Origin of the sequence: Pseudomonas purpurea, assembly GCF_039908635.1 — a bacterium.
In the GTDB taxonomy this organism is placed as follows: Bacteria; Pseudomonadota; Gammaproteobacteria; order Pseudomonadales; family Pseudomonadaceae; genus Aquipseudomonas; species Aquipseudomonas purpurea.
The window spans coordinates 5577535-5691308 of the sequence record NZ_CP150918.1 but is presented as its reverse complement, the minus strand read 5'-3'; the positions used below and the strand labels follow the sequence as shown (position 1 = coordinate 5691308).

The 113774-nt window shown below is 60.9% G+C and carries 101 protein-coding genes, 1 other RNA gene and 6 pseudogenes (1 of these 108 running past the window's edge); 56 read left to right on the top strand and 52 right to left on the bottom strand.

All coding sequences use genetic code 11. The annotated features are described in order from the left end of the window. Nucleotides 1-1445 carry the 5' portion of a phospholipase D family protein gene (locus AABM54_RS25740; protein WP_347902699.1) on the bottom strand. Its footprint begins 124 nt before the window's first position, so the window shows 1445 of its 1569 coding nt (coding positions 1-1445); it begins with the start codon at nucleotides 1443-1445; the stop codon falls past the left edge of the window. Nucleotides 1446-1505: 60 nt separating this feature from the next. Then, nucleotides 1506-2941, bottom strand: a pseudogene (locus AABM54_RS25735) (PLP-dependent aminotransferase family protein). 177 nt (nucleotides 2942-3118) lie between these two features. Between AABM54_RS25735 and AABM54_RS25730 the strand changes: the two are divergent. After that, a complete protein-coding gene (locus tag AABM54_RS25730; RefSeq protein WP_347902698.1) occupies nucleotides 3119-3364 on the top strand; it encodes a DUF1127 domain-containing protein in 246 nt (81 codons plus the stop codon). A 158-nt stretch (nucleotides 3365-3522) separates the two neighbouring features. Here AABM54_RS25730 and AABM54_RS25725 read toward each other — a convergent pair. Beyond that, a pseudogene (locus tag AABM54_RS25725) lies at nucleotides 3523-4837 on the bottom strand (NAD(P)/FAD-dependent oxidoreductase). Between the two features lie 148 nt (nucleotides 4838-4985). On the opposite strand from AABM54_RS25725, the gene AABM54_RS25720 reads away from it, so the two are divergent. Continuing rightward, the gene (locus AABM54_RS25720; protein ID WP_347902697.1) at nucleotides 4986-5339 is read left to right on the top strand and encodes a YkgJ family cysteine cluster protein; all 354 of its coding nucleotides are present in this window, start codon (nucleotides 4986-4988) and stop codon (nucleotides 5337-5339) included. Nucleotides 5340-5507: 168 nt separating this feature from the next. Here AABM54_RS25720 and AABM54_RS25715 read toward each other — a convergent pair whose 3' ends face one another. After that, complete coding sequence (locus tag AABM54_RS25715) at nucleotides 5508-5996, bottom strand: Lrp/AsnC ligand binding domain-containing protein (protein WP_003177284.1); 489 nt, start codon at nucleotides 5994-5996, stop codon at nucleotides 5508-5510. A 156-nt stretch (nucleotides 5997-6152) separates the two neighbouring features. Between AABM54_RS25715 and dadA the strand changes: the two genes are divergently transcribed. The 6 genes and pseudogenes from dadA to AABM54_RS25685 all read left to right on the top strand — a co-directional run bounded on the left by dadA (nucleotide 6153) and on the right by AABM54_RS25685 (nucleotide 12277). Further along, nucleotides 6153-7457 (top strand): D-amino acid dehydrogenase, encoded by a 1305-nt coding sequence (gene dadA / locus AABM54_RS25710; protein ID WP_347902696.1) that lies wholly within the window; start codon nucleotides 6153-6155, stop codon nucleotides 7455-7457. Next, nucleotides 7429-7782 (top strand): RidA family protein, encoded by a 354-nt coding sequence (locus AABM54_RS25705; protein WP_347902695.1) that lies wholly within the window; start codon nucleotides 7429-7431, stop codon nucleotides 7780-7782. The genes dadA and AABM54_RS25705 overlap by 29 nt, the downstream gene beginning before the upstream one ends. A 91-nt stretch (nucleotides 7783-7873) precedes the next feature. Then, nucleotides 7874-8947 carry an alanine racemase gene (gene alr, locus AABM54_RS25700; RefSeq protein ID WP_347902694.1) on the top strand — a complete coding sequence of 358 codons (1074 nt, stop codon included), beginning with the start codon at nucleotides 7874-7876 and terminating at the stop codon, nucleotides 8945-8947. 128 nt (nucleotides 8948-9075) lie between these two features. Beyond that, nucleotides 9076-9624, top strand: coding sequence for a cupin domain-containing protein (locus tag AABM54_RS25695; RefSeq protein WP_347902693.1), 549 nt, complete (start codon nucleotides 9076-9078; stop codon nucleotides 9622-9624). 183 nt (nucleotides 9625-9807) lie between these two features. Beyond that, on the top strand, nucleotides 9808-10221 hold the full coding sequence (locus tag AABM54_RS25690; protein ID WP_347902692.1) for a c-type cytochrome: 414 nt from the start codon (nucleotides 9808-9810) through the stop codon (nucleotides 10219-10221). 132 nt (nucleotides 10222-10353) lie between these two features. Further along, a pseudogene (locus AABM54_RS25685) lies at nucleotides 10354-12277 on the top strand (acetyl-CoA hydrolase/transferase C-terminal domain-containing protein). A 163-nt stretch (nucleotides 12278-12440) separates the two neighbouring features. Here the strand turns inward: AABM54_RS25685 and AABM54_RS25680 are convergent. After that, nucleotides 12441-13013 (bottom strand): xanthine phosphoribosyltransferase, encoded by a 573-nt coding sequence (locus AABM54_RS25680; protein WP_347902691.1) that lies wholly within the window; start codon nucleotides 13011-13013, stop codon nucleotides 12441-12443. 197 nt (nucleotides 13014-13210) lie between these two features. After that, on the bottom strand, nucleotides 13211-15220 hold the full coding sequence (rep, locus tag AABM54_RS25675) for a DNA helicase Rep (protein WP_347902690.1): 2010 nt from the start codon (nucleotides 15218-15220) through the stop codon (nucleotides 13211-13213). A gap of 264 nt (nucleotides 15221-15484) precedes the next feature. Between rep and AABM54_RS25670 the strand changes: the two genes are divergently transcribed. Beyond that, nucleotides 15485-17158 (top strand): bifunctional diguanylate cyclase/phosphodiesterase, encoded by a 1674-nt coding sequence (locus AABM54_RS25670; RefSeq protein WP_347902689.1) that lies wholly within the window; start codon nucleotides 15485-15487, stop codon nucleotides 17156-17158. Between the two features lie 145 nt (nucleotides 17159-17303). On the opposite strand, the gene AABM54_RS25665 is transcribed toward AABM54_RS25670, so the two are convergent. Then, complete coding sequence (locus tag AABM54_RS25665; protein WP_347902688.1) at nucleotides 17304-18701, bottom strand: NorM family multidrug efflux MATE transporter; 1398 nt, start codon at nucleotides 18699-18701, stop codon at nucleotides 17304-17306. Nucleotides 18702-18859: 158 nt separating this feature from the next. On the opposite strand from AABM54_RS25665, the gene AABM54_RS25660 reads away from it, so the two are divergent. Both AABM54_RS25660 and AABM54_RS25655 read left to right on the top strand, forming a co-directional pair. Beyond that, entirely contained in the window at nucleotides 18860-19780 is a 921-nt protein-coding gene (locus tag AABM54_RS25660; RefSeq protein ID WP_347902687.1) for a LysR substrate-binding domain-containing protein, read from the top strand. A gap of 187 nt (nucleotides 19781-19967) precedes the next feature. Further along, nucleotides 19968-21944 (top strand): methyl-accepting chemotaxis protein, encoded by a 1977-nt coding sequence (locus AABM54_RS25655; RefSeq protein WP_347902686.1) that lies wholly within the window; start codon nucleotides 19968-19970, stop codon nucleotides 21942-21944. Between the two features lie 47 nt (nucleotides 21945-21991). On the opposite strand, the gene AABM54_RS25650 is transcribed toward AABM54_RS25655, so the two are convergent. Beyond that, the gene (locus AABM54_RS25650) at nucleotides 21992-22915 is read right to left on the bottom strand and encodes an ABC transporter six-transmembrane domain-containing protein (protein WP_347902685.1); all 924 of its coding nucleotides are present in this window, start codon (nucleotides 22913-22915) and stop codon (nucleotides 21992-21994) included. Between the two features lie 114 nt (nucleotides 22916-23029). Between AABM54_RS25650 and AABM54_RS25645 the strand changes: the two genes are divergently transcribed. After that, nucleotides 23030-23668 (top strand): TetR family transcriptional regulator, encoded by a 639-nt coding sequence (locus tag AABM54_RS25645; RefSeq protein WP_347902684.1) that lies wholly within the window; start codon nucleotides 23030-23032, stop codon nucleotides 23666-23668. Here AABM54_RS25645 and AABM54_RS25640 read toward each other — a convergent pair. Together AABM54_RS25640 and AABM54_RS25635 are read right to left on the bottom strand one after the other, a co-directional pair. Continuing rightward, nucleotides 23616-25109, bottom strand: a complete 1494-nt coding sequence (locus AABM54_RS25640) for a YifB family Mg chelatase-like AAA ATPase (protein ID WP_347902683.1) — start codon at nucleotides 25107-25109, stop codon at nucleotides 23616-23618. The two genes, AABM54_RS25645 and AABM54_RS25640, sit on opposite strands and share 53 nt — an antisense overlap. Before the next feature lie 239 nt (nucleotides 25110-25348). Next, on the bottom strand, nucleotides 25349-25612 hold the full coding sequence (locus AABM54_RS25635) for an accessory factor UbiK family protein (protein WP_347902682.1): 264 nt from the start codon (nucleotides 25610-25612) through the stop codon (nucleotides 25349-25351). A 399-nt stretch (nucleotides 25613-26011) separates the two neighbouring features. Here AABM54_RS25635 and glnK point away from each other — a divergent pair, with 399 nt between their 5' ends. The 4 genes from glnK to sutA all read left to right on the top strand — a co-directional run bounded on the left by glnK (nucleotide 26012) and on the right by sutA (nucleotide 28786). After that, on the top strand, nucleotides 26012-26350 hold the full coding sequence (glnK, locus tag AABM54_RS25630; protein WP_002555808.1) for a P-II family nitrogen regulator: 339 nt from the start codon (nucleotides 26012-26014) through the stop codon (nucleotides 26348-26350). A 33-nt stretch (nucleotides 26351-26383) separates the two neighbouring features. Then, nucleotides 26384-27721, top strand: coding sequence for an ammonium transporter (locus AABM54_RS25625; RefSeq protein WP_347902681.1), 1338 nt, complete (start codon nucleotides 26384-26386; stop codon nucleotides 27719-27721). 213 nt (nucleotides 27722-27934) lie between these two features. Further along, nucleotides 27935-28360: a secondary thiamine-phosphate synthase enzyme YjbQ gene (locus tag AABM54_RS25620; protein ID WP_347902680.1), complete on the top strand. Its 426-nt coding sequence runs from the start codon at nucleotides 27935-27937 to the stop codon at nucleotides 28358-28360. Nucleotides 28361-28462: 102 nt separating this feature from the next. Next, nucleotides 28463-28786 (top strand): transcriptional regulator SutA, encoded by a 324-nt coding sequence (sutA, locus tag AABM54_RS25615; RefSeq protein WP_347902679.1) that lies wholly within the window; start codon nucleotides 28463-28465, stop codon nucleotides 28784-28786. A 205-nt stretch (nucleotides 28787-28991) separates the two neighbouring features. Here sutA and AABM54_RS25610 read toward each other — a convergent pair whose 3' ends face one another. The 6 genes and pseudogenes from AABM54_RS25610 to AABM54_RS25585 form a co-directional block, all read right to left on the bottom strand. Further along, nucleotides 28992-29693: an HAD-IA family hydrolase gene (locus tag AABM54_RS25610; RefSeq protein WP_347902678.1), complete on the bottom strand. Its 702-nt coding sequence runs from the start codon at nucleotides 29691-29693 to the stop codon at nucleotides 28992-28994. Beyond that, nucleotides 29690-30589 (bottom strand): tyrosine recombinase XerC, encoded by a 900-nt coding sequence (xerC, locus tag AABM54_RS25605; protein ID WP_347902677.1) that lies wholly within the window; start codon nucleotides 30587-30589, stop codon nucleotides 29690-29692. Before xerC ends, AABM54_RS25610 begins: the two co-directional genes overlap by 4 nt. A gap of 2 nt (nucleotides 30590-30591) precedes the next feature. Beyond that, on the bottom strand, nucleotides 30592-31317 hold the full coding sequence (locus tag AABM54_RS25600) for a DUF484 family protein (protein ID WP_347902676.1): 726 nt from the start codon (nucleotides 31315-31317) through the stop codon (nucleotides 30592-30594). 13 nt (nucleotides 31318-31330) lie between these two features. Beyond that, entirely contained in the window at nucleotides 31331-32161 is an 831-nt protein-coding gene (gene dapF / locus AABM54_RS25595; RefSeq protein ID WP_347902675.1) for a diaminopimelate epimerase, read from the bottom strand. 4 nt (nucleotides 32162-32165) lie between these two features. Next, nucleotides 32166-33414 (bottom strand): annotated as a pseudogene (lysA, locus tag AABM54_RS25590) (diaminopimelate decarboxylase). Between the two features lie 9 nt (nucleotides 33415-33423). Then, a complete protein-coding gene (locus tag AABM54_RS25585; protein WP_347902674.1) occupies nucleotides 33424-33570 on the bottom strand; it encodes a lipoprotein in 147 nt (48 codons plus the stop codon). A gap of 239 nt (nucleotides 33571-33809) precedes the next feature. Between AABM54_RS25585 and cyaY the strand changes: the two genes are divergently transcribed. From cyaY to rnk, 3 genes are all read left to right on the top strand, one after another. Beyond that, nucleotides 33810-34142, top strand: coding sequence for an iron donor protein CyaY (gene cyaY, locus AABM54_RS25580; RefSeq protein WP_347902673.1), 333 nt, complete (start codon nucleotides 33810-33812; stop codon nucleotides 34140-34142). Between the two features lie 4 nt (nucleotides 34143-34146). After that, nucleotides 34147-34365, top strand: a complete 219-nt coding sequence (locus tag AABM54_RS25575) for a DUF1289 domain-containing protein (RefSeq protein WP_347902672.1) — start codon at nucleotides 34147-34149, stop codon at nucleotides 34363-34365. A 194-nt stretch (nucleotides 34366-34559) separates the two neighbouring features. Beyond that, nucleotides 34560-34976, top strand: a complete 417-nt coding sequence (gene rnk, locus AABM54_RS25570; protein ID WP_347902671.1) for a nucleoside diphosphate kinase regulator — start codon at nucleotides 34560-34562, stop codon at nucleotides 34974-34976. A gap of 4 nt (nucleotides 34977-34980) precedes the next feature. Here the strand turns inward: rnk and AABM54_RS25565 are convergent, their stop codons facing one another. From AABM54_RS25565 to AABM54_RS25555, 3 genes are all read right to left on the bottom strand, one after another. Next, nucleotides 34981-37827, bottom strand: a complete 2847-nt coding sequence (locus AABM54_RS25565) for a class I adenylate cyclase (protein ID WP_347902670.1) — start codon at nucleotides 37825-37827, stop codon at nucleotides 34981-34983. A gap of 170 nt (nucleotides 37828-37997) precedes the next feature. Continuing rightward, on the bottom strand, nucleotides 37998-38243 hold the full coding sequence (locus AABM54_RS25560; protein WP_347902669.1) for a TIGR02647 family protein: 246 nt from the start codon (nucleotides 38241-38243) through the stop codon (nucleotides 37998-38000). 288 nt (nucleotides 38244-38531) lie between these two features. Next, nucleotides 38532-38828: a hypothetical protein gene (locus tag AABM54_RS25555; RefSeq protein ID WP_347902668.1), complete on the bottom strand. Its 297-nt coding sequence runs from the start codon at nucleotides 38826-38828 to the stop codon at nucleotides 38532-38534. A 123-nt stretch (nucleotides 38829-38951) separates the two neighbouring features. Between AABM54_RS25555 and AABM54_RS25550 the strand changes: the two genes are divergently transcribed. Continuing rightward, a complete protein-coding gene (locus tag AABM54_RS25550) occupies nucleotides 38952-39611 on the top strand; it encodes a glutathione S-transferase (protein WP_347902667.1) in 660 nt (219 codons plus the stop codon). An 89-nt stretch (nucleotides 39612-39700) separates the two neighbouring features. Here AABM54_RS25550 and argH read toward each other — a convergent pair whose 3' ends face one another. Beyond that, entirely contained in the window at nucleotides 39701-41095 is a 1395-nt protein-coding gene (argH, locus tag AABM54_RS25545; RefSeq protein WP_347902666.1) for an argininosuccinate lyase, read from the bottom strand. Between the two features lie 540 nt (nucleotides 41096-41635). On the opposite strand from argH, the gene AABM54_RS25540 reads away from it, so the two are divergent. The 7 genes from AABM54_RS25540 (at nucleotide 41636) to rsd (ending at nucleotide 48038) form a co-directional block, all read left to right on the top strand. Next, nucleotides 41636-42382: a LytTR family DNA-binding domain-containing protein gene (locus tag AABM54_RS25540; RefSeq protein ID WP_347902665.1), complete on the top strand. Its 747-nt coding sequence runs from the start codon at nucleotides 41636-41638 to the stop codon at nucleotides 42380-42382. A 137-nt stretch (nucleotides 42383-42519) separates the two neighbouring features. Continuing rightward, nucleotides 42520-43461, top strand: a complete 942-nt coding sequence (gene hemC, locus AABM54_RS25535; RefSeq protein ID WP_347902664.1) for a hydroxymethylbilane synthase — start codon at nucleotides 42520-42522, stop codon at nucleotides 43459-43461. Further along, nucleotides 43458-44222 (top strand): uroporphyrinogen-III synthase, encoded by a 765-nt coding sequence (locus AABM54_RS25530; RefSeq protein ID WP_347902663.1) that lies wholly within the window; start codon nucleotides 43458-43460, stop codon nucleotides 44220-44222. The genes hemC and AABM54_RS25530 overlap by 4 nt, the downstream gene beginning before the upstream one ends. 16 nt (nucleotides 44223-44238) lie before the next feature. Further along, nucleotides 44239-45378 (top strand): uroporphyrinogen-III C-methyltransferase, encoded by a 1140-nt coding sequence (locus tag AABM54_RS25525; RefSeq protein ID WP_347902662.1) that lies wholly within the window; start codon nucleotides 44239-44241, stop codon nucleotides 45376-45378. Further along, entirely contained in the window at nucleotides 45375-46613 is a 1239-nt protein-coding gene (locus tag AABM54_RS25520; protein ID WP_347902661.1) for a heme biosynthesis protein HemY, read from the top strand. Before AABM54_RS25525 ends, AABM54_RS25520 begins: the two co-directional genes overlap by 4 nt. Nucleotides 46614-46848: 235 nt before the next feature. Next, nucleotides 46849-47400 carry a disulfide bond formation protein B gene (locus AABM54_RS25515; protein WP_347902660.1) on the top strand — a complete coding sequence of 184 codons (552 nt, stop codon included), beginning with the start codon at nucleotides 46849-46851 and terminating at the stop codon, nucleotides 47398-47400. A 179-nt stretch (nucleotides 47401-47579) separates the two neighbouring features. Then, on the top strand, nucleotides 47580-48038 hold the full coding sequence (rsd, locus tag AABM54_RS25510; RefSeq protein ID WP_347902659.1) for a sigma D regulator: 459 nt from the start codon (nucleotides 47580-47582) through the stop codon (nucleotides 48036-48038). Between the two features lie 67 nt (nucleotides 48039-48105). On the opposite strand, the gene AABM54_RS25505 is transcribed toward rsd, so the two are convergent. After that, the gene (locus AABM54_RS25505; RefSeq protein ID WP_347902658.1) at nucleotides 48106-48771 is read right to left on the bottom strand and encodes an FKBP-type peptidyl-prolyl cis-trans isomerase; all 666 of its coding nucleotides are present in this window, start codon (nucleotides 48769-48771) and stop codon (nucleotides 48106-48108) included. Nucleotides 48772-48963: 192 nt separating this feature from the next. Between AABM54_RS25505 and AABM54_RS25500 the strand changes: the two genes are divergently transcribed. Continuing rightward, nucleotides 48964-49917, top strand: coding sequence for an AlgP family protein (locus AABM54_RS25500; protein ID WP_347902657.1), 954 nt, complete (start codon nucleotides 48964-48966; stop codon nucleotides 49915-49917). Here AABM54_RS25500 and AABM54_RS25495 read toward each other — a convergent pair. Continuing rightward, nucleotides 49914-50378: a TIGR02444 family protein gene (locus tag AABM54_RS25495; protein ID WP_347902656.1), complete on the bottom strand. Its 465-nt coding sequence runs from the start codon at nucleotides 50376-50378 to the stop codon at nucleotides 49914-49916. The genes AABM54_RS25500 and AABM54_RS25495 overlap by 4 nt on opposite strands. 50 nt (nucleotides 50379-50428) lie before the next feature. Between AABM54_RS25495 and AABM54_RS25490 the strand changes: the two genes are divergently transcribed. From AABM54_RS25490 to AABM54_RS25480, 3 genes are all read left to right on the top strand, one after another. Further along, entirely contained in the window at nucleotides 50429-52339 is a 1911-nt protein-coding gene (locus tag AABM54_RS25490; protein WP_347902655.1) for an ATP-binding cassette domain-containing protein, read from the top strand. Next, a complete protein-coding gene (locus AABM54_RS25485; RefSeq protein ID WP_347902654.1) occupies nucleotides 52339-52920 on the top strand; it encodes a mechanosensitive ion channel family protein in 582 nt (193 codons plus the stop codon). Before AABM54_RS25490 ends, AABM54_RS25485 begins: the two co-directional genes overlap by 1 nt. Nucleotides 52921-53156: 236 nt before the next feature. Continuing rightward, the gene (locus AABM54_RS25480; protein WP_347902653.1) at nucleotides 53157-53789 is read left to right on the top strand and encodes a LysE family transporter; all 633 of its coding nucleotides are present in this window, start codon (nucleotides 53157-53159) and stop codon (nucleotides 53787-53789) included. 222 nt (nucleotides 53790-54011) lie between these two features. Here AABM54_RS25480 and AABM54_RS25475 read toward each other — a convergent pair whose 3' ends face one another. From AABM54_RS25475 to AABM54_RS25455, 5 genes are all read right to left on the bottom strand, one after another. Next, nucleotides 54012-54752, bottom strand: a complete 741-nt coding sequence (locus tag AABM54_RS25475) for a penicillin-binding protein activator LpoB (protein WP_347902652.1) — start codon at nucleotides 54750-54752, stop codon at nucleotides 54012-54014. Between the two features lie 3 nt (nucleotides 54753-54755). Beyond that, nucleotides 54756-55346: a penicillin-binding protein activator LpoB gene (lpoB, locus tag AABM54_RS25470; RefSeq protein ID WP_347902651.1), complete on the bottom strand. Its 591-nt coding sequence runs from the start codon at nucleotides 55344-55346 to the stop codon at nucleotides 54756-54758. 39 nt (nucleotides 55347-55385) lie between these two features. Continuing rightward, nucleotides 55386-55757, bottom strand: coding sequence for a YcfL family protein (locus tag AABM54_RS25465; RefSeq protein WP_347902650.1), 372 nt, complete (start codon nucleotides 55755-55757; stop codon nucleotides 55386-55388). Between the two features lie 15 nt (nucleotides 55758-55772). Further along, nucleotides 55773-57170 (bottom strand): hypothetical protein, encoded by a 1398-nt coding sequence (locus AABM54_RS25460; protein ID WP_347902649.1) that lies wholly within the window; start codon nucleotides 57168-57170, stop codon nucleotides 55773-55775. A 207-nt stretch (nucleotides 57171-57377) separates the two neighbouring features. Continuing rightward, complete coding sequence (locus tag AABM54_RS25455) at nucleotides 57378-58784, bottom strand: hypothetical protein (RefSeq protein ID WP_347902648.1); 1407 nt, start codon at nucleotides 58782-58784, stop codon at nucleotides 57378-57380. Nucleotides 58785-58938: 154 nt separating this feature from the next. Between AABM54_RS25455 and AABM54_RS25450 the strand changes: the two genes are divergently transcribed. Together AABM54_RS25450 and AABM54_RS25445 are read left to right on the top strand one after the other, a co-directional pair. Continuing rightward, nucleotides 58939-60837 (top strand): cytochrome c/FTR1 family iron permease, encoded by a 1899-nt coding sequence (locus tag AABM54_RS25450; RefSeq protein ID WP_347902647.1) that lies wholly within the window; start codon nucleotides 58939-58941, stop codon nucleotides 60835-60837. A gap of 92 nt (nucleotides 60838-60929) precedes the next feature. Further along, complete coding sequence (locus AABM54_RS25445) at nucleotides 60930-61385, top strand: YaiI/YqxD family protein (RefSeq protein WP_347902646.1); 456 nt, start codon at nucleotides 60930-60932, stop codon at nucleotides 61383-61385. A 151-nt stretch (nucleotides 61386-61536) separates the two neighbouring features. Here AABM54_RS25445 and elbB read toward each other — a convergent pair whose 3' ends face one another. After that, complete coding sequence (elbB, locus tag AABM54_RS25440; RefSeq protein WP_347902645.1) at nucleotides 61537-62205, bottom strand: isoprenoid biosynthesis glyoxalase ElbB; 669 nt, start codon at nucleotides 62203-62205, stop codon at nucleotides 61537-61539. Nucleotides 62206-62320: 115 nt separating this feature from the next. Between elbB and AABM54_RS25435 the strand changes: the two genes are divergently transcribed. After that, nucleotides 62321-63556: a sterol desaturase family protein gene (locus AABM54_RS25435; protein ID WP_347902644.1), complete on the top strand. Its 1236-nt coding sequence runs from the start codon at nucleotides 62321-62323 to the stop codon at nucleotides 63554-63556. Here the strand turns inward: AABM54_RS25435 and AABM54_RS25430 are convergent. Further along, on the bottom strand, nucleotides 63537-64169 hold the full coding sequence (locus AABM54_RS25430) for a DedA family protein (RefSeq protein WP_347902643.1): 633 nt from the start codon (nucleotides 64167-64169) through the stop codon (nucleotides 63537-63539). The genes AABM54_RS25435 and AABM54_RS25430 overlap by 20 nt on opposite strands. Nucleotides 64170-64533: 364 nt before the next feature. Here AABM54_RS25430 and hemB point away from each other — a divergent pair, with 364 nt between their 5' ends. After that, the gene (gene hemB / locus AABM54_RS25425; protein WP_347902642.1) at nucleotides 64534-65547 is read left to right on the top strand and encodes a porphobilinogen synthase; all 1014 of its coding nucleotides are present in this window, start codon (nucleotides 64534-64536) and stop codon (nucleotides 65545-65547) included. Nucleotides 65548-65565: 18 nt separating this feature from the next. Then, the gene (gene ppk1 / locus AABM54_RS25420) at nucleotides 65566-67788 is read left to right on the top strand and encodes a polyphosphate kinase 1 (protein WP_347902641.1); all 2223 of its coding nucleotides are present in this window, start codon (nucleotides 65566-65568) and stop codon (nucleotides 67786-67788) included. A 126-nt stretch (nucleotides 67789-67914) separates the two neighbouring features. On the opposite strand, the gene ppx is transcribed toward ppk1, so the two are convergent. Further along, nucleotides 67915-69417 (bottom strand): exopolyphosphatase, encoded by a 1503-nt coding sequence (gene ppx / locus AABM54_RS25415; RefSeq protein ID WP_347902640.1) that lies wholly within the window; start codon nucleotides 69415-69417, stop codon nucleotides 67915-67917. A 279-nt stretch (nucleotides 69418-69696) separates the two neighbouring features. Between ppx and trxA the strand changes: the two genes are divergently transcribed. The 5 genes from trxA to AABM54_RS25390 all read left to right on the top strand — a co-directional run bounded on the left by trxA (nucleotide 69697) and on the right by AABM54_RS25390 (nucleotide 74955). Continuing rightward, nucleotides 69697-70026, top strand: a complete 330-nt coding sequence (gene trxA, locus AABM54_RS25410; RefSeq protein ID WP_347902639.1) for a thioredoxin TrxA — start codon at nucleotides 69697-69699, stop codon at nucleotides 70024-70026. 246 nt (nucleotides 70027-70272) lie between these two features. Next, nucleotides 70273-71532 (top strand): transcription termination factor Rho, encoded by a 1260-nt coding sequence (gene rho / locus AABM54_RS25405; protein WP_019694195.1) that lies wholly within the window; start codon nucleotides 70273-70275, stop codon nucleotides 71530-71532. A 141-nt stretch (nucleotides 71533-71673) separates the two neighbouring features. After that, nucleotides 71674-73140 carry a 4-hydroxy-3-polyprenylbenzoate decarboxylase gene (gene ubiD / locus AABM54_RS25400; protein ID WP_095081871.1) on the top strand — a complete coding sequence of 489 codons (1467 nt, stop codon included), beginning with the start codon at nucleotides 71674-71676 and terminating at the stop codon, nucleotides 73138-73140. Beyond that, on the top strand, nucleotides 73140-74114 hold the full coding sequence (locus tag AABM54_RS25395; protein ID WP_347902638.1) for a CDP-6-deoxy-delta-3,4-glucoseen reductase: 975 nt from the start codon (nucleotides 73140-73142) through the stop codon (nucleotides 74112-74114). The genes ubiD and AABM54_RS25395 overlap by 1 nt, the downstream gene beginning before the upstream one ends. A gap of 193 nt (nucleotides 74115-74307) precedes the next feature. After that, nucleotides 74308-74955 carry a gamma-glutamylcyclotransferase gene (locus AABM54_RS25390; protein ID WP_347902637.1) on the top strand — a complete coding sequence of 216 codons (648 nt, stop codon included), beginning with the start codon at nucleotides 74308-74310 and terminating at the stop codon, nucleotides 74953-74955. On the opposite strand, the pseudogene glpT reads toward AABM54_RS25390, so the two are convergent. Beyond that, a pseudogene (glpT, locus tag AABM54_RS25385) lies at nucleotides 74952-76303 on the bottom strand (glycerol-3-phosphate transporter). The gene AABM54_RS25390 and the pseudogene glpT overlap by 4 nt on opposite strands. 328 nt (nucleotides 76304-76631) lie before the next feature. On the opposite strand from glpT, the gene AABM54_RS25380 reads away from it, so the two are divergent. Next, the gene (locus tag AABM54_RS25380; protein WP_347902636.1) at nucleotides 76632-77237 is read left to right on the top strand and encodes an energy transducer TonB; all 606 of its coding nucleotides are present in this window, start codon (nucleotides 76632-76634) and stop codon (nucleotides 77235-77237) included. 49 nt (nucleotides 77238-77286) lie between these two features. Here AABM54_RS25380 and AABM54_RS25375 read toward each other — a convergent pair whose 3' ends face one another. The 4 genes from AABM54_RS25375 to AABM54_RS25360 all read right to left on the bottom strand — a co-directional run bounded on the left by AABM54_RS25375 (nucleotide 77287) and on the right by AABM54_RS25360 (nucleotide 81505). Then, nucleotides 77287-77562 carry a bacteriocin immunity protein gene (locus AABM54_RS25375; protein ID WP_347902635.1) on the bottom strand — a complete coding sequence of 92 codons (276 nt, stop codon included), beginning with the start codon at nucleotides 77560-77562 and terminating at the stop codon, nucleotides 77287-77289. Continuing rightward, complete coding sequence (locus AABM54_RS25370; RefSeq protein ID WP_347902634.1) at nucleotides 77559-78434, bottom strand: S-type pyocin domain-containing protein; 876 nt, start codon at nucleotides 78432-78434, stop codon at nucleotides 77559-77561. The genes AABM54_RS25375 and AABM54_RS25370 overlap by 4 nt, the downstream gene beginning before the upstream one ends. After that, entirely contained in the window at nucleotides 78397-80223 is a 1827-nt protein-coding gene (locus tag AABM54_RS25365; RefSeq protein WP_347902633.1) for a hypothetical protein, read from the bottom strand. Before AABM54_RS25365 ends, AABM54_RS25370 begins: the two co-directional genes overlap by 38 nt. Before the next feature lie 304 nt (nucleotides 80224-80527). Beyond that, a complete protein-coding gene (locus AABM54_RS25360; protein WP_347902632.1) occupies nucleotides 80528-81505 on the bottom strand; it encodes an NADPH:quinone oxidoreductase family protein in 978 nt (325 codons plus the stop codon). 158 nt (nucleotides 81506-81663) lie between these two features. On the opposite strand from AABM54_RS25360, the gene AABM54_RS25355 reads away from it, so the two are divergent. Further along, entirely contained in the window at nucleotides 81664-82071 is a 408-nt protein-coding gene (locus tag AABM54_RS25355) for a flagellar basal body-associated protein FliL (protein WP_347902631.1), read from the top strand. A gap of 56 nt (nucleotides 82072-82127) precedes the next feature. Here AABM54_RS25355 and AABM54_RS25350 read toward each other — a convergent pair whose 3' ends face one another. From AABM54_RS25350 to AABM54_RS25335, 4 genes are all read right to left on the bottom strand, one after another. Continuing rightward, nucleotides 82128-83246 carry an ABC transporter permease gene (locus AABM54_RS25350; RefSeq protein ID WP_347902630.1) on the bottom strand — a complete coding sequence of 373 codons (1119 nt, stop codon included), beginning with the start codon at nucleotides 83244-83246 and terminating at the stop codon, nucleotides 82128-82130. Continuing rightward, nucleotides 83246-85960, bottom strand: coding sequence for a ribosome-associated ATPase/putative transporter RbbA (gene rbbA / locus AABM54_RS25345; protein ID WP_347902629.1), 2715 nt, complete (start codon nucleotides 85958-85960; stop codon nucleotides 83246-83248). The genes AABM54_RS25350 and rbbA overlap by 1 nt, the downstream gene beginning before the upstream one ends. Next, entirely contained in the window at nucleotides 85957-86922 is a 966-nt protein-coding gene (locus tag AABM54_RS25340) for a biotin/lipoyl-binding protein (RefSeq protein ID WP_347902628.1), read from the bottom strand. The genes rbbA and AABM54_RS25340 overlap by 4 nt, the downstream gene beginning before the upstream one ends. A 142-nt stretch (nucleotides 86923-87064) precedes the next feature. Continuing rightward, a complete protein-coding gene (locus tag AABM54_RS25335) occupies nucleotides 87065-87514 on the bottom strand; it encodes an EVE domain-containing protein (protein WP_347902627.1) in 450 nt (149 codons plus the stop codon). Nucleotides 87515-87869: 355 nt separating this feature from the next. Between AABM54_RS25335 and AABM54_RS25330 the strand changes: the two genes are divergently transcribed. Further along, nucleotides 87870-88016, top strand: a complete 147-nt coding sequence (locus AABM54_RS25330) for a hypothetical protein (protein WP_347902626.1) — start codon at nucleotides 87870-87872, stop codon at nucleotides 88014-88016. A gap of 36 nt (nucleotides 88017-88052) precedes the next feature. Here AABM54_RS25330 and AABM54_RS25325 read toward each other — a convergent pair whose 3' ends face one another. The 4 genes from AABM54_RS25325 to AABM54_RS25310 form a co-directional block, all read right to left on the bottom strand. Next, nucleotides 88053-88658, bottom strand: coding sequence for a 5-formyltetrahydrofolate cyclo-ligase (locus tag AABM54_RS25325; RefSeq protein WP_347906297.1), 606 nt, complete (start codon nucleotides 88656-88658; stop codon nucleotides 88053-88055). An 87-nt stretch (nucleotides 88659-88745) separates the two neighbouring features. Beyond that, nucleotides 88746-88924, bottom strand: a non-coding RNA gene (ssrS, locus tag AABM54_RS25320) — 6S RNA. A 30-nt stretch (nucleotides 88925-88954) separates the two neighbouring features. After that, nucleotides 88955-89272, bottom strand: coding sequence for a cell division protein ZapA (locus tag AABM54_RS25315; protein WP_347902625.1), 318 nt, complete (start codon nucleotides 89270-89272; stop codon nucleotides 88955-88957). Further along, nucleotides 89269-89478 (bottom strand): TIGR02449 family protein, encoded by a 210-nt coding sequence (locus tag AABM54_RS25310; protein ID WP_347902624.1) that lies wholly within the window; start codon nucleotides 89476-89478, stop codon nucleotides 89269-89271. Before AABM54_RS25310 ends, AABM54_RS25315 begins: the two co-directional genes overlap by 4 nt. 266 nt (nucleotides 89479-89744) lie before the next feature. Here AABM54_RS25310 and AABM54_RS25305 point away from each other — a divergent pair, with 266 nt between their 5' ends. The 8 genes from AABM54_RS25305 to gcvH all read left to right on the top strand — a co-directional run bounded on the left by AABM54_RS25305 (nucleotide 89745) and on the right by gcvH (nucleotide 98776). Continuing rightward, complete coding sequence (locus AABM54_RS25305) at nucleotides 89745-90302, top strand: YecA family protein (protein WP_347902623.1); 558 nt, start codon at nucleotides 89745-89747, stop codon at nucleotides 90300-90302. Between the two features lie 26 nt (nucleotides 90303-90328). Further along, on the top strand, nucleotides 90329-91663 hold the full coding sequence (pepP, locus tag AABM54_RS25300; protein ID WP_347902622.1) for a Xaa-Pro aminopeptidase: 1335 nt from the start codon (nucleotides 90329-90331) through the stop codon (nucleotides 91661-91663). Continuing rightward, nucleotides 91660-92847, top strand: coding sequence for a 2-octaprenyl-6-methoxyphenyl hydroxylase (gene ubiH, locus AABM54_RS25295; protein ID WP_347902621.1), 1188 nt, complete (start codon nucleotides 91660-91662; stop codon nucleotides 92845-92847). Before pepP ends, ubiH begins: the two co-directional genes overlap by 4 nt. Nucleotides 92848-92962: 115 nt before the next feature. After that, on the top strand, nucleotides 92963-94180 hold the full coding sequence (locus AABM54_RS25290; protein ID WP_347906296.1) for a 2-octaprenyl-3-methyl-6-methoxy-1,4-benzoquinol hydroxylase: 1218 nt from the start codon (nucleotides 92963-92965) through the stop codon (nucleotides 94178-94180). 221 nt (nucleotides 94181-94401) lie between these two features. Next, a complete protein-coding gene (locus tag AABM54_RS25285) occupies nucleotides 94402-95403 on the top strand; it encodes an extracellular solute-binding protein (protein ID WP_347902620.1) in 1002 nt (333 codons plus the stop codon). 82 nt (nucleotides 95404-95485) lie between these two features. Further along, entirely contained in the window at nucleotides 95486-97102 is a 1617-nt protein-coding gene (locus tag AABM54_RS25280; protein WP_347902619.1) for an iron ABC transporter permease, read from the top strand. 155 nt (nucleotides 97103-97257) lie between these two features. Then, entirely contained in the window at nucleotides 97258-98340 is a 1083-nt protein-coding gene (gcvT, locus tag AABM54_RS25275; protein WP_347902618.1) for a glycine cleavage system aminomethyltransferase GcvT, read from the top strand. Between the two features lie 52 nt (nucleotides 98341-98392). After that, nucleotides 98393-98776 carry a glycine cleavage system protein GcvH gene (gcvH, locus tag AABM54_RS25270; protein ID WP_347902617.1) on the top strand — a complete coding sequence of 128 codons (384 nt, stop codon included), beginning with the start codon at nucleotides 98393-98395 and terminating at the stop codon, nucleotides 98774-98776. 176 nt (nucleotides 98777-98952) lie between these two features. Here the strand turns inward: gcvH and AABM54_RS25265 are convergent, their stop codons facing one another. From AABM54_RS25265 to AABM54_RS25255, 3 genes and pseudogenes are all read right to left on the bottom strand, one after another. After that, nucleotides 98953-99648 carry a hypothetical protein gene (locus tag AABM54_RS25265; protein ID WP_347902616.1) on the bottom strand — a complete coding sequence of 232 codons (696 nt, stop codon included), beginning with the start codon at nucleotides 99646-99648 and terminating at the stop codon, nucleotides 98953-98955. A gap of 184 nt (nucleotides 99649-99832) precedes the next feature. Next, entirely contained in the window at nucleotides 99833-100519 is a 687-nt protein-coding gene (locus AABM54_RS25260) for a hypothetical protein (protein ID WP_347902615.1), read from the bottom strand. A 384-nt stretch (nucleotides 100520-100903) separates the two neighbouring features. Further along, a pseudogene (locus AABM54_RS25255) lies at nucleotides 100904-102047 on the bottom strand (DegT/DnrJ/EryC1/StrS family aminotransferase). A gap of 151 nt (nucleotides 102048-102198) precedes the next feature. Between AABM54_RS25255 and gcvP the strand changes: the two are divergent. Further along, nucleotides 102199-105072: an aminomethyl-transferring glycine dehydrogenase gene (gene gcvP, locus AABM54_RS25250; protein WP_347902614.1), complete on the top strand. Its 2874-nt coding sequence runs from the start codon at nucleotides 102199-102201 to the stop codon at nucleotides 105070-105072. Nucleotides 105073-105160: 88 nt separating this feature from the next. Here gcvP and AABM54_RS25245 read toward each other — a convergent pair whose 3' ends face one another. The 3 genes from AABM54_RS25245 to AABM54_RS25235 form a co-directional block, all read right to left on the bottom strand. Then, on the bottom strand, nucleotides 105161-105478 hold the full coding sequence (locus tag AABM54_RS25245) for a DUF2388 domain-containing protein (RefSeq protein WP_347902613.1): 318 nt from the start codon (nucleotides 105476-105478) through the stop codon (nucleotides 105161-105163). 69 nt (nucleotides 105479-105547) lie between these two features. Further along, on the bottom strand, nucleotides 105548-105997 hold the full coding sequence (locus AABM54_RS25240; protein ID WP_347902612.1) for an NfeD family protein: 450 nt from the start codon (nucleotides 105995-105997) through the stop codon (nucleotides 105548-105550). A gap of 9 nt (nucleotides 105998-106006) precedes the next feature. Continuing rightward, nucleotides 106007-106927, bottom strand: coding sequence for an SPFH domain-containing protein (locus AABM54_RS25235; protein WP_347902611.1), 921 nt, complete (start codon nucleotides 106925-106927; stop codon nucleotides 106007-106009). Between the two features lie 135 nt (nucleotides 106928-107062). Here AABM54_RS25235 and AABM54_RS25230 point away from each other — a divergent pair, with 135 nt between their 5' ends. Continuing rightward, a complete protein-coding gene (locus AABM54_RS25230) occupies nucleotides 107063-108058 on the top strand; it encodes a hypothetical protein (RefSeq protein WP_347902610.1) in 996 nt (331 codons plus the stop codon). 5 nt (nucleotides 108059-108063) lie between these two features. On the opposite strand, the gene AABM54_RS25225 is transcribed toward AABM54_RS25230, so the two are convergent. After that, on the bottom strand, nucleotides 108064-109848 hold the full coding sequence (locus AABM54_RS25225) for an ATPase, T2SS/T4P/T4SS family (RefSeq protein WP_347902609.1): 1785 nt from the start codon (nucleotides 109846-109848) through the stop codon (nucleotides 108064-108066). 140 nt (nucleotides 109849-109988) lie between these two features. Then, entirely contained in the window at nucleotides 109989-110327 is a 339-nt protein-coding gene (locus AABM54_RS25220; RefSeq protein ID WP_347902608.1) for a hypothetical protein, read from the bottom strand. A 125-nt stretch (nucleotides 110328-110452) separates the two neighbouring features. Between AABM54_RS25220 and AABM54_RS25215 the strand changes: the two genes are divergently transcribed. Continuing rightward, on the top strand, nucleotides 110453-110923 hold the full coding sequence (locus tag AABM54_RS25215) for an Lrp/AsnC family transcriptional regulator (RefSeq protein ID WP_054594557.1): 471 nt from the start codon (nucleotides 110453-110455) through the stop codon (nucleotides 110921-110923). A gap of 156 nt (nucleotides 110924-111079) precedes the next feature. Here the strand turns inward: AABM54_RS25215 and AABM54_RS25210 are convergent, their stop codons facing one another. Further along, a complete protein-coding gene (locus AABM54_RS25210; protein ID WP_347902607.1) occupies nucleotides 111080-112447 on the bottom strand; it encodes a CYTH domain-containing protein in 1368 nt (455 codons plus the stop codon). Nucleotides 112448-112604: 157 nt separating this feature from the next. Between AABM54_RS25210 and argE the strand changes: the two genes are divergently transcribed. After that, nucleotides 112605-113774: an acetylornithine deacetylase gene (gene argE / locus AABM54_RS25205; protein ID WP_347902606.1), complete on the top strand. Its 1170-nt coding sequence runs from the start codon at nucleotides 112605-112607 to the stop codon at nucleotides 113772-113774.

Below are 113774 nucleotides of genomic sequence, written 5' to 3'. Positions count from 1 at the left end.
CCGTTTTCCAGCGTTACCTCATAGCTCAGCGGCGCTGCCATGCCTTGCAGCGCCAGCTCGCGTACCCGCTCGGCGAGTTCCGGGCTGTCCACCAGCACCCCGACTTCGGTGTTCCACAGCACTGAGCGCGGGTCGAAATTGAACGAGCCGATGAAGGCCTTTTGACGGTCGAAAATCATCGCTTTGCTGTGCAGGCTGGAGTCGGAACCACGGGACGCCGCACTGTGGAACAGGTTCGGGCCGCTGCCGCCATGTTCGCCAGGTTGCCGGCGCAGTTCGAACAACCGCACGCCGTGCTCCAGCAACGCTTTGCGATACGGCGCGTAACCGCCGTGCACGGCCGGCACGTCGGTGGCTTCCAGCGAGTTGGTCAACAAGCTCACCGACACCCCGGCATCCGCGCGGCCCGTCAGGTAGACCAACCCCGGCTGGCCGGGGACGAAATAGGCGGAAATCATGATCAACTCCTTGCTGACGCCTTGCAGCTCGGGCGCCAGTTGGGTGGTCAGCAGCAGTTGCGGGTCCGGTTCGTTCCTGGCCAGCACTTTGCTCGGCGCATCCCACAAGGCCTGGTTCCAGGCCCAGATCAGTTCGCGGCGCCAGACGTCCATCCGTGGATGAGTCCGGTAGACCTTCAGTTGCCGATACAGCGCGTGGTTCTGCTGGCGGGTTTCATCCAGCGATTCCTTGAGCCGCAACCGGGTGTCTACCAGGTCCTGGGCGGTCGGCCGGAAGGACATGAACTCATCGATGGGTTTGCTCAGGGCGCTGTTCCAGTACTGGTCGAAGCTGTGCCCCAACTGCTCGGCCACCGGACCGATGCCGAGCATGTCGATGTCGGTGAAGTTCAGGTTGGGCTCGGCATCGAAATACTCGTCCCCCAGGTTACGCCCGCCGACGATGGCGGCGCTGTTGTCCGCCAGCCACAGCTTGTTGTGCATGCGCCGATGTTGCAGCGACAGGTTGAACAGCCTGCCCATTGTCCGCGTCACGCCTGTGCTGCGGCCCAGGTGCAGGGGGTTGAACAGGCGGATGTGGATGTTCGGGTGAGCGGCGAGGGTGGCGATGATCTGGTCCAGGCCATCGCTGGTGGTGTCGTCGAGCAGGATGCGCACGCGAACGCCACGGTCGGCGGCCTTGAGGAGTTCCTCCACCAGCATGCGTGTGCTGATGCCGTCGTGGACGATGTAGTACTGCAAGTCGAGGCTGCTTTGCGCGTTGCGGATCAGCTCGGCACGGGCCATGAAGGCCTCGCTGCTGTTGGGCAACAGGCGAAAGCCCGAGCGGCCCTGATAGGGCGCGGCCTGGGCCTGGATCGAGCGCCCGAACGCCGAGTCAGAGACCGGTAGGGCCTGGCTCGGCTTGTGTGGCACATCGAGAGAAGCGCAGCCGCCGAGCAGGGTGGTGAGCAGCAACAGCGTGCTCAGGTCTTTTCTGGCTCTCACGTAGGAAGCTTCCGATTGTCGGCAGATGTCGGCATGTGGACGCAGGGTTCCGGTGAGAGGTCAGTCCGCCGTGTCGCGGGTTTCGGCCAGCAGTTTAATCGCCGCCGCGCCCACCTTGCGGACTGCGTCTTCGATTTGCGGCGTTGGTTTGGCAGCGTAGTTCATGCGCAGGCAATTGCGGTACTTGCCCGAGGCCGAAAAGATACTGCCCACCGCAATCTGTACGCCTTGGTTGTGTAGCGCACGGTTGAGCTTGAGGGTGTCGAAACCGTCCGGCAACTCGACCCACAACATGAAGCTGCCCTGAGGACGACTGGCGCGAGTGCCCGCGGGGAAATAACGGCTGACCCAGTCGATCATCAAGTCACGATTGCGTTGGTATTGGGTGCGCATCCGCCGCAAATGAGGCTCGAAATGCCCGCCTTTGAGAAATTCGGCGATGGCGATTTGCGGCTGCGGCGCGGTGGAGCCGGTGCTGATGTATTTCATGTGCAGCACCCGTTCCAGATACCGGCCCGGCGCGACCCAGCCAATGCGCAAACCGGGGGCCAGGGTCTTGGAAAACGAACTGCAGAGCAACACGCGACCGTCCTCGTCGAAAGACTTGATCGTGCGCGGACGCGGGTAGCTGTACGCCAGTTCGCCATACACATCGTCTTCGATGATCGCTACGTCAAACCGCTGTGCCAGGCTCAAGAGCGCACGTTTTCGCGACTCCGGCATGATGTAGCCCAGCGGGTTATTGCAGTTGGGGGTCAACTGTATGGCCTTGATCGGCCACTGTTCCAGGGCCAGTTCAAGGGCATCGAGGCTGATTCCGGTGAGCGGGTCGGTGGGGATTTCCAGGGCTTTCATGCCCAGGCCCTTGAGGGTCTGCATGGCGCCGTGAAAGCTGGGCGAGTCGACGGCAACGATGTCGCCCTGCTCGCACGTGGCGCGGATGCTGGTGGACAGCGCTTCATGGCAACCGGTGGTGATGATCAGATCGTTGACGCCCAGTTGGCAGCCGGAGTCCAGCAGCAGGCGCACCAGTTGTTCACGCAGTTCGAGGGTGCCGTAGATGTTGTCGTAATACAGGCCGGGCATGTCCAGGCGTCGACTGATCCGTGCCAGGCCGCGCAGCAGCGGTTTCATGGTTGGCGTGGTGATGTCCGGCATGCCGCGGCCCAGTTGCACCACGTCCTTGCGTGGTACGGCGCGGATCAGCTCCAGCACTTGGTCCCACTGGGAAATGTCCACCGGGCGCTGGGCCGGCCGGCCAATGACCGGCAGGTCCGGCAGCTCGCGCCCGACCGGTACGAAGTAACCGGATTTCGGTTTCGGCGTCGCCAGCCCGCCGTCCTCCAGCACCCGATAGGCCCCTGCTGCACCGTGCTCAGGCTGACCCCGTGTTCAACGCTCAGCGCCCGCACCGACGGCAGTCGGTCGCCGGGGCGGTAGAAGCCCTGTTCGATGCGTGTGCCGAGCAATTCGGCGAGGTTCACGTAGAGCGTCATGGTACTGCCTCGGCAAGTGGAATCAGGAAACCAGTACAGATGAAGTCAAAACCGATGATTCAGAACAGCAGGCGAGAATCTGTATGGAAATAATGCAGTCTCTTTGAATCTGTAATGCTTTTTGACGTCCGCGCATCATGGAAGCTCTGGTTATCCAAGTAAACAGGAGCGACAAAAATGAACGGCTTGAGCGATGTGCGGCTGACGCTACACAGTCAGGAACTGGTGGCAGGACAGGGCAAGGGCTCCAGCGCGACCTGCGCTCGCAACGCCCCGCCCGGTCTGAGCCGCTGGGCCCTGTTGTGGCATCGCCTGCATACCCGCAAGGCCTTGCTGGAGTTGACGCCCGAGCAGTTGGACGACATTGGCTTGAGCCGTGAGCAGGCGCGGGAGGAGGGCCTGAAGCCGTTTTGGCGAATCTGAGTGTTGTGGTGTTCTTTAGAGCCATTCGCGAGCAAGCCCGCTCTCACATTAGATCTTCAGCGAACACAGATTTTGTGTTCGACAACGATCAAATGTGGGAGCGGGCCGGGCGGCGTTCCGATGCTCGCGCAAGCGTCGGCACCGACGCCACAAATCTCTCAGACCCACTCTTTCATCCGGTGCCACAACATCCCCAGCGCCAGTAACGGTGAGCGCAAATGCTTGCCGCCCGGGAAGGTGATGTGCGGCACCTGGGCGAACAGGTCGAAGCCACGGCTCTGCTGGCCGCAGATCGCTTCGGCCAGCAACTTGCCGGCGAGGTGGGTGGCGTTTACCCCGTGTCCCGAGTAGGCCCTGGGCGTAATACACGTTCGGATGCTGCTGGAGCCGGCCGATCTGCGGCAGGCGATTGGCGCCAATACCGATCATCCCGCCCCATTGATAGTCGATCTTCACCCCGGCCAACTGCGGGAAGACGTCGAGCATTTTCGGCCGCATGTAGGCGGCGATGTCCTGCGGGTCGCGGCCGGAGTAATGGCAGGCACCGCCGAACAGCAAGCGCCGGTCAGCCGAGAGCCGGTAATAATCCAGTGCCACGCGCTGATCGCACACCGCCATGTTCTGCGGCAGCAATGCGTGCGCCTGGGCTTCGCTCAAGGGTTCGGTGGCAATGATGTAGCTGCCGGCGGGCAGCACTTTGCCGCTGAGTTGCGGATTGAGGTCGTTGAGGTAGGCGTTGCAGCCCAGCACCAGGGTCTTGGCGCGGACCGAGCCCTGGGCGGTGTGGACCTTGACCTCGCTGCCGTAGTCGATGCGTGTCACGGCGGATTGCTCGAACAGTTGCACGCCCAGTTGTTGCGCGGCGACAGCTTCGCCCAGGGCCAGGTTCAACGGGTGCAGATGGCCCGAGCCCATGTCGATCAAGCCGCCGACGTAACGCTTGGAACCCACCACGCTGTGCATTTCATTGGCCTGTAGCAGGCGCAGTTCGTGGCGATAGCCGAGGCTGCGCAACTCATCGGCGTCTTCGGCAAAACCTTCGAGGTCGCGGGGTTTGTTGGCGAGGTCGCAGTAGCCCCAGGTCAGGTCGCAGGCGATCTGAAAGCGCTCGACGCGCTGTCGGACAAGTTCCACCGCTTCCAGGCCCATGAGTTTCATCTCACGAACGCCGTCGGCACCGATCACGTTGGCGAACTGGTCGAGGCCATGGCCCACGCCGCGAATCAGTTGTCCGCCGTTGCGGCCGCTGGCGCCCCAGCCGATCTTGTGGGCTTCCAGCAGCACTACGCTGAGGCCGCGGTCGGCCAGTTCGATTGCCGTGTTCAACCCGGAGAACCCGCCGCCGACCACGCACACGTCAGCCACCCGCTCGCCTGTGAGCACCGGATGGTCGGGCTGCGGCAGGCTGCTGGCGGCGTAGTAGGAAGCGGTGTGCTGGTGGCTCGGGACAGGTTGCTGAGCACGGGCATTCATGTGCGTAATCCTGATTATTGTGTGTGAAAAATTTGACGGAGCATAAGCCGGACCTTCCGCCAGGGGCAACACTGGTCGGCCAGCGCTGTCTGCCTTGCGGCTTTTAAGGCAAAATCCCACCCCGTTCACTTCATCGGTAATCGCTTCAATGAGCTGCAACCGCCAGAAAATTCGTACGCTGCGGCAGCAGATTCCCTCGTTCGAGTGCGTGCCCGGCTGCCATGACTGCTGTGGGCCGGTGACGACGTCTCCTGAAGAAATGTCCCGCCTGCCGCGCAAGACCAAGGCCGAGCAGGATGCGGCGATGGATGAACTGAACTGCGTTCACCTGGGCCCAAACGGCTGCACGGTGTACGACGAGCGTCCGCTGATCTGCCGATTGTTCGGCACCACGCCAACCCTGCCATGCCCCAATGGCCGCCGCCCGGTGGAGATGATTCATCCACGGGCCGAAAAACAGATTCATGAGTACATGGCCAGCACCCGGCAGGTGCTGGTTTAAACGGCCGCGTTCATTTCAGATCGACCGAGTCGCTTCAATCGCGAGCAAGCTCGCTCCCACACTGGATCTCTGTTGTGCACAAATTGGCATCCACTGAAGATCTCCTGTGGGAGCGAGCTTGCTCGCGATGGCGCCCGCTCATGCAATGATTCCCTTGAGGTAGAACTCTCAATCCGGAATCGGCAGGCTCAGGCTCTCTTTCACTTCTTCCATCACGATGTAGCTCTTGGATTCGCGCACGTGCGGCAGTTTGAGCAGGATGTCACCCAGCAGTTTGCGGTACGAGGCCATCTCGGAAATCCGCGCTTTCACCAGGTAATCGAAGTCCCCTGACACCAGGTGGCATTCCAGCACGTGAGGCAGTTTCAGCACAGCCCGTCGGAACTCTTCGAAGGTGTCGCCGGACTTGTAGTCGAGGCTGATTTCCACGAACACCAGCAGGCTCCCCTTGAGGTGCTGCGGGTTGAGCCGGGCGTTGTAGCCCATGATGATCCCCTCGCGCTCAAGGCGCCGGACCCGCTCGGTGCAGGGCGTGGTCGACAACCCGACCTTTTCCCCAAGCTCCGTGAACGAGATCCGACCGTCTGCCTGAAGGATGCGCAGAATGTTGCGGTCGATCTTGTCCAGCTCTCGTTTGGTTTGAGTGTTCGTCCGCATAGGGGATGCTCCTCCGTGAAAAGGGTTTTTGCCGAGAATTGTCGCCAAATATAGGTGCTTATATAGTGAAAAGCACTGGCCAATGTTTTTTACACTGCGCGCATCTGTGCTATGAACAATAAACGTCTGCGGTAAGCCGCGATGAGGGAAATGAAAATGCGCGTTCTGGTCTTGGGTAGCGGCGTTATCGGTACCGCCAGTGCCTACTATCTGGCTCGGGCCGGCTTTGAAGTGACCGTCGTCGACCGTCAGCCAGCCGCGGCCATGGAAACCAGTTTCGCCAACGCAGGCCAGGTGTCGCCGGGCTATGCCTCGCCTTGGGCTGCGCCGGGTGTGCCGCTCAAGGCCATCAAGTGGCTGTTGCAGCGCCACGCACCGCTGGCAATCAAGGCCACTGCCGATATTGGTCAGTACCTGTGGATGGCGCAGATGCTGCGCAACTGCACCGCCAGCCGTTACGCGGTGAACAAGGAGCGCATGGTCCGTCTGTCCGAGTACAGCCGTGACTGCCTCGACGAACTGCGCGCCGAAACCGGCATTGCCTACGAAGGCCGCAGCCTGGGGACTACCCAACTGTTCCGCACCCAGGCGCAACTCGATGGCGCGGCCAAAGACATCGCCGTCCTCAAGGAGTCCGGCGTACCGTTCGAACTGCTCGACCGCGCCGGCATTGCCCGCGTCGAACCGGCACTGGCCAGTGTCACCGACATCCTCGCCGGTGCCCTGCGCCTGCCGAACGACCAGACGGGCGACTGCCAGATTTTCACCACGCGCCTGGCCGAAATGGCCACGAAACTGGGCGTGGAATTCCGCTTCGGCCAGGACATCCAGCGCCTCGACTTCGCCGGTGACCGTATCAACGGTGTGTGGATCGACGGCAAGCTGGAAACCGCCGACCGCTACGTCCTGGCACTCGGCAGCTACTCGCCGCAACTGCTCAAGCCGCTGGGCATCAAGGCACCGGTGTATCCGCTCAAGGGTTATTCCCTGACCGTGCCGATCACCAACCCGGCGATGGCCCCGACTTCGACCATTCTCGACGAGACCTACAAGGTCGCGATTACCCGTTTCGACAACCGTATTCGTGTTGGCGGCATGGCTGAAATAGCCGGTTTTGACCTGTCGCTGAACCCGCGTCGACGCGAAACCCTGGAGATGATCGTCAACGACCTTTATCCTCAGGGCGGCGACCTGGCCCAGGCGAGTTTCTGGACCGGCCTGCGTCCGACCACGCCGGACGGTACGCCGATTGTCGGCGCGACCCCGTTCAGCAACCTGTTCCTGAACACCGGTCATGGCACGCTTGGCTGGACCATGGCGTGTGGTTCCGGTCGCTTGCTGGCCGATCTGATGGCGAAGAAAACGCCGCTGATCAGTGCCGAAGGCCTCGATATTTCCCGTTACGGCAACACCCATCAGGAGTCCGCAAAACATGTCAATCCAGCGCCAGCTCACCAATGAGCGCATGAGCCAGATCGTAGTCCACAACGGTACCGTGTACCTGGCAGGACAGGTCGGTGACGATATGAACGCCGGGATTGAACAGCAGACCCGTGAAACCCTCGCCAACATCGAGCGTTTGCTGGATCTGGCCGGTACCGACAAGAGCAAGCTGCTATCGGTCACGATCTACCTCAAGGACATCGACGCGTATTTCGAAGGCATGAACAGTGTCTGGGACCAGTGGCTGCCGAAAGGCGTGGCCCCGGCCCGTGCAACGCTCGAGTCGAAACTGTGCGAACCGGAAATCCTGGTCGAGCTGTCTGTTGTGGCCGCTCTGCCTTAACAACGATCCCTCTCCCGGCGCTGCTGGCGGTTCACGCCGCTGGTCCGCGCCGGTTTTTCTTCCCTCCATGACCGCCTAGAAGTCTGCCGCCATGCGTCCTGCCCGTGCCCTGATCGATCTTCAAGCCCTGCGTCACAACTACCAACTGGCCCGTGAAGTGTCGGGGGCCAAGGCCCTCGCCGTTATCAAGGCCGATGCCTATGGCCATGGCGCGGTGCGCTGCGCTCAGGCCTTGGAAGCCGAGGCGGACGGTTTCGCCGTAGCGTGCATCGAAGAAGCGCTAGAACTGCGCGCCGCGGGCATTCGTGCGCCGGTGCTGCTGCTCGAAGGTTTTTTCGAGGCCGACGAACTGTCGCTGATCGTTGAGCAGGATCTATGGTGCGTGGTGCATTCGCTGTGGCAGCTCGAAGCCATCGAACAGGCCGCGCTGAGCAAACCGATCACGGTCTGGCTGAAGCTCGACTCGGGCATGCACCGTGTTGGCCTGCATCCGGCGGACTATCAGGCGGCGTATCAGCGCCTGCTGGCCAGTGGCAAGGTCTCGAAGATCGTGCTGATGAGCCACTTCGCCCGCGCCGATGAACTGCACAGCAGCAGCGCTGCCGAGCAGGTCGCGGTGTTCGAAGCGGCGCGCCAGGGTTTGTCGGCCCAGGTCAGCCTGCGCAACTCGCCCGCCGTGCTCGGCTGGCCTCAAGTGCCCAGCGACTGGGTGCGCCCAGGCATCATGCTCTACGGCGCCACGCCGTTTGAAGAGAGCAACGCCGTGGCGGCGCGCTTGCAGCCGGTCATGACCCTGGAATCGAAAGTCATCTGCGTACGTGAACTGCCGGCCGGCGAGCCGGTGGGGTATGGCGCCAAATTCATCACCCAGAAGCCGATGCGCATCGGTGTGGTGGCCATGGGGTATGCCGACGGTTATCCGCGTCAGGCGCCGACCGGCACGCCGGTGCTGGTGGCCGGGCAGCGCAGCCAGTTGCTCGGGCGGGTGTCGATGGACATGCTTTGCATCGACCTGACCGATGTACCGCAGGCCGGCCTCGGTTCGACGGTCGAGTTGTGGGGCAAAAACATCCTGGCCAGCGACGTCGCCGCCGCCGCGGGCACTATCCCTTATCAGATTTTCTGCAACTTGCGCCGGGTGCCACTGCTCTATTCCGGGGCCTGAGGCTAAGCGGTCGTTGCTGGAAGTTGCCTTCCTGAACAGGATTCAGGACCAAGTGTTGTAAATACTGAACGCTGTCGCCATGATACCGCTCATTATCCCTACAACCTGAATCCTGGGAGGCTAATGCATTGGACGTCGGTGAACGACTGCAATCCATCCGTAAACTGAAAGGTCTTTCCCAGCGTGAACTCGCCAAACGCGCGGGCGTCACCAACAGCACCATTTCGATGATCGAGAAAAACAGCGTCAGCCCTTCGATCAGTTCGTTGAGGAAGGTGCTTGGCGGCATTCCCATGTCCATGGTCGAGTTCTTTTCCGAAGAAATCCTCCAGGAAAAACCGACTCAGATCGTCTACAAAGCCAATGAGCTGATCGACATTTCCGATGGCGCAGTGACCATGAAACTGGTCGGCAAGGCCCATCCGAGCCGGGCGATTGCGTTTCTCAACGAGATCTACCCGCCTGGCGCCGACACCGGTGACGAAATGCTCACCCATGAAGGCGAGGAGACCGGCATTCTGGTGGAAGGTCGGCTGGAACTGGTCGTCGGGTTGGAGACATTCGTGCTCGAAGCCGGTGACAGCTACTATTTCGAAAGCACCAAGCCGCACCGTTTCCGAAATCCGTTCGATGTGCCGGCGCGACTAATCAGCGCAGCCACGCCCGCGAACTTCTAAGAAAAGAGGCCTCCTGCAAGATTTGCAGCGATGCCCGCAGTATTATTTCGCCATACAACAAGACCCCTTCGACTTTAGGGTTGTTTCAGTGTGGCGGGCTAACCGTTATACTTGCGCCCGCCTGCGAAACCGTGGCCGTGGGCGTGACTAGCCACCATTGAGGGTGTACGCGTGAACCTAATTATGAAAATGCTGGCCGCACCAGCAACCGTATTGGCCCTTTGGGCAGTCAGCGCTCAAGCTGCGACCAATGACGATATCGCTAAACGCCTTGAACCAGTCGGCCAGGTTTGTGTGCAAGGTCAAGAGTGCAAAGGGATGGAAGTCGCTGCTTCGGCAGGCGGCGGTGGGGCGAAAACCCCTGACGAAGTGATTGCAAAACATTGCAACGCTTGTCATGGCACTGGCCTGCTGGGCGCACCGAAAATTGGTGATGCAGGCGCCTGGAAAGAGCGTGCCGACCACCAGGGCGGCTTGTCCGGTCTGTTAGCCAAAGCCATTACCGGCCTGAATGCAATGCCGCCGAAAGGCACTTGCGCCGATTGCTCGGATGACGAGCTCAAAGGCGCAATCCAGAAGATGTCCGGCCTGAAATAAGCCTCATCTTCATCGAAAAAGCCGCTTGCGAGCGGCTTTTTCGTGCCTGCGATTTGAGCGAAAGGCTGTTCATCGCCGTCAAGACGCGGCAAAGTCGATCAAACCCCACTCATGGAAAGCCTGGAGGGTCTGATGGTGCAGTCGGTTTCAATCGAGCAAGCGGTCGACGACGTGCTCGCACGTTTGCCTGCGCATATTCATCTGGGTATGCCGCTGGGGCCTGGGCAAGCCCAACCGTTTCGTCAACGCACTGTATCAACGCATCGTGCAACTGCCCGAGCGGCGGCTGACGGTGTACACGGCGTTGAGTCTTGGGCGCCCGGCGTTGGGCGACGGTTTGCAGCGGCGCTTTCTCGAGCCCTTCGTCGAGCGGGTGTTCGGTGATTACCCCGAGCTGGATTTTCTCGCCGCCCTGCACCGTGACCGCCTGCCGCCGAACATCCATATCGAGCAGTTTTTCATGCAGCCCGGCAGCCTGCTGCACAGCACCCAGGCCCAGCAGGACTACGTTAGCAGTAACTACAGCCACGCCGCGCGGGACATCAACGCCGCCGGCTTGAACCTGGTGGCGCAACTGGTGGCCCATGATCCGCAACAGCCGGAGCGCCTGAGCCTGAGTTGCAACCCGGACATCACCCTCGACCTGTTGCCGATGATCGCCAAGCGCCGGGCCGCCGGGGAAACGATCCTGATGCTCGGGCAGGTCCACAGCGAGTTGCCTTACATGCCGGGCAGCTCTGAAGTCGAACGCGACGCCTTCGACCTGCTGATCGACGAGCAGGAGCACAGCACGCTGTTTTCCACGCCGAACATGCCGGTGGGGTGTCAGGACCATTTTATTGGCCTGCACGCCAGCACACTGGTGCGCGACGGCGGCACCCTGCAAATCGGCATTGGTTCCATGGGCGATGCTCTGACCGCTGCGTTACTGGCACGCCAGGCCGACAACGACGGCTATCGTTCGCTGCTGACGGATATGGACGTGCAGTACTGGGCGCCATTGATCAGCCGTGAAGGTGGCGTGGAGCCGTTTGCCAAAGGGCTTTATGGTTGCAGCGAGATGTTCGTCAACGGCCTGCTGGCGCTGGCCGATGCGGGGATCGTGCGGCGCAAGGTCTACCCGACTGTCGCCCTGCAACAGCAGGCCAATGCAGGCACCCTCGATCCAGCGTCCCAGGCGGGTGGTATCTCGGTGCATGGCGGGTTTTTCCTCGGACCGCGCAGCTTCTACCAACGACTGCGCGAGTTGCCGAAAAGCAAACTGGCCGAGTTCGACATGACCGCCATCAGCTACATCAACGAGCTCTACGGTCAGGAAACACTCAAGCGTTTGCAGCGCCTGGACGCACGGTTCATCAACAGCGCGTTCACCATGACCTTGCTCGGTGCCGGGGTGGCGGATCAACTGGAGGACGGGCGCGTGCTCAGCGGTGTGGGCGGGCAGTACAACTTTGTCGCACAGGGCCATGCGCTGGAAGGTGGGCGGTCGATCCTGATCCTGCGCAGTTGGCGTGAGTCGGGCGGTGACGTGAGTTCGAACATTGTCTGGGAGTACGGGCACTGCACCATTCCCCGGCACTTGCGGGACATTGTGATCACCGAATACGGAATTGCCGACTTGCGCGGCAAGTCCGATGCGAAGGTGATCGAGGCGCTGCTGAACATCAGCGATTCACGCTTCCAGAGCGGTTTGATCGAACAGGCGCAGAAGGCCGGCAAGCTGGCCAAGGATTTCGTCCTTGATCCGCGCTTTGCCGACAACACTCCGCAACGCTTGCAGGCCATTGCGGCACGCCATCCGCAGTTGTTCCCGGAGTATCCGTTGGGCAGCGATTTTAGCAGCGAAGAGCGGGATTTGTTGCGGGCGCTGAACTGGCTCAAGAGCAAGTTCAAACTCACGGAGATTCTGGAATTGGGCAAGGCTGCCCTGGATGCGCCGGAGCCATCCGACTACCCGGCTCACCTTGCGCGCATGCAACTGACCCACCCGGAAGGGCTGAAGGAGGACCTGTATCAGCGATTGCTGCTGGCAGGCCTGAAGGCCACTGCGCAATAAGTGCTGGCCGAGATCAACTGTGGGAGCGAGCTTGCTCGCGATGGCGGTGTAACAGCTGACATCGATGCTGAATGTTATGGCCTCATCGCGAGCAAGCTCGCTCCCACAGGTACAGCGGTGTATGTGTTGGAGCGGGCTTGCAACTTGAAGCGGGCAGTTGCTCTTATTCGATGAAGGTCACAACGCCGCCGGCCAGGGATTTGACCCGTGCCAGGGACTCGACGCGGTAGCCTTGCGAATCCAGCTCCGCACGGCCGCCCTGGAATGACTTCTCGATGACGATGCCCAGGCCCGCCACGGTGGCGCCCGCCTGCTTGATGATCGAAATCAGCGCCTGCGACGCCTTACCGTTGGCCAGGAAGTCGTCGATGATCAGCACGCGGTCGCTGCTGGTCAGGTGACGCGGGGAAATGGCCACGGTGCTTTCGGTCTGCTTGGTGAACGAGTACACGGTCGCCGACAGCAGGTTTTCGGTCAGGGTCAGTGACTGATGCTTGCGGGCGAAAATCACCGGCACGCCCAGGTTCAGACCGGTCATGATCGCGGGTGCAATGCCCGATGCTTCGATGGTGACGATCTTGGTAATGCCCGAATCCTTGAACAGCGCGGCGAATTCGTCGCCGATCAGCTTCATCAGGGCCGGATCGATCTGATGGTTCAGAAAGGCGTCGACCTTCAGGACCTGATCGGAAAGCACGATGCCTTCTTCGCGAATTTTCTTGTGCAGTGCGTCCATGAAGCTTTCCTCTACTGGCGCCCAGGCACTGTGAAAACTACTATGCTCGGTAATCCTGCGTTAAAAACAGGCTCGGAATGCTCATTTACAGTCAGTAAACTCCGCTTCCTCGTCTGTTTTTGCCTTGTCTTACCTTCGCTCGCTACGTTTTCACAGCGCCTGGCGTACGTCGATATTTAGTTAAAAAGTATTCAATTCTAGCGCTTTAACATCGCGCGGATATCTGCCAATGCGGTATTGCCGCGAACGGCTTTGACTTCGGTTGGTGTGTCGTCGTTGCCTTCCCACGCCAGGTCGTCCGGCGGCAGCTCATCGAGGAAGCGGCTCGGCGCGCAGTCGATGATCTCACCGTACTGTTTGCGCTTGGCCGCGAAGGTGAAGGCCAGGGTCTGACGGGCGCGGGTGATTCCCACGTAGGCCAGGCGGCGTTCTTCTTCGATGGTGTCGGCTTCGATACTGGAGCGGTGCGGGAGGATTTCCTCTTCCATGCCCATGATGAACACGTAGGGGAATTCCAGGCCCTTGGAAGCATGCAAGGTCATCATCTGTACACCTTCGGCGCCGTCTTCCTCTTCCTGCTGACGTTCGAGCATGTCACGCAGAACCAGCTTGCCGATGGCGTCTTCGACGGTCATGTCGCCGTCTTCGTCTTTTTCCAGGGTGTTCTTCAGCGCCTCGATCAGGAACCAGACGTTCCCCATGCGGTAATCGGCGGCCTTGTCGCTGGAACTGTTGGTGCGCAGCCAGTTCTCGTAGTCGATGTCCATGACCATGCTGCGCAGCGCCGAGATCGGGTCTTCGCCGGCGCACTGCTCGCGCACCTTGTCCATGAAGCGCTTGAAGCGCGACAGGCGATCGGTGAAGCGCGTATCCAGATGCTCGCCCAGGCCGATTTCATCGGTGGCGGCGTACATCGAGATTTTGCGTTCGGTGGCGTAGTTGCCGAGTTTTTCCAGGGTCGTCGAACCGATTTCCCGACGTGGGACGTTGATCACGCGCAGGAAGGCGTTGTCGTCATCCGGGTTCACGATCAGGCGGAAATAGGCCATCAGGTCTTTCACTTCCTGACGTCCGAAAAAGCTGTTGCCGCCCGACAGGCGATAAGGAATCTGGTGATGCTGCAGCTTCAGCTCGATCAGCTTGGCCTGGTAGTTACCGCGATACAGGATCGCGAAATCGCTGTAAGGCCGGTCGGTACGCAGGTGCAGGGTCAACAGTTCCACGGCCACGCGCTCGGCTTCGGCGTCTTCGTTACGGCAGCGGATCACGCGGATCTCGTCGCCGTGGCCCATCTCACTCCACAGTTGTTTTTCAAACTCGTGGGGGTTGTTCGAGATCAGCACGTTGGCGCAACGCAGGATGCGGCTGGTGGAGCGGTAATTCTGTTCGAGCATGACCACTTTCAGGGACGGGTAGTCGTCCTTGAGCAGCATCAGGTTTTCCGGGCGGGCGCCGCGCCAGGCGTAGATCGACTGGTCATCGTCGCCCACCACGGTGAACTGGTTGCGCGTGCCGATCAGCAACTTCACCAGCAAATACTGGCTGGCGTTGGTGTCCTGGTATTCGTCCACCAATAGGTAGCGAACCTTGTTCTGCCACTTTTCGAGGATATCGGCGTGTTCCTGGAACAGTTTGACCGGCAGCAGGATCAGGTCGTCGAAGTCCACTGCGTTGAACGCCTTGAGCGTGCGCTGGTAGTGGGTGTAGACGATGGCGGCGGTCTGTTCCTTGGGGTTGCGTGCGTTTTCCAGGGCTTCGGGCGGCAGGATCAGGTCGTTTTTCCAGGCGCCGATCATGTTCTTGATCTCGTCGACGCCATCGTCGCCTGCGTATTCCTTTTGCATGATGTCGGTCATCAGGGCTTTGACGTCGGTCTCGTCGAAAATCGAGAAACCGGGTTTGTAGCCCAGCCGCGCATGCTCCTTGCGGATGATGTTCAGCCCCAGGTTGTGGAATGTGCACACCGTCAGCCCGCGTCCTTCACCGCCTTTGAGCAGGGTGCCGACCCGTTCTTTCATCTCGCGCGCGGCCTTGTTGGTAAAGGTCATGGCGACAATGTACTGGGCGCGAATGCCGCAGTTCTGGATCAGGTGGGCGATTTTGCGGGTGATCACGCTGGTCTTGCCGGAACCTGCACCGGCGAGCACCAAAAGAGGGCCGCCGACGTAGCTCACGGCTTCTTGCTGCCGGGGATTGAGTCGGGACATACGAAAATAGGAAGTCGTTTGCGAAAAGGGCGGGCATTTTAACAGGCTGGACGGATTCTGCTGCCTTCTCCGACTTGTGACGCAGCACGCGATCTAAATTTGCCGGTTTTGATACTTTCCCGCAGGATGCGGGGTGAATTTGCGTCTTAATGTTCGATTTAGAGCGGTACAACATAGCGTTTGATAATCAATAGCATTTGTCATTGTCTATCAGCGCGTCATAATGCCCGCCGCCAACATCTTTGCAGAGTCTAGGGAGCTAGCTTGTCTACGCCTGTCGAACCCTTGCGTTTGCTGCTACTGGCCGAAGAGCCAGCGTGGGCAGCGTTGTTGCGCGAGTGTCTGGCTCCAATGGGGAGCTCGGCCGTGTTGATCAGTGCGCCGACCTGGGAGTCGGTCAGCAGTCTGTTTACGGACAACCGCAGCGCGGTTTTGCTGACCATTCCGACACTCCAGCCAGACCCCGGCCGTTGCAGCCTGCCAACGGTATTGTTGCTCGATCACGAACCCGCTACGCCACCGGACGGTGTCAGCGACTGGTTGGTACGCGATGCATTGGATGTGGACACATTGCGTCGGTGCCTGCGCCACGTGCGCGAGCGCGGCGTACTGGAAAACACCTTGCAGCGCCTGGCCGAACAGGACCCGCTCACCGGCATCGCCAACCGCCAGGGTTTCCAGACCCTGCTGGCAGCGCGCCTGGCGGAGAACGAAGGGCGCGGCCTGGCACTCGGGCACCTCGACCTCGATAACTTTCGCCACGCCAACGACGCCCTGGGTCACCAGGCCGGCGACCGGCTGATCCTGCAAGTGGTCTCGCGGCTCAAGAGCCAGCTGGAGGCCGGCGATCAACTGGCGCGCCTGGGCAGCGATGAGTTTGCCTTGCTGATCGACACCCGCCGCGCCCCGCAACGCGCCGAATGGATGGCCGAACGCATCACCGAGGCCATGGCCGAACCTTACTGGGTCGACGGCGAAAGCCTGTTGATCGGTTGCAGCCTGGGCATTGCTCACGCTCGCGCCCAGGCTGGTGCCGACCCGCTGATGTGGCATGCGCACATCGCGATGCAGCAAGCCAAAAGCACGCAGGGCTGCACTTTTCACATCTTCAATGAACGCATCAACCGCAACGCCCGCAGCCTCGCCGATCTCGAAAGCGAGTTGCGCCGGGCGTTGCGCCGCGATGAGCTGGAGCTGCATTACCAGCCGCGCCTGAACCTGCACGATGGGCAAATCGTCGGCCTCGAAGCGCTGGTGCGCTGGCGCCATGGTGAACGCGGTTTGTTACCGCCCAGCGAGTTTGTGCCGCTGGCCGAGCAGAGCGGTTTGATTGTGCCGCTGGGTTACTGGGTGATTTCCCGAGCCCTGCGCGACATGCAGGCGCTGCGTGAACGTGGCCTGCCGCCGCTGCACATGGCGGTGAACCTGTCGTTCCGCCAGTTCCAGGACAGTCAGTTGCTCTCGACCCTGAGTCGGCTGATTGCCGAGCGCGGCGTTGAAGCGCAGTGGCTGGAGTTCGAATTGACCGAAACCGCCGTGATGCGTCGCAGTGACCTGGTCAAGCAGACCATGGATGCGCTGGGCCGCTTGGGCGTGCGGTTTTCGCTGGACGATTTCGGCACCGGCTTTTCATCCTTTGTGCACCTCAACAGCCTGCCGATTGCCTTGCTGAAGATCGACAAGAGTTTTGTCGGTGGCATGGAGCAGCGTGAAGAGAACCGCAAACTGGTGCACGCGATGATCAACCTGGCCCACAACCTGAACCTGGAAGTGGTCGCCGAGGGCGTCGAGACACCGGAGCAGCTGGATTTGCTCAGGGGCTATGGTTGCGATCAGGTGCAGGGTTACCTGATCAGCAAACCGTTGCCGTTGGCGGAGCTGGTTGAGTATTTGACGTTTGGTTCCAGCCAACAGCCGCTGCTGGAAGTCGTGAACTAACCACAATCAAATAGGGGAGCGGGCTTGTGTGGCGAGGGAGCTTGCTCCCGTTGGGTCGCGGAGCTGCCCCAGAATTTTTGCGACTGCTTCGCAGCCGAGCGGGAGCAAGCTCCCTCGCCACACAAGGCTCGCTCCCACAGGTTCATCAATCAGGCTGGGTCATCTGAAAACCGGCTTGCGCCGTCGGCTCACGCTTGATCATCCGCTTCACCTTCCACTCAAACGCCAGTGTCAGGCTCACCGCCGCACACGCCAGCCCCAGGGCCAGGCCCCACCAGACGCCGGTCGGTCCCCAGTTGAGGTGGAAGGCCATCCACCACGCGGCGGGTGCGCCGATCAGCCAGTAGCAACCGAGGCCGACCAGGAACGTGGTCTTCGCGTCTTTCAGCCCGCGAATGCAACCCATGGCGATAGTCTGGGTGCCGTCGAAAAACTCGAACCACGCCGCGACCATCAGCAGGCTCACGGCCAACTCAATGACCTCGCGGAACGCCGGATCATTGTGGTCCAGGAACAGCCCCACCAGTTGGTTGGGTAGAAGCCAGAAGACCATCGCGAACCCGAGCATCGCCGCGCCACCAAAGGCAATCCCCACACGCCCGGCCAGCCGTGCATCGAGCAGTTGCCCGGCGCCGTAATGCTGGCCGATGCGCATGGTGATCGCATAGGAAAGCCCGGCCGGAATCATGAACGCCACCGAGACGATTTGCAGGGCGATCTGGTGCGCCGCTAATTGCGTGCTGCCCATGGTGCCCATGCACAGCGCGGCAAAGGCGAACAACCCGACTTCCACCGCATAGGTGCCGCCAATCGGCAGGCCCAGGCGCCACAACTCCCGCAGGTACTGGCGGTTGGGCCGCGACAGGCCTTTGCGCAGTGGATAGGCGTCGTAGGCCGGGTGCCGGCGAATGTGCCAGGCCAGGCCCAGCGCCATGCAGTTGGCGACGATGGCCGTGACCAGGCCAATCCCCACCAGGCCCATTTTTGGCAGGCCGAACATGCCGGTGATCAGCGCATAGTTGAGCAGGAAGTTGGCCACGGTCCCGACAAGGCTGATGACCATCACCGGAGTCGCCCGGCCGATGGCGCTGGTAAAGCCGCGCAGGGCCATGAAACTCAGGTAGCCGGGCAGGGCGAACGGCAGAATCAGCAGGAACTGGCCGGCCGCCTGCACGTTGGTTTCGGTTTGGCCGAACAGCAGCAACACCGGTTTGAGGTTCCACAGCAACAGGCCGGCCACCAGCGCCATCAGCCACGCCAGCCACAGCCCTGCTTGCGTCAGGCGGGCGGCGCCTTCGATGTCGCCGGCACCCTGACGGATCGCCACCAGCGTGCCGACCGCCGCGATCACACCGATGCAAAAAATCGACACGAACGAGTAAGTCGCGGCGCCAAGACCGCCACCGGCCAGCGCCTCCGGGCTGAGTTTGGCCATCATCAAGGTGTCAGTGAGCACCATCAGCATGTGCGCCAACTGCGAGGCGATCAGCGGCCCGGCCAGCCGCAGGATGGCCCAGAGTTCGGTACGCGCTGGATGCTGCATGATCATCACACTCGTTTTTTCACAGGGACGGGGAAGGGGCGATTCTCGGCGCTCTGCCGGGATTGCACAAAGGGATAAAAAAGATTGGTTGCATGACTAAAACTCATGCTTGGAAGTTTCTGATACGTTGTTGGCATTGCGCTATAGGAGATTTCCGTATGTCTCGTCGCCTTCCTCCTTTGTACGCCCTGCGTGCCTTCGAAGCCGCTGCGCGGCACAGTTCGTTTACGCGCGCCGCCGAAGAACTGTCGATTACCCAAAGTGCGGTCAGTCGGCATATTCGTACACTCGAAGAGCATTTTGCCTGTCGGCTGTTTCAGCGCAGCGGGCGCAATCTTCAGCTCACCGATGCGGCACGGTTGCTCCTGCCCGGCGTGCGCGAAGGCTTCGGCGCACTGGAGCGTGCCTGCAATACCTTGCGCGCCGAAGATGACATCTTGCGCATGAAAGCCCCGTCGACCCTGACCATGCGCTGGCTGCTGGCGCGGCTCAGTCGCTTCCGGCATTTGCAGCCGGGTAACGAGGTGCAACTCACCAGCGCCTGGATGGATGTCGACTCGGTGGACTTCAACCACGAGCCTTTCGACTGCGCCGTGCTGTTGAGCAACGGCAGCTTTGCGCCGGACTGGGAGGCCAGCTACCTGTTCCCCGAGGAGTTGATCCCGGTGGGTGCACCCAATCTGCTGAACGACCAGCCATGGGATGTGACGCGGCTGGCCAGCACCGAACTGTTGCACCCGACCCCGGATCGCCGTGATTGGCGCAGTTGGCTGGAACGCATGGGCTTATCGGAACAGGTGTCGCTCAAGGGCGGGCAGGTGTTCGACACCCTGGAACTGGGGATGATTGCCGCCGCGCGGGGTTATGGTGTGTCGATGGGCGACCTGCTGATGGTGGCCGAAGATGTGGCGCAGGGCCGCTTGAGCCTGCCGTGGCCGACAGCGGTTGCCAGCGGCTTGAGCTATTACCTGGTCTGGCCGAAAACCCGCCCCGGTGGCGAACGTTTGCGCAGGCTCGGTGACTTCCTCCAGAGCGAGGTCCAGGCCATGGAGTTGCCGGACGTTCAGCACTTGAGCTGAATCGATGAAGCCGCCGCGATGGCGGCCTCGGGCGATATCCTTGTGAAATGCTCAAGTATTCAGGCATCGCGCCGAATCCTTGAAAGTGGAACCTCCGTTCAGGATGGTTCAACGCCCCCGACTATTAGAAATTTTGCTGAGTGCGCGACGCGATCAGGACGATCCGGTCACTCGGCCAGGAGCCGTCATGCCTCAACCCCGTGCCCGGATCGCCTCGCAGCTTGGTTTAGCCCTCGCCGTGATACTGGCGGTCGTGATCAGCGGCAGCACTGTTTTTGCCCTGCGCTCACTGGACTCCGCCAACCTCGACACCCGCGAAGAGCACCTGGCCAGTGAAGCGCGCCTGCTGGCCGATCAGTTGAATACCTTTCATGGCACCTTGCGCGAGAACACCCAGCGCTTGAGCGGGCTGTTTGAAAAACGCTTCAGCAGCGGCTTGAGCGTGCACCCCGATCAACCCGTGAACGTGGCGGGCGTGCAGGCGCCGGGCCTGCACCTGGGCAGTGAAGTACTGAACAACAACTTCGACAAGGTCGATGAGTTCAAGCAAATGACCGCCGGGGTCGCCACGTTGTTCGTGCGCAGCGGCGAGGACTTCATTCGGGTCAGCACCTCCTTGACCAAGCAGGACGGCACCCGCGCCATCGGCACGTTGCTCGACCACGCGCACCCGGCCTATCAGCGCCTGATGGAGGGCCAGAGCTATGTCGGTCGGGCGTTGTTGTTCGAACGTTCCTACATGACTCAGTACACCCCCGTACGCGACAGCAGCGGTAAGGTGATTGCGGTGTTGTTCGTCGGTTTTGACTACACCGACGCGCAGAACGCCCAGTTCGACAACCTCAAACGTTTCCGCATCGGTCAGACCGGTTCGCTGGCGCTGCTCGATGAGCAAAACAAATGGCTGGTGCCACCGGCCGGTGTGCAGGCGCTGGATCAAGCGATCCCGACCCTCGTCGGCCTGGCCAAAAAACCGGGCAAAGGCGCGTTCTGGAGCGACAAGTCCGAAGACTTCTACAGCGTGGCCGTGCCTTTCGAGGGCGGACCGTGGTCGGTGGTGGCGAGCATGCCAAAAACCGAAATTCGCGCCGTGACCTGGAGCGTCGGGATTCAACTGGCCATTGGCAGCCTGTTGGCGATGTTGCTGGCGGTTGGCGCGGCAGTCTGGCTGTTGCGCAGCAAGTTGCAGCCACTCGGTGATCTGGTACGGCAGGCCGAGGCGCTGGGTGCCGGGGATTTGAGCGTGCGCCTGAACGTGTCGAGCCATGACGAAATCGGTCAACTGGCCCGCAGTTTCAACCAGATGAGCCAGGCACTGTCGACCATGGTCGAGCACATCCGCAAGGCCTCGGAAGAGGTCAACAGCCGTGCGCAGGCATTGTCCGGTCTGTCGGGCGGTGCCTATGACGGCATGGAGCAGCAGTCCGGCGAAATCACCAGCATGGCCGGTGCCGTGGAAGAGTTCAGCGCCACGTCGCTGAACATTGCCGACAACATGGGCAACACCGAGCGTCTGGCTCAGGAAAACGCCCAGCAAACGCGGATCGGTCGCACGTCGATGGAAGAGGCGTCGTCGTCTCTCGAGCAAATCGCCGGCGCCCTCAACAGCACCGCGAGTGTGATCAACACCTTGGGTCAGCGCTCCCAGGAAATCGGCGGGATTGTCGGAGTGATCACCGCGATTGCCGACCAGACCAATTTACTGGCGCTGAACGCCGCAATTGAAGCCGCCCGGGCCGGTGAACAGGGTCGCGGTTTTGCGGTGGTGGCAGACGAAGTGCGCAATTTGGCATCGCGCACTCGTGAGGCGACCGACGAAATTTCCGTGATGATCAGCAGCATTCAGCAGGAAACCGGCAATGCCATCAGCACCATGGAGCAGGGCAACCTGTTGATGCAGGAAGGCCTGTCACGTAACGCCAACGTGGCGTCGGCACTGGCGCAGATCGACGAGCAAAGCCGCTCGGCCGGCCAGCAGTTCGCCGCGATCACCACCGCCACGCAAGAGCAAAGCAGCACCGCGACCCTGCTCAGCAGCAACCTGCAAAGCATTGCCCTGGCCAACAGCGAGCAACGTGAAGTGGTGTCGAACCTGGCGATCACCGCCAAAGAGCTGGAAAGCCTGGCGGCAGAGCTGCGCCAAGAGGTTGACCGGTTTCGCTGAGTCGCAGATTTATTGTGGCGAGGGAGCAAGCGCCCTCGCCACAGATCTCATTCGGCTGATCGATCACTGAGCCCCGGATCAACCCGCTTGCCGATATCCCGCAGCCGCGCCAGTTGATCCACCATCGATGGCGCCTCATCGAGGCTGCTGACGAATGTCCACAAGTACGTCATCACCGCGTACACATGACCGGCCTTCACCGCTGGCGACAGCGCCAATTGGCTGATGGCGATCACAAACAAAATCGCCGCCACCGAACCAACAAACAGATACGCCGTCGCCTCACGGTCCGACAACCCGATGCGCAACCGCGACAGCACGCGGTAGTGCCGCTGCAAGGTCTCGGGGCCGACTTTTTCCACCAGACCGATCTCTTTCTCCAGCCGATCATTCAGGCGCTCGTGCAGTTCCTGATTGCGTCGGGCGAAGCGTGGCAACAAGGTGATGCACAGCAGCAATGCGCCGAGGCAGGCGAGGCCGATCCACGGTTCGATCACCAACAGCATCACCGCCGCACCGACAATCGAGACCAGCGCGGTGGCGATGGTCGGCACGTGTTTCTCGAAGAAGTCCACAAACTCACGGGCCAGCACCACCCGCGCGGCAGCCGTGGAGGTGCTCTGGTTTTGCAGACGCTGATTGAGGATCACCGGCACCGCGAGGTCGGCGTAAATCCGCGTGAAGGTCCGGGTATCCACCGCTCGCCGTGCGGCCCCAACGACCCAGAACGCCAGCACCACCACGGCGTAAAACAGCGCGCTGGTGGCATCGCCGCGAATGATCGAGTCCACCGCAAACCCGGCAAACAGGGGGTAGGCCAGCAGCAGCGCGTTCTCCAGCGCCACCAGCGAGAGGGTGAAAAACAGTTTGCCGGGATAGGCTTTGGCAATGGCCTTGAGGGTCTGGCTGGCGGATTGCTGACCGATTTTCTGGCTTTCATCGATCAGGATTTGCGGGGTAACGGCTGACATGAGTGCACCGAATGGACGATTAACGCTACTATTGAGCGACTGCTCAAGTATCCTTGAGCGATCGCTCAAAATGCAAGCGCCATCCATCTGTGGGCGCTGAGAGGTAATTTGTCCATGTCGCGTACCGACCGCAAAGACCAGATCATCGCCGCCGCCCTGGAGTTGTTTCGCAGCAAGGGTTTCGCCGATGTTTCCACCCGTGACCTGGCCGAACACGCCGGGTTGTCCCGCAGCCACGTTTATCACTACTTCAGCGACTGGAAAGAACTGCGCCGTGAAGCCTTTGTGCGGTTTGCCAACGAACAGCTTGAAGAGGCCCGTGCCTCGATCGCCGACGCTGCGCCACGTGAGGCGCTGCTGGGGTTTTTGACCGATTGCCTGCCTGCTTCGGCCGACGATGGCTGGGCATTGTGGCTGGATGCCTGGGATGAGGCGATGCATGACGCGGAGTTGGCGGCGGCGTATCTGGTCGTCAACAGCCAGTGGCAGGGCATGCTGGGTGGCCTTATTGAACGTGGCGTGGTCGCGGGGGTGTTTCGCTGCGCGTCATCCGAACGCACGGCACGACAACTGTTCGCCCAGGCCATGGGCTACGCCGATGACCTGTTGTTGCAACCGTCTGCCGAAGCGGCAGCGGTGGCGCTGGGTGAGGTGATGGAAGTGGCGGGGTTGCTGCTGGGAATAGACCCGAGTGATGAGTTCATGCGCTTGTCGGCCGGTACTGCAACGCTTCCGCCAGATGCTCTCGACTGATCCCCTCCACCTGTTCAAGGTCTGCCAGCGTGCGCGCGACTTTGAGCAGGCGATGGGCGGCGCGCAGCGACAAGCTCAGCCGCTCGCATGCCGTCTCCAGCCAGTTTTCGTCGGTTGTGGATAACGTGCAGTGGCGACGCAGGCCGGGCAGGTCGAGGAAGGCATTGGCGCAACCCTGGCGTTGCTGTTGCCGGTCTCGCGCCTTGGCCACGATGATCGCCGCGCTGGCGGTGTCATCGCCGGGTTGTGGTGCCGGGTTCAGGGCCGTGGCTTCACGGGCGACGGTCAGGTGCAGGTCGATGCGGTCCAGCAGCGGGCCTGAGAGTTTGTTGCGATAGCGCTGAATCTGATCTGGCGTGCAGCGGCAGCGCCCACTTGGTTCACCAAGATATCCACAGGGGCAGGGGTTCATCGCGGCGACCAATTGAAAGCGCGCCGGGAACCGCACGCGGTCGCGGGCCCGGGCGATCACAATCTGGCCGGACTCCAGCGGCTCTCTTAACACCTCCAGCACTTTGCGGTCGAACTCCGGCAATTCATCCAGAAACAGCACACCGTGGTGGGCGAGGGTGATTTCCCCCGGTTGTGGTTTTGAGCCGCCGCCGACCAGCGCCGGGCCTGAGGCCGAATGGTGCGGCTGGCGAAACGGTCGCTGCGGCCAGTGGCTCAGCGGCACATGGCTGGCCACCGACAAAATGGCCGCCACCTCCAGCGCTTCCTGTTCTGCCAGGGGCGGCAACAGCCCCGGCAAGCGGCTGGCGAGCAGGGTTTTGCCGGTACCCGGCGGGCCGCTGAACAACAGGTTATGAGCCCCCGCCGCGGCGATCAGCAAGGCGCGTTTGGCCGTGAACTGCCCCTGAACTTCATTCAAGTCGGGATAGGGTTTGCTGGTATGCAGCAAGCCGCTGGACACGTACGGTGCAAGGGGTGTATGGCCGTTGAAGTGGGCGACCACTTCCAGCAGGTGGTCGACCGCGATCACCGTCAGCCCCGAGGCCAGGCAGGCCTCTTCGGCATTGGCCCGAGGCACCACCAGCGTACGCCCGGCCTTGCGCGCCGCCAGTGCGGCGGGTAACACGCCCCGCACCGGTCGAACCGCGCCGGAGAGCGCCAACTCGCCCAGAAACTCCACGTCTTCGAGCGCGAGGGTCGGCACTTGCACGCTGGCTGCCAACAGGCCCATCGCGATCGCCAAATCGAATCGCCCACCGTCCTTGGGCAAATCCGCGGGTGCGAGATTCAGCGTGATGCGCCGTGCGGGGAACTGGAAACCCGAGTTGAGAATCGCACTGCGCACCCGATCCTTGCTTTCCTTGACCGCTGTTTCGGGCAGCCCGACGAGGGTCAGCGCCGGCAAGCCATTGGCCAAATGCACTTCGACAGTAACGGCAGGCGCCTCCACGCCAACCTGGGCGCGGCTGTGGACGATGGCCAGAGACATGATCATTCCTTGATGAGGCGAGAGCCGCTTCCTGCGGTTTTTGAAGGGTAGTTGCGGGGCGGCGGTTTAGTGCCGAGGACGTACTGCGAAATGTGCGCAGGATGTTGCGATCAGGAGTTCGCGAGGACCGATTGTTCGGTGTACGGGCATTAACTGTTGTGGGGCGTGGCCTGGATGGAACGACTTGAAAGTCGTTCCGACGTTATCGCGGGCGAGCCTTGCTCCCACAACAAAAAGGGTCACTCGGCGGCGGGTGGATTCAGTTTCGCTTCCAGCTCCGCGACCTTCGCCTCAAGGCTTTCCAGGCGTGCCCGCGTGCGCGCCAGGACGACCATCTGGCTGTCGAACTCTTCGCGGCTCACCAGGTCGAGTTTGCTGAAGCCGCTTTGCAGCAGGGCCTTGAACTGGCTTTCGATTTCGGCGCGTGGCAGCGGGGTTTCGCCGCTGAACAGGCGAGAGGCGTGGCCGCTCAGGGCGTCGAGGAGGTCTTTGGGCGCGAGCATGGGAAATGTCCTGGAAACAATGGCCGGCAGTGTATCACGCAGTGTCTATAGTCATTGACGCAGAGGCGGTTGCACGCTTTTCGCGCATGTTGTCCGGCGATGGCGCACCGTTGTTGTGCGTATCGGCGAGAGCATTTGGATGATGGCGATGATGGCCGCGACCAAGGGATTGAAAACAGAGGTTTTTCGCGAGATGGCAAGCTTTCTGCTTAGCCCCTGGTGACCCATGCACTGATGCAGCCGCCGTGACAAATGCAGTGCGGCGCACGGAGGGGAAGTGTTTCGTCAGGAACGGTTAGCGGGCGTTGGCGACGACGCGTTACAAAGCCAGGCACTGCGCTTAGACTTGAGTCGGGTTTGTTTTCCTGGGGCAAGTCCACCAATTCGGGAGAGAGTTTCATGAAGCTAGTCACTGCCATCATCAAGCCGTTCAAGCTGGACGATGTACGCGAGTCGTTGTCCGAGATCGGCGTGCAGGGCATTACCGTTACTGAAGTCAAAGGCTTCGGCCGGCAGAAGGGTCACACCGAGCTGTATCGCGGCGCGGAATACGTGGTCGATTTCCTGCCCAAGGTGAAGATCGATGTCGCCATTGACGACAAGGATCTTGATCGGGTGATCGAGGCGATAACCAAGGCGGCCAACACCGGCAAGATCGGTGACGGCAAGATCTTCGTGGTCAATCTGGAACAGGCTATTCGCATCCGTACCGGCGAAACCGATACCGACGCAATCTAAGCCGCCAAACCCAACGCCCCAGGAGAAAACAATATGACTCTGCGTAAATTCGCAGGGCTAGGAGCCCTGTTGTCCATCGTAATGCCCAGCCTGGCCATGGCGGCAGATCCGGTGGCGCCTCCAGTCCTCAATTCCGGCGATACCGCCTGGATGTTGACCTCTACTGCCCTTGTGCTGTTCATGACCATTCCTGGCCTCGCGTTGTTCTACGGCGGCATGGTGCGGTCCAAAAACATTCTTTCGGTGATGATGCAGTGTTTTGCCATTACCGGTCTGATCACCATCCTGTGGTTCCTTTATGGCTACAGCATGGCGTTTGACACGACGGGCATGGAAGCGAACGTCGTCAACCTCAATTCCTTTGTCGGCGGCTTCGCCAAGGCGTTCCTTGCCGGCATCACGCCTGCCAGCATTACCGGCCCTGCGGCGCTGTTCCCCGAGGCGGTATTCGTCACCTACCAGATGACCTTCGCGATCATCACCCCGGCGCTGATCGTCGGTGCGTTCGCCGAGCGGATGAAGTTCTCCGCAATGCTGGTGTTCATGGGCGTGTGGTTCACCCTGGTTTATGCGCCGATCGCGCACATGGTCTGGAGCGGTCCGGGTTCGCTGTTGGGCGACTGGGGTGTGCTCGACTTCGCGGGCGGCACCGTGGTGCACATCAATGCCGGTATTGCGGGTCTCGTAGCGTGCCTGGTACTGGGCAAGCGCAAAGGCTTCCCGACCACGCCGATGGCCCCGCATAACCTCGGTTACACCCTGATGGGCGCTGCTATGCTGTGGGTCGGCTGGTTCGGCTTCAACGCCGGTTCCGCCGCCGCCGCCAACGGCACTGCCGGCATGGCCATGCTGGTGACTCAGATCGCCACCGCCGCCGCCGCCCTGGGCTGGATGTTTGCCGAGTGGCTGACCCACGGCAAACCGAGTGCACTGGGTATCGCGTCGGGCGTGGTTGCCGGTCTGGTGGCGATCACGCCGGCCGCCGGCACCGTGGGCCCGATGGGTGCACTGGTGATTGGTCTGGCCGCAGGCGTGGTGTGCTTCTTCTGCGCCACAACCCTGAAACGCAAAATGGGTTATGACGATTCGCTGGACGCCTTCGGCGTGCACGGTATCGGCGGTATTCTCGGCGCCATCCTCACGGGTGTGTTCGCAGCCCCGGCACTGGGAGGCTTCGGCACCGTGACCGACATCGCCGCGCAAGTCTGGATTCAGTGCAAAGGCGTGGGCTTCACGGTGATCTACACCGCGATTGTTACCTTCATCATTCTCAAGGTGCTGGATGCCGTCATGGGCCTGCGCATTACCGAAGAAGAAGAGGCGGTGGGCCTGGACCTGGCTCAACACAACGAGCGCGGCTACAACCTGTAAGTTCGCATAAAAAATCATGCCCGGTTCGCCGGGCATTTTTTCGCCTGTGATTTGTCACTGAGGAAACCACTGAAAGGTTTTTCCCCGCACCTTATGGCGTGTTTGCGGCAGGCACATTTCATGGGTCAATGGCTTACACCATTGCAGGAATATTAGGCCCTTTGTTTTTTCCCAGAGCGCGCTAGAATGCGCGCCGAACGTGCGGAGAACTGTATGTGGCAACAGACTCTGATAACCCTGCGGGCACGGCCCCGGGGCTTTCATCTGGTAACGGACGAGTTACTCGCCGGCCTGCCTGAACTCAAGGCATGCCGGGTCGGTCTGTTGCATTTGTGGCTGCAGCATACCTCGGCGTCGTTGACCATCAACGAGAACGCCGATCCGGCGGTACGTCGCGACTTCGAACGGTTTTTCAATCGGCTGATCCCACAAGGTTCGGCTGGCTATGAGCATAACGACGAAGGCCTGGACGACCTCCCGGCGCACTTCAAGGCCAGTTTGCTGGGCTGTCAGTTGAGCTTGCCGATTACGGCGGGCCGACTGGCGTTAGGCAGTTGGCAAGGTGTTTATCTGGGCGAGCATCGTGATCGAGGCGGTGCTCGTAAAGTCCTCGCCACCGTGCACGGTGAAGGGGCATAAACCGCTGGTCACCAGTGGTTGTTGAATTTTTTCCGGCAGCCGTCGACAGACGGCGAAGCTGGGCTATAACTAATCTGCTTTTCGCAAGTCATGAGGTACAACATGAGCGACGATGATCTGGAAAACGACGACCTCGAAGTAGGCGACGAAGACGAGGCCGAGGAAGGTCTGGAAGCAGCAGCGGAAGACGTTGCTGAAGACGACGGTGGCGATGCCCCGGCACCGACCGCCAAAGGCAAGGCCAAGGCTGCGGTATCGGTCGATGAGCTGCCGAGCGTCGAAGCCAAGAACAAGGAGCGCGATGCTCTGGCACGAGCCATGGAAGAGTTCCTGGCCAAAGGCGGCAAGGTGCAGGAAGTGGAGGCCAATGTGGTCGCCGATCCTCCCAAGAAGCCTGATAACAAGTACGGCAGCCGGCCTATCTAAGCGTCCGTTACTTGCTTGCTGAAAAAGCCCGCCGTCGCTGCGGGCTTTTTCATGGGCGAAGAAAAGGTTGGCCCTGGAGCGGTCCATGTGGGAGCGAGCTTGCTCGCGAAGAGGCCGGCACATTCAAAATAGATGCTGGCTAACCACCGCATTCGCGAGCAAGCGGAACGCCGCCCGACCCACTCCCACAGGTTTGTGGTCAGGCCTAAGCCGCGTTCCAGCGCGCCAACAGCGCCGGCAGCTCGGTCAGGCTGCAGATTTCTGCATCCGGCAACCGATCCGCTTCCCAGTCCTTGCCCGTCGGGTTGAACCAGATCGCTCGCAACCCCGCCTGCTGGGCGCCGGCAATGTCATCGCCGGGATGATCGCCGATATGCACCGCGGTTTCGGCGCTCGCACCGCCGCGCCGCAATGCTTCATGAAACAGCCGCGCATCGGGTTTGGCGATGCCGATATCCTCGGCGCACAGCGCGAACTTGAAGTAGTCCGCCAGCCCCAGGCGTCGCACATCGGCGTTGCCGTTGGTGACTACGCCCAAGGCGTACTGGTTGGCGAGAACCTCCAGGGTTGGCTGCACTTCGGGGAAAATGTCGAGCTGGTGCCGTGCCTGCAAAAACACTTCAAAACCCTGCTCGGCCAGGTCGGACGCCTGCTGGTGGTCGTAACCGGCCTCTTCCAGTGCGTGGAACAACACCCGTCGGCGCAGTGCGCTGATGCGGTGCTTGAGGCTCGGCTCGTGGGCCAGTACCCGTTCGCGAATCGCCCACAAATGCTCTACCGGCACGCCACCCAGGTTCACTGCGTGTTCGGTCAACCATTGGCGCAGTACGGCCTCGGCGCTGACGATCACCGGTGCGGTGTCCCACAGGGTGTCGTCGAGGTCGAACGTGATCAGTTGGAGGGTCATTGGTCACCGCCCTTGATGCGTTTGGCCCGTGGGTGGGCGTTGTCGTAGACCGTCGCCAGGTGCTGGAAATCCAGGTGGGTGTAGATCTGCGTGGTTTTGATGTCTGCGTGGCCGAGCAGTTCCTGCACCGCGCGCAGATCCTGGGAGGACTCAAGCAAGTGGCTGGCAAAGGAGTGCCGGAGCATGTGCGGGTGCAGGTTTTGCCCCAATTCACGCTCGCCTGCTGCCTTGACCCGCACCTGAATCGCCCGTGGCCCGAGGCGCCGCCCTTGCAGGCTGACGAACACCGCGTCGTCCGCCGGGTTGGTCATGGCCCGTAGCGGTAGCCACAGGTCGAGGGCTTCGCGGGCCTTTTTGCCGATCGGCAGCACGCGGGTCTTGCTGCCTTTACCGAGCACCTGCACGAGGCCGTCGGCCAGGTCGAGCTGGTCAAGGTTCAGCCCGGTCAGCTCGGAAAGGCGCAGGCCGGAGGAATAGAACAGTTCCAGGATGGCTTGATCGCGACGGGCCAGGAAGTCGTCCTCCACGGCGCCGTCGAGCAGTTGCAGGGCGCGGTCGGTGTCGAGGGTTTTGGGCAGGCGACGTTCACCCTTGGGCGGTGTCAGACCATTGGCCGGGTCGTGGTCGCAGAGGCCTTCGCGGTTCAGGTAGTGATAGAGCCCGCGCACCGCCGACAGCAGTCGCGCCAGGCTGCGCGAGGATTGGCCCTGGGCATGCAGGCGCGCGATCAGGCTGCGCAGGCGCTGGATGTCCAGTGCGGCCCAACTGGCGACGTTCTGTTTTTCGCACCACGCCAGCACTTTGTCCAGGTCGCGGCGGTAGGCTTGCAAGGTGTGTGGCGACACTTGGCGCTCACTGCGCAGGTGCTCGCAGTAGGCGTCCAGGTGCCGTTCCACGGTCAGCGTACCGAGCGCAGCGAGGTATTGACCCGTGGCAGCACGCGGCCCATGACTTCTGCGATGTAACTCAGGAACAGCGTGCCCACCGAGCTTTTGTAATGCTGCGGATCGCGGCTGGCGATGGCCAGCACGCCGTACAAGCCCTGGTGGCTGAGGGTGACCACGGCGGTGGAGCCGATCTGTTGGCGTTGTTCTTCGCCAAACAGAAAGTCCAGCTCATGTTCGCGCAGGCTGCCGCTGACGCTTTTGCCTTCCGACAGCAAGCCGCCGATGGCTTTGTGCGCGTCGGCGCTGCTGACCCAGCGACCGACCGGCATGGCCTCGTCACTGAACAAAATCAGGCTGACGAAGGGCACCTGGAAGTCCTGGCGCAGGCTGTCTTCGACGCTGATGACCACGTCTTCCAGGCTGCTGGCGTCCATCAGCGCGAGAATCAGGCGGCGGGTCTTGTCGAAGAGTCGGTCGTTGTCCCGTGCCACGTCCATCAGGTGCGAGAGGCGATGACGCATCTCGATGTTGCGTTCGCGCAGGATCTTCATCTGCCGCTCCACCAGCGACACGGTGTCGCCGCGCTGATGCGGAAGGCGCAATGTTGCGAGCAGGTCTTCGTGGTCGACAAAGAAATCCGGATGAGCCTCCAGGTACGCGGCAACGGCCGCCGCCTCCAGGCTTTCACCAAGGAGTTCGTCGGGCTGTGGGGCTGGAACCTGAGGCTGATCAGTCATGGGTTTTGCTCACTCAAAGACGTACTTGTCCTTCGTATACGCGCATTGCCGGGCCGGTCATCATCACCGGTTGGCCAGGGCCCGCCCATTCAATGGACAGACGCCCGCCAGGCAGGTCGATCAACAGCGGCGAATCCATCCACCCCTGGCTGATCGCGGCCACTGCCGCTGCGCAGGCACCGGTCCCGCAGGCCTGGGTTTCCCCGGCGCCACGTTCCCAGACGCGCAACTGCGCACGGCTTCGGTCGATGACCTGGAGAAAACCGACATTGACCCGCGCCGGAAAGCGCGGATGGTGTTCGATTTTCGGCCCCAGCTCATGCACCGGCGCGGTGTTGATGTCATCGATGCGCAGCACCGCGTGCGGGTTGCCCATGGATACTGCCGCCAGTTCGACGGTCTGGCCGTCGACCTCGACCGGGTAGCTCAAGGCTTGCTCGTCGGCCACGAACGGAATGTCGGCCGGCACCAGGCGCGGCGCGCCCATGTTGACGCTGATCTGCCCGTCATTGCGCACATCCAGCTCGATCACGCCGCTTTTGGTTTCGACGCGGATCTGCCGTTTGGTGGTCAGGCGTTTATCGAGCACGAAGCGCGCAAAGCAGCGCGCACCGTTGCCGCACTGTTCGACTTCGGAGCCGTCGGAGTTGAAGATCCGGTAACGGAAATCCACGTCCGGGTTGCTCGGCGCCTCGACGATCAGCAACTGGTCGAAGCCGACACCGGTGTGGCGGTCGCCCCAAAGCTTTGCGTGCTTGGGCAGGATGTGCGCGTGCTGGCTGACCAGGTCGAGGACCATGAAGTCATTGCCCAGGCCGTGCATCTTGGTAAAACGCAGCAGCATGGTTTTACTCCGGCAGCAGGCTTTCGCCAGCAAACAACTCGGCTACCGTCTCGCGGCGACGCACTTCAAATGCTTGATCACCGTCCACCAACACTTCGGCGGTACGGCCGCGCGTGTTGTAGTTGGAGCTCATGACAAACCCGTAGGCGCCGGCCGAATGCACGGCCAGCAAGTCGCCTTCTTCCAGCGCCAGTTGACGATCCTTGGCGAGGAAATCACCGGTTTCGCAGATCGGCCCGACGATGTCGTAGGCGCGAGCTTGTGTCTCACGCGGGCGCACGGCGGTGACGTCCATCCAGGGCCTGATACAGCGCCGGGCGGATCAGGTCGTTCATGGCGGCGTCGACGATGGCGAAGTCTTTGTGTTCGGTGTGCTTGAGGTACTCGACCTGGGTCAGCAGCACGCCGGCGTTGGCGACGATGAAGCGGCCCGGTTCGAACACCAGCGTCAGGTCGCGGCCGTCGATGCGCTCGCGCACGGCTTTGATGTAGTCGGCCGCCAATGGCGGCTCTTCATCGCGATAACGCACGCCCAAGCCACCACCGAGGTCGATGTGGCGCAGGTAAATGCCGCAATCGCCGAGGCGGTCGATCAGCGCCAGCAGGCGGTCGAGGGCATCGATGAACGGAGGCAGGGTGGTCAGTTGCGAGCCGATGTGGCAATCCACGCCCACGACTTCCAGGTTCGGCAGTTGTGCGGCGCGGATGTACACGTCTTCAGCGTCGGCAATGGCGATGCCGAACTTGTTTTCTTTAAGACCGGTAGAAATGTACGGATGGGTGCCGGCATCGACGTCCGGGTTCACGCGCAGGGAAATCGGTGCGCGAACACCCAGCTCGGCGGCAACTACTTGCAGGCGCTCGAGTTCATCGGTGGATTCGACGTTGAAGCAGTGCACGCCGACTTCCAGTGCCCGGCGCATGTCGTCACGGGTCTTGCCGACACCGGAGAACACGATCTTGTCAGCCTGGCCGCCAGCGGCCAGAACACGTTCCAGCTCGCCACGGGAAACGATGTCGAAACCGGCGCCCAAACGCGCCAGGACATTCAGTACGCCCAGGTTGGAGTTGGCCTTGACCGCGTAGCACACCAGGTGCGGCGTGCCGGCCAGGGCATCGGCGTATGCCAGGTACTGGGCTTCGATGTGGGCGCGGGAGTAAACATAGGTCGGCGTGCCGAAGCGCTCGGCGATGGCGGACAGGGCAACCCCTTCCGCGAACAGCTCACCGCCACGGTAGTTAAAAGCGTCCATGGTGTTCCCTTAAGCGTGTTTGTGCGATTGCGACTTCGCCTGGTCATTGGGGGATTTGCTGTCATCGGGAAGAAACAGCGGGCCTTTTTGACCACAGGCAGTGACAAGGCAAGCAACCGCGACAAGCGCAGCAAGGGAAGAGATCAGGCGCTTCATGGCGAAATCCTTGAAAATGCGTTAATTGCGCCGGAGTATACCGGCCACCCGTCAGCTTGCCTATGTGACGGGGTTCCCGTCCAGCGGGGCTTTGCCCATGGCGTGCGATCATGTCGATGGTTGTGCACGGATATCGGGTCACCCTGCCAGCTGCCGGGTCGGTATCCTTTGCAATCACCGGGGCTCGGCCGTATCTTGCGGCGCTTGAGCGCAAGTAGACACTTTTTGAGGTTCCTGCAATGAGTTTGACTGAAGCCCGTTTCCACGATCTGGTCGATGCCACCCAGCAAATGCTGGAGGATATTTTCGACGAGAGTGGCCTGGATATCGATCTGGAAAGCTCGGCCGGTGTACTCACCGTCAAGTTCGACAGCGGCAGCCAGCTGATCTTCAGTCGTCAGGAACCGTTGCGTCAGTTGTGGCTGGCGGCGGTGTCCGGTGGCTTCCACTTCGACTACGACGAAGAAAGCGAACGCTGGATGTGCGACAAGAGTGAAGAGCAACTGGGCGAGATGCTTGAGCGCATCGTCGGTCAGCAGGCCGGTGCCAAACTCGATTTCGAAGGTCTGTAACACCGTGACCGAGGCCGCGCCCGTCCGCCCGCCAAAGCCGTTGTACAGCAACGTCAGTCAGGCGGTGCCTTCACCGTGCACCAACGTGTGCCGGCTGGATGAACAGAAGGTCTGCCTGGGCTGTTTCCGTCACGTCGAGGACATTCGCGAATGGCGCTCGGCCGACGACGAACGGCGCCGGGTGATTTGCGCCCAGGCGCAGCAGCGCAAGGCCTCGGCATAAGGGCTTTTGTGGCGAGGGAGCAAGCTCCCTCGCCACAGTGGTCTGTACCGGGCCGTGGTCGCCCCTGACTTGTATATTTAGTGAGCTGTGATAGTGTCCGGGTACGCCTCAACTCATCGAGGCCCGTGAAAACCCCGCCTATTTCTGGCGGGGTTTTGCTTTTGTCGTGCAGAAAAAAGGAGTCTGCCTGAATCATGACCACCGCACCTTCCATCATCCTTACCCGCCTGGACGTGCAGCGTCTGGAACGTTTGATCGACAGTCTGGACGAGCCGTTGCCGCCGGGTGCTGTTGCGTTGCAAGCCGAGCTTGATCGCGCCGAAACCGTGGTGGGTCACGAGGAAGTGCCTGCCGGTGTCGTGACCATGAATTCACGCGTGCATTGCCGTGAGCAAAGCAGCGGCAAGGACTATCACCTGACTCTGGTGTACCCGCAGGACGCCAACGCCGATGAAGGCAAGATTTCGATTCTGGCGCCGGTAGGCAGCGCCTTGCTCGGTTTGCAGGCAGGCCAGCACATCGATTGGCCGGCGCCGGGTGGCAAGACGTTGAAGCTTGAACTGATTGAAGTGGAATACCAGCCGGAAGCGGCCGGCGAATACCACCTCTGACCCCTCAGACCTGTTCGAGCGCCTCGTTCAGTGCGCGCTCCAGGTCGGCCTTGTAGCGCAGGTAAAGATTGCTTGAACTCTGCCCGTCACCGAGCAGCCCGGACAAGTCCAGGTCGGTGATGTAGCAGCGATAGCGTTCTACTTCACGGCGCTGCTCGACGATCTCCCGGGCGACCACGGCGAAGAGCTGGTCGCCGTGCTCCAGCTCTGAAAACTCTCGCTGATTGCAATACAGGGTGACCTGCACCTGCCCCGGTGCGGCTTTGCCGATAATCGCCTGCACATCATAGAACGGCTTGTTCACCGGTGTCTGCGGCGTGGGTCGCGGCTCGATGCGTCGGGCCCGCGCGGTGCCCGACGGCAAGAGCTGGTAATACAGGGTGTCCAGGGCCGCCACCGGTTGCGCGGCGTCCATCGGCAGCAGCGCGTCGCGCCGGTACAGGATTGATTGCAGGAAGCGCTGCATCGGCACCAGCAGGCTTTGTTCGTCGTGGTACGGCTGGCGCTGTTGCCACAGGGCATTGAACTCATCCAGCACATACAGCTCGGCGTGGGCCTCGTTGATCCGGTAGAACACCTGAATGCACTCGGGCTGGCCCATGGGCAGGATCAGCGCCAGGTCGTGGTCTTCCAGCGCCATCGGGTCCAGTTGCAGCGGGCTGTAGCAGGTCCGTGTTTCCCCCAGGTAATCGAGCAGCGCGGGCAGGCTGGCCAGTGCAACGTGGTTGACCTGGCCGGGCACCAGTTCCAGCACGTGGTAATGCTGTTGGACCTGAATCAGGTAGCGGTGGTTGAGCGTGCTCAGCAACAGGTTTTGCGCGGTATCGAGGATTTCTTCGACGCGCAGGGCGATGAATTGCGCCCGGTTGTGGCAGAAACAACGCACCCGTAGTCGGGGTTGCTGCGGGCCATTGGGCAGGTTGTTGAGGTAATCGCGCAGGCAGTCGAGCAGGGCGTGCGGGCCGTCGTAGCGGCTGACCAGCACTTCATTCCAGCTGTTGAGCGTGACCTGATCGAGGGTCAGCACCAGGTTTTCGCGCACCCCTGCGTAACTCAGCGAGTCGGTGCGCTCGGTGGTCATCAGGATGTTCAGGTCACGGTGATGCTTGAGCGGGTCGACCCCGACATTCACCAGGATCAACACTTCGCTGGGTACGCTGGCGTGCAGCAACTGTTCTTCGCCGACAGTGCTCAAGGGCAGGGCGACCGACTGTTGCAGGCTGCCGAGCAGGTTGAACAGTTCAAACTCGCTCAAGTCGCTGTCGCCGGGGTGCAGCGCCAGGCGGGTGCTGCTGTCGATCACGCCGTTGCGATGGCACCAGGTCAGCAGCTCCAGCAATTCGCGGCTGCGCTTGATCGGCGCGAAATGCTCCCACTCCAGCGCGCCCAGGCTGCCGTTGTAGAGCCCCCAGTGACGTTGCCCCGGTTCTTTTTTGTTCGGCGACTGGACCAGCGTCAGGGTGTCTTCGGCCAAGTCCGGGGCGATACCCGGGTTGATGAATTCGATCTTGTCGGCCTTGCGCTCGAAGGCCGCATACAACCGACGCCCGAGCACATTGAGGTCGCGTTTGTTGATCAGGCTGACGGTCTGCTCGGTTCGGGCGAATTGCGTCAGGAAGCGGTAGCTGTAATTCAGCTCATTGACCAGCGCCCGGCGCTCGGCGCTGACCTGGCGGACCTTCCATTGGCTGCGGCTGTCGAGCAGCGCCAACTGACGCTGATCCCAGCCCCATTCGTGGGCCAGCCGTTCCAGCAGTGTGCGTTGCCAGCTCTGGTTGCGGGCGCTGTTGCCGGTGAGCTTGCGGTTGACCTTCAGGTAAAGGGCGCGCCGTACCAGTTCCAGCCGCTCCGGTTCGCCGCGGGCCGTGAGGTATTCCTCGATGCGCCGGTACACCACGATGTATGGGTCGAGTTCATCCAGATCGAGGCGATGGGCGAACACGGCTTGCTTGAAGCGCAGGCTCAGGCATTGGACCTTCGGGTGTTCGCTGGCGTAGACCTCGGTCAGCAACAGCTTGAGCACCGACTTGTAGGGCGACTCAATGCCTTTGAACAGCTGCCAGAGCCCGGCACCGATGAACTCGCCCGGCGGAATATGCGCCAGGTGACCAAGGTCGAGGGTTTCGTCGGCGCGGATAAACCGCTTGGACAGCAGTGTGTGGGTGTATTGCTGGTAGTTGGCTTCTTCGTAGACCGGCACCAGCCACCAGATCGGTGTGCGCCCGGCCAGCCAGATCGCGGTGCGGTAAAACTCGTCCAGCAGCAAGTAGTGCTGGGTGGTGCCGCAGTCGTCGGAGCTCAGTTGGGTGTCGCGCTCGCCGCGTACAAACCGTTGCGGCTCGATCAGGAAGAAATGCGCTTCGGCGCCCTGGCTCGCGGCCCAGGCCTCCAGCAACTGGCACTTTTTGCGCAGCTCGGCGAGCTCGTTGTCGGCAAGGTCCGGCGCGTGGCAGACCCACACGTCCATGTCGCTCTGGTCAGCCTGGGCGAGGGTGCCGAGGCTGCCCATCAGGAACAGCCCGTGAATCGGCCGTGGCGGATTACCGTGGCGAGGCTTGTAGGAGAACGAGCGTGTCAGGCGCTGGGCTTCGGCGAGGGCGTTGGCGTCGGGTTCAAAATTCGACAGGCCGGCCGGCGTGCTGCCTGAAACGTAGCCCGGCAGCAGCGGGTGATTGACGTGGAAAAACAACGGCAACAGGGTCAGGACGCCTTGCTGGCGGGTCGACAACCCTTCCATGGCTCGAGCCATGCGGCCGTCATTGAGCTTTAGAAAGCGCGCGCGCAACTGGCTGAGAACCTTGCGGTCGATTCCCTCGTCCAGATCAGGGCGGATTTCGTGGGTGCGGGTCATGTCAGCTCAAACCGGTTCGCGGTGCTCGTCGGGGGCGGTGAGCAGTTTAGCGCCTCATGCCGGGGACATTTAAGCTGAATTTTGATTTCTGGCGCCAGATTTCTACCGGCGGGGGGCTGTCTGCCCGCGGAAGTCCCGCGCAGGGAGTTCCGTGGGCGATGCGACGGCCGTCAGGCGGTTTCTTCGACGGACAGGATGGTCAACAGCGTTTGCACATTTTGCGCGGCATCACGGCCCAGACTGGTCAGGTAGCCACCATCGGCTTGGGTGATCAGCTCTTTGTCGAACAGGCGTTGTGCGGCGGCAATGGCTTTCGGGGCAGCGGTCTGATGAATTTTCAAACCTTCCTGGGAACTGTCCAGGTTGAAGAGTGCAAGGATTTCCAGTTCGGCAACCAGCTCAGGGGTAAGCGACATAAGGACTCCAGACTTTCTAGGAATAGATGACAGCGCCCCTAAGGTGAACGCACTCGGGCAGCCTGTCCAGTGTTGGCTTAGAGCATTTCGTCGCAGGGCAGGAGTACGTGCGGGCAGGCGCAGTACCAGTGGCGAGGGAGCTTGCTCCCGCTCGACTGCGAAGCGGTCGCAAAATCGCTGGATGCAGTGCGTCCGACGAAATGTGCTTGCAGGACGCGGGGCCGCTTCGCTGCCCAGCGGGAGCAAGCTCCCTCGCCACAAGGAGAGCCATGCCCACGTGATAGAGGCTTAGTTCTTTTCGGGCGGCAGCTCTGGCAGCGCGCGCAGGGCGGTTTCGTACCATTGGGTATCGAACGCGCGGTCTTCTTCGAGGATCGCGTCGATTTCCACGGCCAAAACGTGGGCCATCAGTTGCAGGATTTCTTCACGCTCATAACCCACCAGGGTCAGCTTGTTGAAGGTGGCCTTGGCGGCAGGCGGGTTGTCGCTTTCGATCTGGTTTTCGATTGCTTCGATCAGCGTGGTTTCGGCGAACGCTTCTTCGTCGCTATCGTCGTTGTTGGTGCCGGGGGTTGGCTCGCTCATGGCAGGCTCCTCAAGGAAAGGCGCAGTTTACCTGCATTCGGTGTAGTGATGCTGCTGGCGGGAAGTGCGTCCACGTTCTATAACTTGGCGCTGCCAACCCCTGCACGGCCTGGAGGCTATGTGATGCTCAAGCTTTATGGATTTCCGGTCAGTAACTACTACAACATGGTCAAGCATGCGTTGCTGGAGAAGGGCCTGCCTTTCGAGGCAGTGCCGTTTTATCCCGACCAGAGCCCTGAATCATTGGCTATCAGCCCGCGTGGCAAGATACCGGTGCTGGGTGTCGAACAGGGTTATGTCAACGAAACGGGCGTGATCCTGCAATACCTCGAAGACGCCCAGGCAGGCCCTGCGCTTCTGCCCAAGACCCCGTTCGAGCGCGCTCAGGTGCTGGCGCTGGCCAAGGAGATCGAGTTGTACATCGAGCTGCCGGCGCGAGCCTGTTTCGGTGAGGCGTTCTTCGGCATGTCGGTGCCCGAAGCGATCAAGGAAAAATCCAGAGTCGAACTGCTCGCCGGGATTGCTTCGTTGGGGCGCCACGGCAAGTTTGCACCTTACGTGGCGGGGGAGACGCTGAGCGTGGCGGATCTGTACTTCCTGTACAGCGTCAGCCTGGCCTGTGCGGTCGGCAAGAAGCTGTTTGATCTGGACCTGCTGGCCGATCTGCCGGCTGCCCGGGCGTTGCTCGAACGGCTGGAGCAGACACCGCATGCCAAGCGTATTGCGGCCGACAAGGACGCGGCGATGCCGCAGTTCCTGGCGATGATCGCGTCCCGGAAGTAGGTTTAGTGGTGATCTGAAGTCAGTCATCGTCGGATCGCCGCCCGGAGCGAACCTGCTCCGGGCGGCGATCCGGCGATGCTTTTGGTTGCTTAGCGGCTGGCCAGCAGCGCCTGGCCGCGAACCACGGCGGCCTTCACCTGTGCCGGTGCGGTGCCGCCAATGTGGTCGCGGGCATTTACCGAACCTTCCAGGGTCAACACAGCGAACACGTCCTGCTCGATCTGGTCGCTGAATTTGCGCAGCTCTTCCAGGCTCATTTCCGCCAGGTCCTTGCCGCTGTCCACACCGTACTTCACGGCATGACCGACGATTTCGTGGCAGTCACGGAACGGCAGGCCACGACGTACCAGGTAGTCGGCGAGGTCGGTGGCGGTGGAGAAACCGCGCAGCGCCGCTTCGCGCATGATGGCGTGTTTTGGCTTGATTGCCGGGATCATGTCGGCAAAGGCCCGCAGCGAATCGCGCAAGGTGTCGGCGGCGTCGAACAGCGGTTCCTTGTCTTCCTGGTTGTCCTTGTTGTAGGCCAGTGGCTGGCCTTTCATCAGGGTCAGCAGGCCCATCAGCGCGCCGAACACCCGGCCGCTTTTACCGCGCACCAGTTCCGGAACGTCGGGGTTTTTCTTTTGCGGCATGATCGAGCTGCCGGTGCAGAAGCGGTCAGGCAGATCGATGAACTGGAACTGCGCGCTGGTCCACAGCACCAATTCTTCGGAGAACCGCGACAGGTGCATCATCGCGATGCTGGCGGCCGAGCAGAATTCGATGGCGAAATCGCGATCCGAGACGTTGTCCAGAGAGTTGCCACCCACAGCGTCGAAGCCCAGCAATCGAGCAGTCAGTTCGCGGTCGATCGGGTACGTGGTGCCGGCCAGCGCGGCGCTGCCCAACGGCATGCGGTTGGTGCGCTTGCGGCAGTCGACCAGGCGCTCGTAGTCGCGGCTGAGCATTTCGAACCAGGCCAGCAGGTGATGACCGAAGGTCACGGGCTGGGCGGTTTGCAGGTGGGTGAAGCCCGGCATGATGGTGCCGGATTCGCGTTCGGCCTGCTCCAGCAGACCTTTTTGCAGGCGGGTGATTTCGCCCAGGATCAGGTCGATCTCGTCGCGCAGCCACAGGCGAATATCGGTCGCGACCTGGTCGTTACGGCTGCGGCCGGTGTGCAGCTTCTTGCCGGTGACACCGATGCGATCGGTCAGGCGTGCTTCGATGTTCATGTGCACGTCTTCAAGGTCGATGCGCCAGTCAAAGGTACCGGCCTCGATTTCGCCCTGGATGGTCTTCAGGCCATCGATGATGCTGTCGCGCTCGGCGTCGGTCAGCACGCCAACCTTGGCCAGCATGGTGGCGTGGGCGATCGAGCCCATGATGTCGTGGCGATACAGGCGCTGGTCGAAAGTGACGGAGGCGGTGAAGCGGGCGACGAAGGCGTCGACGGGTTCACTGAAGCGGCCGCCCCAGGACTGATTGGTCTTGTCAGTGCTCATGAATTCGCTCGTGATCGGCTGAAGAAAGATGGCGTGAAAACTTGCCGGGGATAATAACAGGGTTGCCAATCGTGTCGTTGACACTGGTCGGTACGATTTTTTCTCATTCGACCGACCATACTCGGCGGACCGTTGCCGGTTTTACGCAACGATATTTTTCGAATGGGCAATGTCGTCCCGGCGAACGTCTACAGTTGGACAGAAGGAACTGCACATTTGCGGGCTCCGCAACCGACACCACAAGTGCTGCCGAATAACGCTGCATACCTCGCAATGGCGCCCGGAAACGCCCATGCTCAGGTCAGCGGCCAGGTGGCGATTCCATAAAGGGGTGTTCATCGTGTGTATTGGCAAGCCCTGCAACACCGTCGAGGCACGGCGGTTATCGAGCGACATGGAGCAGGCACGGGTAAATATTGCTGCCCGACATGCGGCACTTTTTGGCCCTCGCGCTAGTCTTAGCGTGGATCGCGGTGACGGACGTCACTTCACCTGTCTACGTTACCCTTGTGCGAGACTCACGCAGGAATCCAGCGCTATATGAATGTCCTGATCGTTGATGACGAACCCCTAGCCCGCGAGCGTCTGAGCCGTATGGTCGGCGAACTCGAGGGATACAGTGTCCTGGAGCCGAGCGCCACCAATGGCGACGAGGCGTTGGCCCTGATCGACAGCCTGAAACCGGATATCGTGCTGCTCGACATCCGCATGCCGGGCCTCGACGGTTTGCAGGTGGCCGCACGTTTGTGTGAGCGCGAGACCCCGCCGGCAGTGGTGTTTTGCACCGCCGACAGTGAGTTCGCCCTGGATGCCTTCCAGGCCAGCACGGTGGGCTACCTGACCAAGCCGGTACGCGCAGAGCTATTGCTTGAAGCCCTGAAAAAAGCCGAACGGCCCAACCGTGTGCAACTGGCTGCCCTGACTCGCCCGGCTGCCGAAACCGGCAGTGGCCCACGCAGTCATATCAGCGCGCGAACCCGCAAGGGCATCGAGCTGATTCCGCTGGATCAGGTGATCTACTTCATTGCCGACCACAAATACGTGACCTTGCGTCATGAGGGTGGCGAGGTTCTGCTGGATGAACCGCTCAAGGCCCTGGAAGACGAATTCGGTGATCGCTTTGTGCGTATCCACCGCAATGCGTTGGTGGCCCGCGAGCGCATCGAGAGGCTGCAACGCACACCGCTGGGGCATTTCCAGTTGTTCCTCAAGGGCCTCAATGGCGACGCCCTGATTGTCAGCCGACGCCATGTCGCCGGTGTGCGCAAGATGATGCAACAGCTTTAGTCCGGGTTCTGAGCGCGGATCACAGCCCTGTCGCCAGACAGGCCAGGCCAGGGAGGCCACCCGGTTTCTGATACAAGTCAAAGCGGATTTGACTGAGCTGTTATTATCCGCCGTATCTATTCAGTACGGATTGATCCATGTCCCCTCGCGAAATCCGCATCGCTACCCGCAAAAGTGCCCTGGCCTTGTGGCAGGCCGAATACGTCAAAGCTCGTCTTGAAGAGGCTCACCCGGGCCTGCTCGTGACGCTGGTGCCCATGGTCAGTCGCGGCGACAAGCTGCTCGACTCGCCGCTGTCGAAAATCGGCGGCAAGGGCCTGTTCGTCAAAGAACTGGAAACCGCGTTGCTCGACAACGAAGCTGACATCGCCGTGCACTCCATGAAAGACGTGCCGATGGACTTCCCTGAAGGCCTCGGTCTGTTCTGCATCTGTGAGCGCGAAGACCCTCGTGACGCCTTCGTCTCCAACACCTACGCCAGCCTTGATGAGCTGCCTCAAAGCAGTGTGGTCGGCACCTCCAGCCTGCGTCGCCAGGCCCAGTTGCTGACCCGTCGCCCGGACCTGGAAATCCGCTTCCTGCGTGGCAACGTCAACACCCGTCTGGCCAAGCTCGATGCCGGCGAGTACGACGCGATCATCCTCGCGGCGGCCGGTTTGATCCGTCTGGGCTTCGAAGACCGCATCAGCTCCTCGATCAGTGTCGAAGACAGCCTGCCGGCAGGTGGGCAAGGTGCGGTCGGCATCGAATGCCGTAGCGCCGACAGCGAGATCCACGCGCTGCTCGCCCCCTTGCATCACCAGGACACCGCCACACGCGTCACCGCCGAGCGCGCCCTGAACAAGCACCTCAATGGTGGTTGCCAGGTGCCTATCGCTTGCTATGCGGTGCTTGAAGGCGAGCAAATCTGGCTACGTGGCTTGGTGGGTGATCCGAAAGGTGGCCTGCTGCTGAGTGCCGAGATTCGTGGCCCGCAAAGTGCGGCCGAGGCGTTGGGCGTGCAGGTTGCCGAAGACCTGCTGGCTCAGGGCGCCGATGACATCCTGCGCGCCGTGTATGGCGAGGCCGATTCACAGTGATCGGCTGGCGTCTGCTGCTGACCCGTCCCGCCGACGAGTCGACGGCGCTGGCAGCGGTTCTGGCCGGGGCCGGTGTGTTCAGCAGCAGCCTGCCCTTGCTGGAAATCGAAGCGTTGCCGGTCGTTGGTGTGCAGCAGACGATCATTCAGGGCCTCGATGCATACTGCGCGGTGATCGTGGTCAGCAAGCCGGCCGCCCGGCTGGTGGTTGAACAGGTCGCGCGGCATTGGCCACAACCGCCGCGTCAGTGCTGGTTCAGTGTCGGCGCGGCGACGGCGCAGATCCTGGCCGGGCACGGCCTGGATGTCTGCTGCCCGCAAGAGGGCGATGACAGCGAGGCCTTGCTTGAACTGGCTCAATTGCGCGAGGCTGTCGCGCGGCCCGATGCGCGCGTGTTGATTGTGCGCGGCGAGGGCGGACGCGAACTGCTGGCTGAGCGTTTACGCGCCTCAGGTGCTAGTGTCGATTATCTGGAGTTGTACCGTCGCGGGCTGTCGGACTATGCGCCTGGCGTGCTGGCACAGCGTATCGCGGCGGAACGCTTGAACGGCCTGGTGGTCAGCAGTGGGCAGGGTTTTGAGCACTTGCGCCAGTTGGCCGGCAACGCCTGGCCTGAACTGGCGCGGTTGCCGTTGTTTGTTCCAAGCCCGCGGGTTGCCGAGATGGCGCGTGCCGCCGGTGCCCAAACAGTTGTGGATTGTCGCGGCGCGAGTGCCGTGGCCTTGCTGACGGCGTTGCGGGAAACCCGGCCCGTTCTCTAATGCAAAGGATGGATACGTGAGCGAAACAGTCTTGCCCAAAGATGAAGTCCAGCCCGTGCTCGATGCGCCGGCTGAAACTGCGAAGACTCCCGAGCCGCGCCGAGGCAATGGGTTGGCGATTCTGGCGCTGCTGGTCGGTGCTGCGGGTGTTGCTGCTGGCGGCTGGGGGATCTGGCAGGTTCGTCTGCTGCAGACCAACAACCAGCAGCAGTTGAGCCAACTGCAGGCCCTGAGCGATCAGGCACAAAGCCTCAAACTCAGCGAGCAGCGTCTTACAGCGCGTCTTGAGCTACTGCCGGCCGCCGAAGAACTGGAAGAGCGGCGACGTCTGGTGACGCAGTTGCAAGGCGATCAGCAACGTCTGAATCAGCGTCTGGAAACCGTCCTGGGTGCCAGCCGCAAGGATTGGCGTCTGGCCGAGGCCGAACATTTGTTGCGCCTGGCCAGCCTGCGCCTGTCGGCCCTGCAAGACATCAGCAGCGCCCAGGCGTTGGTGCAGGGTGCCGATGACATTCTTCGCGAACAAAACGACCCCGGTTCATTCGCCGCCCGTGAGCAGATTGCCAAAAGCCTCGCGGCACTGCGCAGCACTGGGCAACCCGACCGCACCGGGCTGTTTTTGCAACTCGGTGCGCTACGCGACCAAGTCCTGGAGCTGACCGAACTGGCGCCCGAGTATCATGACCGTGGTGACTCGCTGACGGGTTTGACCGCTGATGGCGACGGTGCAAGTCGCTGGTCGCAGTGGTGGGATCAGATCTCGCGGTACATCCGTATCGACTTCGATGCCGACAAGAGCATTCGCCCATTGCTGGCCGGGCAGAGCCTGGCGCAGGTGCGCCTGGCCCTCAGTCTGTCGCTGGAGCAGGCGCAATGGGCGGCGCTCAATGGTCAGGCGCCGGTTTACACCCAGGCCATGGCAGAGGCGCGTGATGTGCTCAAGGACAGCTTCAACAAGGACAACCCGCAAAGCAAAGTGATGCTCGAACGGGTCGACGAGTTGAGCAAGCTGCCGGTGACGGTGGTCACGCCGGACCTGGCTGGTACGCTGGCCAGTGTTCAGGCTTACCTTGAACGTCGCAACCTCGGCGCTCAAGACTCGGTCAAGCCGCTCGCCAAACCGGCTGAGGGAGCCACGCAGGGGACCAGCCCATGAAGCGCTTGTATGTGCTGTTGTTCCTGGTGATCGCAGTATCGGGCGTGCTCGGGTTGGCCATTGCCCAGCATTCGGGTTACGTGCTGATTGCCTACAAAGGCTTTCGCTATGAGTCGAGCCTGTGGGCATCGCTGTTGGTGATCTCGCTTATCTGGCTGCTGTACTGGGGCGTCAAGACACTGATCGAGCTGGTGACGACCTCCACCGGCGTGGTCAATCCATGGTCGCGGCGTAACCGCAGCCGTCGTGTGCAGGTGGCGATCGAGCACGGTCAACTGGACCTGGCCGAAGGGCGCTGGGCCAGTGCCCAGAAACATCTGTGCCGCGCTGCTGAAGCCGAGCGCCAGCCGCTGTTGTACTACCTGGGCGCCGCGCGGGCAGCCAATGAACAAGGTCACTTCGAGGAAAGCGACAACCTGCTTGCGCGTGCGCTTGAGCGTCAGCCTCAGGCCGAACTGGCAATCGCCCTGAGCCATGCGCAATTGCAGACCGACCGTGGTGATACCGAAGGTGCGCTGGTCACCCTGCAAACCATGCATGAACGTCATCCCCGCAGCGTGCAGGTGTTGCGTCAGTTGCAACGCTTGCACCAGCAGCGCGGTGACTGGTCGGCGGTGATCCGCCTGTTGCCGGAATTGCGCAAGGACAAGGTGCTACCGGCCAGTGAACTGGCCGAGCTGGAGCGTCGGGCCTGGGGTGAAAACCTCACCCTGGCCGCTCAGCGGGAAGAAGAGGGCGTCGCCGGTTTGCAGTCACTCAACCGTGCCTGGCAGCAACTTACGTCGGCGCAACGTCAGGAGCCGCAACTGGTTCTGGCGTATGCCGAGCAGTTGCGACAACTGGGCGCCGAGGCCGAGGCCGAGGATGTCCTGCGCGGCGCGCTCAAGCGTCACTACGACAGCCACTTGGCACGCCTCTATGGGTTGCTGCGCGGCAACGACCCTGCCCGGCAACTGCAAACCGCCGAAGGCTGGCTGAAAGAGCATCCTGGCGACCCAAGCCTGTTGCTGACCCTGGGCCGCTTGTGCCTGCAAAACAGTTTGTGGGGCAAGGCCCGCGACTACCTCGAAAGCAGCCTGCGCGTGCAGCGCAACCCGGAGGCCTGTGCCGAGCTGGCAAGGTTGCTGGCGCAACTGGGCGACACCGAACGCAGCAATCAGCTGTTTCAGGAAGGCCTGGGCTTGCTGGACAAGCGTTTATTGGCCGCACCGCTGCCCGTACCAGCCCGCGTCTAACGCTGGAGGCGGGCTGCCCGGATCATCTGACCGGGCAGCCCGTCGCTCTGGCCTCGCAGATTTTTTACCCGTCCCCACCCATGAAGGCAGCGTCTTACAGACGACTACATTCAGTCCTCGGGTTAGCGTCGGGATTTCCCTACACCCTTGGCGAAGTGTCGGCAGGGGCTTGCCTTGAAAGGCCGCCGGGCTTTCCTCTACCGTAACTGCCTGTCTCTTCTGTTACGGATACGCCATGTCTTTGGCCAGCTCACGTCCCTTGTTTTTCATGGCTTTCATTGCCGCAAGCCTGGCCTTGGGCGCCTCGTATTATCTGGAATATGCGGTCGGGCTGGTGCCTTGCTCGCTGTGCAGTGTGCAGCGCTATTGTCTGATGATATTTACGATCGCCTGCCTGGTGGCCACCTTGCACGGGCCTCGGCGACGGGGCAGTGGCTTCTACTGGTTGCTTGGCTTGCTCAGTTGCCTGGGCGGGATGCTGACGGCCTCGCGACAGGTGTTGCTGCAAAGTGACCCGGCGCAGCAACTGAGAGGGTGTCTCTCCAGCCAAGAGGCGGTCTTCGTCGATATGCCCTGGTTGTGTGTGGTGACGCGGGCCTTCAAGGGCATGGCTGATTGCACGGAAATCAGCTGGACGCTGTTCGACCTCAGCGTGCCGGAGTGGAGCCTGCTGTTCTTTGTCGGCATGACGGTTCTGGCGGGCTGCCAACTGTTGCGCCATCTCTGGCCTGCTGTTCGTCGGCCAGCCAGCGGCGAGTCGTCGCATGGGGCGGTAGTGGCCGATTAAACACTTGTATGAACATTATCTCCTGCGTAACTTGAAGCTGTTGTCGTGCGGGCATAATCTGGCCCGCACGTGTCACTGGAATTATGTTGCTCGATGGCGCTCTTCCTGACCGAATCCCGATCTTTCGAATCCGGCGGCAGGTCTAGGGCAGCATGACCCACAAGGGAAGAGAGATCACCATGCTCGAAAGTTGTCAGAATGCTCAGGAACGCTGGGGTGGAGTGCATCTGCTGATCGACCGCTGGTTGCAGGAGCGTCACGAACTGGTTCGGGCCTATGATGCTCTCGGCGCCAAGCCAGAAGCGCTGGCAGAGACCCGAAAGCCCTTGCAGGAATTTTGCGGCGTACTGGTTGACTACGTGTCGGCCGGGCACTTCGAGATCTACGAACAACTGACCGGTGAAGCCAAGGCTTTTGGGGACACCCGAGGGTTGGAACTGGCCGAAACGATCTACCCGCGCATCGACGTCATCACTGAGAAGCTCCTGGCGTTCAACGACCTCTGCGATGCGGGCAAATGCGTCGCCGAAGAGTTCAAGAAGCTGGGCGGCCTGTTGCACGAACGCTTCGAACTGGAAGACTGCCTGATCGAAGTGCTGCACACCGCTCACAAGGAAGAAGCTCCGGTTCAGGCCTGAGTGCTGCCTGTCTGCAACACCCTGAAAACGGTGCGCCATGCGCGCCGTTTTTCGTTCTCGGGGTTTCTCAGCCCGTTGCGCCCAGCAACTCGATTTCGAAGACCAGCGGGGTGTAAGGCGCGATGAGATCGCCCGCACCGTCCGCGCCATAAGCTTGCGCCGAAGGAATCACCAACCGCCACTTCGCACCCACCGGCATCTGTGGAAGCGCACTGCGCCAGCCGCTGATCACGCTGTCGAGGCTGAACCACTGCGCCTGGCTGTTCTGGTCGAACACCGTACCGTCCGGCAGTCGTCCGATGTAGCGCACTTGCACGCGTCCGTTTGGTCCGGCCTTGACGCCGGTGCCGGGTGCTTCCTCGGTCAGCAGGATGCCATCGGCGAGTTCGCGAACACCCGGTTTGGCTTTCTCCGCCTCCATGAAGCGGCGTTCTTTTTCGAGGGCGATTTCGCTTTGCGGCACTGCCGGTTTTTCCGCAACCTGCGCTTCGTGTTCAGCGAGAATCTGCTCGATACGTTCGTCCTTCAAGGCCAGGGGCTTGCCTTGATAAGCCTGTTTCAATCCGTCCACCAACGCCTGAATCTGCAAGTCGGGCACCTCTTGGCGCAAGCGCTCACCCAGGCTTGCGCCCAGGCTGTAGGCAAGATCATGGGCATCGTTTTCGGCGGTTTTTTCGGCCGCGTGAGCAACGGAAAAAAACACGCACAGGGATAAAAAAAGGTAACGCGACATGGGCACTCTCCGGCCTGAGATGCGGGGGATTATGCCAGTGTGAATGCGCTCACCGGTGAACTGCTTTGCCGTATGCGCAGAACATTTTCGGTCCGTTGCAACGCAACGTCCTGGATACTGTCAACATCACCTAGCGGCGGTAGCAGCAGAGGTCTAGTATGAGCCGCACTCACGTCAGCCAGGAGGTAAACCATGTCGGCCCCCAAGAAGCCCGTAAACACTCCGTTGCACTTACTCCAACAGCTCTCGGGCAGCCTGCTCGAACATTTGGAAAACGCTTGTTCCCAAGCCTTGGCTGATGCTGAAAAACTGCTCGCCAAACTGGAAAAGCAACGCGGTAAAGCACAGGAAAAACTGCACAAGTCGCGCACCAAATTGCAGGACGCAGCAGCGGCCGGCAAAGCCAAGGCACAGGCCAAGGCCAAGGACGCAGTGAAAGAGCTCGAAGAGTTGCTCGATGCGCTGAAGGATCGTCAGTCCGAGACCCGCACCTACATTCTGCAACTCAAGCGTGATGCCCAGGAAAGCCTGAAACTGGCCCAGGGTGTTGGTCGTGTGAAAGAAGCCGTCGGCAAGGTGTTGACCCTGCGTTCGGCCAAGCCCGCCGCAACGGCGGTTGCTGCCAAGAAACCTGCTGCTAAAGCGCCGGCCAGGGCCGCTGCAAAACCTGCCGCCAAAGCGCCGGTTAAAGCACCAGGCAAACCTGCCGCCAAACCCGCGGTAAAAAAACCAGCCGCAGCCAGCGCCGCAAAACCTGCCGTTAAAACCCCTGCTGCCAAACCTGCTGCTGCCAAGCCAGTGGCTGCAAAAGCAGCGGCGAGCAAACCCGCGGCAAAAACCGCTGCTGCAAAACCAGCGGCCAAGCCAGTGGCAAAACCGGCCGTGGCTAAAGCCGCCGCCAAACCTGCTGCCAAAGCACCGGCCAAACCTGCTGCTGCGAAACCCGCTGCCGCAAAACCTGCAACCAAGCCTGCGGCCAAACCGGCCGTGAAAAAGCCAGTGGTTGCCAAGCCTGCCGCTGCCAAACCGGCTACCGCTGCCGCGAAGCCAGCGACACCGGCGCCTGCCGCATCGCCAGCACCCGCTGCACCCGCCGCTACTCCAGCGGCTGCCGCCACCAGCAGCAACCCGACCAGCGCTTCCTAAGTGCCGGACACCGCGACGTGCAGCTGATGCAGCGCGTCGCGGTTCAGGTGGCCAGCCTCGGCCGCCAGCCTCAACAGCCAAATGACTGAATCCTCAGCCTGATCCTGCGGCCACGCCTGCGCCGCGTTCTCCAGGCGCAACAACAGTTGCCGCTCGGCTTCCAGCTCCAGCGCCTTGACCTGCTCTCGTAACGTACCCAGCTCGACGTCCTCAAGGGCGGCGGCTTTCCATTGCGTGCGCAGTTGCCGAAGGGGTTGCACCACCTCGTCATGCCAGGCCCCGGCCAACTGCCGAAGGGCTTGCAGGCGCGGTTCATTGCAGACCACGCCCCGTTGGCCGAGCCACAGCGCACACAGCAGCAGACAGACATTGGCGCCGTGCGCTTGCAATCCCAGGCAGGCCTTTTCAACGTCCGGGCGGGCGTAAATCTTGAGGGTGAAGCTCCACAGGTCAGAGGACATATTCCTACTCGCGCCAGTTGCGAGCGAAGCTGGTAGACTCCGCCGCCATTATGATTCGACTTCAGAACCTGACTTTACAGCGTGGCCCGCAACGTCTGCTAGAAGACGCCGAGCTGACCCTGCACGCCGGCCACAAAGCCGGCCTTATCGGTGCCAACGGCGCCGGCAAATCGAGCCTGTTCGCCTTGCTCCTGGGCGACCTGCACCCGGACTCGGGTGATTGCTTCCTGCCGGCCGACTGGCGCATCGCCCACATGCGTCAGGAGATCGACACGCTCGAGCGCCTGGCGGTCGACTACGTGCTCGATGGCGACCTGCGCCTGCGTCAGGTGCAACACGACCTGGCGGCAGCCGAAGCCGCCCATGACGGTGCTGCGCAGGCCCGCTACCACTCCGAACTCGACAGCGCCGACGGTTACACCGCCGACGCCCGGGCGCGCAAGCTGCTCGCAGGGCTGGGGTTCACCAACGAACAGATGGATCGCCCGGTCGGAGATTTCTCCGGTGGCTGGCGGATGCGTCTGAACCTGGCGCAGGCACTGATGTGCCCGTCGGACCTGTTGCTGCTCGATGAACCGACCAACCACTTGGACCTCGACGCCATTATCTGGCTTGAAGAGTGGCTCAAGAGCTATCCCGGCACCTTGCTGCTGATTTCCCACGACCGGGATTTCCTCGACGCCGTGGTCGATCACGTGGCCCACGTCGATCAACGCAAGATCACGCTGTACCGCGGTGGCTACTCGGCGTTCGAACGTGCCCGTGCCGACCGTCTGGCCCAGCAGCAACAGGCCTACGAGAAGCAACAGGCGCAACGTGCGCACATGGAAAGCTACATCGCCCGCTTCAAGGCCCAGGCCACCAAGGCCCGTCAGGCCCAGAGCCGGATCAAGGCGCTGGAGCGGATGGAAGAGCTGTCCGCTGCCCACGTCGATTCGCCGTTCGATTTCGTGTTCCGCGAGTCGACGAAGATTTCCAGCCCGTTGATCGACCTCTCCGATGCTCGCCTGGGTTATGGCGACAAGACCATCCTGGAGAAGGTCAAGCTGCAACTGACCCCTGGCGCGCGGATCGGCCTGCTCGGCCCCAACGGTGCGGGCAAGTCGACGCTGATCAAAAACCTCTCGGGTGAGCTGGAGCCGCTGGCCGGCCGGCTGACCCGTGGCGAGAACACGGTGGTGGGCTACTTCGCCCAGCATCAGCTGGACTCGCTGGACTCCAAGGCCAGCCCGCTGCTGCACTTGCAGCGTCTGGCGCCGACCGAGCGCGAGCAGACCCTGCGCGACTTCCTCGGCGGTTTCGACTTCCGGGGTGCGCGCATCGACGAACCGGTGTTGAACTTCTCCGGTGGCGAAAAGGCGCGTCTGGCACTGGCGTTGATCGCCTGGGACCGCCCGAACCTGTTGCTGCTCGACGAACCGACCAACCACCTGGACCTGGAAATGCGCCTGGCGCTGACCATGGCCCTGCAAGAGTTCAGTGGCGCGGTACTGGTGGTTTCCCACGACCGTCACCTGCTCAAAAGCACCACGGATAACTTTTTCCTGGTGGCCGATGGCAAAGTCGAAGAGTTCGACGGCGATCTGGAAGACTACGCCCGTTGGCTGGTCGAGTATCGCCAGCGCAATGCGCCGGTGAGCACCACGCCGGTCAACCCGGACAAGACCGACAAGAAAGCCCAGCGCCAGGCCGCTGCTGCGTTGCGTCAGCAACTGGCACCGCACAAGCGCGAAGCCGACAAGCTCGAAGCCGAACTGGGCAAGCTGCACGAAAAACTCGCGAAGATCGAAGCCAGCCTCGGCGACAGCGCCGTCTACGAAGCCGCCCGCAAGGATGAGTTGCGTGATCTGTTGGCCGAACAGGCCAGGCTCAAGGTTCGCGAAGGTGAGCTGGAAGAGAGCTGGATGGAAGCCCTGGAAGTGCTCGAAAGCATGCAGGCGGAGCTGGAGGCGCTGTCCTGATGGAGGCCTTCGCGCTGCCGGTGCCGGCGATGTGGGTCGAGCCGCTGTGGCTCGCTCTGCAAATCCTGCTGATCCTGCTGGCGGGCTACCTGGCGCAACGCTTCATTGCCAAGGTCCTGACCCGGCTGGGCGAGCGCTACCCGTTTCCGCCGCAGTTGTTGTTGCCGCTGCGCGGCGGCTTGCGCTGGCTGATCATGGGCAGCGCGCTGATCTTCGTGCTCGAACGCCTGGGCGTTTCGGCCACGGTACTCTGGACCGCGTTGTCCGGTTTTGTGGCCGTGGCGGCGGTGGCGTTCTTCGCCATGTGGAGCGTGCTCTCCAATCTGTTGTGCGCCATTTTGATCTTCACCGTCGGGCCCTTCCGTATCGGTGATGTGGTCGAGTTGGTGGACACCCTCGACAAGCCTGGCGTCAAAGGCCGGGTGGTGGCGATCAATCTGCTGTACACCACGTTGATCGAAGCTGAAGAACTCGGCACCGGCAGCGTAATGGTCCAGGTGCCCAACAGCCTGTTCTTCCAGCGTTCGGTTCGACGCTGGCGCGGTACGGATGTTTTCCCTTCCAGCGGTTTTGAAAAGTAGGCGTTACCTCCTGCAAAGCGGTGCCTGACGCACCGCTTTCGCGAGCAGGCTCGCTCCCACAGCAGTTTGCCGCTGTTCACAATTGCCCTGTCCACTGAAGATCCAATGTGGGCGCGAGCCTGCTCGCGAAGGGGGCAGCCGTCATAAACAGCGACTTGTCCTACAAAAAACGGTAGTCATCGGCCGGAAGGCGCATTAGTTTAGACGTCTACAACGAGTCTGAGTCGAGGTGTGCGATGGTGCTTGAAACATGGCTGGCGTTTTTTGCCGCCTGCTGGGTGATCAGTCTTTCCCCAGGTGCGGGCGCCATTGCGTCGATGTCCTGCGGTTTGCAGTACGGTTTCTGGCGCGGTTACTGGAATGCCCTGGGCCTGCAACTGGGTCTGGCGATGCAGATCGCAATCGTGGCCGCCGGTGTCGGCGCGATCCTCGCGGCGTCCTCCACAGCGTTCTATGCGATCAAATGGTTTGGCGTGGCCTACCTGATTTATCTGGCGATCAAGCAGTGGCGCGCGTTGCCGAGCGACTTGAGCGATGACGCGGCGATCCGCCCGATCGGCAAACCACTGGCGCTGGTGTTTCGCGGCTTCCTGGTCAACATCAGCAACCCCAAGGCGCTGGTGTTCATGCTGGCCGTGCTGCCACAGTTCATCGACCCACACGCGCCGCTGGTGAGTCAGTACCTGATTCTTGGCGTGACCATGATCTGTGTCGACCTGGTGGTGATGGCCGGCTACACCGGGCTGGCGTCCAAGGTCTTGCGCCTGTTGCGCACACCCAAACAGCAAAAACGCATGAACCGCACCTTTGCCGGGCTGTTCGTCGGCGCGGCGGCGTTCATGGCGACATTGCGCAGGGCGGTGGTGTAAACCGTCAGGCAAAAAAAGGCGACCCTTTGAGGTTAATGCCAGTCAGTTAAGGCACGTAACCTGTGGGAGCGGGCTTGCTCGCGAAGAGGGCATTGCATTCAACATCAATGTTGACTGTGACGCCGCTTTCGCGAGTAAGCCCGCTCCCACAAGGATTGCAGTGCTCAAACTCTTAACTGACAAGCATTAACCCTTTGGGGTCGCCTTTTTCATTTCCGGGGATTAGCGCAGGATAACCGGCGCCGTATCCCGTGGCAGGTTGTTGCGCAGCGGGGCTTGGCCCGGTTGCGCGCTACCGCCACCCAGTTGTTCGCTCAACTGACGCGCCACGTCCTCACCCAGCGACTTGGACACATCACGCACCACCCGTGGGCGGTTCAGCGAGACTTTGACGTCTTCGCTGTTCACCAGCTTGGTGTCTTGTCCGTCACCCATGGCGGTGAACGCCGAGGTGATTTCGAAGGTTTTGGTGTTGATGAGGCTGAAATCCGCCACCAGGCTCAAGCCCAGAATCGCCGAGTAGCTGTCGGTGTTGGCCAGCGAGGTGATGTCGCGGGTGAAGTCGATGTCCGACACCGTGCCAAACAGCACGTAGTCGGCACCCTTGAAGCTACCGGCCTTGATCCGCTTGATCACGTCATAGACGTCACCCTTGGAGGACGCGGTGTGAGGCGAGCCCTGCACCAGCTGGAACATGCCGGTGCGCAGAATCTCGCCCTTGATGTCGCCGGTGAACTTGCGCAGTTCGCCCTGCTCGATGTAGCTGCTGGTGGCCTCAAGCTCGTTGTAGCTCGAGGAACCGCTGGAGCTGTAATAGCCTTCGCGGTAGTTGTTTTGCGCCGAAACGATGTGGATGTACTGCTCCACACGTTCCTGATACGCCAGGTCCGCGACCGCGACTTTCGGGGCCGCCTGCGCGCCAAACGCGCAGGCCAGGGCCATCATGCCAATCCATGCACGCATTGATTAACGCTCCGTGGTTTTGCGGATCTCTTTCTCGTCCATCCACTCGGCCAGACCGCTTTCAACGTCGATCAATTGCAGGCTGAATTTGTAGAAGACGTCCTTGTAATCGCTGCTGCGCTTGACGATCGAGCTGATCGAACCTTCCAGGCGATATTTGGCAGCGATCATGTTGCCGGTCTTGGCCACGGTGCCTTTCTTGTACAGGCCGCTCTGGTTTTGCAGCTTGAGCTGGTCAACCTGGCTCTGCATGGCGGTGTTGTCGCTGGCGAAGCGGGCAGTGCCGGACTTCATCAGTTGGGTCTTGATGCTGGTGGTGATTTCACGCGTGTCGATGTATTCGCTGGTCTTGTTCTTCACGTCGTAGACCTGAACCACCGGACGGCCCTGCAGAATGCCGGACTGGGCCAGGGAGCGGGTCATGGACTCAGCAATCATTTGCAGGTCGGTGGAGCCGAACTCGTTGGTGACCAGCTCAACAGCCTTGCTGTCGCCGTAACCGATGTTTTTCCCGCCCAGAACCGGCGAGTTGTTGTTGGCGCAACCGCTGGCCAGAAGGGCTACCACGGCGAGGAACGAAAAACGTACAAACATGGGAATGCTCTCTAAAACTGAACGAATAGGGTGTCGGGCTTAAGGTGTCTTGATTTCGAGGCGGAAATCCATGGCCTTGGGGGTCGGAGCAATGGCCGGCAGGAAGCTGGTTTGTGCGCCGTACAGGGTCAGGGTTTTCCAGCTCTCTTCTTCGGCGACCGGGAAACCTTCAGGCCCCAGCCAGGCGAAGCGGTAGAACATGGTCTTGTTGGTGTAGCTGGTGTTGCTCAGCTGCACGTTGACCGTCATGAACCCGTTTTCGCGGGCCACGCGCATGGCGCCGACCACGATGTTCTTGACCTTGCCCATGGACACGACTTTGCTCGCGGCACTGCCTGGTTCCGGTGGCGCAGGGGTGGCGCAACCGGCCAGCAAGGCCACGGCGGCAACAGCGATGAGTTTGAAGCGCATGTAAAGACTCCGTTCTTAAGGTTGTTTGAGGCTGGCCACGGCCGTTGGGTTGGCACTCGGGATCACGTGTGCCGCCAGACCGCTGGCAAACACCTGGTGACCCACGGTACGCAGGCTGATGACCTGATAACGCTGGTCGACAGTGATGGTCACACGCGAGCCACCCACGACGTTCGGCAGGCTCAACTGGTGCTCGCCCTTGGCCAGGCGCAGACGCACCACTTGGGTGTTGTCTGGAAGGGTGCGCCAGGTACGGGTATCGGCACCTTCCATCACAGCTGAAGTAATACCGACCGCCAGGCCGGCCAGCGGGTTGGTTTCGTTGATCTTTTTCTGGGCCACGGCACGGCTCACGGCACGCACGGTGGTGCGCAGGATGATGCCGGGCATGTCGTCACGCAGGGCGCGGCGCGACATGGCGGTGGTGCTGTTGAGCTGGGTCAGGTTCAGTTGCTGACCGTCGACACCGATCTGCGCAAACATCGCGGTCGAGGTGTCTGGCTTGATGATCGGGAACGACAGCGGGGTGATGACGAGGTTACCGCTGATCGGCAATGGCAACGGCACGCGAATGGAGTCGCGAGACGGCGCCAGGCCGCTTTGCACCACGATCAGGATGTCGCTTTCTTCGTTCTTGCCCGACGGTTTGTCGAGGTTCAGCAGCGCTTGCTCAAGCAGCGGGGTGTTAGGGCGCAGCTCGGCAGCCTTGCGATAACCCGGCGCGGCCAGGCCTTTTTCACCCAGGGCTTCATAGACGAAACCCGACAGGTAATGGCTGAACGCACTCTGGTAGCTGTTTTTCAGGCCCACCACTTCCGGCGCGTCGAGGCTGGCGACCGGGTAACCCTGCAGGTCCTTGTACTCGGTCTTGACGCCTTCTTTCTCGGCCTCGTCTTCCTGCTTGAGGTATTCCTTGTCGCGCAACTCGGCGATCACGGCCTCACGTTCGTGGGTCTTCTTGATCTCGGTGCGGGCGCCTTCGAAGTCATTGGTGGCCAGCAGGTTGAGGGCCATTTGCGTGGTCAGCATGACTTTTTCGTAGTCATAGCCTTCGTAGCGGCGAACCTTGTCGTTGACCAGGAAGCTGCCGAACTGGGCCAGGTACTTGTCGGTGTCCAGCTTGACCGAATCTTCCCAGGCGCCGACCACCTGGTCCGCGCTTCTCCACGCAGCCTGGCTGCCGCTCAGGTCGCCTTTGGCGCGCAGCAGTTCACCTTTCTCGAAGTAATAGAGCAGGTCTTTGTCCGGGCTGGTGTTGTTCTTTTCCAGCAGGGTCAGCGCAGCATCGACGTTGCCGCTGGCCAAGTGCTGATTGGTTTCCTGCAGCTCGGAGTCGTAGCTGCGAAAGGCCGAACATCCAGCCAGTAGGGTGACGGCGCTGAGGGCGATCGTGGTGAGGGCGCGGGATGCCATAGGGGGTACTTCTTCCCTGATTGAGACAGCCTTTCGTGCTGGTCGGGCTGGAGGGACCAATCGACAGGACGTGTGGCTACCCTGCCAAATCCTCATAAAAAGAGGAGCTTAAATGCCGTATCGCGATAGCGAGGGCGCGGCATTATAGCGGCGGATAATGGCTATGTAATGGCTTTTTAGCTCCGTATTTACGGGGTGTGCCAGTATTTACTTGAGGCTGGAAACGGTTTCGGTTTCGCCCTTCGACGGGCTCCAGACAGCAGCGTCGCTGATGAACACCTGGTTGCCCAAGGCTCGCAGGCTGACGACTTGATGGTTCTGGTCGATGCGAACCCTGATCGGCGCCATGCCCGGTGCGTTCGGCAGGCTCAGGCGATGCTCGCCTTTCTTGAGGCGCATGCGCGCCACCAGCGTGGTGTCCGGCAAGGTGCGCCAGGTGCGTGTATCAGCTTCTTCGAACGGGTCGACGCGGGTGCTGACCAGCGAGGCGTGGGCCGGGTCGCGCTTGTTGTCTTCGGCTTGGCGAATGGCATCCAGGTTGGCGCGGAACGCGGCCCGCTGGATGATCCCCGGCATGTCGTCGCGCAGGGTGCGCAGCGACATGTCAGTGATGCTGTTGAGCGAGGTCAGGGTCTGTTTGCGGCCATCCACGGTGATTGTGTTGAAGGCCGCTGTGGAGGTGTCGGGCACCATCACTGGAAAGGACACCGTCGACACAATCACCAGGTTGTCGTTCAGCCGTACCGGAAACGGCACCCGAACCGAGCTGCGGGCCGGCGCCAGGCCGCTTTGCACGATGATCAGCACCTCACTTTCGTCGGCCTTGCCGGAGGGTTTGTCGAGGTTGCGCAATGCCTGTTCGAGAAACGGCATGTTGGGGCGAAGCTCGATGGCCTGCCGGTAGCCGGGTGCGGCGAGGTCCCGTTCGCCGAGCGCTTCGTAGGTGAAACCAGCCAGGTAATGGCTGAATGCGCTCTGATAACCGTTTTTCAGCTCGATCACCTGCGGCGCATCAAGGGTTGTCACCGGGTAGCCCTGAAGGTCCTTGTAGCGTACGGCAATGCCCTGGGCCTTGGCTTGGGCTTCGAGTCGCTCGTATTCCGTTTCCCGCAAGCGGGCAATCAGTGCTTCGCGCTCATGGGTTTTCTTGATGTCGGCGCGGGCGCCGTCGAAGTCGTTCATCGCCAACTGGTTGAGGGCCATTTGCGTGGTCAGCATGACCTTTTCATAGTCATAGCCTTCGTAGCGGCGCAACTTGTCGTTGATGATCATCGTGCCCAGCTCCGTGCCGAGCCGGGAGAGAAATTTCACCGTGCCGGACCGGACGGTTTCCTCCCACTGGAACACGATCCGGTCAGCGCTGCGCCACGCGATCTGACTGTCGGCCAGATCGCCTCGGGTGCGCAGCACTTCACCCTTCTCGAAGTAGTAGAGCAGGTCCTTGTCGTCCCACGGGTTGTTGCGTTCCAGCAGGTACAAGGCGCCATCGACGTTGCCTGAAATCAACTGGGCATTGGTTTGCGCAAGCTCCAGGTCATAGTTGCGATAGGCCGCGCAGGCATTCAGCAGCAAGGATGCAACGAGCAGCACTAACAGACGAAAGCTGATGGCCATGGCGCAGAATTCTTCCTTGGGCGAGGCGGCAATGGGGGCGGATTATAGGCCTGGATACTGGCCGGGTAATATCGCGTGAAACACAACAAAGCTTGAGCGAAAGTCATTGGAAGTGAACAATGTGTTACTTCGTATTTCCAATTGAGATTCATTCATGACTGCCCCGTCCCGTTTCCTGGCCTGGCTGGTCTTCCCGTTGTTTGCGCTGTGCAGTTTCAACCTGCTCGCCGACACCGTGGAAGGCGCTCCTCAAGCATTGCACCTGCTGGACTACATCGGCGCCGATTACCCGGCGACGGTCGAGGCGGGTCAGGTGCTGGATGCGGACGAGTACCGCGAGCAGCTGGAGTTTCTCAAGGCACTGCACGGTTTGATCGCCGCGTTGCCGGCCAAGCCGCAGAAGGCTGAGCTGGAGCAGGGAGTGGCGAGTTTGCGTGAGGCCGTCAGCCAGCGGAAGGACGGTGCAAGTGTGGCCCGTCAGGCGCGGCAGTTGGGGGCGAAACTGGCGGTGGCGTATGAAGTCAGCCAGGCGCCGATCATCACCCCGGACCCGACGCGCGGCGCGCCGCTTTTCGCCCAGCATTGCTCGGTGTGTCACGGCACCACCGGCGCCGGCGATGGCCCGGCCGGCGTGGGCCTGACGCCACCGCCGTCGGACCTGCGCGATGTTGCGCATCAGGACCGCCTGAGCCTCTACGCGATCTACAGCACCTTGGGGTTGGGCGTCGAGGGCACCGACATGCCGTCCTTCGCCGATCAGCTGGATGACCGTCAGCGTTGGGACCTGGCGACCTACATCGCCAGCTTCAGCGCCGACCCGGCCGCCGCGAAAAGCGAAAAGAGCTACAACCTGGCCGATCTGGCCCGTCAGACCCCGGCCGAAGTGCTGGCGGCTGAAGGTCCTGCCGCCGCGGCCACTTTCCGCGCCCAGCGTGCGCAACCGCCGCAGGTCAAGCGTGGCCCGGCGCAGTTGCTCGATTACACCGCCGCGACCCTGGACAAGAGCCTCGCCGCGTACCGTGCCGGTGAGCACGATCAGGCCTACGACTTGTCGGTCGCGGCATATCTGGAAGGTTTCGAACTGGTCGAAAGCTCCCTGGATAACGTCGACGCCAACGTGCGCAAAGACACCGAAAAATCCCTCATGGCTTACCGTCAGTCGTTGCAGGACGGGTTGCCGGTCGCTCAGGTCGAGCAGCGTTTGGAAATTGCCAAGGCCAAGTTGAAAGAATCCGCAGGGTTACTGGGCAGCGACGGGCTGAGCTGGTCCCTGAGTTACATCTCCGGTTTGCTGATTCTGCTGCGCGAAGGCCTGGAAGCGATTCTGGTGCTGGCGGCGATTCTGGCGTTCCTGCGCAACACCGGCCAGCAGTCGGCGGTGCGCAGCGTCAACATCGGCTGGGGCCTGGCGTTGCTGGCCGGGTTGGGCACCTGGGCGCTGGCGGCGTATGTGATCGACGTCAGCGGCGCCCAGCGTGAGTTGCTCGAAGGCTGCACGGCGTTGTTTGCCAGTGTCATGGTGCTGTGGCTCGGGGTGTGGATGCACGACCGCCGTCACGCGGCGGCCTGGCAGGACTACATCAAGAGCAGCCTGGTCAGCGGTGGCGGGCGGTTTGGCTTCGCGATCCTGGCGTTCTTCTCGGTTTACCGGGAACTGTTCGAAGTGATCCTGTTTTACGAAACCCTGTGGTTGCAGGCGGGCCCAGCGGGGCACAACGCGGTGCTGGCCGGGGGCGCGACGGCGCTGGTGCTGTTGATCGGCCTGGCCTGGGTGATCTTGCGCGGTTCGGCGAAACTGCCGCTGGCGCTGTTTTTCGGCATCAACGCCGGATTGCTGTGCGCGTTGTCGGTGGTGTTCGCCGGGCACGGGGTCAAGGCCTTGCAGGAGGCCGGGATCTTCGGCACCCGCCCGGTGCCGTTCTTTGACTTCGATTGGCTGGGCATTCACGCTGATGCGTATTCGTTGAGTGCGCAGGCAGTGGCGATCATGGCGATCATCGTGCTGTACAGCCGCAGTCGCATGGCCGAGAAGCGGCGGGTGTCGGTTTCCTGAACGGCATTCGCGGCGCTCACAATCGCGAGCAGGCTCGCGCCCACCGGATTGCGTAAAACCTGCTCGCGATGCTTTCAGAAGAGGGAAACACGATGCGTGTCTGGATCGATGCCGACGCCTGCCCTCGGGCGGCGAAGGATCTGGTGGTGAAATTCGCCCTCAAGCGCCAGTTTGAAGTGGTGCTGGTGGCCGGTCAGCCGCAGATCAAACCGGGTCTGGCCCTGGTGAAGCTGATCGTGGTGCCCAGTGGCCCGGACGCTGCCGACGATTACCTGGTGGAACACGCGGTGCCAGGTGAACTGGTGATTTGCAGCGACGTGCCGTTGGCGGATCGTCTGGTGAAGAAGGGCGTGGCGGCGCTGGACCCTCGGGGCAAGGAGTTCGATGCGCAGAACATGGGTGATCGCCTGGCCGTGCGGAACCTGTTCACCGACCTGCGTGAGCAGGGCCAGATGGGCGGCGGCCCCGCGCCGTTTGGCGAACGCGAGAAGCAGGCATTCGCCAATTCGCTGGACCGGATACTGACCCGGCTGACCCGAAAACCCTGAGGTGATTACATTCCCTGAGGCGAGGGCGCTTGCTCCCGCTTGAGTGCGCGGCACTCACAACAATCTCAATGGCTGGCCGATTATTTGGGGCTGCTTCGCAACCCAGCGGGGGCAAGCTCCCTCACCACAAAGGCTCATCACAGAGTGCCGCTCAGGCGTCGTTTTCGTGGGTCAGTTCCAGCACCCGGTCCACCAGTTTGTTGATGCCCGACGCCGCTTCGCTGATCGATTGCGCCAGCATGTAGGCCGGGGTGCTGACCAGTTTGCGGGCCTTGTCTTCGACGATGTCGCCCACCGCGCAGGTTTCATGGGTGGCGCCCATTTTGCTCATGGCGGCCGCCGTGTCGGCATCGTTGCCGATGGTGCAGACCACGCCCGGACCGTAGATTTTCGCCGCCAGCGCAGGCGAAATGCAGATCAGGCCGACCGGTTTGCCGGCCTCGGCGAAGGCTTCTGCCAGGGCCAGGACATCGGGCTGGACACTGCAACCGGCGCCTTCGACCGCGAAGCTGGACAGGTTCTTGGCCGCGCCGAAACCACCGGGCACGATCAGGGCGTCGAAGTCCTCGGCGTTGGCTTCGCGGATGTCCTTGACCTGGCCACGCGCGATGCGCGCCGACTCGATCAGTACATTGCGCGACTCGGGCATCGCCTCGCCGTTCAGGTGATTGATGACGTGCAGTTGCGCGATGTCGGGGGCAAAGCACTGGACCTGCGCACCGCGCTGGTCCAGGCGCAACAGGGTGATCACGCTCTCGTGGATCTCGGCGCCGTCGTAGACGCCACAGCCGGAAAGGATCACTGCAATTTTTTTGCTCATGGGGCTTTTCTCCAGATTCATGGCGTTAAATGTCCACTAATTTGTCACTCGTTGCCATAGGGTTAATGGGCGGCTACACCTAATCTTCAGGCAACGATTCTGATCAGGTCGCGTCATGAACTTCATTCTCTATGCGGTGCCGTTTTTCGTCGTACTGATTGTGCTGGAGCTGATCGTCGACCGTTGGCGAGGCGTGAGCAATTATCGGCTTGCGGACGCAATCAACAGCCTCAGCACGGGCGTGTTGTCGACCACCACGGGCCTGTTGACCAAAGGCGTGGGCCTGGTCACCTACGCCTTTGCCCTGAAACACCTGGCCGTGATCGAACTGTCGGCCGAGAGTGCCTGGGTCTGGGTGTTTGCCTTCGTGCTCTACGATCTTTGCTACTACTGGCTGCACCGCATGGGCCACGAGCGCAATATTCTCTGGGCCGCCCACTCGGTGCATCACCAGAGCGAGGACTACAACCTGTCCACCGCGTTGCGCCAGACCAGCACCGGGTTTCTGCTGAGCTGGATCTTCTACTTGCCGATGGCCGTGCTCGGCGTGCCGCTGCTGGTGTTCGTCAGCGTCGCGGCGCTCAATCTGCTGTATCAATTCTGGGTGCATACCCGACACATTCCCAAGCTCGGCTGGTTCGAGTGGTTCTTCGTCACGCCGTCCAACCACCGGGCGCACCATGCACAGAACGCCCTTTACATGGACCGCAACTACGGCGGCGTTTTCATTGTCTGGGATCGCCTGTTCGGCACGTATCAGGAAGAAGACGACAACGATCCGGCGATTTTCGGCGTGACCACGCCGCTGGCGAGCTGGAACCCGTTGTGGGCCAACATGCAGTTTTATGCCCAGCTCTGGAACGACGCACGGCGGGCCGAGAGCCTCTGGGACAAGCTGCGGATCTGGTTCATGCGCACTGGTTGGCGGCCGGCGGACGTGGCGGCGAAATACCCGATGGCCAAGCCGGACTTGAGCCAGTTCCGCAAGTTCGAGGTGCCGCTGGATGGCCGGCAGCAACTGTACGTGGCCTTGCAGTTCGGGGTGTACGTCGCGCTGGGCAGTTACCTGATGAACCTGGCCGACAGCCTGCCGACAGCCGCCCTGGTGTTGGGCTGGGGAGCGGTGGCTTTTGGATTGTTTGCGCAGGGCGCGGCGTTGGAGAATCGCCCGTGGGCGTTCAGGCTTGAGCTGTTGCGGCTGGCGCTGAACCTGCCGCTGGTGTGGCTGGCGCCGCTGGCCGGGTTATGGCCGGCCAGCGCGGTGGCCTGGGTCGGCCTGCTCAGTTACAGCCTGTTCAGCGTGATCGGGCTTTACTGCTGCCGCAACCGCATCACTCGACTGGCGTCGTAGGCTCGCTGCCCTTGGCTTTTTCGGCGATCTGGATCTGCTCGTCTTCGTAGATCTTTTTCGCCAGGCGGGCGTTCTTGAAACGCCGACGCAACCACAGGCAGAAACCCAGCACGAGCAAAGCGCCCAGCACCCACAGCTCGTACTTCTTGACGCTGCCGAGCATGCCTTCGAGCACCGCACCGAAGTGGTACGCGGCGGCGGCCAGGGCCGCCGCCCAGATCGCGGCACCGATGCCGTTGAGCAACAGATAACGTCCCGGCGGATACCCCGACAAGCCGATGGCCACCGGCATCACCGTGCGCAGGCCATAGACGAAGCGAAAGCTCAGCACCCAGATGTCCGGGTGCTTGCGGATATGCTCCAGCGCCCGATCACCCATCATTTGCCAGCGCGGTTTGCGCGCCAGCAACTTGCGGCCATGTTTGCGCCCAAGGAAGTACCACAGCTGATCGCCGGCATAACTGCCGAAGAACGCCACGACCACCACCAGGTTGATATCCATGTATCCGCGGAACGCGAGGAAGCCTGCGAGAACCAGAATGGTTTCGCCTTCGAAGAACGTGCCGAGAAAAAGGGCGAAGTAGCCGAAATCCTGAAGAAATTGTTGGAGCATTGTCTGGATGCTGGCGAAATGAACGCGCAGCCTAACCCTTCAGGCACATTCAGGAAAGTATCGAAATGTGTCTCGACGTGAACATTTCCTACAAGGACAATGGTTGCGACGATCGGTCACGGGGGGGCGCAGGCGTCTCATCCCGGGCTCATATTCAAGATATGACGGGTGGTTTCTGCTGACAGGCAAGGCGCTACGATCAGCCCCGGCCCGCGACGGCAAGTGGCGGCCACGCCGCGTGGGACAAAAGCCGTCGCCGTCGCTGAACAGTTGATCCCGGACGGGACAGATCTGTAATACGTTGGTCATAATGGCTGCTTATAACAGTCACGCTCGCCCGCCAGCGCGGGCTCAGGAGTCTGCCGTGAGCTTTACCCCCGCCAACCGTTTGTTTCCTGCAACCCGCCTGCGTCGCAACCGTCGTGACGAATTTTCCCGTCGTCTGGTCCGTGAAAACGTTCTGACCACCAATGACCTGATTCTTCCGGTGTTCGTGCTTGACGGTGAAAACCGTCGCGAAGCAGTCGCCTCGATGCCAGGCGTCGAACGCCTGACCATCGACCTGTTGCTCGAAGAAGCGGCCCGGTGGGTCGAGCTGGGGATTCCCGCTGTTGCGCTGTTCCCGGTCACGCCGGCCGAGCTTAAATCGCTCGACGCCGCCGAAGCCTGGAACCCCGATGGCATTGCCCAGCGCGCCACTCGTGCCCTGCGTGAACGCTTCCCTGAGTTGGGGGTGATCACCGATGTTGCGCTGGACCCGTTCACCACCCACGGCCAGGACGGTATCCTCGACGAAGAAGGCTACGTGCAGAACGACATCACCGTCGATGCGCTGGTCAGGCAAGCGTTGTCCCATGCCGAGGCGGGCGCGCAGGTAGTTGCCCCCTCGGACATGATGGACGGGCGGATTCAGGCGATCCGCGAAGCCCTGGAACTGGCCGATCACGTCAACGTGCGCATCATGGCGTACTCGGCCAAGTACGCGAGCGCCTACTATGGGCCGTTCCGCGATGCGGTCGGTTCGGCGCTGAACCTGGGCAAGGCGAACAAGGCGTCCTATCAAATGGACCCGGCCAACGGCAACGAAGCGCTGCACGAAGTGGCCAGCGACTTGTCAGAAGGCGCGGATATGGTCATGGTCAAGCCAGGCATGCCGTACCTGGACATCCTGTACCGCGTCAAAGAAGAATTTAAAGTGCCGACCTTTGTCTATCAGGTCAGCGGGGAATACGCCATGCACATGGCGGCGATTCAGAATGGCTGGTTGAGCGAAGGGGTGATTCTTGAATCCCTGACCGCTTTTAAACGCGCAGGCGCTGATGGCATCCTGACTTACTTTGCCGTACGTGCCGCTCAATTGTTACGAGAGCAAAAATAGCCCTCCCAGGAACATTCGATGAATACCGAAGGACTCACTGAAGTTGCCGTAAAAGACGCTCAACCCGTGGTCGAGCACGTCGTCGAAACCGAGCCAGCTCTGGAGCCGGCTCCACCCGCGGTGGTCGCGGAGCCTGCGCAAGCGGCGCCGACGATTGTCATCCCGGGTCTTGATGACAGCAGCCTGTACATTCATCGCGAGCTGTCACAACTGCAATTCAACATCCGCGTGCTGGAACAGGCGCTGGATGAGTCCTACCCGTTGCTGGAACGGCTGAAGTTTTTGCTTATCTTCTCCAGCAACCTGGACGAGTTCTTCGAGATTCGCGTGGCGGGGCTCAAGAAACAGATCACCTTCGCCCGTGAACAGGCGGGTGCCGATGGCCTGCAACCGCATCAGGCCCTGGCGCGCATCAGTGAACTGGTACACGGTCACGTGGACCGCCAGTACGCGATCCTCAACGACATCCTGTTGCCGGAACTTGAGAAACATCAGGTCCGCTTCATCCGTCGGCGTCACTGGACCACCAAGATCAAAACCTGGGTGCGCCGCTATTTCCGCGACGAGATCGCGCCGATCATCACCCCGATCGGCCTCGACCCGACGCACCCGTTCCCGTTGTTGGTGAACAAGAGCCTGAACTTTATCGTCGAGCTCGAAGGCATCGACGCCTTCGGTCGCGATTCGGGTCTGGCGATCATCCCGGCACCGCGTTTGTTGCCACGGATCATCAAGCTGCCGGAAGAAGTGGGTGGCGCCGGCGACAACTATGTGTTCCTGTCGTCAATGATCCACGCGCACGCCGATGACCTATTCCAGGGCATGAAGGTAAAGGGCTGCTACCAGTTCCGCCTGACCCGGAACGCCGACCTGGCCGTCGACACCGAAGACGTCGAAGACCTGGCCCGCGCGTTGCGCGGCGAACTGTTCTCCCGACGTTACGGCGATGCGGTACGTCTGGAAGTGGCCGACACCTGCCCGAAACACCTGTCCGACTACTTGCTCAAGCAGTTCAACCTGCACGAGACCGAGTTGTATCAGGTCAACGGCCCGGTGAACCTCACGCGGCTGTTCAGCATTACCGGCCTGGACAGCCACCCGGAGCTGCAATACACGCCGTTTACCCCGCAGATTCCGAAACTGCTGCAAAACAGCGAGAACATTTTCAGCGTGATCAGCAAGCAGGACATCCTGCTGCTGCACCCGTTCGAGTCCTTCACCCCGGTGGTCGACCTGCTGCGTCAGGCCGCCAAGGACCCGCATGTTCTGGCCGTGCGCCAGACGCTGTACCGCAGCGGCGCCAACTCGGAAATCGTCGATGCCCTGGTGGACGCGGCGCGTAACGGCAAGGAAGTCACGGCGGTGATCGAGTTGCGTGCGCGGTTTGACGAAGAGTCCAACCTGCAACTGGCCAGCCGTCTGCAAGCGGCCGGTGCGGTGGTGATCTACGGCGTGGTCGGCTTCAAGACCCACGCCAAGATGATGCTGATCCTGCGTCGCGAGGCCGGCGAAATTGTCCGTTACGCGCACTTGGGCACGGGCAACTACCACGCGGCCAACGCTCGCCTGTACACCGACTACAGCTTGCTGACCTCCGATGACGCCTTGTGTGAAGACGTCGGCAAACTGTTCAGCCAGTTGATCGGCATGGGCAAGACGTTGCGCATGAAGAAACTGCTGCATGCGCCGTTCACCTTGAAAAAGGGCATGCTCGACATGATTGCCCGCGAAACCCAGTTCGCCCTCGACGGCAAACCGGCGCACATCATCGCCAAATTCAACTCGCTGACCGATCCGAAAATCATCCGCGCGCTGTACAAGGCCAGTCAGTCCGGGGTGCGCATCGACTTGGTAGTGCGTGGCATGTGCTGCCTGCGGCCGGGCATTGCCGGGGTTTCGCACAACATCCACGTGCGTTCGATCATCGGGCGGTTCCTGGAGCACACGCGGGTCTTCTACTTCCTCAACGGTGGCGAGGAGCAGATGTTCCTGTCGAGTGCCGACTGGATGGAGCGCAACCTCGACAAGCGCGTCGAGACCTGCTTCCCGGTCGAAGGCAAGAAGCTGATTCTGCGGGTCAAGAAAGAGCTGGAAAGTTATCTCACCGATAACACCCACAGCTGGAGCTTGCAGTCGGACGGCCGGTACATCCGCAACACGCCGACCGGCAACCAGAACCCGCGCAGCGCCCAGGCGACCTTGCTCGAGCGTTTGGGCAGCCCGATTCTGACCGTGAATTAACGCGAAGGTGTTGGCGCAATAAAAAATGGCGATCCTTGCGGATCGCCATTTTTGTTTTAGCGACATACCTGTGGCAAGGGAGCTTGCTCCCTCGCCACGGGGGTTGTGTTCGCCCTTGCGGGTGTTTTAGCGCACGTTCAGCACGAAGCCGACCCGTGTCAGCCACTCCGCTTCCAGCGCGAAGTCAGCCTGGGTCAGTTGGTTGTCATCCAGCCAGTTTTCCGGGAACAGCACATCCAGGCTGTCGCCATCGGCGTGCAGTTCCACTTGCGGCATCGCCTGGGTGCCGCGGATGTGATGGAACAGAATCGCAAAGCGCAGCAGCACGCACAGGCGAATCAGCTTGATGCCTTCGTCGCCGAACTCGGCAAACTTGTCCCTGGGAATGTTGCGGCGGTGCCCGCGTACCAGTAGCGCGAGCATCAGTTGGTCTTCGCGGGAGAACCCGGCGAGGTCCGAGTGCTCGATCAGGTAGGCACCGTGCTTGTGGTAATGGTAGTGGGCAATGTCCAGCCCGACTTCATGCACCTTGGCCGCCCAGCCCAGCAGCTCGCGCCAGATCCCGTCTTCCAGGTCCCAGTCTTCGGCCACTTGATCGAAGGCATGCAGCGCCTTGCGCTCGACCCGTGCCGCTTGTTCCAGATCAACGTGATAACGCTCCATCAAGGAGCTCAAGGTGCGTTCACGGACGTCTTCGTGGTGATGCCGGCCCAACAGGTCGTAGAGCACGCCTTCGCGCAGGGCGCCCTCACAGTGGTCCATGCGTTGCAGTTCGAGGGCATCGAAGATCGCTTCGAGAATGGCCAGGCCCGCCGGGAAAATCGCCCGGCGGTCGGGCTTGATGCCTTCGAAGTCGATTTTCTCGGCGTCACCGAGCTTGAACAACTTGCGTTTGAGCCAGGCCAGGCCTTCGGCGTTGACCTCGCCGGTACCGTGGCCGCCCGCCTTGAGCGCCAGGCCGATGGCACGAATGGTGCCCGAGGAGCCGATGGCTTCATCCCAGGTCAGGCGGTGCAGGGCGTGCTCGATGCTCATGATCTCCAGCCGTGCCGCGGTGTATGCCTGGGCATAGCGGGCCGGGGTGATCTTGCCGTCCTTGAAATAGCGCTGGGTGTAGCTTACGCAGCCCATTTGCAGGCTTTCGCGCAGCAGCGGTTCGAAGCGCTGGCCAATGATGAATTCGGTACTGCCGCCGCCGATGTCGGTCACCAGGCGCTTACCCGGGGTGTCGGCGAGGGTATGGGAAACGCCCAGGTAGATCAGGCGCGCTTCTTCACGGCCAGAGATGACTTCCACCGGGTGGCCGAGGATTTCTTCGGCGCGGCGGATGAACTCGACGCGGTTGCGCGCTTCACGCAGGGCGTTGGTGCCGACGATCCGCACGGCGCCCAGGGGCATACCGTTGATCAGTTGGGCGAACCGCTTCAGGCAATCGAGCCCGCGCTGCATGGATTCTTCGCTCAGGCGACGTTCTTCGTCGATCCCGGCGGCCAGCTGAACCTTCTCGCCGAGCCGCTCAAGGATACGGATTTCGCCGTTCTGGGCCTTGGCCACGACCATATGGAAGCTGTTGGAGCCCAGGTCGATGGCGGCGATCAGGGACAGATTCTTGGCTTGGGATTGCGGCATGGTTAAAGGATCTCGGTCGATAACCCGACCATCGTGCCACGATCAACCGCCGCCGCCAACGCGCAGCCGCCGCCGATGGCCGCGATCCTTGATCCAGAGCACGTCCCGGCGTGCGTAACAGCAGCGCAATCGGCTTGATGGCTCCCGTCGCGCCGTGACTTGAGCTATACCCAACGTCATGGGCGGCCATAGTGAGACTCAATCATCTGCGGCTTCCTGAACGCGGGCAGGGCGGCTATGATGGGCCACGTTTTTTTGCTTACAACCCCGGAGACATCCATGAGCAGCGATCTTATCAAGCACGTCACCGACGCTAGCTTCGAGCAGGAAGTACTGAAAGCCGACGGCCCTGTGCTGGTCGATTACTGGGCTGAATGGTGCGGCCCTTGCAAAATGATCGCCCCGGTTCTGGACGAAATTGCTTCGACGTATGAAGGCAAGCTGATCGTTGCCAAGCTGAACATCGACGAAAACCAGGAAACCCCGGCCAAGCATGGCGTGCGTGGTATCCCGACCCTGATGCTGTTCAAGAACGGCAATGTCGAAGCGACCAAGGTTGGCGCGCTGTCGAAGTCGCAACTGGCTGCTTTCCTCGACGCCAACATCTAAGCGTCGTTACGAGTGTCCTGAAAAAGCCCCGCAAACTGCGGGGCTTTTTCATTATTCAGGGCTAGACGCTCCGAAACTCAGGTGTTACATTCGGCCCCGCACTGGTTTCTCCAATGCCCCCTGCAAGCCGTCGCCGACGCTCTCCTTTTCGAATTAGTACGCGATCCTGTCGCCTTCTCTGCGGCGCGGCCTCATTAAGCCAAAAGCTTAATTTCCCCCCTCCATAAATGATTACGTCATTCCTATATGAATCTGACTGAACTCAAGCAAAAGCCGATTACCGAACTGCTCGAATTGGCCGAACAGATGGGCATAGAAAATATGGCCCGTTCGCGCAAGCAGGACGTGATTTTCTCCCTGCTGAAAAAGCACGCGAAAAGCGGCGAGGAAATCTCCGGTGATGGCGTGCTGGAGATCCTCCAGGACGGCTTCGGCTTCCTGCGCTCCGCTGACGCTTCCTATCTGGCCGGCCCGGACGATATCTACGTCTCGCCGAGCCAGATCCGTCGCTTCAACTTGCGCACCGGTGACACCATCGTTGGCAAGATCCGCCCTCCGAAGGAAGGCGAGCGTTATTTCGCCCTGCTCAAGGTCGACACGATCAACTACGATCGTCCCGAGAACGCGAAAAACAAGATTCTCTTCGAGAACCTGACCCCGCTGTTCCCGACCGTGCGCATGAAGATGGAAGCCGGCAACGGTTCCACCGAAGACCTGACCGGTCGTGTCATCGACCTGTGCGCCCCGATCGGCAAAGGCCAGCGCGGCCTGATCGTTGCTCCGCCGAAAGCGGGCAAGACGATCATGCTGCAGAACATCGCGGCCAACATTGCGCGTAACAACCCTGAAGTTCACTTGATCGTCTTGCTGATCGACGAACGTCCGGAAGAAGTTACCGAAATGCAGCGCACCGTGCGCGGCGAAGTGGTTGCCTCGACATTCGACGAGCCGCCAACCCGTCACGTGCAGGTTGCCGAAATGGTGATCGAGAAGGCCAAGCGCCTGGTCGAGCACAAGAAAGACGTAGTGATCCTGCTGGACTCCATCACCCGTCTGGCTCGCGCCTACAACACCGTGATCCCGAGCTCCGGCAAGGTGCTGACCGGTGGTGTCGATGCCCACGCCCTTGAGAAGCCAAAGCGTTTCTTCGGTGCTGCCCGGAACATCGAAGAAGGCGGTTCGCTGACCATCATCGCTACCGCGCTGGTTGAAACCGGTTCGAAGATGGATGAAGTGATCTACGAAGAGTTCAAAGGTACCGGCAACATGGAACTGCCTCTGGACCGCAAGATCGCTGAAAAACGCGTCTTCCCGGCGATCAACATCAACCGTTCCGGCACCCGCCGCGAAGAGTTGCTGACTGCCGACGACGAGTTGCAGCGCATGTGGATCCTGCGCAAGCTCCTGCATCCTATGGATGAAGTGGCTGCCATCGAGTTCCTGGTCGACAAGCTGAAACAGACCAAGACCAACGATGAGTTCTTCCTGTCGATGAAACGCAAGTAAGTCGAGCAGGCCAGCAAGAGCCGGGGAAACCCGGCTTTTTGCTATCTGACCTTTTATGAACTGGCAGGTCACTCTTCTGAACAGGTGGGTTCGAGGCTACACTCATGCCCCCGTACGCCACGGCCAAAACGAGGCTTTTGCATGCAGTATCGCGACTTGCGCGACTTTATCAGCGGCCTGGAACAGCGCGGTGAGCTCAAGCGCATCCAGGTTCCGGTGTCCCCAGTGCTGGAAATGACCGAGGTCTGCGATCGCACCTTGCGGGCCAAAGGCCCGGCGTTGCTGTTCGAAAACCCGACCGGTTACGACATCCCTGTCCTCGGCAACCTGTTTGGCACGCCTGAGCGCGTGGCCCTGGGCATGGGCGCCGAAGCCGTCAGCGAACTGCGCGAGATCGGCAAGTTGCTGGCCTTCCTCAAAGAGCCCGAGCCGCCGAAAGGTCTGAAAGACGCGTGGTCCAAGCTGCCGATCTTCCGCAAGATCATTTCCATGGCGCCGAAAGTCGTCAAGGACGCGGTGTGCCAGGAAGTGGTCATCGAAGGTGATGACGTCGACCTGGCGATGCTGCCGGTGCAGACCTGCTGGCCGGGCGATGTCGGCCCGCTGATCACCTGGGGCCTGACCGTCACCAAAGGTCCGAACAAGGACCGTCAGAACCTCGGCATCTATCGTCAGCAAGTGATTGGCCGCAACAAAGTCATCATGCGCTGGCTGAGCCACCGTGGCGGCGCGCTGGACTACCGCGAGTGGTGCGAAAAACACCCTGGCCAGCCATTCCCGGTGTCCGTGGCGCTGGGCGCCGACCCGGCGACCATCCTCGGAGCCGTGACGCCAGTGCCGGACAGCCTGTCCGAGTACGCCTTTGCCGGCCTGCTGCGCGGTAACCGCACCGAGCTGGTGAAGTGCCGTGGCAACGACCTGCAAGTGCCTGCAACGGCCGAAATCATCCTGGAAGGCGTGATCCATCCGGGCGAGATGGCCGACGAAGGTCCGTATGGCGACCACACCGGCTATTACAACGAAGTCGACAGCTTCCCGGTGTTCACCGTCGAGCGCATCACCCACCGTATCAAGCCGATCTACCACAGCACCTACACCGGCCGTCCACCGGATGAGCCGGCGATCCTCGGCGTGGCGTTGAACGAAGTGTTCGTGCCGATCCTGCAAAAGCAGTTCCCGGAGATCACCGACTTCTACCTGCCGCCCGAAGGCTGCTCGTACCGCATGGCCATTGTGACCATGAAGAAGCAGTACCCAGGCCATGCCAAGCGGGTAATGCTGGGTGTGTGGTCGTTTTTGCGACAGTTCATGTACACCAAGTTCGTTATCGTCACTGACGACGATATCAACGCCCGCGACTGGAACGACGTGATCTGGGCCATCACCACGCGCATGGACCCCAAGCGCGATACGGTGATGATCGACAACACGCCGATCGACTACCTCGACTTCGCCTCGCCGATTTCCGGCCTGGGTTCGAAGATGGGGCTCGATGCCACGCATAAATGGCCCGGTGAAACCACCCGCGAGTGGGGCCGGGTAATCGTCAAGGATGAGGCGGTGACACGCCGGATCGATGCCATCTGGAATCAGTTAGGAATAGATTGATGCGTGTAACCTTGCAGCCCTCCGGAGCAGTGCTTGAGATACTGCCCGGCGAGCGGATACTCGATGGAGCGCGGCGGCTGGGCTATGACTGTCCGCAAAGCTGCCGCAATGGCAACTGCCACGTCTGTGCGGCGTTGCTGGTTGAAGGCCGGGTCGAGCAGGCTGGCGATGTGCGCGACCACGGTGAGTTCTACACTTGCATAGCAGAGCCGCTGGAAGACTGCATCGTGTTGTGGGATGGCGTCCTTGCGCTGGGAGAACTGCCGGTGCGCAGTTTGTCGTGTCAGGTGACTGAATGCCTTGAAGTCGGCGGCGATGTCTGGCGGGTGCGCCTGCGTGCGCCGGCCGGCAAGCCACCGCGCTATCACGCTGGCCAGTATCTGTTGCTGGAGCGTGAGAGTGGCGAGAAGTCCGCCTTCTCGCTGGCCTCGGCCCCGCATTCGGGGCGTGACCTGGAGCTGCACGTGCTGGTACGCGAAACCAGTGCGCAAACCTTGCTTGAACAACTGCAACGCAGTGCCATGGTGCGGGTCGAGTTACCGTTCGGTGATACCCACTTGTCTGAATTGCCTGACGGCCCGCTGGTGTTGATTGCCGCCGGTACCGGCATGGCGCAGATGCACAGCCTGATCGAACATTGCCGGGCCAAGGGTTTCAAACACCCGGTGCACCTGTATTGGGGCGTGCGCCGCCCAGACGACTTTTATCAGATCGACCACTGGGATCAGTGGTTGCAAACCCCCAACCTGTACCTGCACAAAGTGGTCAGCGACCTCTGCGGCTGGGAAGGGCGCTGCGGCTTGCTGCATGAAGCTGTCAGCGAAGACATCGGCGACCTGTCGGCGGTGCACGTTTACGCCAGCGGCTCACCGGCCATGATCTACGCCACCCTCGACGCGCTGGTGAATGCCGGAATGGACGCGCACCAGATGCGCGCCGACGTATTTGCCTACGCGCCACGCCCCGAAGCCTGACAAGCCGCCTCTTATAACGCGCTATATAGCCTTTCGGTATTTATCTATCAAGGATAAATATCGTTAGGGTATATCGACGTGTTCGCCGACGTTCGCGGCATTCAACTTACCTTAAAACGAATGTGCCTTAGGGTTACAGCTGTGCGTTCTATTAAGTAATTCCTTACTCGCGGGGAGCTGAACGCTATTCGCCATGACCGCCATTGAATCTGCTTTTCTGAACCTGGCTTACCCTCCGCAGCTCGATCTGGGCGCGCAACTCACGCACGAACAATTGCTCGACTCGATGCAGGCCACCATGGCCCGGCACAAGGGCGGGCCGGTCTGGTTATTTGCTTACGGTTCATTGATCTGGCGCCCGGAATGCTCGGCGGTCGAGCGGGTGCGTGGGCGAGTGCACGGCTACCATCGCGGCTTGTACCTGTGGTCTCACGAGCACCGGGGTACGCCGGAAATGCCCGGTCTGGTGTTTGGTCTGGATCGTGGCGGTTCGTGCAGCGGTTTCGCGTACCGCTTGCCGGAAGAACAGCTTGAGGCGTCCTTGTACGCCTTGTGGCAGCGCGAGATGCCTTACCCTTCGTATCGCCCACACTGGCTCAACTGCCGCCTCGAAGACGGAAGCCAGGTACAGGCCTTGGGGTTTGTGCTGGAGCGACACTTGCCGAGCTACGCCGGCAACTTGCCGGATCATGTGCTGAGCCAGGTATTTGAAAGCGCTTGCGGGCGTTACGGCACGACTCGCGATTATGTCGAGCAGACCGTCAACGCCCTGCGCAGCCACGCCATGCCAGACCGGAATCTGGAGGCGCGGCTCAAGCGGTGTAAATCAGCTGCGCATTAAGCGACAGCTTCGCGGCTCTGGCTGGCGACTTGCTTGTGCCACAAGGTCGGCGCCAGGAAGGCCATAGCCAACAGGCAGGCGCCGATCAGCAGCACGAAACCGCCGTCCCAGCCGAAGTGGTCCACGGTGTAGCCCATGGCTGCACTGGCCGCGACCGACCCCCCCAGATACCCGAACAGACCGGTGAAGCCCGCAGCCGTACCGGCCGCTTTCTTCGGTGCCAACTCCAGCGCTTGCAGGCCGATCAGCATGACCGGACCGTAGATCAGGAAGCCGATGGAGAACAGGGCGATCATGTCGACGGTCGGGTTGCCGGCCGGGTTCAGCCAGTACACCAGGGTCGCGACGGTTACCAGTGCCATGAACACCATGCCGGTCAGGCCACGGTTGCCACGGAACACCTTGTCTGACATCCAGCCACACAGCAGCGTGCCCGGGATACCGGCCCACTCGTAGAGGAAGTACGCCCACGAGGTTTTATCCACGTCGAAGTGCTTGGCTTCCTTCAGGTAGGTCGGTGCCCAGTCCAGTACGCCGTAGCGCAGCAGGTAGACGAACACGTTGGCCAGGGCGATGTACCAGAGCATTTTGTTGCGCAGCACGTATTTGACGAAGATGTCCTTGGCGCTGAATTCTTCTTCGTGGCTGGCATCGTAGCCGTGCGGGTAATCGTTCTTGTATTGCTCGATAGGAGGCAGGCCCCTACCGATTGTGGGGTGTCGCGCATCACGATGAAGGCAAACACTGCCACAAGCAGCGCCACGGCAGCAGGAACATAGAACGCAGCGTGCCAGTCGTTGAACAAGCCCATGCCGATCAGGAACAGCGGGCCGATCAGGCCGCCGCCGACGTTATGCGCGACGTTCCATACCGACACCACGCCACCGCGTTCCTTCTGCGACCACCAGTGCACCATGGTCCGGCCACTTGGCGGCCACCCCATGCCCTGGGCCCAGCCGTTGATGAACAGCAGGATGAACATCATGGTTACGCTGGAGGTCGCCCACGGTGCGAAACCGAACACGAACATCACCCCGGCCGACACCAGCAGGCCGAACGGCAGGAAGTAACGCGGGTTGGAACGGTCGGAGACCAACCCCATCAGGAATTTCGACAAGCCATAGGCAATCGCGATTGCCGACATGGCCAGGCCCAGTTGGCCCCGGGTGTAGCCTTCTTCAATCAGGTACGGCATGGCCAGGGAGAAGTTCTTGCGCAGCAGGTAGTAACCCGCGTAGCCAATGAAAATCCCTGCGAAAATTTGCCAGCGCAAGCGCCGGTACGTGCTGTCTACGTGTTCTTCAGGCAATGGAGCCTGATGTGCGGCAGGTCGAAAGAAAGCAAACATTCAAGAGCTCCAAATTTCTTGTTTTGACTGCGGATGCGAATGTTACAGTTTCGTTACCGAAAATAGCACCGCTTGTCGTCCACGAAACAGGGAGAAGTGCGCCAGATCGCATGTTCTTTTATGAACATGTCGCCTGGGTGTAAGGGAAGGGCGTTGTGGGAATCATTACCCGCAGGCCTGAATGCGGTTCTTGCGCGCAACGTAGGGCGCAGTTTTGGGAAATTTCCTTGGCTCTAATGAGAGGTCGCCGCATTTAGATTCTGGGGTTTGAGCCTTAACCTTCGTGCGGATGCCAAATTCGGCATTTCAGTTGCGGGGGAGTCGGGTTATGCGGTGGCTTATGTTTTTTCTGCTTGTGTTGTCTGGTGCTACCTGGGCCGCAGAGGTGTTTCTGATACCGGAAAGCAATCCAGAGCCGCTTTACCCCAGGGCGCTTTACAGAGCAGGGATTACCGGCGATGTGCGGGCCGGTTTCACCGTTCATGCCGATGGGTCAGTCAGCAAGATCAACATTTTGCAAAGCGACCATCCGGGGCTCGCCGAAGCGACCAGGGTAGCGATAGGGCAGTGGCGATTCAAACCGTGGACGGTGGAAGGTGACAAGTCGGCCGAGCAGGAAGTTATTGTGCCGATGGTTTTTTTACTGGATGCGCCGAGTGGCATCAACCAGTGGCTCAAAGAACTGAAATGTCGCGAGATCAACAATGGCTTTGTTCGTACAGCAGATTACCGGTGGGTCGATTTAGCCGTGTTTCATTACACCCGTGCTTATCTGTCGAATGGTTTTTTCCAAAGACAATTGTCGACTGAGCAACGTCTGGCGATGATCGCCAAGCTGAATAGAAGTGTGCGGAGTATCGCCAGGCTATGTCTGGACTACCCAGCCTCGAGGTACATGAGGGTTCTGCCGGAGGAGATTCGTAAGTTGCTTTAGGCTACCAGCAAGCAGCTTCACCTTCGGCGATGCTGCTTGCTGGTGCGGTTTACTCTGGTTTGAAGCCGGGTTTGCCATTTTGGGCACGCCACTCCTTGATCTCTTGTACTACGCCAGCAGGGCTGTCTTCACGGTCACCCGTTGGTCGGAAGATGACTGCACGCTTTCTAGGGTGTTCTGTGATTTTTTCAAAGTGATGTGCCAGATTACTTGTGTATTGACTCAGTGCATCCCCGGTCAGGCCGTTGGTATCCTCGAAAAACTCAGTCACAAAAAGTAGGAACTCCGACTCCGTATAGTCTTCAATTCGATCTTTAAGTTTCATAGCCTGCCACCATTCCTGTGAAGTTCGATATGTGCTCTTGGGGTCATGATTGTCAAATTATCGATATCATATACAGCGCCGCCATTGGCGATTGTTTCTTTGTGATGGATTTCGAATTTATCTCTCTTGCCAGCATAGTCAACGGCATCAACGGTGGGCGCTACACCTCTGTGTAACAATTTTAAGTCGGCTTTCCCAAATTGGGCACTAAGTGCTTTATCGGCCGCGACAGCTTTCCAAAAACTTTCTCTAAACTGATCAAAATTCCTGAACGCTTGACCACGCAATTTATCCGCGATTTGAACGGGAATCGGAGAACCACCGCGTTCCCCTGCGCTCCCCAGCCAATTCTGTCCGACAGCCTGCCCTGTTCCAGTCACCGTTCCCGGCTCGTAACGCGGTCCCGAGCGGCTCGCCATGACATAGACGGGATCTATCCCCGACTCTTCCGGGAAAATCAGGATGTAATCGTCAGTGTCGGCCTCATCACACATCGGATGTTCGTCAGTGCGTCCCTCTACTTGTGTGACTCGGGCACCGGGATAAATCTTGATTTCAGGTTGATCGGCAGGTAACTCCGTTGAGCCTAAGGTGTCATTGCCGGGCGCATTGTTTGGTGTCCACGTCAGCGTTCTTGAGGGAATGCCTTCGGTCGTGAAGGTGAAGAGGTTCGTCAGTGGATCAAGTTCTACATCCCTGATTCTGACCATGTCGGGCAGGTGCTCACCGGTCGGGGAGAGGTAGAGCTGGGTGTGCGCTCCGCGAACCGAGGACACCACTCGAAACGGCATGTAAACGGAGCTGTAAAGGTGCAGATCTGCATAGTAATCGTCATCACCGACAAGCTGCGCCAGCGGAATCGTCAGCACCACGGGATTGCGTTGAAGTTCGCCGTTTCCCAAGGTTGGCGTGTAAAACAACGTTGCGGCGAGTACTGCCAGCGGGGCCGCCTCCTATCGCCGCTCTCGCGTTGCTCAGCGAATCAATGGCCCCTGCCAAGGAGATTGGGAGGCCTTCATACCCGGCAATAAGCCCGTCAGGCGTTATCACTAACGCCCGTGAGGATGCCGCAGCGCCGCTCACGGTGGAAAGGCTTATGTTTTCAATCGTTCGAGCCACTGCATCGATCTGTGTTTGCACTTTTCGTAGTGAAGTTTTTCGTTGGCTCCTTTTTAATGAACCAAAGAACATTCCTGCCTTTTCTTCCGCTTTGTCCGCATTGAGATCTGCGGATAACAGTTCGTCTTGCTTCTCTTTCATCCACTGCAGTTTTTGGTCGATGCCTTTGGGTTGGTATTGGTTGAAATTTTCAAGTATCTCGGTAAAGCGCTCCGCCAATCTCGTTGCTACTTGCTGGTTTCTTATTCGCTCGGCTCGTTTTTCTGCTTTATATACCCTGATTTTATCAGCCGCGATTTTTGCTCGTGCCTCTGCGGCAGCCTTTGCTTCTTGTTGCTTGGCATGAAGTTGTGCTTCTGCGTGTCGGCGTGCTCCTTCTTGGGCCTGTTGCTCGGCAAGATGTCTTGCCTGAGCTTCAGACGCAATGCGCGACTGTTCTTGCAAACGTTCGGCTTCTTGGCTACGAGTGATCAGACCTCCAAAAGCGTTTGTTGCCTGGGTCAAATATTGAACGGTTTCAGAATGAAGGAGTGATACATGGTAGTCATTCCAGCGGTTACCCAGATTAGTGGTGGCCTGTAAATTCACCAAGTTCTTAAGCGCCTCAAGTTCAGATTTACTTAATGGCGGATTAATATTGGGGTTGGCCTTTGCATAGGGGCTGATAGCTGCTTGCTCAATTACGATAATATTATCTATCGCTGCTTTGTAATGTGAGAGAGATTGAGAGAGGGTAAATTCTCTTGCTGAGCCTGTTGTTGTAGCGATTTTCTCTACAAGAAAAAAAGGTAAAAGTTGGAAGCGAATATTTACTTCCTGATTGATAACCGTAAATCTCTCATCCGCTCTGGATGCCGAAATATTGTTTGCAGCTTGGAGTCCGGTGTCGGCCTGACCTCTTCTTAAAGACAATGCTTCCAGCTGTTTGGCCAGAATATTCATCTGCAGTGAAATCCGTTTCAGCTCCAATGCCGAGCGATACGTATTGTCTATTGCTGTATAAGCGGCGGAGACGTCGGGAGGTGATGTCTCCAGGCTTTCCAATATTTTCCTGAAGGATAACTCCTTCATTAGAAAGAATGGGTTGTGACCGTAGAGCGAGTAAGCGCTCTGGGTCCGAGCTTCATATTCTGACGTTTTGGATTGGATAGCTTTGATGGTTGTTTCTTGCTCTATTTTTGCTTTCTCCGTCGGCGAGAGAGCATGGTTCCCCCTGGCTATCTGTTTCGCGTGCTCTAGTTCACCAATGGTAGTCTCTGTAAGTCTGTTGAATGTGTCGATGTATTCACTGTCAATGTGTGTGCTATTTATTCTCTGTTCTTGCATCAGGTCATCCCATATAAAGGGCGTGAGCGGGCTGAGCTTTCCTGATCCTTGACTGGTGCCTCTATGGGGGCCTTCATTCAGGCCCCAACTTCCTGAAAAATATCTTTCTATATGGGGGCTTGATAATCTTTCCGCTCTGACCGGTACCGGGGCTAGTTCGTATGAGCTTGGCCCCGTTTTTTTATGAGGCCCCAAGTAATCAGTGACATTAAACATATGACTTATCCATGTCGATTGTTCCATGTTTTAAATAACGCCCTCTAAAATCAGCGGCGACGCTTCTTACAGATTGTTGTGAGGGGCTGGCAAATTTGGTTACGAGGCTACCTTGATCGATGTACTGATCTGTAAGGAAGTAAGCTAGCGTAATTTTTCGCAGTGAATGCGTTACATATTTACTGCTAAATTAATTCTAGGTTGATGGTTGCTAAATGAAGTTTTAACAGTTTGGTGCTGTAAATGAAAAGGCCAGAACAACTTCATCAATTGTTCTGACCTTTTTAGGCGTGTCCAGTGAGATTCAGCGAACCTGCACCACCACCTTCCCGACCGCCTTGCGCTGGCCGAGGTCGTTGATGGCTTGCGCGGCATTACTCAGCGGGTACACCTGCGACACCAGTGGCTTCAACTTGCCTTCGGCAAACCAGCTAAACAGCTGCTGGAAGTTGGCTGCATTGTCCTGCGGCTGGCGTTGGGCGAAAGACCCCCAGAACACCCCGACCACCGCTGCACCCTTGAGCAGCGCCAGGTTCACCGGCAGCTCGGGGATGCGTCCGCTGGCGAAACCCACCACCAGCAGGCGGCCGTTCCAGGCGATGGCGCGTATGGCCTGGTCGAACAGGTCGCCGCCAACCGGGTCGTAGATCACGTCGGCACCGTTGCCGTCGGTCAGGCGCTTGATTTCGTCCTTGAGGCTGGTTTCGCTGTAATTGATCAACTCATCGGCACCGGCAGCCTTGGCCACCGCCAGTTTTTCGGCGCTGCTGGCAGCGGCGATCACCCGGGCGCCCATGGCTTTGCCGATCTCCACGGCCGCCAGGCCAACGCCACCCGACGCGCCGAGCACTAACAGGGTTTCTCCCGGTTGCAGGTGGCCGCGCTGTTTGAGGGCGTGCATCGAGGTGCCGTAGGTCATGCTGAAAGCGGCGGCGGTGTTGAAGTCCATGGCAGGCGGGATCGGCAGCACGTTGTAGCCCGGCACCGCGACCTGCTCGGCGAAGCTGCCCCACCCGGTCAGCGCCATGACCCGGTCACCGACCTTGAGGTGGCTGACCTTCTCGCCCACCGCGCTCACCACCCCGGCGGCCTCGCCGCCCGGTGAAAATGGGAACGGCGGCTTGAACTGGTATTTACCCTCGATGATCAGCGTGTCCGGGAAGTTCACCCCGGCCGCGTGCACGTCCAGCAGGATTTCGTTCTTTGCAGGCATTGGACTCGCGACGTCTTCCAGCACCAGCGTTTCGGCAGGGCCGAAGGCTTTGCACAGCACGGCTTTCATCAGGGCTATTCCTTTGGGAGTGATGGCCGATAAGTGTAGGTGTGCAAGTCAAGCGGTCAACGAGCATGCCCTGTCCTGATAATCCGCCATAAGCTTTGTGCTTGGGCTGTTGCGGGCAGGTCGTTATGCTAGGCCGCAAACCGGATAAGGAGCGAATTGTGAAAGCGTGGATCATGTTGATGCTGGCCCTGACCCTGCCGACGGCAGCGATGGCCGAAGAAGCCAAAGAAGGTGAAGCCCCGAAGGTCAGCTATATCAGCCTGAGCCCGCCGTTCGTGGGTAACTACGGTCTTGATGGCGGCCCGAAACTCAAGGTTTACAAGGCTGACGTGGCGTTGCGGGTGACTGGCGACGAGGCCGCCAAAGCGGTGAAAGCCAATGAGCCGTTGATTCGTAATCAGTTGGTGGCGCTGTTCGCCCAGCAAACCACCGAGACCATGAACAATGTCGAAGCCAAGGAAAAACTCCGCCAGGAGGCCTTGAAGCAGACCCAGCAAGTGATGAATGACGAAACCGGCAAGCCGGTGGTTGAAGACCTGTTGTTCAACAACCTGATCATTCAATAAGTATTCCTGAGACAAACTGGCTTTTGTGGCGAGGGAGCAAGCTCCCTCGCCACAGGTCAGGACGCCAGGCTTTTGCGGAACCGCGCCAGCGAGATTGCAAAGAACGCCAGGCCGATCACTGCCAGTGCCAGCAAGTCCGGCCAGACTACGTTGACCGAGGCATCGCGGAACAAAATCGCGGCACTGAGGCTGACGAAATGGGTCGACGGTGAACCCTGCATCACCCATTGCAGCCACTGCGGCATACTGTCGAGCGGCGTGCTGCCGCCCGAGAGCAGCAGCATCGGGATGATCACCGGAATCGATAGCAGCCCGAACTGCGGCGTCGAGCGCGCCAGGGTCGCGAGGAAAATCCCCAACGCGGTGCTGGCAAACAGGTACAGCGCGGTCACCAGCAAAAACAGTCCCAGGGAGCCGGCCAGCGGCACGCCCAGCAACCCCTTGACCACCACTTCCAGCGACACCCAGGTGCACAGCACCACCACCAGCATGTTGCTCCAGATTTTGGCCAGCATGATTTCCAGCCCCGTCAGCGGCAGCACCAGCAAATGGTCGAGGGTGCCGTGCTCACGTTCGCGCAGCAGCGCAGTGCCGGTCAGTACGATGGCCAGGATGGTGATGTTGTTGACGATCTGAATCACCGCCAGAAACCAGCCGCCCTGCAGGTTGGTGTTGAACAGCGCCCGGGTGGTCAGCAGCGCCGGGGCCTTGCTGGCGCTGTCGGGCTGGCCGCCGTAGTTGAGCAGTTCACGCTGGAAGATCCGCCCGATGTACCCGGCGCCCATGAACGCCTGGCTCATGGCCGTGGCATCGACGTTGACCTGCACGGCCGGCGAGCGCCCCGCCAGCAAATCGGCCTGGAAGTTGGCCGGTACGTTAATCACGAACGTGTACTGGCCGCTGTCCATGACCTTGTCCAACTGGTCATACGGCAAGGGCACGGCGTTCTGGAACTGCGGCGGTTGCAGGGCTTCGGCGAGTTGCCGGGACAGGTGGCTGTGGTCTTCGTCCACCAGTGCCACGCTGGCGTTGTGCACGCCAATCACCGAGCCGGCGGCGGGCATGTAGATCGCCACGCTGAAGGCGTACAGCAAAAACAGCAGCAGTACGCTGTCGTGGCGCAGGCTGGTGAGTTCCTTGATTCCCAGACGCAGGATGTGCGCGAGCTGATGCATCAGACCTCCTGCTTCTTGAGCATGACCAGGCTCAGCCCGGTGAACCCGAGGAAAAACCCGAACAGCGCCAGGCACTGTGGCCACAACTGGCGGATATCGAGGGCCTTGGTGAATGTACCGACGGCGATATCGAGGAAATACCCGGCCGGAAACAACTGCCCCATCAGCGCGGCGGCGCCTTCAAGCGAGGAGCGCGGCACGATCAGCCCGGAGAACTGGATAGTCGGCAGGCTGGTGATGATCATGGTGCCCAGGATCGCTGCGATCTGGGTGCGGGTGAACGCGGAAATCAGCAGGCCCAGGCTGGTGGTCGCCAGCACATACAGCAGGCCGCCGAACGCCAGGGTCAGGCCGCTGCCCTTGAACGGCACACCGAACAGCCAGCGGTTCATCGCCACCAGCAAACCGAGGTTGATCAGGCTCACGATCAGATAAGGCGTTTGCTTGCCCAGCAGAAACTCCAGGCGCGTTAGCGGCGTGGCGTAGAAGTTGGTGATCGAGCCCAGTTCCTTCTCGCGAACAATCCCCAGCGCCGTGAGCATGGCCGGAATGAACGCCAGGATCAGCGCCATCACGCCGGGGCCGATGGCGTTCACGCTGACCACATCCTGGTTGTAGCGGAAACGGGTTTCCAGTTTCGCCGGTACTCGTTGATTGAGCGCCGGGCTGCTTTGCGCCGCAAGTTGTTCGAGGTTGGCCTGATGCACGGCTTCGACATAGTTGCGGCTGGTCTCGGCGCGAAACGGCATGCCGCCGTCCAGCCACGCAGCCACGGCCGGTTGCCGACCGGCGTACAAGTCGCGACCGAATCCCGGTGGAATCTCCAGCGCCAGTTTGATTTCCGAGCGTTGCAGGCGTTTGTGCAGCTCCCTGGCATCGCGGATCGGCGTCTGTTCGGCGAAGTAGCGCGAACTGCGAAACGCCTCGAGGTAGGCGCGGCTTTGCGGTGTCTGGTCCTGGTCGTAGACGGCGAAAGCGAGTTTTTCCACGTCCAGGGAAATGCCGTAGCCAAAAATCACCATCATGAACAACGCGCCGGCCAGGGCGAAGGCCAGGCGCACCTTGTCGCGCAGCAACTCCTTGCCTTCGCGGCTGGCCACGGCAATCAATCGGCTCAGGCTGAAACCGCGTTTGCTGACGGGCGCCGGGCCTGCTACCACCGACTCGGGCGCAGGCGGCGTCGGGCTGGCGCTTTGGGCGTCCTCGAGGCAGCGGACGAAGGCGTCTTCCAGGGTGTCGCCCTCAAACTGCTGTTGCAGCGCCGCAGGCGTATCGCAGGCCAGCACTTTGCCTGCGTGCATCAACGAGATGCGGTCGCAGCGTTGGGCTTCGTTCATGAAGTGGGTGGACAGGAAAATCGTCACCCCTTGTTCGCGGGACAGCTCGATCAGCAATCGCCAAAAATCATCGCGGGCCGCCGGATCGACGCCGGACGTCGGTTCGTCGAGGATCAGCACTTCCGGGCGATGCAGCACCGCGACGGCCAGCGACAACCGCTGACGCAGGCCCAGCGGCAGGGCACCGGACTGTTGTTCGGCGATACTGCCCAGGTCGAAGCGCTGGATCAGTTCTTCGATGCGCTGGGCGCTGTCGGCCTTGGGCAGGTCGAACAGTCGCGCATGCAGCACCAGGTTCTGCCGCACGCTGAGTTCGCCATACAGCGAGAAGCTTTGTGACATGAAACCGACCCGTTTGCGGGTGGCCAGGTCCTTGGCGTTCACCGGGTTGCCGAGCAGCGTGGCGCTGCCTTCGGTGGCGGGCATCAGGCCGGTGAGGACTTTCATGGTGGTGGTTTTGCCGCAGCCATTGGAGCCGAGGAAACCGAAGATCTCGCCGCGCCCGATGGCGAAGCTGACTTTGTTCACCGCCGTAAAGTCGCCGAAACGCAGGGTCAACTCGTGGGCTTCGATGGCGATGTCATGCTGGTCGTTGCTTCTGGGCGGAATCACCAGCGGCTCGTTGCTGTGCCCGTTATCGCCCTGGAAGTGGGTGAAGGCGTCGTCGAGTTTGCCGCTCGGGGTGACGGCGGCCAGTTCGCGGCTCAGACCATCGGCGATCAACGTGCCACGGTCGAGCATCAGGCAGTGTTCGAACTGCTCGGCTTCTTCCATGTAGGCCGTGGCGACCAGCAGGGTCAGTTGAGGACGTTGGCGGCGAACGTCTTCCACCAGTTCCCAGAAGTGCCGACGCGAGAGCGGGTCGACGCCAGTGGTCGGCTCATCGAGGATCAGCAGGTCCGGCTCGTGGATCAGCGCGCAGCACAGGCCGAGCTTCTGCTTCATGCCGCCAGACAGTTTGCCCGCCGGGCGATCGGCGAAGCGCGCCAGGTCGGTGGCCAGCAGCAGGCTGTGCATGCGCTGGTCGCATTCGTATTTCGACAGGCCGAACAGGGTGGCGAAGAACCGAATGTTTTCATTGATCGACAGGTCCGGGTACAGGTTGCCGCCCAGGCCCTGAGGCATGAAGGCGATGCGCGGGTAGAGGCTGTTGCGATGGCGGCGCTGGTCGATGGAGCCGCCCAGTACCTCCAGGTGTCCCTGTTGCAGCTTTTTGACCCCGGCAATCAGCCCCAGCAGGCTCGACTTGCCCGCTCCGTCCGGGCCGATCAACCCGCAACGCGTGCCGCTGGGCAGGCTGAAGGCGATGTCGATCAGCGCTTGCTGTTGGCCGTAGGCATGGCGCAGGCCGACGGCTTGCAGCGCCGGGGCGCTCATTGCAGGTTGGCCGGCCAGTCCACGGTCGCCGTGCGCACGTAACCTGCGCCGGGCATGCCAGGCTTGGCCTGGGGCGCAGCACTGGGCTGAGTCAGTTTGAGCTTGACCCGGAACACCAGTTTTTGCCGCTCGTCACGGGTTTCCACCTCTTTGGGGGTGAACTGCGACTTGGCCGCGACGAAGCTGATTTTCGCCGGCAGCGGTTGATTGGGCAGGGCGTCGAGCAGGATTCGTGTTTCGCCACCGACGGTCAGGCGACCGGTGATCGAGGCGGGCAGATAGAGGTTCATGTATTGGTCATTCGGGTCGATCAGCAGCAACACCCGGCCACCGGCGCCGAGGACTTCGCCGGGCTCTGCCAGGCGCAACTGGATCACGCCGTCGATCGGCGCCCGCAGGCTGCTGTCATCGATTTCGCTGGTCAGTTGAGCGACTTGCGCCTGTGCGGCACCGATGGCCGCCTCAACTGCCGCGACCTGGGCTCGCGCGGCGAGGACCGCGGCGTTGCCGGTGTTCATGCGGGCTTGTTGCTGGTCGATGATCTGCTGGCTGGCAAAACCGCGCTTGAACAGTTCCTGAGAACGCTTGATTTCCTGATTGGCCAACAGCAGTTCGCTTTGGCGCAGTTGCACGTTGGCTTCGGCGGCGGAGTAGTTCTGGCGGGCGCGCAGCACTTCGGCTTCGGCCTGGTTGCGCTGGGCTTCGAGGGTGCGGGTGTCCATGCGTGCCAGGAGCTGGCCCTTGAGCACCTTGTCGCCTTCATCGACGTGCACCTCGGCCAGGCGACCAGGGATCTTGCTGGCGATCTGCACTTCGGTGGCTTCGAGTCGGCCGTTGCCCATGCTCAGGCCTTCAGGCAGCCGGTCGTGTTGGGATTTCCAATAACCGAAGCCGCCAGCGGCCACGAGCAGCACCATTAACATCATGGCGAAAAGACGGGATGAGCGATGGTTCGTCGACATGTATGCATCCTGCAACTGTAGCGTCCTAGTCTGACGGTTTCAGCGCGTTGGCGACTTGATGCCCGTCAAATGAAGGGGCAGCCTAACCCAATTGGGTCGATGAATGCATGTGTCGAAAAGCTGACTGTGCGGTTCTGTCCTGTCAACGCAGTGCAAGCACCGCCGCCCATTGCTCGGCGGTGACCGGCATCACTGACAACCGACTGCCTTTTTGCACCAGTGGCAAATCGGCCAGCGCGGTTTGCTGTTTCAGGTAATCGAGCCGCAAGACCTTGGCGAAGGTTTCAACGTGGGCAACGTTGATCGCGCTCCAGGCGTTTTTCTCCGGGGTGGCCTTGGGGTCGAAGTAGATGCTTTCGGGTTCCAGGGCCGTCGGGTCGGGGTAGGCGGCTTCAACGATGCGGCCGATACCGGCGATGCCCGGTTCAGGGCAGCTGGAGTGATAGAAGAAGAATTCATCGCCCACCGCCATCGCCCGCAGGAAGTTGCGTGCCTGGTAGTTGCGAACGCCGTCCCAGCGGGCTTCGCCGAGCTTTTCCAGGCCCTTGATCGAGAGCTCGTCGGGCTCGGATTTCATCAGCCAATAGGCCATCTTTGTTGCTCCGAAAACAGTGGTCGAAAGGGTTGTTCGGCCAATTTATGACAAACCGACGGTCGGTTGACGTCAGCGTTTGCGTGTCGGTGCACGTTACCGCAAAATGCCGGACTTTTAAGCGAGACGCGGCAAGTACGGCCTAGTAGCTCGTACGGTTGGTTCGTTAGTTCAAGTTCGGATGCCAGAAGCCTATAACCAAGGCGCTGCGACGAGTCATAGCCTGCTATGGCGAGGAGCAGCAACGCCGGGTATGGGTTTCTGGCGCAGAAGTTGACTAACAGAACCAGCCACACGAGCTGCCGGCGCGACCGTTGCTGTCATCGTGTGCAACATGCCTTGAGGGGGGCAATCGATGAAACGCAAACCGGATTTACTCTGGATTCTGGTGATTCTGTTCGGTTTGGGCGTCGTGACCACCGGTTATGCGCAGAGCCTGTGGGCCAGCAAAACCGATGCACCGATTGAAGTCGCGCAACAACAGCAACCTTTCAAACGCTGAACCACCGGTAAGCGACGTCGCTGAGCGCAGTGGCGTCTAGTCTGCGAAATACCACGCCTTGTCCGTCACCGTTCCCTGCAACGGGACATCCCAGCTCGCCTGAGCCAGTTTCTCGACCTTCTGACATTCATGGGCCAGCCCCAACAGCGTCGGCTTGCGCCAGGTTTTACGTCGCGCCAGATACGCCAGGCTGCGGTCGTAGAAACCGCCGCCCATCCCCAGTCGTCCGCCAACATCGTCAAACCCCACCAGCGGCAACAGCACCAGATCCAGGGTCCAGACCTTGCGTTGCTGTGCCCGGTTGACCCGTGGCTCAAGAATGCGGAAGCGGTTGGGGCGCAGTTTTTCGCCGGGGCGAACGCGCTGGAAGACCATTTTGGTGCGGGGCCAGGCACTGAGCACCGGCAGATAGGTGGCCTTGCCCCGACGCTGAGCGGCGCGCAGCAGCAGGCGCGGGTCGATTTCACCGTCGGTAGGCAGGTAGAGCGAGATATGTTTGGCGCGGCGAAACAGCGGTTGTTGCGCCAATTGCCGATACAGCCCGCGGGCGGCCTGGCGTTGTTCGCAGGGGCTTAGCGCGCGGCGGGCTTTGCGCAGCATGCGTCGAAGTTGCGGGCGGGAAAGCGGCGCAGGTTCGGTCATGGTCATGGGCTGTTCGCGTGTCGAAGGCATCAGGACGATGGCTTCGTAAAAAGCCGATGCCGGCAAGAACCGGCATCGGCTTGAATCAGGCTCCCCGGATGAACCGCTGTCAACTTAGCCCTTGAACCCGAAAGTTCAAGGTGGAAGAAGCAGTAGACCTTAAGGCTTTCCGTCTAGCGGACATGCACACCGGCCCAACGTGCAACTTCCAGGGTAGTGCGAATCGGCTCAGGGACATCGTCAACTGGCAAGCACCCCAGGGAGTGGCGCGAGTATACCGCAACCACCCCGAGGAATCAGCCCTTGCTGACATCCGGATCGGTGGCCAGCACCAGATCCACGCGTTCCAGCAGGTCGCGAACCTGCTCGCGGGTCGAACCGCTGGCCTGCACCTCAGGGCGTTCCTGGGTGTGCAGCAGGTCGTGAGTGATGTTCAGCGCGGCCATCACGGCGATGCGGTCGGCGCCGATGACTTTGCCGCTGCTGCGGATTTCGCGCATCTTGCCGTCCAGGTAACGGGCAGCACTCACCAGGTTGCTGCGCTCTTCCTGAGGGCAAATGATCGAATATTCTTTGTCGAGGATCTGCACGGTGACGCTATTGCTTGAACTCATGAGTCTTGCTCCAGGGCCTTGAGGCGCGAAATCATCGATTCGACCTTACGCCGGGCGATTTCGTTTTTTTCAATGAGGTGCGCGCGTTCCTCGCGCCAGGTTTTTTCCTGAGCTAGTAGGAGTCCGTTTTGGCTCTTAAGTTGCTCGACCCGGGTAATTAGCAACTCGAGTCTGGCCATCAGCGTTTGCAGGTCGGTGTCTTCCATTGTATCCACTGGATTGTGTCTGATGGGCGGTAGGCTCTGTAAGAAACTGCCTGCGCGTCGATCATGCTGCGTTATAAACAGGCTCGCAATGCTCATGTAGGACCCTGCACTGCGCGTACTCGCCTATTTCTGCCTTGCCTGATCGCCGTTCGGCGAGTTTCGTACAGACCCGACGGGGGACAGCCTTTAATAGTCTTGGCGAGTCTGTCGATGTAGGATACAAGGCCTTCATTCTAGACATAGCGCCGCTTGGCGCCTAGCTGCCCATGCCCATTCAGAATTCTCCGTACCAAGCCTTCGCCACCCTGCTGAGCACCAGCGGCCACCCTGTCTCGCCTGCCGAATTGCATGGCCTGTTGCTTGGCCGCAGTTGCGCCGGCGCAGGCTTTGAAGCCGACAGCTGGTTGGCCGATGCCGCCGAACTGCTCGAAGGCGAGCCACAAGACAACGTCCGCAACGCCTTGATCGGCCTGCAAGAGATGGTCAAGGGCGAACTGACCGGCGACGACATGACCGTCGTTCTGCTGTTGCCGACCGATGACGCGCCGCTCACCGAGCGTGCCGCCGCGCTGGGCCAGTGGTGCCAGGGCTTCCTCGCCGGTTTCGGCCTGACCTACCGCGACAATGCCCTGAGCACTGAAGCCACCGAGGTTTTGCAGGATCTGGCGGCCATCGCCCAGGTGCAAGATGCCCTGGAAGAGTCCGATGACGGCGAAAGCGACTATATGGAAGTCATGGAGTACCTGCGGGTCGCGCCATTGTTGCTGTTCACCGAGACCAAGAAGCCTGCTGAAGCGGCGGCTGCCAAACCGTCTCTGCACTGATCGTTCGAAGGGACGTCCGTCTGCCCATGATTCATATCCCGAAAGCGGAATACAGCCGTCGCCGCAAGGCCTTGATGGCGCAGATGGAGCCCAACAGCATCGCCATCCTGCCGGCCGCCGCGGTGGCGATCCGCAACCGCGACGTCGAGCATGTCTATCGCCAGGACAGCGACTTCCAGTACCTCAGCGGCTTCCCCGAGCCGCTGGCGGTCATCGTGTTGATGCCCGGCCGTGAACACGGCGAGTACGTGCTGTTCTGCCGCGAGCGTAATGCCGAGCGGGAACTGTGGGACGGCCTGCGTGCCGGCCAGGAAGGCGCGATCCGTGATTTTGGTGCGGACGACGCGTTTCCCATCACCGACATCGACGACATCCTGCCGGGCCTGATCGAAGGCCGCGACCGGGTGTATTCGGCCATGGGCAGCAACCCGGAATTCGACCGCCACCTGATGGAGTGGATCAACGTGATCCGCTCTAAAGCGCACCTTGGCGCCCAGCCACCGAACGAATTCGTTGCCCTGGATCATCTGCTGCACGACATGCGCCTGTATAAATCGGCGGCAGAAGTGAAGGTGATGCGCGAAGCCGCCCGGATTTCCGCCCAGGCCCACATTCGGGCCATGCAGGCCAGCCGTGCCGGTTTGCATGAGTTCAGCCTGGAAGCCGAACTCGACTACGAATTCCGCAAGGGCGGGGCGAAGATGCCAGCCTATGGGTCGATCGTCGCTTCGGGGCGCAACAGCTGCATCCTGCACTACCAGCAGAATGACGCGGTGCTCAAGGACGGTGACCTGGTGCTGATCGACGCCGGTTGCGAGATCGACTGCTACGCCAGCGACATTACCCGCACCTGGCCGGTCAATGGCAGGTACTCGCCGGAACAGAAGGCGATCTACGAACTGGTGTTGGCGTCGCAGGAAGCGGCTTTTGCCCAGATTGCACCGAACAAACACTGGAATCAGGCGCACGAGGCCACGGTCCAGGTGATTACCGCCGGGCTGGTCGAGCTCGGTTTGTTGCAGGGCAACGTCGCCGAGTTGATCGCCAGCGAAGCCTACAAGGCGTTTTATATGCACCGCGCCGGCCACTGGCTGGGCATGGATGTGCATGACGTCGGTGAGTACAAGGTCGGCGGCGAATGGCGCGTGCTGGAAGTCGGCATGGCGTTGACCGTCGAGCCGGGTATCTACATTGCCCCGGACAATCAGAACGTGGCGAAGAAATGGCGCGGCATTGGCGTGCGCATCGAGGATGACGTGGTGGTAACCAAAACGGGCTGTGAAATCCTGACCAACGGCGTACCGAGAACGGTCGCCGAAATCGAGGCCTTGATGGCCGCTGCGCGGACGTGCGCGGCATGAGTCGGGTCAATCTGGCGATTATCGGTGGCGGCCTCGTTGGCGCAAGCCTGGCGTTGGCGTTGCAGGCCGGGGCCAAGGCGCGCGGCTGGAAGATCGTGCTGATCGAACCGTTCGCCCCCGGCGACACTTACCAGCCAAGCTATGACGCGCGTTCTTCGGCGCTGTCCTTTGGCGCTCGGCAAATCTATCAACGGCTGGGCCTGTGGCAGGAAATCTCCCGCCGTGCCGAGCCGATCAAGCAGATTCACGTGTCCGACCGTGGGCGGTTTTCCACCGCGCGGCTGTCGGCCATGGAGGAGGGCGTGCCGGCCCTGGGCTACGTGGTGGAAAACGCCTGGCTGGGCCAATGCCTCTGGCAAGGTCTGGACAAGGACGTCATCAGCTGGCGCTGCCCGGCCGAGGTCACGCGCATGGAGCCGTTGGAAGACGGCTACCGCCTGACCCTCAACGATGAAACCACGCTGGAATGCGACCTCGCGGTGCTGGCCGATGGCGGCCGTTCGGGCTTGCGCGAGCAACTGGGCATCGGCGTGAAAAAGCGTCCGTACAACCAGAGTGCGCTGATCGCCAACATTACGCCGAGCGAAGCCCACAACGGCATGGCCTTCGAACGCTTCACCGATGACGGCCCGATGGCGTTGCTGCCGCTGCCGGAAAACCGCTGCGCACTAGTCTGGACCCGTCTGGGGATGGACGCGCAACGCTTGGCGGCGCTCGATGAACGCAGCTTTCTCAGCGAATTGCAGGGCGTGTTCGGGTATCGCCTCGGCACCCTCAAGCAAGTTGGTGCGCGACATTTGTATCCGTTGACGCTGGTTGAGGCCGAAGAACAGGTTCGCCCCCATCTGGCGGTGTTGGGCAATGCGGCGCATAGCCTGCACCCGATTGCCGGCCAGGGTTTCAACCTGTCGTTGCGCGATGCCCAGGCGTTGGCCGAGGCCTTGTTGGCCAGTGAAAAAACACCGGGCGACTTCGCCACTTTGCAGGCGTATCGCGAGCGTCAGCGCCTGGACCAAAACCTCACGGTCGGCTTCTCCGATCAAGTGACCCGTTTGTTCGGCAGCACTCAGCCGCTGGTGTCGCTGGGCCGCAACATCGGCCTGTTGGGGCTCGATCTGTTGCCGCCGGCCAAACGCTGGTTCGCCCGACAAGCCATGGGGCTGGGAACACGTCCCGATGCTTGAGTGGCTGGCGAACCCAGTCGAGATTCACGACGGCGCCGGCACCCTGGTGGCGCGGGTCGATAAAACCCTTTACGTGCGGCGCAAGCCGCAAGCGAGACAGGCTTAAAGCATGGAAATGCGCGCAGATCTGCTGATTGTCGGGGCCGGAATGGTCGGGAGCGCTCTGGCGCTGGCGTTGCAAGGCAGCGGCCTGGAAGTGCTGCTGATCGACGGCAGCCCGTTGAGTGTCAAACCCTTCGATGGCCAGGCGCCGTTCGAACCTCGGGTGAGCGCATTGTCGGCGGCCAGCCAGCGAATTCTCGAACGCCTGGGAGCGTGGGACGGCATTGCTGCCCGACGCAGCAGCCCTTACAACCAGATGCAAGTCTGGGACGGCAGTGGCACCGGGCAGATCCATTTCTCGGCGGCCAGCGTGCATGCCGATGCGCTGGGGCATATCGTCGAGAACCGAGTGGTTCAGGATGCCTTGCTGGATCGCTTGCACGACTGTGACTTGGGCATGCTCGCCAACGCCCGGCTGGAGCAGATGCGCCGTTCCGGCGACGATTGGCTGCTGACCCTGGCCGACGGCCGCACGTTGCGTGCGCCGCTGGTGATTGCCGCCGATGGCGCCAATTCGGCGGTGCGTCGCCTGACCGGCGTCGCGACCCGCGAGTGGGATTACCTGCACCACGCCATTGTCACCAGCGTGCGCAGCTCAAAGCCGCACCAGATGACGGCCTGGCAGCGTTTCACCGACACCGGTCCGCTGGCGTTCCTGCCCCTTGAGCGCGACGGCCAGCAAGACTGGTGCTCGATCGTCTGGTCGACCACCCCAACCGAAGCCGAACGCCTGATGGCGCTGGACGATGAAGGCTTTTGCCGTGAGCTGGAGCGCGCCTTCGAAGGATGCCTGGGCACGGTGCTGAGCGCCGACCCTCGGTTGTGCGTGCCGCTGCGTCAGCGTCACGCCAAACGTTATGTGGCCGAAGGCCTGGCGTTGATCGGCGACGCCGCCCACACCATTCACCCGCTGGCCGGGCAGGGCGTGAACCTGGGCTTTCTCGACGCGGCGGTGCTGGCTGAAGTGCTGCTGCAAGCCGCCAGCCGTGGCGAACGCCTGGCGGACGTGAAAGTCCTCAGCCGTTTCGAACGTCGACGCATGCCTCACAACCTGGCGTTGATGGCGGCGATGGAAGGCTTCGAGCGGTTGTTCCAGGCAGATCCGCTGCCGCTGCGCTGGTTGCGCAACACCGGGTTGAAGGTGATTGAGCAGATGCCCGAGGCCAAGGCGCTGTTTGTGCGTCAGGCATTGGGTTTGACCGGGGATCTGCCGGAACTGGCCAAGGCCTGAGATTTGCGTCGCCGCTGATGCCCTCATCGTGAGCAAGCTCGGTCCCACATTGGAATGCAATCCCCTGTGGGAGCGAGCTTGCTCGCGATGGCGGCGGCCCATTCACCATCAATCCCCGGCTGTGCAACATCTGGTAACTCCTCCGCGAACTGTTCGGTTGAGGTGGTAAATGTGAGTCCTTATCATTTGCCCTCATTTTCCTATTTCGAGAGTCCGCTCCCATGTTGGCACCGAAGCGTCTACTGACAGCCCTCGCACTGACCTTGATCGGCACCACCGCCCAGGCCGCCGACGAGGTGGTGGTCTACTCCTCGCGGATCGACGAGCTGATCAAGCCAGTCTTCGATGCCTACACCCAGAAGACCGGCGTGAAGGTGAAGTTCATCACCGACAAGGAAGCGCCGCTGATGCAGCGCATCAAGGCCGAAGGCGAGAACGCCACCGCCGACCTGCTGCTGACTGTCGATGCCGGCAACCTGTGGCAAGCCGAGCAAATGGGCATCCTGCAACCGTTCACCTCCAAGGTCATCGACACCAATATTCCGCTTCAGTACCGTGCGGCGTCCCACGCCTGGACCGGCCTGAGCCTGCGGGCGCGGACCATCGCCTATTCCACCGAGCGGGTAAAACCCGGTGAGTTGACCACTTACGAAGCCCTGGCCGACAAGCAGTGGGAAGGTCGCCTGTGCCTGCGCACGGCGAAGAAGGTCTACAACCAATCGCTGACCGCCACCCTGATCGAAACCCATGGCGCGGAAAAAACCGAAGCCATCGTCAAGGGCTGGGTGCGTAACCTGTCCACCGACGTGTTTTCCGACGACGTGGCGGTGCTGGAAGCGATCAACGCCGGGCAGTGTGACGTGGGCATCGTCAACACCTACTACTACGGTCGCCTGCACAAGCAGAAGCCGGACCTGGGGGTCAAACTGTTCTGGCCTAACCAGGCTGACCGTGGCGTACACGTGAACCTGTCGGGCATCGGCCTGACCAAACACGCGCCGCACCCGGAAGCGGCCAAGGCACTGGTGGAGTGGATGACCACCCCCGAAGCGCAGAAGATCTTCGCGGATGTGAACCAGGAGTTCCCGGCCAACCCGACCGTGCAGCCATCCGCTGAAGTGGCCGCGTGGGGCAAGTTCGTTGCCGACACCCTGCCGGTGGAAGTGGCGGGCAAGCGTCAGGCTGAAGCCATCCGCTTGATGGACCGCGCTGGCTGGAACTGAGCCCACTGTGGTGAGTGGCTTGCCACAGAATAGGGACCGACTGCAGATTTGGGTCGGCCCCAACATTGTCTAGAGAACTTCCTTGGCCCATCCCGCCCAACGCCGCTGGTATCCCCTGGTTTTCGCCGTCGCCGCCCTGGTGTTGCTGCCGCTGAGCGTGCTGCTGCTGTCGTGGCAGACCATCGACGCGCAGATCTGGTCGCACCTGTGGGACACCCAGATGCCGCGCCTGCTGGGCAACACCCTGACGCTGATCCTCGGCGTCGGTGTCGGTGTCACGCTGCTGGGCGTGAGCCTGGCGTGGCTGACCAGCCTCTGCGAGTTCCCCGGGCGGCGCTGGCTGGACTGGGCGCTGATGCTGCCGTTTGCGATCCCGGCCTATGTGCTGGCGTTTGTCTTCGTCGGGCTGCTGGATTTCGCCGGCCCCGTTCAGACCCTGCTGCGCGAATGGTTCGGCACGGGCCTGCGATTGCCCCGTGTGCGCTCCACCGCCGGGGTGATTCTGGTGTTGGTGCTGGTGTTCTATCCCTACGTCTACCTGTTGGCGCGCACCGCGTTTCTGGCGCAGGGCAAAGGCCTGATGGAAGCGGCGCGAGTCCTTGGGCAATCACCCTGGCAAGCATTCTGGCGCGTGGCGCTGCCCATGGCCCGCCCGGCTATCGGCGCCGGCGTGGCGTTGGCGTTGATGGAGACGCTGGCGGACTTCGGTGCGGTGTCGGTGTTCAACTTCGACACGTTCACCACGGCCATCTACAAGACCTGGTACGGCTTCTTCAGCCTGTCGAGCGCGGCGCAACTGGCCAGCCTGCTGTTGCTGGTGGTGATGCTGTTGCTCTACGGCGAACGGCGCGCCCGAGGCGCCAGCCGAGCGAGTAACGAGCGTCCACGGAGCAAGGCGTTGTATCACCTGCGCGGGTTCAAGGCGTTGGCCGCCACGAGCTGGTGTGGGCTGGTGTTTGCCTGTGCCTTCGTGATTCCGATGCTGCAACTGGTGGCGTGGTTCTGGCAGCGTGGGCGTTTCGACCTCGATGAACGTTACACCGGGCTGATCCTGCACACCTTGTACCTTGGCGGCATGGCGGCGCTGATCACGGTCAGTGTGGCGCTGTTGCTGGCGTTTGCCCGCCGACTGGCGCCGACCCGGGCCATTCGTTCCGGGGTCAGCCTGGCCAATATCGGCTACGCCTTGCCCGGCTCGGTGCTGGCGGTGTCGATCATGCTCGCGTTCAGTTACCTGGACCGCGAACTGGTGATTCCGCTGTCGGGCTGGCTCGGCGGCGCAGGCAAGCCGTTGCTGCTGGGCAGCCTGTCGGCGTTGCTGCTGGCGTACCTGGTGCGTTTCATCGCGGTGGCCTACGGGCCGCTGGAAAACAGCCTGGCGCGGATTCGGCCTTCATTGCCCGAAGCAGCACGCAGTCTGGGTGTCAGTGGGCCGCGACTGTTTTTCAAAGTGTATCTGCCGTTGCTGCTGCCCGGGACCTTGAGCGCCGGGTTGCTGGTGTTCGTCGATGTGCTCAAGGAAATGCCCGCGACCCTGCTGATGCGCCCGTTTGGCTGGGACACGCTGGCCGTGCGGATCTTCGAGATGACCAGCGAAGGCGAGTGGGCGCGGGCTTCGTTGCCAGCGCTGACCCTGGTGCTCGTCGGACTGTTGCCGGTCATCGGGTTGATCAGGCGGTCGGCCCGGCAAAGAGGTTAGGTGCCAGTCCTACACCTTGCGGCTACAATGCGCGGCATTCGGTGCGGTTCGTCTTTCAGACCAGGTAACTGAAATCGGCTGAGAGCCTTCTATTACAAGGCTTTCGGCGGTGCAGTGCCTGTCCGTACCTTCGCCACGCCCGGAAGGAGAAACCCATGGGACAGCGCACGCCTCTGTATGACCTTCATCTCGCACTCGGCGCGAAGATGGTCGATTTTGGCGGTTGGGATATGCCATTGCATTACGGCTCGCAGGTCGAGGAACACCATCAGGTGCGCCGCGATTGCGGGGTTTTCGATGTATCCCACATGACCGTGATCGACGTCAGCGGCCCCCAGGCCAAGGCCTGGCTTCAGCATTTACTGGCCAACGATGTCGAACGCCTGCACAGCCCCGGCCGTGCCTTGTACAGCACTATGCTCAACGAACGGGGCGGGGTGGTCGACGACATGATCGTCTACCGTCTCGCGGACGCCTACCGACTGGTGGTGAACGCCGCCACCCGTGATCAGGACATGGCCTGGATGCAGGCTCAGGTCGGCAACTATCAGGTGCACCTGCACGAGCGCAGCGAACTGGCGATGCTGGCGATCCAGGGCCCGCAGGCCCGGCACAAGATTGCCGAGCTGGTGAGCCAGTCTCGCGGCACGCTGATCCAGCACCTCAAACCCTTCGAAGGCCACAGCGACGGCGACTGGTTCATCGCACGCACCGGTTACACCGGCGAAGACGGTCTGGAAATCGCCCTGCCGGCCGATCAGGCCCCCGGTTTTTTCAACGACCTGGTGGGCGCCGGCATTTCACCGATTGGCCTCGGCGCTCGCGATACCTTGCGGCTGGAAGCCGGGATGAACCTGTACGGCCAGGACATCCATCAGGATGTTTCACCGTTGGCGTCCAACATGGCGTGGAGCATTGCCTGGGAGCCGGCCACGCGCCAGTTCATCGGCCGGGCGGCGCTGGAGGTCGAGCGGGCCGGTGGCGTGAAACACAAACTGGTCGGCCTGGTACTCGAAGAGCGTGGGGTTTTACGCGCCCATCAGGTGGTTCGCATCGCGGATGTTGGCGAAGGGGAGATCACCAGTGGTAGTTTCTCTCCTACGCTTAGCAAATCGATCGCCTTGGCGCGGGTGCCGATGGCGACCGCCGACCGGGCAGAAGTGGAAATTCGCGGTAAATGGTACCCGGTGCGGGTGGTCAAACCGACGTTCGTGCGTCATGGCAAAACCTTGATCTAACTTTTTCTGGCGGACCAATGACCGCTGACATTTCTTCTTGAGGACACAGAACATGAGCGATATCCCTGCCGACCTGCGTTTTGCCGAAAGTCATGAATGGGCCCGTCTGGAAGCCGACGGCACCGTGACAGTAGGGATCAGCGACCACGCTCAGGAAGCCCTGGGCGACGTGGTTTTTGTGGAGTTGACCGAAGTTGGCAACGTGTTCGAAGCAGGCTCTCAGGCGGGTGTGGTCGAGTCGGTCAAGGCCGCCTCCGATATCTACTCGCCAGTGGCCGGTGAAGTGATTGCCGTCAACGAAGACCTGAGCGGCTCCCCGGAATTGCTCAACACCGACCCGTACGGTGCGTGGATCTTCAAGTTGAAGCCATCGAACACCGCCGACCTTGAGAAGCTGCTCGACGCTGCAGGCTACAAGGCTGCCATCGGCGAGTGACGCCTGGCAGGGTCGACGTCGTCTCGATCAAGCCGTTGGCCGCATGGCTTCCTTTTTCTGGTTGCGGCGAACACCCCGAAACACCGTTTTTCCCTCTGGGATAAACGGTGTTTCAATCATCGTCGATAGCACTGTTGAAGCACTGTTTGGAAATTCTTCACGCGGTTGCGTACTTATTATGCAGCGCGCATTACGGCTCTCTTTACCCTGGCGTTAAGTTCGGATATTTCTGTATCGCTCAAACGTATGGCCGGTTCGCCTGCGACCCAGTTTCCGCTGTTGTTATAAGTAATGGTCTTGGTTTCGTCATCGTTTACGTCGACAATGATTGGGTTTGATACATTTCCCCGAATCAACGAGCCTAGCCCCTGAAAACTTCCGAACCATAACTGGAACTGGTTTTTGGGGGTCATGGTGGAGATGCCAACACTCATGGGTTCTGTACAGTTTGCCCAGATATTTTGGCCTGTCGAGTCCAGTAATATTTCATGGATGTCGGCGTCCAGTTGGTTGTCAATAATGATCTCTCCTGGGGTTCCATTGTTCTTGGGGGGTGAAAAAACACCGTACTGATTCAATGTCGTTGTTTGCCCTGTCTGGATCGCCAGGTTTTTGCCGCCGGAAGTGAAGGTGATATCACCTTCTTTTATCGGAGCGCTTGCGAAGTTGACCATGAAAGAGATAGTCGAAATATCAAAGATATTTTTATATTGGTAACTGGATTGGCCAGGGACGGACACAGGACCTTTGGCTAACCAGATTGCGGTAAAGCTGTCATTGACTTTCTTGGCCAGATAGAGGCTATAGTTGTTGGTTTTTTGTGCAACTAGTTGGAGTTCCTCAATATAAACGACGATTTGCTGGTTACTCATGGTAAATACCCCGTTACTCAAACAATCGGTTTTATGTCGCGATTGTGAGTCCGCCTGGTACCGCTTGATTACGGCGTCAACACCATCGGGATAAAACCCTGCAGACCAGGGATTTGCAGGGTTTTATCGGCTTGTGGAGCGTGACGTTTTCAGTAGTGCTCACGCTCCGTGCAGCAGGCCCCGCTTATGCGGCAGCCTTGAGCACTCTGGCGTGAAGCGCGGCGACTTCCGATTCCGACAGGCGCTTGGCGGGCTCGCCAGTGACCCATACCCCACTGTTGTTGTAGGTAATGGTCTTGACATCGCCATCGACCATGGTGACGACGGTAGGGTTAGACAAGTTGGTGGCGATGAGCGAGCCAGTGACCTGGATATTCCCGAACCACAGTTGGTATTGGCTGATGGGGGTGAGTGTGGCAGTACCAATATTCATGCCGCTCTGACGGTTCACCCAGAGGTTATTGCCATTGGCATCTTGCAAGATAGCGCGTGGATTTCCTTGTAATGCGTTTTTGATGACAACGTCTCCAGAGGCGCCATCATTTTTTGCGGGGGAAAATACACCGTTCTGGTCCAGTATGGTTGTTTGGCCGGTGCTGATACCCTGGCTTTTACCACCGGATGTAAAGGTGACTGCGCCGGAGGTGACCGGGTCGGTGGTGTAATTGACCATGAAAGAAGGCGTGGTAATGTCGAATACGTTTCTGTAGCCATAACTAGGGTTGTTGACAGTGGCAATAGGACCCTTTGATTGCCATACGACGGTAAAATCGTTGTTTACTTTTTTTGCCAGGTAGAGACTGTAGTTGTTATTTTTTTGTGCGATCAGTTGTTCTTCTTCGATGAAAACAACAATTTGTTGAGTGCTCATTTTTGAACTCCATTTCGAATCGGCAAGCGAAAGTTGTGTAGGTCATGTGTGCGTTTTTTGGGTCGCTCAATAACCCTCTGAAAACATAGCATGCGGTTTTTTTACTCATAGACCTATTGGCTATGATGCGCGCTTGCGAATGGCGATAGCTTTTTTTGCAAAAGCAGCAGGGCATTTCATTAATAGTTGATTAATCACCCGCTTGCTGGTGCTGCCGGAATGGAAGAGTGAAAGCAGAGTTTATTTGGCGTTCGGTGCTCACTTCCGATCTGTCGATATAGAGCAATTAGTCGTTGTACTTATCGCCTAAATAAAAACGCCCAATGCAGTGCATTGGGCGTTTTGTGTGCCAGGGGGTGCTATCCGGTTACGGGGCAGCAACGGTCAAGCGTCTTGCAATACGGCCTTCACCGCCGCCACCGAGCGCTCGACGTCGCTTTTGCTCATGCTGGTGAACATCGGCAATGACACGATCAGGCGGCCGACCCGTTCGGCCACCGGGAACTGGCCTTCCTTGAAACCGCGTTCGCGGTAAAGGCTCAGCAGGTGGATCGGTGGGTAGTGGTAACCAATGCCGACGCCCCGTTCCTGCATCTGTTCCATGAACGTGGCGCGGGCGGGTTTGCCGTCCGTGCGCTCCGGCAACACCAATTGAAACAAGTGCCAGTTGCTCTGGGTGAAGTCCGCGGGTGGCAGTTGCGCGCCGTAAGTGGCTTCGAAGTCGCTGCCGAAACAGGCGAAGTAATGCCTGGCCAGTTCCCGGCGGTGTGCGGTGATGGCGTCGATGTGGGCGAACTGGCCCCAGGCCGATGGCGGCCGCCACGTCCGTCATGTTGAACTTGCCGCCCAGTACATCAACGTCCAGCCCATCGAAACCGCTGCGGGTCACGCCTTGCAGGCGGTACTTCTCGGCCAGTCGCACTTCTTCAGCGTTGTTGAGCACCAGGCAACCGCCCTCCGAGGAGGTGACGTTCTTGTTGGCCTGGAAGCTGAACGACACGAAGTCGCCGGTAGCGCCGATGCGCTGGCCATTCCAGCTGGAACCCAATGCCTGGGCGGCATCTTCGACGATCCTCAAACCGTGTTGCTTCGCGAGGGCGTACAAGCGGCTCATGTCCACCGGCAACCCGGCGAGAAACACCGGGATGATGGCCTTGGTGCGCGGAGTAATGGCCGCTTCCAGCTGGGCCAGGTCGATGTTGCGGGTGATCGGGTCAATGTCGGCAAACACCGGGGTGGCGCCGACTTCAAGAATCACGTTGGCCGTGGCCACCCAGGAAATCGGCGTAGTGATGACTTCGTCGCCCGGCCCGACGCCGGCGATGCGCAAGGCAATCTCCATGGTGCAGGTGCCGGAATTGAAGGTCCGCACCGGGCGGCCGCCAAAGAACTCCGAGAGCTGGGCTTCGAAGGCCTGGACCTTCGGCCCGCTGGTGATCCAGCCGGAGCGCAGCACATCGCCGACGGCGGCAATGGTGGCTTCATCGATGACGGGTTTGGAAAACGGTAGAAAAGGCAGTTGGCTCATAACGATCGGTGCACCCGGTTGGCGGACGTTGGTGATGCGCGACACAGAATGGCTCCGATTGGTCGAAGACGCCATACCGTGCGCGCAGGGGAGCTATGCTGCCAGAACCGAGTTGAACAGACGCTGAGCGCCATTCAAGAGAGAGCCCGTCATGTCCCAGTTGCCATCCTTGAGCCAGTTGCGAGACCCCAATGCCTTCCTGCGGCGGCACCTGGGCCCCGATGCCGGCGAACAGCAAGCCATGCTCGACAGCCTCGGGCTCGGTAGCCGAGTCGAACTGATCGAGCAAACCGTGCCGCCGGGCATTCGCCTCAACCGTGCGCTGGACCTGCCCCCGGCCCTTGATGAGGAAGCCGCGCTGGCCAAGCTGCGGGGTTACGCCGAACAGAACCAGGTCTGGACCAGCCTGATCGGCATGGGCTACCACGGGACCCTGACGCCTGCAGTGATTGTGCGCAACGTGCTGGAAAATCCCGGTTGGTACACGGCCTATACGCCTTATCAACCGGAAATTGCCCAGGGTCGGCTCGAAGCCTTGCTCAACTTCCAGCAACTGACCATCGACCTGAGCGGCCTTGAACTGGCCAACGCCTCCTTGCTCGACGAAGCCACGGCAGCGGCCGAAGCCATGGCGCTGGCCCGTCGCGTGGCCAAGTCCAAAAGCAACCGGTTCTTCGTCGACGAACACTGCCACCCACAGACTATTTCGGTGGTGCGCACCCGCGCCGAGGGCTTCGGTTTCGAGTTGATCGTCGACACGGTGGATAACTTGAAACAGCACGAGGTGTTCGGTGCGCTGTTGCAGTATCCCGACACCCACGGCGAGATCCGTGACCTGCGACCGTTGATCGATCACTTGCACGCCCGGCAAGCGCTGGCCTGCGTGGCGGCGGACCTGTTGAGCCTGCTGCTGCTCACGCCCCCCGGCGAACTGGGTGCCGACGTGGTGTTCGGTTCTTCCCAGCGCTTCGGCGTGCCGATGGGTTACGGCGGCCCCCACGCGGCGTTTTTCGCCAGTCGCGACGAATACAAGCGAGCGATTCCGGGGCGGATCATCGGCGTGTCCAAAGACGCACGCGGCAACGTTGCGTTGCGCATGGCCCTGCAAACCCGCGAGCAACATATCCGCCGCGAGAAGGCCAATTCGAACATCTGCACCGCGCAGGTCCTGCTGGCCAACATTGCCAGTTTTTATGCGGTTTACCACGGCCCCGAAGGCCTCAGGCGTATTGCCCAGCGTGTGCATCGGCTGACCTGCATCCTCGCCACGGCACTGGAACGCCATGGCATTGCCCGACTCAACCAACAGTTTTTCGACACCTTGACCCTCGACGTCGGAGGCAGTCAGACCGCGATCCTTGAGAGTGCCAAGGCTGCGCAAATCAACCTGCGGATTCTCGGGCGCGGGCAAGTCGGGGTGAGCCTCGACGAAAGCTGTGATGAACGCACCGTGGCCACGCTGCTCGATGTGTTCCTGGGAGCCGATCATGGGCTCAGCGTCGCCGATCTGGATGCTGAACGGCTTGAATCCGGCATTCCCGACGCTTTGTTGCGCACATCGCCGTACCTGCGTCACCCGGTCTTCAACGCGCACCACAGCGAAACCGAGATGCTGCGCTACCTCAAGCAACTGGAAAACAAGGACCTGGCGCTTAACCAGTCAATGATCCCGCTGGGTTCCTGCACCATGAAGCTCAACGCCACCAGCGAGATGATCCCGATCACCTGGCCGGCGTTCGCCAACCTGCACCCGTTTGCGCCGAAAGAGCAGGCCGTGGGTTATTCGCTGATGATCGGCGAACTGGAGCGCTGGTTGTGTGCAATCACCGGGTTCGACGCGATCTGCATGCAACCCAACTCCGGCGCCCAGGGTGAATACGCCGGGTTGCTGGCAATCCGTAAATACCACGAGAGCCGCCAGCAGGGCGCGCGGGACATCTGCCTGATTCCGGCCTCGGCCCACGGCACCAACCCGGCGTCGGCGCAGATGGCCGGGATGCGGGTGGTGATCGTCGACTGCGACGATGCTGGCAACGTCGACCTTGAAGACCTCAAGGCCAAGGCCTTGGCGGCGGGTGAGCACTTGTCCTGCCTGATGGCCACCTATCCCTCGACCCACGGTGTGTACGAAGAGGGCATCAGTCAGATCTGTGAAGTTATCCACAGCCACGGCGGCCAGGTGTACATGGACGGCGCCAACCTCAACGCGCAGGTCGGGCTGGCGCGGCCGGCGGACATTGGCGCGGATGTGTCCCACATGAACCTGCACAAGACGTTCTGCATTCCCCATGGCGGCGGCGGGCCGGGCATGGGGCCGATTGGCGTGCGGGCGCACCTGGCGCCGTTCGTCGCCAATCATCCGGTGGTGCCGATTGACGGCCCCCACCCGCAGAACGGTGCGGTCAGCGCGGCGCCCTGGGGCAGTGCGAGTATTTTGCCGATCAGCTGGATGTACATCGCAATGATGGGGCCGCAATTGGCGGACGCCAGTGAAGTGGCGATTCTGTCGGCCAATTACCTGGCCCGGCACTTGTCGGGCGCGTTCCCAGTGCTCTACAGCGGACGCAACGGGCGGGTGGCCCATGAGTGCATTCTCGACCTGCGTCCGCTCAAGGCGCAGACCGGGATCAGTGAAGAAGATGTCGCCAAGCGGCTGATGGATTACGGCTTCCACGCGCCGACCATGTCGTTTCCGGTGCCGGGTACCTTGATGGTCGAACCGACGGAAAGCGAGTCCAAGGCGGAGCTGGATCGCTTCATCAACGCCATGCTGAGCATTCGTGCGGAAATCACCGAGGTGCAGAACGGCAGCTGGCCGGCCGAGGACAACCCGCTGAAACGCGCGCCCCACACGCTGGCGGACGTCATCGGCGTGTGGGACAGACCCTACAGCGTCGAGCAAGCCGTCACGCCCGATGCCCATACCAAGGCGCACAAGTACTGGCCGACGGTGAACCGTGTGGATAACGTCTATGGCGACCGCAATCTGTTCTGCGCTTGTGTGCCGGTGGATGAATACCGCTGAAGTAACGGTTAACACCTGTCCAATGTGGGAGCGGGGCAGGCAAAAAAATGCCGCTCATGAGAGCGGCATTTTTGTTCAGCGATGAAGCTTATTCCGAGGCCACGGCATTCTTGGCCAGGATGGCGTTGGCCAGGTCCATGTCGGTGGCTTTCAGGCCCGGGTTGTCGGCGCGGACTTTCTGCATCGCGGCTTCCAGGTACGGGCCGCGAATACTGCCATCACTGGCAACGAAGCTGCCGGCGTCGTCCTGGGCGGCGACGATCAGCTTGTGATCCTTGAAGGTCAGGTAGGTGGACGCGGTGGTTGCGCCTGACGAAATGACATTACGCCAGAAGCTGTCGGCCATGGCTGAACCAACAGGAAGAGACAGCAGGGCCAGTGTGGCGACAGCAAGTTTGAAACGCATGGTGGGTGACTCCGATGTAGGTGATCTAACGGGTTTGATTGCAGATCACCTGTTCCAGTTCCATGACGTTCAATCTGCGTGTTCGACCACGATGATCACGCCTTCCTGGCCGACCACGCGCACCCGTGCGCCAGCCGGGGAATCCGGCCCCTTGGCCATCCACACGCCGTCGGCAACCTTGATCTTGCCGCGTCCGTTGATGATCGCCTGATGCACCACGAAGACCTTGCCGACCAGTTCCTGGCCGCGCAGGTTGAGGTTCGGCTGGTCGCTGTCGCGGACCGCACTGCGCTGGCGTCGCCACCAGTACAGCGCAGTGGTGATCGACAGCAGCCCGAACAGCAGGAACTGCACCGCCCACGACAGGTTCGGGATCAGGAATGTCAGCACGCCCACCGCGGCCGCGGCCATGCCGATCCACAGCAGATAGCCGCCAGCGCCGAACACTTCGAGAATCAGTAAAACGGTGCCCAGCGCCAGCCAGTCCCAGAACGACAAATGTTGCAGAAATGCCCACATGGCCGACCCTCAGGACTTCTTGCCGTCGAACGTGGCCTTGACGATTTCGCCGATGCCGCCGACGGCGCCGATCACCTGGCTGGCTTCGAGCGGCATCAGTATCACCTTGCTGTTGTTGGCTGAGGCCAGTTTGCCCAGGGCATCGATGTATTTCTGGGCGACGAAGTAGTTCACCGCCTGCACGTTGCCGCTGGCAATCGCCTCGGACACCACTTTGGTTGCTCGCGCTTCGGCTTCGGCCTGACGCTCGCGGGCTTCGGATTCGAGGAACGCCGCCTGTCGACTGCCTTCGGCTTCGAGAATCTGCGCCTGCTTCTTGCCCTCGGCCGTCAGAATCGCCGAGGCGCGCAGGCCTTCGGCTTCAAGGATCTGCGCACGTTTGATCCGCTCGGCTTTCATTTGCCCGGACATGGCCGCCATCAGGTCGGCCGGCGGGCTGATGTCCTTGATCTCGATCCGGGTGATCTTGATGCCCCACGGCGCGGTGGCTTCATCGACGGTGCGCAGCAGTTTTTCGTTGATGGCGTCGCGCTGGCTGAGCATGGCGTCCAGTTCCATCGAGCCGAGCACGGTACGGATATTGGTTTGCAGCAGGTTGCGGATAGCGTGTTCGAGGTTGTTCACCTCGTAAGCCGCTTGGGCGGTGTTGACCACCTGGAAAAAGCACACGGCGTCGATCTGCACCGTGGCGTTATCGGCGGTGATGACTTCCTGGGGCGGAATATCCAGCACATTTTCCATCACGTTGATCTTGCGGCCGATGCGGTCCATCACCGGAATGATGATGTTCAGGCCCGGTTTGAGGGTGTTGGTGTAGCGGCCGAAACGCTCGACTGTCCATTGATAGCCCTGGGGCACCACTTTGAATCCCATGAACAGAATGGCGACGACCAAACCGACAAAAAGTAGAAGCACGCTGCCTATTTGCATGACAAATCCCTGTTCGAGTCATTGGTCAAAGAAGCTTCAGTACAAGGAGTGTAGCGGCGCGGTCCGGGGACGAGCATTCGTTGTGTAAACGCGGCCCTCAGCGCCTCGGGTAACATGTGCGCCCCACCTGCATGGATGCCTGCCTTGATTTTCGGACCGAGTTTTATCGCAATGCTGCTGGCCGGTGTGCTGTTGCAACTGGTGCTGGTGTCTTTCGTCGGCTTGCCGGCCCTGTTGATCGCCTGTTTCGTGAAGCGTTGGCGGCGTGTCCTGCTGCGGCATCCGCGCACGTTCGGGGTGTTGGCGCTGGTCTTCTCGACCGTGGTGGCCGGTACGCTGTGGTCCGAGGCGCGTGAGTTTTTAGACACACAAGCGCTGAACCCGCGCCTCGAACAGGACCTGCAACTGGGCGGCCTGCGCTTTCCGGCCGGGACGCAGGTGAAGCTCGCGACCTGGAAACCCCTCGACATCTACGATCAGCCACAGGTCCATGGCCTGCAAAGCCTGAAGTACGCCGAGTTCGCCGAGCCGCAGCCGGTCATGGGCGTGCAGGTGACCGCGCTTGAATTGCCTGAGCACGGTGACTATGTCCGTCTGCAACTGGCCAGCGATCAGGTCGTCGACGGTTGGCCCTGTGCGGGCGGGAGCTGGGTGACTTTGGACGCGGCAGCCGAGGTTCGCCTGCAACCCGAGCGCTGGACGCTGGACTCTTGCACCCTGGCGCCGCAGGTAACCGTGCAAGGCGTGACCTGGCCTGCCGACAGCCTGGTCAGTCACCACACCCACGAATACATTGTGCAGACCCTCGGCGCCGCTCATCCTCCGGTGGTCATCGAGGGCATCGGGTTGGTGTCCCTGACCCTCAAGCTCAATGAGCAACGCCAGCGCCGATACTGGACAGGTCAGTTGGCGGACCCAATGAGTCTGGGCGACTGGGAATACCCCAGAGGCATGAGTGTGCGCCAGGACGAGGTGCCCACCGTGTTGTTCAGCCCGAGCAGCGACTATGCCGCGCGTAACCTGCGCACGGGTGAAACCCTGGCGGCCGGGCGCTCGATCCTGCAACGCCGGGCCGACGGCAGCACCCTGTGGATCAAGTCCAATGCCGAGCTGGGCGTGCCCGACTGGTAACGCCGCTATTTCTGCTCGCTTTGCGGGGTCACCCGCAACACCTCCTCAAGGGTGGTCAACCCGGCGCCGACCTTCTGCGCGCCAGACAGCCGCAGGCTGCGCATGCCTTCCTTGAACGCCTGGCGGCGCACGGCGGTGAGGTCGGTGTCGGGGGTGATCAGCGTCTTGATCGCATCGCTCAATTGCATGATTTCATACACCCCGGCCCGCCCGCGGTAACCGGTGTCGCGGCACTCCAGGCAGCCGATGGCGCGCTGGGCGTTGCTTGGCAGCGGTGCCTGCCAGGGGCGGGTCAAGGTTTGCCAGTCTTCTTCGCCGAGGGTCAGCGGCGCCTTGCAATGCGGGCACAAGGTTCGCACCAGCCGTTGCGCCATCACGCCCAGCACCGTGGCTTTGATCAGGTAATGCGGCACGCCGAGTTCCAGCAAGCGGCTGATGGCGCTGGGCGCGTCGTTGGTGTGCAGGGTCGAGAGCACCAGGTGCCCGGTAAGCGCCGCTTGAATGGCCATTTCGGCGGTTTCGAGGTCGCGGATCTCACCGATCATGATGATGTCCGGGTCCTGACGCATCAGGGCGCGCACGCCGCTGGCAAAGGTCAGGTCGATGTTGTGCTGGACCTGCATCTGGTTGAACGCCGGTTCGACCATTTCAATCGGGTCCTCGATGGTGCAGAGGTTGACCTCTGGCGTCGCGAGTTTTTTCAGGGTGGTGTAGAGCGTGGTGGTCTTGCCCGACCCGGTGGGGCCGGTGACCAGAATGATGCCGTTGGGCTGGCGGGTCATGTCCTGCCAGCGGCGCAGGTCCTCGGCCGAGAACCCCAACTGGTCGAAGTCCTTGAGCAGCACTTCCGGGTCGAAGATCCGCATCACCAGTTTTTCGCCGAACGCGGTGGGCAGCGTCGACAGCCGCAGCTCGACTTCGCCACCGTCCGGGGTCTTGGTCTTGACCCGGCCATCCTGGGGTTTGCGTTTCTCCGCGACGTTCATCCGCCCCAGGCTTTTGAGGCGGCTGACGATGGCCATGGTCACTTGCGGCGGGAATTGATAGACGTTGTGCAGCACGCCGTCGATGCGAAAACGCACGGTGCCCTGCTCGCGACGCGGCTCGATGTGGATATCGCTGGCGCGCTGCTGGAAGGCGTACTGGAACAGCCAGTCGACGATGTTGACGATGTGCGCGTCGTTGGCATCCGGCTCCTGGTCGCTGGCGCCGAGGTTGAGCAACTGTTCGAAGTTGCCCAGGGTGCTCATCTGCTGATCGGCATGGGTTGCGCCGCTGACCGATTTGGCCAGGCGAAAGAACTCCACACTGAAGCGCTGGATGTCCACCGGGTTGGCGACCACCCGTTTGATCGGCAACTGCAACACGTGCGTCAGGTCGGCCTCCCAGCCCCGCACATAAGGCTGCGCACTGGCCACGGTCACGGCGTCGCGGTCGATGGCCACCGCGAGAATCTTGTGGCGTTGCGCAAAGGCGTAAGACATCAGCGGCATCACTTGCGCGACGTTGATTTTCAACGGGTCGATGCGCAAATACGGCTGGCCGGCCTGTTGCGAGAGCCAGAGGGTCAGGCTTTCCAGGTCCAGGCGTTTACCGGGGCGGCTGAGGTCGTCCAGGTGTTGGCCGGCGATGAACTCCAGCGGATGCAACTGGCTGTTGGGCGTATGACGGCGGCGAGTGTTGAGGGCGTGTTCGGCCGAGTCCTGGCTGATAAAGCCTTGGGCGACCAGTTCGCGCAGCAGATCATTGAGATCCAGCCAGCGGTCCTGAGTGACGAGTTGAACGGACATGCGGGCTCCTTGAGAACGATCCTGCACCATGCGGTTTGGAGGTGTGCGCCTCTGACCACAGATTGCAAAGAATAGTCCCGGTCCCGGAGACCGTTCGGCTATTGAGCGAGCAAGCCGTTTCGAGTTTTTACCGCCGTGCCTCAGCCCGCCGCCTGTTGCGCATGAAGCCTGGAAGCATCAGCCGCTTGCAGCTCCACCGAGCAGACGCTGATCAGGTTGCGCAGTTTTTCCGCGATCACCTGGGCGCGGTGCCAGCTCAGGCCGTCCATGACGATGTCGATCGACAGCCACTCGTCCTGACGTACGACGTTGACGGACTGCGGCACCAGAAACTGCAAGGCAAACAGGTTGAGCGCCCGGCACAGCAGGTCGGGTTCCGCCTCGGCCTGCAATTGGTAGTGCACGCGGCAATGCGCGTTGTTGACGTTCCATACATCGGCGCGGGTGGGGGTGCTGCTGACGGCTTCGAGCGGGGGCATGATGGGTCTCCAGAACAGTGGAGAAATTTTTACATTCGACGCCGGGCATTTCTTATCTAAGATGGAGCGAATTGGCGGTTAATCGAATCAATCGACTCTCAAATATAGATATTCGGGGTTTTTCTATGCACAGCGAGCTGGACGCTTACGACCGACGAATTCTGGCCCTGCTGCAAGAGGACGCTTCCCTTTCCAGTGCGCAGATTGCCGAGCAGGTGGGTTTGTCGCAGTCGCCGTGCTGGCGGCGGATTCAGCGGATGAAAGAGGAAGGCGTGATTCGCGGTCAGGTAACGTTGCTCGATCGCAAGAAGATTGGCCTGAACACGCAGATTTTTGCCGAGATCAAACTCAACGCCCATGGGCGTTCGAACTTCACGGAATTCACCGAGGCGATTCGCGGCTTTCCGGAGGTACTGGAGTGTTACGTGCTGATGGGGGCGGTGGACTTTCTGCTGCGCATCGTCACGGCGGACATCGAAGCGTATGAGCGTTTCTTCTTTGAAAAGCTGTCGATGGTGCCGGGGATTCAGGAGGTGAACTCCATCGTGGCCTTGTCCGAAATCAAGTCCACGACGAGTTTGCCGGTGTTGCGCTAAAGCATGTGACCTTGTGGCGAGGTAGCTTGCTCCCGCTGGAGGCCGAAGGACTCCCTATCCCGGCAACGCGGTGAATCAGGCATAACGCGTTTGTCGGATTTGGGGGCGCTTCGCGCCCCAGCGGGAGCAAGCTCCCTCGCCACAGGTATTGGGTTGTTACATACGCAGCAGCATCTTCCAGGCACGGTTCTGATACACCGCAATCGCCTGCTGCTTGCGCGCATCCAGGGTTTCGTCGGTGATCGGTTCGTTGGCCAGTTGCGCCAGTTTGTTCAGCTCACCGTACAGGCGATCCATTTCCGGGATGTCCAGCACGTTGCGGGCGTGGTGCATCCAGGCCTGAATGCGCTCGATACGCGGCAGTTGCTCGGCCAGGTCTTCCGGCTGTTGCTGGTAGCGTTGCAATTGCAGGGACGTGGCTTCCTCGCCCAGCAGGCGTGGCAACCAGTTGCCCAGCTGCGCGGCGCCCTGGCGATTGCCACGGGTGTTGCGATCGGCTGTCCAGGTACGGGCCAGCAACCAGCGCGAGGCGCTCAACGAGAACTGGCCCCAGCGCGGGTCTTCCAGCTCTTCGAGGAACTGCTCGGGTGCGGCTTTACGCACGTCTTCGTCGTCCTGGCCGGCCTGAACCAGCGGGCGCCAGTCTTCCAGCAAGGCGTCCAGTGCGACACGCAAGTCGTGAGTCGACTGACGTGGCGCGGCCTGGCCCAGGCTGCCGATCAAGGCGCGCAGTTCGGCGAGGTTTTCGACCCAGTCCAGCAACAGGCGCCAGTGGCCATTGAAGCGATACTGCTCGGCCAGGCGCTGGCTGCTGCCCAGCAAGTGCCAGCTCAGTGCGGCGAACGCGTCGTCCAGCGGCAGTTCGAAGGTCAGTTCCGGCGCTGGCAGGCTCAGCGAATAGCTGTTGGCGTCGAACAGGCGATAACCACGCTCGGCCTTGCTGATATCGCACGGCATCAGCGCCAGGGTCGCGGCCAGTTCGGCAGCCAGTTCCAGCAGTGCGGCAGGTTCGCCTTCACGCAGTTCCAGTTCCAACTCGCAGATTTCTTCTTTCTGCTTGCCGACGACCACGTGGCCCAGGTCCAGTGCGGCTTCGATGACCACTTTGGTCTTGCCACGGCCCCAGGCGATTTCGGCGCGTTCGCGGACGAAATCGGTGGTGAAGATTGGCTTGAGGGTCTTTTTGTCCAGCTCGGCCAGTTCTTCAGGCCAGCATTCGCCATCGAGCTTTTTCACGTCGAGCTTGGCTTTGGGCAGGTTCCAGTCGTATTCGTTGCGCTCGGACAGGCCTGCGACGCTCTGGCCACGGGTCTTGAGGGTCTGAATCACTTCTTCGCCATCGCGGCGCAGGCGCAGGGCAACCTTGGCGCGGGCCAGGTCACGCTCTGGCGTGTCGAAGTACTGGTTCATCAACTCACGGCGTTCCCAGCCACTTTTGTTGCGTTTTTTCAGTAACGGATGCTCGCGCAGCGCAGCGAGGGTTTCGCGGCTGACGCGGAGTTTGATTTCGGTTTCTTTCTGCATGGCCGGAAAATCCAGGATCGGGAGCGCAGCCGGGGGAATGTGTGGCTGCCAAGGCCGTGCAGTGTACAGGACTCGCTGCGTTGACGTGCCGCGACGGTTTATTCCTGCCGCAGGATGGCTCTATGATGGGGTTCATCTTGGGAGTTGGGAGTCAGCGATGCCTTTGCCGTCCATGAAAGACCAGTTCGCTGCGCTGATTGGCGCACCATCCGTCAGTTGCACCCAACCCCACTTGGACCAATCCAATCGTGGGGTCATTGATCTGCTGGCGACCTGGCTTGGCGACGTGGGCTTTGCCTGCGAGATCCAGCAGGTCAGCCCCGGCAAGTTCAACTTGCTGGCCAGTTTCGGCTCCGGCCCCGGTGGCCTGGTGCTGGCCGGGCACAGCGACACGGTGCCGTTCGACGGCGCGCTGTGGCAAACCGATCCGCTGAAGCTGACCGAAGTCGACGGTCGCTGGGTCGGGCTGGGCAGTTGTGACATGAAGGGCTTTTTCGCCCTGGCCATCGAAGCCGTGCTGCCGCTGCTCGACAAACCGTTCAAGCAACCGCTGATGATCCTCGCCACGTGCGATGAAGAAAGCTCCATGGCCGGCGCTCGCGCCTTGGCCGCGGCCGGCAGGCCATTGGGGCGCGCCGCGGTGATCGGCGAGCCGACAGGGCTCAAGCCGATTCGCCTGCACAAGGGCGTGATGATGGAGCGCATCGACATCCTCGGGCGCAGCGGCCATTCGTCGGACCCAAGCCTGGGCCACAGCGCCCTGGAAGCCATGCACGACGCCATGGGCGAACTGCGCGGTTTGCGCCTGCAATGGCAGCGCGAGTTCCGTAACCCGCAGTTCAGCGTGCCGCAACCGACGCTCAATTTTGGTTGCATCCACGGGGGCGACAACCCGAACCGGATCTGCGGCCAATGTTCGCTGGAATTCGACCTGCGGCCCTTGCCGGGCATGGACCCGGCGGCCCTGCGCGACGCGATCCGGCAGAAGCTTGGCCCGGTCGCCGAGCGCCATCAGGTGAAGATTGATTACGCGCCGCTGTTCCCCGAAGTGCCGCCGTTCGAGCAACCGGAAGACTCGGAACTGGTGCGCGTCGCTGAAAAGCTCACCGGCCACCTTGCCGAAGCAGTAGCGTTCGGCACCGAAGCGCCTTATCTTCAGCGCCTTGGCTGCGAAACACTGGTGTTGGGGCCTGGCGACATTGCCTGCGCGCACCAGCCGGGGGAGTACCTCGAAATGTCACGTTTACAGCCTACCGTGCATCTATTACGTTCATTGATTGAGCATTACTGCCTGACACCGGCCCAAACCCCAATGTCAGTTAGTTAA

Coding starts and splice junctions, on each gene's coding strand:
- AABM54_RS25480 (WP_347902653.1), top strand. CDS start 53,157: ATGGTGCTTGAAACATGGCTGGCGTTTTTTGCCGCCTGCTGGGTGATC.
- AABM54_RS25720 (WP_347902697.1), top strand. CDS start 4,986: ATGAGCTGCAACCGCCAGAAAATTCGTACGCTGCGGCAGCAGATTCCC.
- AABM54_RS25215 (WP_054594557.1), top strand. CDS start 110,453: ATGCACAGCGAGCTGGACGCTTACGACCGACGAATTCTGGCCCTGCTG.
- ppx (WP_347902640.1), bottom strand. CDS start 69,417: ATGCCGCAATCCCAAGCCAAGAATCTGTCCCTGATCGCCGCCATCGAC.
- AABM54_RS25475 (WP_347902652.1), bottom strand. CDS start 54,752: ATGCGTGCATGGATTGGCATGATGGCCCTGGCCTGCGCGTTTGGCGCG.
- AABM54_RS25455 (WP_347902648.1), bottom strand. CDS start 58,784: ATGGCCATCAGCTTTCGTCTGTTAGTGCTGCTCGTTGCATCCTTGCTG.
- AABM54_RS25430 (WP_347902643.1), bottom strand. CDS start 64,169: ATGCTCCAACAATTTCTTCAGGATTTCGGCTACTTCGCCCTTTTTCTC.
- AABM54_RS25245 (WP_347902613.1), bottom strand. CDS start 105,478: ATGCGTTTCAAACTTGCTGTCGCCACACTGGCCCTGCTGTCTCTTCCT.
- AABM54_RS25305 (WP_347902623.1), top strand. CDS start 89,745: ATGCCCATTCAGAATTCTCCGTACCAAGCCTTCGCCACCCTGCTGAGC.
- ppk1 (WP_347902641.1), top strand. CDS start 65,566: ATGAATACCGAAGGACTCACTGAAGTTGCCGTAAAAGACGCTCAACCC.
- AABM54_RS25690 (WP_347902692.1), top strand. CDS start 9,808: ATGAAAATGCTGGCCGCACCAGCAACCGTATTGGCCCTTTGGGCAGTC.
- AABM54_RS25565 (WP_347902670.1), bottom strand. CDS start 37,827: ATGACCCGCACCCACGAAATCCGCCCTGATCTGGACGAGGGAATCGAC.
- AABM54_RS25655 (WP_347902686.1), top strand. CDS start 19,968: ATGCCTCAACCCCGTGCCCGGATCGCCTCGCAGCTTGGTTTAGCCCTC.
- AABM54_RS25315 (WP_347902625.1), bottom strand. CDS start 89,272: ATGAGTTCAAGCAATAGCGTCACCGTGCAGATCCTCGACAAAGAATAT.
- AABM54_RS25225 (WP_347902609.1), bottom strand. CDS start 109,848: ATGTCCGTTCAACTCGTCACTCAGGACCGCTGGCTGGATCTCAATGAT.
- gcvP (WP_347902614.1), top strand. CDS start 102,199: ATGTCCCAGTTGCCATCCTTGAGCCAGTTGCGAGACCCCAATGCCTTC.
- AABM54_RS25380 (WP_347902636.1), top strand. CDS start 76,632: ATGCGGTGGCTTATGTTTTTTCTGCTTGTGTTGTCTGGTGCTACCTGG.
- AABM54_RS25505 (WP_347902658.1), bottom strand. CDS start 48,771: ATGTCGCGTTACCTTTTTTTATCCCTGTGCGTGTTTTTTTCCGTTGCT.
- hemC (WP_347902664.1), top strand. CDS start 42,520: ATGTCCCCTCGCGAAATCCGCATCGCTACCCGCAAAAGTGCCCTGGCC.
- dapF (WP_347902675.1), bottom strand. CDS start 32,161: ATGCTGCTGCGTTTTACCAAGATGCACGGCCTGGGCAATGACTTCATG.
- AABM54_RS25550 (WP_347902667.1), top strand. CDS start 38,952: ATGCTCAAGCTTTATGGATTTCCGGTCAGTAACTACTACAACATGGTC.
- AABM54_RS25240 (WP_347902612.1), bottom strand. CDS start 105,997: ATGTGGGCATTTCTGCAACATTTGTCGTTCTGGGACTGGCTGGCGCTG.
- AABM54_RS25445 (WP_347902646.1), top strand. CDS start 60,930: ATGCGTGTCTGGATCGATGCCGACGCCTGCCCTCGGGCGGCGAAGGAT.
- sutA (WP_347902679.1), top strand. CDS start 28,463: ATGAGCGACGATGATCTGGAAAACGACGACCTCGAAGTAGGCGACGAA.
- AABM54_RS25610 (WP_347902678.1), bottom strand. CDS start 29,693: ATGACCCTCCAACTGATCACGTTCGACCTCGACGACACCCTGTGGGAC.
- glnK (WP_002555808.1), top strand. CDS start 26,012: ATGAAGCTAGTCACTGCCATCATCAAGCCGTTCAAGCTGGACGATGTA.
- AABM54_RS25490 (WP_347902655.1), top strand. CDS start 50,429: ATGATTCGACTTCAGAACCTGACTTTACAGCGTGGCCCGCAACGTCTG.
- AABM54_RS25340 (WP_347902628.1), bottom strand. CDS start 86,922: ATGTCGACGAACCATCGCTCATCCCGTCTTTTCGCCATGATGTTAATG.
- AABM54_RS25500 (WP_347902657.1), top strand. CDS start 48,964: ATGTCGGCCCCCAAGAAGCCCGTAAACACTCCGTTGCACTTACTCCAA.
- pepP (WP_347902622.1), top strand. CDS start 90,329: ATGATTCATATCCCGAAAGCGGAATACAGCCGTCGCCGCAAGGCCTTG.
- rho (WP_019694195.1), top strand. CDS start 70,273: ATGAATCTGACTGAACTCAAGCAAAAGCCGATTACCGAACTGCTCGAA.
- cyaY (WP_347902673.1), top strand. CDS start 33,810: ATGAGTTTGACTGAAGCCCGTTTCCACGATCTGGTCGATGCCACCCAG.
- AABM54_RS25390 (WP_347902637.1), top strand. CDS start 74,308: ATGACCGCCATTGAATCTGCTTTTCTGAACCTGGCTTACCCTCCGCAG.
- trxA (WP_347902639.1), top strand. CDS start 69,697: ATGAGCAGCGATCTTATCAAGCACGTCACCGACGCTAGCTTCGAGCAG.
- AABM54_RS25705 (WP_347902695.1), top strand. CDS start 7,429: ATGTCAATCCAGCGCCAGCTCACCAATGAGCGCATGAGCCAGATCGTA.
- alr (WP_347902694.1), top strand. CDS start 7,874: ATGCGTCCTGCCCGTGCCCTGATCGATCTTCAAGCCCTGCGTCACAAC.
- AABM54_RS25360 (WP_347902632.1), bottom strand. CDS start 81,505: ATGAAAGCCGTGCTGTGCAAAGCCTTCGGCCCTGCCGAAACGCTGGTG.
- AABM54_RS25640 (WP_347902683.1), bottom strand. CDS start 25,109: ATGTCTCTGGCCATCGTCCACAGCCGCGCCCAGGTTGGCGTGGAGGCG.
- AABM54_RS25290 (WP_347906296.1), top strand. CDS start 92,963: ATGCGCGCAGATCTGCTGATTGTCGGGGCCGGAATGGTCGGGAGCGCT.
- AABM54_RS25515 (WP_347902660.1), top strand. CDS start 46,849: ATGTCTTTGGCCAGCTCACGTCCCTTGTTTTTCATGGCTTTCATTGCC.
- AABM54_RS25660 (WP_347902687.1), top strand. CDS start 18,860: ATGTCTCGTCGCCTTCCTCCTTTGTACGCCCTGCGTGCCTTCGAAGCC.
- AABM54_RS25220 (WP_347902608.1), bottom strand. CDS start 110,327: ATGCCCCCGCTCGAAGCCGTCAGCAGCACCCCCACCCGCGCCGATGTA.
- AABM54_RS25635 (WP_347902682.1), bottom strand. CDS start 25,612: ATGCTCGCGCCCAAAGACCTCCTCGACGCCCTGAGCGGCCACGCCTCT.
- AABM54_RS25495 (WP_347902656.1), bottom strand. CDS start 50,378: ATGTCCTCTGACCTGTGGAGCTTCACCCTCAAGATTTACGCCCGCCCG.
- AABM54_RS25600 (WP_347902676.1), bottom strand. CDS start 31,317: ATGACTGATCAGCCTCAGGTTCCAGCCCCACAGCCCGACGAACTCCTT.
- AABM54_RS25665 (WP_347902688.1), bottom strand. CDS start 18,701: ATGCAGCATCCAGCGCGTACCGAACTCTGGGCCATCCTGCGGCTGGCC.
- AABM54_RS25450 (WP_347902647.1), top strand. CDS start 58,939: ATGACTGCCCCGTCCCGTTTCCTGGCCTGGCTGGTCTTCCCGTTGTTT.
- AABM54_RS25715 (WP_003177284.1), bottom strand. CDS start 5,996: ATGCGGACGAACACTCAAACCAAACGAGAGCTGGACAAGATCGACCGC.
- elbB (WP_347902645.1), bottom strand. CDS start 62,205: ATGAGCAAAAAAATTGCAGTGATCCTTTCCGGCTGTGGCGTCTACGAC.
- rnk (WP_347902671.1), top strand. CDS start 34,560: ATGACCACCGCACCTTCCATCATCCTTACCCGCCTGGACGTGCAGCGT.
- AABM54_RS25730 (WP_347902698.1), top strand. CDS start 3,119: ATGAACGGCTTGAGCGATGTGCGGCTGACGCTACACAGTCAGGAACTG.
- AABM54_RS25335 (WP_347902627.1), bottom strand. CDS start 87,514: ATGGCCTATTGGCTGATGAAATCCGAGCCCGACGAGCTCTCGATCAAG.
- AABM54_RS25560 (WP_347902669.1), bottom strand. CDS start 38,243: ATGTCGCTTACCCCTGAGCTGGTTGCCGAACTGGAAATCCTTGCACTC.
- argH (WP_347902666.1), bottom strand. CDS start 41,095: ATGAGCACTGACAAGACCAATCAGTCCTGGGGCGGCCGCTTCAGTGAA.
- ubiH (WP_347902621.1), top strand. CDS start 91,660: ATGAGTCGGGTCAATCTGGCGATTATCGGTGGCGGCCTCGTTGGCGCA.
- dadA (WP_347902696.1), top strand. CDS start 6,153: ATGCGCGTTCTGGTCTTGGGTAGCGGCGTTATCGGTACCGCCAGTGCC.
- rep (WP_347902690.1), bottom strand. CDS start 15,220: ATGTCCCGACTCAATCCCCGGCAGCAAGAAGCCGTGAGCTACGTCGGC.
- AABM54_RS25645 (WP_347902684.1), top strand. CDS start 23,030: ATGTCGCGTACCGACCGCAAAGACCAGATCATCGCCGCCGCCCTGGAG.
- gcvH (WP_347902617.1), top strand. CDS start 98,393: ATGAGCGATATCCCTGCCGACCTGCGTTTTGCCGAAAGTCATGAATGG.
- AABM54_RS25465 (WP_347902650.1), bottom strand. CDS start 55,757: ATGCGCTTCAAACTCATCGCTGTTGCCGCCGTGGCCTTGCTGGCCGGT.
- AABM54_RS25540 (WP_347902665.1), top strand. CDS start 41,636: ATGAATGTCCTGATCGTTGATGACGAACCCCTAGCCCGCGAGCGTCTG.
- AABM54_RS25350 (WP_347902630.1), bottom strand. CDS start 83,246: ATGCATCAGCTCGCGCACATCCTGCGTCTGGGAATCAAGGAACTCACC.
- AABM54_RS25210 (WP_347902607.1), bottom strand. CDS start 112,447: ATGCAGAAAGAAACCGAAATCAAACTCCGCGTCAGCCGCGAAACCCTC.
- AABM54_RS25555 (WP_347902668.1), bottom strand. CDS start 38,828: ATGAGCGAGCCAACCCCCGGCACCAACAACGACGATAGCGACGAAGAA.
- ubiD (WP_095081871.1), top strand. CDS start 71,674: ATGCAGTATCGCGACTTGCGCGACTTTATCAGCGGCCTGGAACAGCGC.
- AABM54_RS25650 (WP_347902685.1), bottom strand. CDS start 22,915: ATGTCAGCCGTTACCCCGCAAATCCTGATCGATGAAAGCCAGAAAATC.
- argE (WP_347902606.1), top strand. CDS start 112,605: ATGCCTTTGCCGTCCATGAAAGACCAGTTCGCTGCGCTGATTGGCGCA.
- AABM54_RS25365 (WP_347902633.1), bottom strand. CDS start 80,223: ATGTTTAATGTCACTGATTACTTGGGGCCTCATAAAAAAACGGGGCCA.
- gcvT (WP_347902618.1), top strand. CDS start 97,258: ATGGGACAGCGCACGCCTCTGTATGACCTTCATCTCGCACTCGGCGCG.
- AABM54_RS25325 (WP_347906297.1), bottom strand. CDS start 88,658: ATGACCGAACCTGCGCCGCTTTCCCGCCCGCAACTTCGACGCATGCTG.
- AABM54_RS25625 (WP_347902681.1), top strand. CDS start 26,384: ATGACTCTGCGTAAATTCGCAGGGCTAGGAGCCCTGTTGTCCATCGTA.
- AABM54_RS25260 (WP_347902615.1), bottom strand. CDS start 100,519: ATGAGCACTCAACAAATTGTTGTTTTCATCGAAGAAGAACAACTGATC.
- AABM54_RS25310 (WP_347902624.1), bottom strand. CDS start 89,478: ATGGAAGACACCGACCTGCAAACGCTGATGGCCAGACTCGAGTTGCTA.
- AABM54_RS25235 (WP_347902611.1), bottom strand. CDS start 106,927: ATGCAAATAGGCAGCGTGCTTCTACTTTTTGTCGGTTTGGTCGTCGCC.
- AABM54_RS25485 (WP_347902654.1), top strand. CDS start 52,339: ATGGAGGCCTTCGCGCTGCCGGTGCCGGCGATGTGGGTCGAGCCGCTG.
- rsd (WP_347902659.1), top strand. CDS start 47,580: ATGCTCGAAAGTTGTCAGAATGCTCAGGAACGCTGGGGTGGAGTGCAT.
- AABM54_RS25230 (WP_347902610.1), top strand. CDS start 107,063: ATGCCTGCCTTGATTTTCGGACCGAGTTTTATCGCAATGCTGCTGGCC.
- AABM54_RS25330 (WP_347902626.1), top strand. CDS start 87,870: ATGAAACGCAAACCGGATTTACTCTGGATTCTGGTGATTCTGTTCGGT.
- AABM54_RS25395 (WP_347902638.1), top strand. CDS start 73,140: ATGCGTGTAACCTTGCAGCCCTCCGGAGCAGTGCTTGAGATACTGCCC.
- AABM54_RS25285 (WP_347902620.1), top strand. CDS start 94,402: ATGTTGGCACCGAAGCGTCTACTGACAGCCCTCGCACTGACCTTGATC.
- AABM54_RS25585 (WP_347902674.1), bottom strand. CDS start 33,570: ATGAAGCGCCTGATCTCTTCCCTTGCTGCGCTTGTCGCGGTTGCTTGC.
- AABM54_RS25435 (WP_347902644.1), top strand. CDS start 62,321: ATGAACTTCATTCTCTATGCGGTGCCGTTTTTCGTCGTACTGATTGTG.
- rbbA (WP_347902629.1), bottom strand. CDS start 85,960: ATGAGCGCCCCGGCGCTGCAAGCCGTCGGCCTGCGCCATGCCTACGGC.
- AABM54_RS25375 (WP_347902635.1), bottom strand. CDS start 77,562: ATGAAACTTAAAGATCGAATTGAAGACTATACGGAGTCGGAGTTCCTA.
- AABM54_RS25265 (WP_347902616.1), bottom strand. CDS start 99,648: ATGAGTAACCAGCAAATCGTCGTTTATATTGAGGAACTCCAACTAGTT.
- lpoB (WP_347902651.1), bottom strand. CDS start 55,346: ATGTTTGTACGTTTTTCGTTCCTCGCCGTGGTAGCCCTTCTGGCCAGC.
- AABM54_RS25680 (WP_347902691.1), bottom strand. CDS start 13,013: ATGGACGCACTGCACAAGAAAATTCGCGAAGAAGGCATCGTGCTTTCC.
- AABM54_RS25520 (WP_347902661.1), top strand. CDS start 45,375: ATGAAGCGCTTGTATGTGCTGTTGTTCCTGGTGATCGCAGTATCGGGC.
- AABM54_RS25620 (WP_347902680.1), top strand. CDS start 27,935: ATGTGGCAACAGACTCTGATAACCCTGCGGGCACGGCCCCGGGGCTTT.
- AABM54_RS25460 (WP_347902649.1), bottom strand. CDS start 57,170: ATGGCATCCCGCGCCCTCACCACGATCGCCCTCAGCGCCGTCACCCTA.